This window comes from Blastococcus deserti (genome assembly GCF_042682525.1).
Lineage (GTDB): Bacteria > Actinomycetota > Actinomycetes > Mycobacteriales > Geodermatophilaceae > Blastococcus_B > Blastococcus_B deserti.
This window is the reverse complement of record NZ_JBHUHP010000030.1, coordinates 1-112,225: the sequence shown is the minus strand read 5'-3', so window position 1 is coordinate 112,225 and position 112,225 is coordinate 1. Positions and strand designations below refer to the sequence as shown.

Genomic DNA, 112,225 nt, shown 5'->3' with positions numbered 1-112,225 from the left:
AACCGCTGGCTGGTCCAGCAGCGGGTGGCGCTGGCCCGCCGGCTGCTCGAGTCGACCGACGTGCCCGTCGAGCAGGTGGCCGTCCAGGCAGGGTTCGGCACCACGGCCTCGATGCGCCAGCACCTGCACGCGACGATCGGGATCGCGCCACTCGCCTACCGGCGCAACTACCGGGGACCGATCGCTCACCCGATGTGACCGGAGACTCCCCTGCGGTGGGACCACGGACGGGGCGGGTCTGGTTGAGTGAGACGTACCGGCGCCGCCCTCGCTCATCCGGAGCGGCAGGAATCGACGTCGGGCTGAGGCTGCGCCACCGAGGTGCGCCCGGCTGACCGACGTCTCGCCGACGACGTGAGCCCGCCCTGCCCCGCGCAGGTGCGCGGGTGCTCGCGTCCGCCGAGGGTGTCGTGCGGCCACTCGAGCGTCGAAGGACTCCAGTGACCTCCATCAGCAACTCCCCTGCCACCTCCGGCAACTCCCCCACCCCCCCGAGCACCCACCGCCGTCGTGGCGGTCGCGGCCGGGGCACCCGTCCGGCCGGCGAGCAGCAGAACCATCCGCAGACCCCGGCCCCCGCGCCCGCCGTGCCCGTCCAGGCCCCCGCCACGGTGCTGCCCACCGACACCACGTTCGACGCCCTCGGCGTCCCCGCCCCGATGGTCGAGGCGCTGTCGGCCAGCGGGATCACCGCGCCGTTCCCCATCCAGGTCGCGACGCTGCCCGACAGCCTCGCCGGCCGGGACGTCCTCGGCCGCGGCCGCACCGGCTCGGGCAAGACGCTGGCCTTCAGCATCCCGCTGGTCGCGCGCCTGGCCGCCTCCGACAGCAGGCGCCAGCCCAAGCGCCCGCGGTCGCTGGTGCTGGTGCCGACCCGCGAGCTGGCCAACCAGGTCGCGGCCGTCGTCGACCCGCTGGCCCGCGCCCTCGGCATGAGGACCACCACGATCTTCGGCGGCGTCGGCCAGAACCCGCAGGTCCAGGCCCTCGCCGGCGGTATCGACGTGCTGATCGCCTGCCCCGGCCGGCTCGAGGACCTCATCGGGCAGGGGCACTGCGACCTCGGCGGCGTGGAGATCACGATCCTCGACGAGGCCGACCACATGGCCGACCTGGGCTTCCTGCCCGGCGTGAAGCGCCTGATGGACCGCACGCCCGAGGTCGGCCAGCGGCTGCTCTTCTCGGCAACGCTGGACAACGGCGTCGACGTCCTCGTCAAGCGCTACCTGAGCAACCCGATCACGCACTCGGTCGACCCGGCCGTCGCCCCGGTCAGCACCATGACGCACCACGTCCTGCAGGTGCAGAGCGCGGACAAGGCCGAGGTCGTGCGCCAGCTCGCCTCCGGCCTGGGCCGCAGCGTGCTGTTCACCCGGACCAAGCACCAGGCCAAGAAGCTCGCCAAGCAGCTGACCGCCCAGGGCATCCCCGCCGTCGACCTGCACGGCAACCTCAGCCAGAACGCGCGCGAGCGCAACCTCGAGGCGTTCAGCAGCGGCGCGAGCCGGGTCCTGTGCGCGACCGACATCGCCGCCCGCGGCATCCACGTCGACGAGGTGGCGCTGGTCGTCCACGTCGACCCGCCGGCCGAGCACAAGGCCTACCTGCACCGCTCGGGCCGGACGGCGCGGGCCGGTGCCGAGGGCGCCGTGGTCACCGTCTCCACCCCCGACCAGGCCGGCGAGGTGCGCACGCTGGCCCGTCAGGCGGGCATCACGCCGAGGGTGAGCGTCGTGCGTCCCGGCGCGCCGGAGATCGAGGCGCTGACCGGCCCGGCCGCGCCGTGCGTGGAGCCGGCCCCCGCCCCCGAGCCGCAGCCGCAGAACCCCGTCGGTGGTGGCCGTCGCCGCCGCGGCGGGTCCGGCAGCGGTGCGGCGAGCGGGTCGCCGGCCGGCTCACGCGGCAACGGCTCCGGCCGGTCCAGCGGTCCGGCGCGTACTCGCGCGGAGCTCGCCGCCCGCGCCGGCACGTCGTCGGCCGCCTCCTTCAGCGCCCGCTCTCGCCGAGGTCGCTGACGGCGCGCCGGCGGAGCTCCTGGGCGGAGCTCCGCCGGCGTCTCCGGACGCCGCTCCACGGCTCGTGGAACGTCGCCACGGGATCGGACATCCGATTCCGGCACGGCGGACGAATGCATCCGACGGTCGTCACCGAGGACGACCGGCCCCGCCGCCGCTCCGGCCCCCTGGGCGTCGGCCTCGGAGGAGGTCCCCGTGTCCCGTTCCATCCGCTCGCTCGCTCCTGTCCACCCGCGCGGTCGTGCGGTCGCCGCCCTGGCCCTGACCCTGGGTGTGCTCACCGCGTGCAGCGGCGGAACGGACGCAGCAGGCACGGCCGGTGCGGACGCACCGGCCTCGACGAGCACCGCGGCTCCGACATCCGAGGCCGCACCGTCGGAGGCCCGCGAGGTCGTCACCCTCACCGCCACCGAGGACGACTACACGATCTCCCTCGACCAGGACACCTTGACCGCCGGCACGTACGAGATCGAGGTCGTCAACGACGGGCGGGCGTCCCACGACCTCGTCGTCGAGCGGGACGGCGAGGACGTGGCCGCCTCCGAGCCGCTCGCGCCGGGCGAGTCGGGGACGGTCGAGGTGACGCTGGAGCCGGGTGAGTACGTCTTCTACTGCTCGATCAGCAACCACCGCTCCATGGGCATGAAGATCCCGGTGACGGTGTCATGACCTCGCCCGCGCCGGTGGAGGCCCGCCGCCGGCCGGCGGCGGCGCCGTGGCTCCTGCGCGTGCTCGGCGCCGCGCTGCTCATCGGTATCGCAGCTGTCCACGCCTACCTCTGGCAGCAGGGCTACCGCTCGATCGACGTCATCGGGCCGGCCTTCCTGCTGCAGGCGGCGCTCGGTGTCGGCGCCGCCGTGCTCGTGCTCGTGGCGCCGCTGCGCCTGCTGCCGTGGGCTGCTGCGCTCGGGGCCGCCTTCGCCGCCGGGTCCCTGGCCGCTCTCATCCTCTCGACGACCGTGGGGCTCTTCGGCTTCGTGGAGTCGACGACGGCGACGCTGTGGTGGCCGTCGTTCTGGGTGGAAGCTGCGGCCGCCGTCGTCCTTCCCACCCTCGCCGTCCTCGCGGCACGGGGACGGCAACCCTGACCGGAGTGGGAGGGCTGTCGCCGCGCCCTCCCACTCCGACCGGCCTCAGTTGCCGCTGGCGAAGGCGGCGTCGAACGCGGCCGCCGGCGGGTCGAACGCCAGCCGGCGGACGAACTCCAGCGCCTCCGGGGCGCCGACCAGGCGGTCCATGCCGGCGTCCTCCCACTCCACCGAGATCGGCCCGTCGTAACCGATGGTGTTGAGCATCCGGAAGCACGCCTCCCAGGGGACGTCGCCGTGCCCGGTGGACACGAAGTCCCAGCCGCGCCGCGGGTCGGCCCAGGGCAGGTGCGAGCTCATCCGGCCGTTGCGCCCGTTGCCGACCTGCTTCTTCGCGTCCTTGCAGTCGACGTGGTAGATCCGGTCCTTGAAGTCCCAGATGAACGAGACCGGGTCGAGGTCCTGCCACACGAAGTGGCTCGGGTCCCAGTTCAGCCCGAAGGCCTCCCTCTGGCCGATCGCTTCCAGCGTGCGCACGGTGGTCCAGTAGTCGTAGGCGATCTCCGACGGGTGCACCTCGTGCGCGAACTTCACGCCGACCTCGTCGAAGACATCGAGGATCGGGTTCCAGCGCGCGGCGAAGTCGGCGTAACCGTCCTCGATCATCGACTCGGGCACCGGCGGGAACATCGCCACGGTCTTCCATATCTTCGACCCGGTGAACCCGACGACGACGTCGACACCGAGCTTGCGGGCCGCGCGGGCGGTCATCTTCATCTCCTCGGCGGCCCGCTGCCGCACGCCCTCGGGCTCGCCGTCGCCCCACACGCGGGCGTTGACCATGCCCTTGTGCCGCTCGTCGATGGGGTCGTCGCACACCGCCTGGCCGTGGAGGTGGTTGGAGATGGCCCAGACCTTGAGGCCGTACTTGTCGAGCAGGGCGAGGCGCTCCTGCACGTAGGAGTCGTCGTTCGCGGCGCGCTCGACGTCGAGGTGGTCGCCCCAGCAGGCGATCTCCAGGCCGTCGTACCCCCACTCGGAGGCCAGCCGGGCCACCTCCTCGAACGGCAGGTCGGCCCACTGGCCGGTGAACAGGGTGATCGGGCGGGGCATGGTGGGGTCCTCCCAGGACGGGGGACTTTCGGCGCCGAAAGTCCGGAGAGTCGGTTCAGGCAGGGATCTCGGTCCAGGTGGAGTTCGCGGCGGCGCTGCGCTCGACCGCATCGAGCACGCGCTGCACCTGCAGGCCGTCGGCGAACGACGGCGTGGGGTCCTCCCCCTTCCCGATGGCGGTCACCAGGTCGACGACCTGGTGGGTGAAGCCGTGCTCGTAGCCCAGCCCGTGGCCGGCCGGCCACCAGGCGGCGACGTACGGGTGCTCCGGCTCGGTCACGATGATCCGGCGGAACCCCGCGACCGCGGCGGGCTCGGTGCCGTCGAAGAAGTGCAGGACGTTCATGTCCTCGAAGTCGAACGCAAGGCTGCCCGCCGAGCCGTTGACCTCGATCCGGATGGCGTTCTTGCGGCCGAGGGCGAAGCGGGTCGCCTCGAAGGTCGCCAGCGCCCCGCCGGTGAACCGGCCCAGGAAGATCGCCGCGTCGTCGACGGTCACCTGCCCCGTCTCCGTGCCCCCGACCCCGCCCAGCTTGCCGGTGGACGTCGGCAGCGGCCGCTCCGCGACGAAGGTCTCCAGCATCGCGCTCACCCCGGTGAGGGTCTGCCCGGTGATGTACTGCGTGAGGTCGACGATGTGCGCGCCGATGTCGCCGAGCGCGCCCGAGCCGGCCTTGTCCTTCTCCAGACGCCAGGACATCGGAACGGCCGGGTCGGCGATCCAGTCCTGCAGGTACTGCGCGCGCACGTGCCGGATCTCGCCCAGCCGCCCCTGGGCGACGAGCTGCCGGGCCAGGCCGATCGCCGGGACACGGCGGTAGGTGAAGCCGACCATCGACCGGACGCCGTTCGCGGCGGCACGGGCGGCGGCCTCGGCCATCGCCTCGGCCTCGGCGACGGTGTTGGCCAGCGGCTTCTCGCACAGCACGTGCTTGCCGGCCTCGAGGGCCGCGATGGCGATCTCGGCGTGGGTGTCGCCGGGCGTGCAGACGTCGACGAGCTCGACGTCGTCGCGCTCGAGGACCCGGCGCCAGTCGGTCTCGGTGCTCGCCCACCCGAGCCGGGCGGCGGCCTCGGTGACCGCCGCCCGATTGCGGCCGGCCAGCACGGCCAGTTCGGGCCGGAGCGGGAGGTCGAAGAAGTGCGGGGCGGTGCGCCACGCGTGGGAGTGGGCGGCGCCCATGAAGGCGTAGCCGATCAGGCCGACACCGAGCGAGGGGCGGTCGGGGGTGGTCATGCGAGCTCCTCGGGAGGGCGGAGCCGCCGGGCGCACGTCGCGCCCGGCGGCTCCGGGTCGGTCGGTCAGGACTCGAAGGCCCGGTCGATGTACTGGTCGACGTTGTCGGCCGTCACGACGGGGGCGTTGAGCGTGATCCGACGCGGCACCTCCGGCGAGACCAGGTCGGACACGTTCTTGTCCTGGGCGACCAGGCGGGCGAGACGGATGCCGTCCGCGGCCTGCGTGTGCGGGTAGATGACCGTCGCCTGGAGAACCGAGTTGCCCTCCTGGATCGCCCGCATGGCGTTGGCCGAGCCGGCGCCGCCGACCATGAGGAACTCGTCGCGGCCGGCGGCCTCGATCGCGGCCAGGACACCGACGCCCTGGTCGTCGTCGTGGTTCCACAGGGCGTCGATCCGCGGGGCGGCCTGGAGCAGGTTGGACGCGGCCTCCTCGCCACCCTCGACGGTGAAGTCGGCAGCCACCCGGTTGCTCACCTCGAGGCCGCACTCGGCCAGCGCGTCGGCGAAGCCCTGACTGCGGTCCTGGGTCAGCGGCAGCGAGTCGATGCCGGCGATCTCGGCGACCACGGCGTCGGGCTGGTCGCCCAGCTCCTCGCAGATGTAGGTGCCGGCGGAGACCCCCATGCCGTAGTTGTCGCCCAGGATCGTGGCACGGGCGGCGAACGGGCTGTCGAACTCACGGTCGACGTTGATCACCGGGATGCCGGCCTCCATGGCCTCCAGCGCGACCGGGGTCAGGGCGGCGCCGTCGAAGGGCAGCAGCACGATCGCGTCGACGCCCTCGTTGATGAAGGTCTCGACCTGGCTGATCTGCGTGCTGACGTCGTTGGTGCCCTCGGCGACGACGAGCTCGACGTCGTCGTACTCCTCGTCCACGGCCCGCGCGGCCTCGGTGATGCCGGCCATCCAGCCGTGGTCGGCCGCCGGTGCGGAGAAGCCGATGCGGACGGTCTCACCCTGCTCGTCGTTGTCGCTGGCGGCGTCGTTGCCCCCGCCACCCCCGCCCCCGGAGCTCTCGGGCGTGTTCCCGGTGCAGCCGGCGAGAAGGACGCCGGCGCCGATGAACGCGACCGCGGTGGACGTGACGCGGCGGTACCCGCGCTGCCTCGTTGCAGACAATGCTCTCTCCTCGCTCTGCCTCACCCGGCGCCGTCGCCGGGTGGTCGGTGCTGCCGTTCGAGTGGTGCGACCGGGGGCCGGGCGGCCCGCCGGGGTGGTGCTGACCCGGCTGCGGGTCAGGTCGTGGGGGCGGCGGTCGCGCCGCCCTGGCGGGTGCCGGCGGGGGCACCGGGCACGGTGCTGCCGCCACCGGTCACGCCTCCGGGGCCGCCCGGGAGCGAGCGCGGCTTCCGGCCGCGGCCCTCGCCGCCGGCCAGCCGCATCTGCAGGAGGACGGCGAGCACGATGATCACGCCGCGGGCGACGGCCTGCGCGGAGCTCGACAGGTTGTTCAGCGTGAAGACGTTGCCCAGCGTGGTGAAGATCAGGACACCGAGGACGGTGCCGACGATCGTGCCCCGGCCGCCGATGAGCAGCGTGCCGCCGATGACGACCGCCGCGATCGCGTCGAGCTCCCAGAGCGTGCCGTGCGTCGAGCTGCCGGTCGTCGTCCGCGCCATGATCATCACGGCCGCGATGCCGCAGGTGATGCCCGACAGGACGTAGAGCTTCACGGTGTGGCGCTGCACCCGGATGCCGGCCAGCCGCGCGGCCTCGGCGTTGCCGCCGACCGCGAAGGTGCGCCGGCCGAACGTCGTCCGGTTCAGCAGCACCCAGCCCGCGACGGCGACCAGCGCGAAGATGATGACCAGCGTCGGGATGCCCAGCACGTCACCGGAGAAGAACTCGAGGAAGTCGCGGTCCTGGATGATCTGGGTGCGGCGGTTGGCGATGATCTCCGCGAGGCCCCGGGCGGCGGCCAGCATCGCCAGCGTCGCGATGAACGCGACGAGCTTGCCGTAGGCGATCACCACGCCGTTGACCAGCCCGCAGCCGGCGCCGACGGCGAGCGCCGTGAACACCATGACGATCCAGTGGAAGTCCTCGGCCATCGCCTGGGTCGCCAGCGTCGTCGCCCAGACCGAGGACAGCGCCGCGATCGCGCCGACCGACAGGTCGATGCCGCCGCCGATGATCACGAACGTCATGCCGACGCTCACCACGCCGATGACCGCGGCCAGCCGGAGGATCGTCAGGACGTTGTCGACGTCGGCGAAGCGGTCGCCAGCCGTGGCGACGCCGACGACGCACAGGATCGCCAGCGCGATGACCAGGCCGAGATTGCGGCCGACCGGGCCGGACATGAACCCGCCCGACCCGTTGGCCGTCCGGCTCGCCGCCGTCGCGGTGCTCCCCTCCGTCGCGGTCGCGTTCGTGCTCATGCCACGTCCCCTTCGTGCTGCCTGGTCGTCGATTCGGAGGCGATCGGTGCACCCGTGTGCGGCGTGCCCTGCATGACCAGGTCGAGGACCCGGTGCTCGTCGAGTTCGTCGGCCGGCGCCTCGGCGACGACGGCGCCGTCGGCGATCACCAGGACGCGGTCGGCCAGGCCGAGCACCTCCGGGATCTCGCTGGAGACGACGACGACCGCCACCCCGCGGTCGGCGAGGTCGCGGACCAGCGCGTAGATCTCCGACCGGGCGCCGACGTCGACGCCGCGGGTGGGCTCGTCGAGCAGCAGCACCCGGCAGTCACGGAGCAGCCAACGGGCCAGGACGACCTTCTGCTGGTTGCCTCCGGACAGCGTGCGCACGACCCGGGAGACGTCGGCCGGCCGGACGTCGAGCGCCTCGACCTGCTGCCGCGCGGCCGCCTTCTCGGCGCCGCCGGAGAGAAATCCACCGCGGGCGAAGCGGCCGAGGCTCGAGACGGTGATGTTGCGGTAGACGGAGTCGTCGAGCAGCAGCGCCTGGCTCTTGCGCTCCTCGGGGGCCAGCCCGATGCCGGCCGCGACCGCTGATCCGACGTCCCCCGGGCGCAGCCGCCGGCCGGCCAGCCGGACCGTTCCCGAGGTGGGACGGCGGGCGCCGTAGATCGTCTCCAGGATCTCCGAGCGGCCCGATCCCACGAGGCCGGCCAGGCCGACGATCTCGCCGGGACGGACGGTGAAGCCCACGCCGTCGAAGTGACCGCGCAGCTCCAGGTCCTCGACCTCCAGGAGCGGTGCCTCCCCGGTGTGCGGGGCGGTGCCCCGGGGCGGGAAGACGTACTCGATGGTCCGGCCGGTCATGAGCGTGATGACCTCGCGGGTCGGGGTCTCGCGCGCCGGGAGACCGGTGGCGACGGTCCGCCCGTCCTTGAGGACGGTGATCCGGTCGCCGATCTCACGGATCTCCTCGAGGCGGTGGGAGATGTAGACGACGGCGACGTCGTGGGCGGTGAGGTCGCGGATGACGCCGAAGAGCCGCTCGACCTCCTCGTTGTCCAGGACGGCCGAGGGCTCGTCCATGATGATCAGCTTCGCGTCCTGCGACAGCGCCCGCGCCATGCTGACCATCTGCTGCTGCGCCGCCGAGAGGGCGCCGACCTCCGCCGTGGGCCGGATCTCCGGGTGGCCGAGGCGGGTCAGCAGCTGCGCCGCCGCTCGGTTGGCGGCCGCGGGGCGGGTGATGCCGAAGCGCGCGCTCTCCCGGCCCAAGAAGATGTTGTCGGCGACCGACAGCCCGTCCACCAGGTCCAGCTCCTGGTAGATCGTGGCGATGCCGAGGTTCATCGCGGCCTGGGGATCGGCGGGCGACACCGGCTCACCGCGCCAGCTGATGCGGCCCTCGTCGGGCTGGTGCGCCCCGGCCAGCACCTTGATGAGGGTCGACTTGCCGGCGCCGTTCTGGCCGAGCAGGCAGTGCACCTCACCGGACCGGACGTCGAGGTCGACGCCGTCGAGGGCCCGGACGCCCGGGAAGGTCTTGACGATCCCGTGCATCTCCAGCAGCGGGGCGGTCACCGGCTGCCCCTGCCCGGCACGGTCCACGCGGTCGCCGTACCGGCAGGCCGGGCACTGCGGTGCGGTGTCACGGGGTTCTCCACGCCATCACCCAGACTTTTGCTCATCGTTGACCATTAGTCGGTAGCCGCGACAACGTAAGCCCGGGTGCGAGTGTGGTCAAGGTCGCGCCGCCGGGTTACCGAACCGAGATCTACGGCACGACCGGCGATCAACCGCGCGGTGCGGCTGCGGGGGTCGCGGCGGCAGGCCCGTGGCCGGACCCCCCATCGCGGGCTGGGCGGTCGTCGCCGGCGGTGAGCTGCCGCCGGCTCAGCCGGCGAGGGCAGCCGGCACGGTCAGGGGGATGTGTCGGTCCGTGAGGAGGAAAGACGAGGTCGGCCCGCGGGTGGGCCGGCCGGCGAGGTCAGCGGGCGAGGGTCTCGTGGACGGAGTCCTCGTCGAGGAACCCTTCGATCGCCATCAGTGCGGCGCCCACCCGGCCGGAGAGATCGGGGGCATCGCTCACCGTGATCTCCAGCGCCCGGGCGGCCAGCGGCATCGACCGGCCGTAGACCGCCTCGCGGATGCCGGCCAGCAGCGGGGCACCCGCCTGGGCGACCCCACCCGTCATGACGATGCGGTGCGGGTTGAAGAAGTTGACCAGCGCGGCGAGAACCGTGCCGATGGTCCGACCGGCGTTGCGCACCAGCTCCAGCGCCGGCCCGTCGCCCTGCGCTGCCCGTTCGACGACGTCCCGGGTGCTGGTGACCGGCAACCCCGCCGCGACGGCGTCGCGCAGCAGGGCGCCACCACCGGCGATGGCCTCGAGGCAGTTCTCGTTACCGCAGCGGCAGATGACGGTCCGGCCCGCGGGCTGCGCCACGTAGATGTGCCCGATGTCGCCGGCGCTGCCCTGGGCTCCGCGGTACACCCGCCCGTCGACGATGACGCCGCAGCCGATGCCCGTACCGACCTTGACGACGAGCAGGTCTTGGACCGAGCCGCCGGCCCCGATCTCCCCCAGGGCCATCACGTTGACGTCGTTGTCGACGTAGACGGGGCACTCGTACCGGCCGAAGGCGCTGGGGATCGGGTAGTCGTGCCAGCCCGGCATGATCGGCGGGTGAGAGGGCCGACCGGTCGAGAACTCGACGGGGCCGGGCACACCGACGCCCACGGCGCACACGTCGCCGGGCGTGAGGCCGGCCTCGGCGAGCACCTTCTGGGCCAGCCGGTCGACCTCGGCGAGCACCACACCGGGCCCGTCGGCGATGTCGATGGGATGCCCGACGGTGGCGAGGATCTGGGCGGAGAGGTCGGTGACCGCGACGTCGACACTGGTCACGCCGAGGTCGACGGCGAGCACGCACCCGGCGCGGCTGTTGAACCGCAGCAACGTGGGCGGCCGGCCTCCGGTGCTCCACCCCCGCCCGCCCTCCTCCAGGAGGTTGGCCGCGATCAGCTGGTCCACCCGCGCGCTCACCGTGTTGCGCGAGGCACCGGTCAGGGCCACCAGGTCGGCCCGGCTGCGCGCCCGGCCGGTGCGCACGTGACGCAGCAGCGCGCCGGCCGAGGCAGAGGTGTGCGCCACGCCGCCATAGTGACACGCTGCCGATCACCCGCCGGTCCTCCCGGGGCGCGGATCACCGGTCCGAGGTGCGCGGGGCCGGCGCGACGGTTGACCCGTGGGCCGATGGGCACTGACGGGGCACCGACGACCTGGTTGAGCTCTGGGCGAGCTCCTTCCCGACGACGAGCGAGGTTCCCATGGGTCTGCCCATCACCCTGTCCGAGATCGCCCCGCGCATCTCCGCGGGCGCGTTCATCCTCAACAGCGGGCTCGGCAAGCGGGGTGCCGACGCCGAGACCGCGGCGGGCATGCACGGCTTCGCCGCCGGTACCTACCCGTTCCTGAAGTCGGTTCCGCCGCAGCAGTTCGTGCAGGGCCTGGCCAACGCCGAGATCGCGCTCGGCGCCCTGCTGCTCACCCCCTTCGTGCCGACCGCCGTCGCCGGGGCCGCCCTCACCGCCTTCTCCGGCGGGCTGCTCGGGCTGTACGTGAAGACGCCGGGCATGCGGAAGCCGGGCAGCCTCGCCCCCACCGAGCAGGGGCTGTCCATCGCCAAGGACAGCTGGCTGCTCGGCATCGGGATCGGCCTGTTCACCCGGGGCCTGATGGACCGCAAGCCCCGCGTCACGGTGAAGAAGGCGAACAAGCTGGCGAAGAAGCAGGCCAAGCAGGCGGCTCGCGACGCCCGCCGCGCCGCGAGGTGAGCTGACGGCGCGACAGCCGGGCACCTCCCCGCGGGCGGCTCAGTCCGCCGGGAGGTGCACGGTGCTCACCAGCCGGCGGCGGCGCCCGCCACCGGGGCGGTGCGCCATGCGGGCCCGCAGGGCGGCGGCCAGCTCGGCGTGCATCTCGTCGAACTCCTCGTCGGTCACCCACACCGCGGCCTGCCGGTAGCCGACCCGGTCCGCCGCGAGATCCGGCGACCCGCCGTCCGCCGCGGCCCGGTCCAGGTAGCGGTCGAAGGCGCTGACGAGCGCTGCGGCGAAAGCGGTGAACGCGCGCCGGTGCTCGTCGGGCGTCATGGTGGCGGCCTCGCCGGGGCCCACCGCGGCCGCCTCCAGCTCGAGCCGGAAGGACCGCTCCGCCGCGCCACGCACCTTCCGCTCCCCCACCACCGCGAGGACGCCGGCGTCGGCGAGCGCCGAGACGTGCCGGTAGAGCGTCGCCACCGGCACGTCGGGAAGCTCGGCACGCAGGTCGGCGGTGGTCAGCGTGCGGTCGCCGAGGAAGGCCATGACCACGCGCAGGCGCACCGGGTGCAGCAGCAGGTCGGCGCTCGCCACAGGGCCACCATTCTCATGCTTGACAACGATCTCAGCTGTGAGAATAGTGGGGTCATGGCCACCGTGCAACTGACGCCCACGACCCTGTCCGTCCGCTTCACCCGGACCGAGCAGCTCGCCGGCCTCCTGCGCGACGTCGAGCTGCCCCGGGACGCCGTCCGGAGCGCCGAGGTGGTGACCGAGCCGCTCAGCGGCGTCCGCGGCCTGCGTGCCCCCGGCCTCGCTCTGCCGGGCCTGCGCAAGGTGGGTACCTGGCGGCGCCCCGGGGAGCGCACCCTCGTCTGCGTGCGCAGGGGGCAGCCGGCCGTCCGGCTACGACTCGACGGCGCCCGGTACGACACCCTGCTGATCGGGGCGGACGACGCCGCCGCCCTGGCCGCCGCCCTGGCCGCCGCCCTGCACCCGGTTCCCTGACCGTGCGGGAACTCCCCCTGCGCGTCCCGGGCGAGCACCCGCTGGGCGGCACCCTCACGCTGCCCGACGGCGCGGGATCGCACCCGGCCGTGCTCATCGCGTCCGGTTCCGGCCCGCTGGACCGGAACTCCAACCACCGCCGGGCCCGGTTCGGCGTGGCGCGGCAGCTGGCGCACGCCCTGGCCGCCGGCGGCCTGGCCTCCCTGCGCTACGACAAGCGCGGGATCGGGGACAGCCCCGGGCACTGGCGCACGGCCGGCCTGCACGACAACGTCGACGACCTCGGCCGGGCCCGCGAGGCCCTGGCCGCCCGGCCGGAGGTGGACCCCGACCGGATCCTGCTCGCCGGGCACAGCGAGGGCGCGATCCTGGCGGCGGCGCTGGCCGCGCGGGGCGTGCCGACGTCGGGGGTCGTCCTGCTGTCGATGAGCGGCGCCCCGGGCGAGGACGTGCTCCGCTGGCAGGCCCGCCGCATCCCGCCGACGCTGCCCGCGCCGGTCCGGGGGCTGCTGGGGCTGTTCCGCGTCGACCTCGAGAAGAAGGTCCTGGCCAACCACGACCGCGTCCGGGCCACCACCACAGACGTGGCGCGGATCGGCGGGGCGAAGGTCAACGCGCGCTGGCACCGGGAGTTCATGTCCCACGATCCCCGGGACGACCTGCGGCGCATCGGGGCGCCGGTGCTGGCCGTGACCGGCGGCAAGGATCTGCAGGTCGACCCGGCGCACCTGCAGGTCGTCGCGGCAACGGTGCCCGGGGGCGCATGGACGGCGCTGCTCCCCGACGTGACGCACGCCCTCCGGCGGCAGCCGGGACCGCCGTCGATGGGCGCCTACCGGAAGGAACTGCGCCAACCGGTGGACCAGGAGGTGCTCGGCACCGTGGTCGGTTGGTGCCGGTAGGTCAGCGGGCTGGGCGGCTGATCCGGGGCGCACACCCTCCCGCTCGGAACCGCGGCCCCAGCCCGGCGGAGGGTCACGGTCCGGCCGCGGTCCCGTCCGCCGGCACCAGCGTCGGATCGTCGAAGACCGACTCGAGGGCGACGTGCGCGCCGCCCCGGACGGCGGCGCTGAAGCCCAGCGTCGACAGGACCACGCGTGCCCCGCCCAGGTCGGGGGCCAGCACCCGGGCGCGCAGCTCGGCGGTCATCGGCTCGACGAGGAACCGCCCGAGGACGGCGAAGTAGCCCCCCAGCAGCACGACCCGCGGGTTCAGGACGTTGATGAGCACTGCGGCACCGGTGCCCAGGGCGGAGCCCACCCGGGCCAGCGCGTCGAGGGTGCGCCGGTGCCCGGCGTCGGCGCGGGCGGCGATCTCGGCCAGCCGGGTCTCGAGGTCGCGCCCGTGGTCGTGCACCGGGTCCTCGGGATCGGCGGCGGCCCGCAGCAGCGCGGTCAGCCCGACGACCGTCTCCCAGCAGCCACGCCGGCCGCAGCCGCACAGCAGGTCCGGGTCCCCCAGCGGTGTGTGCCCGACCTCGCCGGAGAGGCCGCCCGCCCCGCGCAGCAGCCGGCCGTCGACGATGACACCGCACCCGACACCGACCTCGCCGGTGAGGTGGACCAGGTCGGGAGTGCGGGCCTCGGGGCCCGTCGCCCACTCGGCGATCACGGCCAGGTTCGCGTCGTTCTCCACCCGGATCGGGCAGTCGCCGGCGACCCGGGCGCGCAGCCCGTCGAGCACCGGCACGTCCCGCCAGCCGAGGTTGGGCGCGTGGGTCGCGACACCGCCGGGGCTGCGCACCAGTCCCGGGACGGCGACGGTGATTCCCACCGGCACCGCACCGCGCGCCGCGGCCGCCGCGACGCCCTCGCCGACCAGGCCGGCCACCGCGTCGAGCGTGCCCTCCGGGCCGAGCCCGGGGACGTCGCACGCCACCCGCCGCTCGAGCAGCGCCTCGCCGCGCAGGTCCACCACCAGGACGGCGACGTAGTCGACGTTCAGCTCCACCCCGATGCCGCACACCCCACGGCCGTCGAGGTGCACCAGCACGCCGGGCCGGCCGACCGAGCCCGCGCGGTCGACGTCCCCAGCGGTGACCAGCCGTCGATCGGAGAGCTCGGCGACCAGGCTGGACACCGTGGCCTTGTTCAAACCGGTGTCCTGGGCGATGCGGGCGCGCGACCGCGGGCCGGCGTCCCGGAGGTGACGCAGCACCAGTCCGAGGTTGCTGCGGCGCACCGCGGCCTGGTCGGCGGGAACGTGGCGCGCGGCGGGGGCACCGTCGTAGAGACGGCGGGAGTCGAACACGGCAGCGCCCACCTCCCTCCGAAAGGCCTCGGACCATTAGTAGGCTGTACCAACAAATTAGGGGGCCGCCGGGGGCCGGTCAAGGTCGCCCCCCGCCCACCGATGCGGGGCATCCGTGCCCGGTGAGGCTCAGCCGGCGGCCGCGCGCATCACCGCGACCACGTCGTCGGGATGGCTCTGCGGCGTCATGTGCGCCGCGCCCGGCACCTCGACCAGCCGGCCGCGGGGAGCCGCCGCCACCAGCCGGGACGCCCAGTCGTGGGCGCAGAGCCGGTCACGGGTGCCGCGGACCACCGTGACCGGCACCCGCACGTCGCGCAGCCGCCGATCGCTGTCGTCAGGGGCGGCGACCCGCCAGAGCGCGGCCATCGCGCGCGGCCCGGTGTGCCACCACTGGGCCAGGATCAGCGGCACCTGCCACCACGGCTCGCCGCACGCCGTCGCCACCCAGCGCCGGACCAGGCCCCACGCCCTGCGCAGCCGGGGATCGGTGGTCGGCCCGAGCAGGACGGCGGCGGCGATCCGGCTGTCCCGGGCCGCGGCGATGGCCACCACCTGGCAGCTCTGCGAGTGCCCGACCAGCACGACCGGCCCCTCCCCCAGCCGGTCGAGCAGCCGGTCGGCCAGCACCTCCAGCGGCGGCACCGGCGCCGGCACCCCCATGCCGGGCAGGTGCACGACCGTGGCCGGGAGACGGCTCCGGATGCGCCGCGAGGAGCGTTCGTCCAGCCCGAGCCCGGGTACGAGGACGAACCGGACGGGGGGCGTCACGCGCAGCGCCCGGGGGACCGTTCGGGTGTGTCGACCATCCCGACGGGTCTACCGGTCCCCCGCACGGGCCGCGAGCCGAGGGCGGAACGGGCAGAGTGTGGGCTGGATCGCTGCGGGTCGCTCGGGGCCGGCGACGGACGGAGTGGGAGGATGAATCATCATGACGACATCACCAGTGCGTGAACCAGCCGCTCCCTCGCACGGCGGCCGTCCGCGGGTCGTCATCATCGGCTCCGGCTTCGGTGGCCTGTTCGCCGCCCAGCGGCTGCGCAAGGCCGACGTCGACATCACCCTGATCGGCAAGACGAGCCACCACCTGTTCCAGCCGCTGCTCTACCAGGTGGCGACCGGCATCCTCTCCGAGGGCGAGATCGCCCCGGCCACGCGCGAGGTGCTCCGGCGCCAGGAGAACGTGCGCGTGGTGCTCGGCGAGGTCACCGACATCGACCTCGGCGCCCGCACGGTCACCTCCACGGTCCTGGGCCGCACCACCGTCCACCCCTACGACGAGCTGATCGTCGCGGCGGGGGCGGGACAGTCCTACTTCGGCAACGACCGCTTCGCCGAGTTCGCGCCCGGGATGAAGAGCATCGACGACGCCCTGGAGCTGCGCGGCCGGATCTTCGGCGCCTTCGAGCTCGCCGAGCTGGCCGAGGACCCGGCCGAGGTCGACCGGCTGATGACCTTCGTCGTCGTCGGCGCCGGTCCCACCGGTGTGGAGATGGCCGGCCAGATCGCCGAGCTGGCGCACCGCACGCTGCGCAAGGACTTCCGCCGCATCGACCCCACCACCGCCCGCGTGGTCCTGCTCGACGCCGCTCCGAAGGTGCTGCCGTCGTTCGGCGAGAAGCTCGGCGACCGTGCCCGCCGGCAGCTCAACGAGATCGGCGTCGAGGTGCAGCTCGGCGCGATGGTGACCGACGTCGACGCCGACGGCATCGAGATCAAGGACGCCGACGGGCAGGTGCGCCGCATCAACGCCGCCACCAAGATCTGGGCCGCAGGCGTACAGGCCAGCCCGCTGGCCCGGCTTCTCGGTGAGCAGTCCGGCGCCCAGGTGGACCGGGCCGGCCGCGTCGCGGTGCTGCCCGACCTCACCCTGCCGGGCCACCCCGAGGTGCACGTCGTCGGCGACATGATGGCGCTGGACAGGCTGCCCGGCGTGGCGCAGGTGGCCATCCAGGGCGGGCGCTACGCCGCCGATCAGATCAAGCGCAAGCTCGCCGGCCGGGAGCCGCTGCCCCCGTTCCAGTACCACGACAAGGGGTCGATGGCGACGATCTCGCGGTTCCACGCGGTCACCGACCTCGGGAAGCTGAAGTTCGAGGGCTTCATCGCGTGGATGATGTGGCTGGTCGTCCACCTGTTCTACATCGTCGGGTTCAAGAGCCGGGTGACGACCGTGCTGCACTGGCTGGTCAGCTTCCTCGGCCGGGGACGCTCCCAGCGGGTGGCCACCCAGCAGCAGGTATTCGGCCGCCTGGCCCTGGAGAACCTGGGACCGGAGTTCGAGGCCTCGAAGACCGGTGGCCCCAAGACCGTCCCCCACGGCGAGGACCTCACCGGGCGCGAGTCGGCCTGACGCAGGCGGCAGCCGCGCCGTCCCTGGTACGGGTGATGCTGTCGCCCGTCGGTGCCCATTCGTCCCGGAACGGGTAGCGGGCGGTCATGGCACTCGTCGGGAAGAAGGGAACCGCGGCACGGTCGCGCGCCCCCATGTGGGTGTGGCCGGCCCTGTGGGGCGTCGTCGCGGCGATCGCCGGCTGGCTGCTCGGCCAGGTCGAGCCCAGGTCGGGGTTCCTCACGGCGCTGTGGCCGGCGGACACCAGCGCCGCCGGCAGCCTCCTGCAGATCGTCGCGACCGGCGCGGTCACCATCGCCACCCTGACGTTCAGCATCACCGTGGTGGCCCTGCAACTGGCCTCCCAGCAGTTCTCGCCGCGGCTGCTGCAGGAGTTCGTCCGTGACCGGACCACCAAGTCCGTGCTGTCGATCCTGACCGGGACCTTCGTCTTCGCCCTCAGCGGCCTGCGCGGCGTCAACTCCTCCCAGCCGGTGCCCACCCTGGTCTGCCTGACCGCCGCACTGCTGGGCATGGCCTCGCTCGGCGCCCTGCTGGGGTTCATCACCCACATGGTGTCCTTGCTCCGGGTCGACACGATGATGACCCGGGTCCACGACGTCACCGACCGGGCGATCCGCGACTTCTACCCCGCTTACGACGAACAGCCCGACCTCACGCCCGACGACCTGCACCTGGACACGTCCGAGGGACGTCGGGTGATGGCCGATTCCAGTGGCTTCGTCCAGTTCCTGGACACCGACGCCCTGGTGGCCGCGGCACGACGGCACGACGCGATCGTCCGCGTGGTCGTCCGGCCCGGCGACCACGTGACGCACGGAACACCCGTCGCCTCGGCGTGGACCCGGGGCGGGAGACCGCTGGACGACGAGTTCACCGACGCGATCCGGGGCGCGGTGGTGCTCAACAACGAGCGCACGATCGACCAGGACGCGGCGTTCGGCCTGCGCCAGCTCGAGGACATCGCCGTGAAGGCCATGTCGCCGGCCATCAACGACCCGACCACCGCCGCCACCGCGGTGGGCCACATGGCCGACCTGCTCGTGAGGTTGGCCGGGCGGCACCTCGGCCCCGCCGTGCACACCGACGAGGACGGCGTCGGCCGGGTGGTCCTGCCGGACCGGGACTTCCGCTACTACATCGACCTGGCTTGCGGTCAGCTGGCGCGCTTCGGCAGCTCGGAGCCGACCGTGCTCATGGCGTTGCTGCGGATGCTCCGCGACGTCGCGATCTCCTGTCGCGACGACGGGCAGCGCGCGGAGGTCGCCCGGGCCGCCGACCTGGTGGCCGGCGAGCTCTCCCGGGAGCTCAACGAGGTGGACACAGCCGCGATCAAGGACCACCACGACCGGGTATCGGCCGCCCTGGAGGGGCGGGTCGAGGAGGCCTTCACCGACTCCAACGGCCAGGTGCGCTCCATGTGAGACCGACTCAGCCAGGTCGCAGCCACCAGTCCAGAGCGGCCGGAACGTCCTCGCGCCGCACCGCGTGGCCGCCGTCGAACTCCTCGTACGTCACGTCGTAACCGGCCGCCGACAGCTGGCGCGACACCCGCCGGCCGCACCGGTCCACCGGGAGGACGCGGTCCTGCGCCCCGTGGGTGATCCAGATGCGCGGTTCGCCCTCCTGCGTCGGCGGCGCCACGAAGCCCGGGGCGAAGGCGAGCACGGCGTCGAAGAGGTCGCCGTTGGCCAGACCGAGCGACAGCGCGTACGAGGCTCCGTCGGAGAACCCGCCGACCGCGATCCGGTCGACCGCGGCGCGGCCGAAGACCTCCCCCAGGGCGGCGTCCATGACGGCGACGTCCCGACCGAGGCCGCCGGCGATGAGGTCCCAGGTGGAACCGACCGACGTCGGAGCGAGCACGAGTCCCCCCCGGCCGGTGACGGCCTCCCCCACCGCGGCCAGGCTCTGTTCCGCCTTCCCGCCCGCGCCGTGGAAGAAGACCAGCAGCGGCCGGGGCACCGGCTCGCCGGGCGGAACCGCCAGGAGCGCCTCCGCTCCCGGGCCCAGGTCGACCTCGTGCACACCGGCGGGCAGCGGCGGGCCGGGCACGACGGGGGACGGCCGGTTCTCGAGGCGCCCCTCGGCGGCGCGACGCGGGGCGGCCACGCCCTAGACCGCCTCGGAGACGAGGGGCACGTGCTCGTCGGCGCGCTCGAGGTGCAGCGGCTGCAGCGGCGAGGTGTCGTCGAGGTACAGGAAGGCGTCGTAGCGCTCGCCCAGGACGGTGGGCACGTAGTTGCCCCATCTCTCCCGCTCGGGCCGGTAGACGACGCCGATGGCGCGGTGGTCGAGCCTGCGGTCCAGCCACGCCGGCCGCTCGCCGCGCGGGACGACGAACAGGGCGTCGGCCCCCACGGCGTCGTGCAGGAGCGCCTCCAGGCTGCCCCCCCGGGCCGGCGGCACGGGCATCCGCTCCATCTGCGCACCCCAGCTCTCCCCGGCGACGACGCCGCCGCGGTGGCCGCCGAAGCCCACCAGCACGACGTCGTCGCCGCCGTGCCGCTCGCGGAGCAGCTGGCCGACGTTGGTCATGCCGGCGCCGGCCATGTCGGTGGCCCGGGCGTCCCCGATGTGCGTGTTGTGCTCCCACACGACCGCCTTGTCGCCGGCGTGGGTCAGCAGGCGGTCGAGCGTGTCGACCATGTGCACGTCCCGGACGTTCCACGACTCGGCCGACCCCCGGATCATCGCCCGGTAGTAGCGCTCGGCGTCGACGACGACGGCCGCGTTCTGCTCGGCGGAGAACCTCGACTCCGGGTCGCCCTCGAGCTCTTCCCGGCCGCGTCCCTGGCACATCGAGCGGAGCAGGTCGACGGCGGCCTGCTCGCACGACGTGGGGGCGAAGCGGCTGGCGAACGCGTACTCGGCGCCGTCCTCACCGAAGGGCTCGAAGCACCGCAGGGCCTGCATCGCCGTGTCGACGTGCTGCGGCTCGTGCTCTCGCAGCCACTCGACCAGACCCTGCATCGAGTCCCACAGGCTGTACACGTCGATGCCGTAGAAACCGATCCGGTCCGGCTCCGGGCGCGCCGCGTTGAACGCGCGAAGCCACCGGCAGAACTGCACGACGTCGTCGTTGGCCCACATCCACGTCGGCCAGCGGGCGAACGCGTCGAGGGCGTCGCGCGGGTCCTCGTCGGCGCCCTCGCGCAGCCGCACGCTGCGGTTGACCCGGTAGCAGTCGGGCCAGTCCCCCTCGACCGCGACGAAGCGGAACCCGCGCTCCGCGACCAGCCGGCGGGTCAGGGCGGCCCGCCAGGCGTAGTACTCGTGCGTCCCGTGGCTCGCCTCCCCGATCGCCACGATCCGGGCGTCCTCGATCCGTTCGAGCAGCGGGTCCAGGTCGGCCTCGTCGCGCAGTGGTCGCGCCAGGGCGCGCACGTCGTCGTGGTCGGTGCTCACTCGCGACTCCTCCTCAGCGGTTCTCCAGCGCGGTGCCCTCCCGGACGATCCCGGCCGCGACCTCGCGCCACTCGCCCGTGCGCAGCCAGGTCCTCCGCTGCCGCGAGGCGGACGTACCCCGCTCGAACAGTCGTTCCACCATGTCGACGACGACGTTCCACTCACCGTGGTCCCGCAGGTCCTCCCGCAGCTCCGTGAGGAGCCGGCGCACGGCCACCCGCGCCGGCACCAGCTCGCACGCCACCGGGTCGAACAGCCCGCCGTCGAGGCCGTGCCGGGCGGCCCGCCACCGTGCCGCCCGCAGGAGCTCCGGACGAGGCTGCGGGCAGGGCTCCCCCCGCTCGGCCCGGGCCGCCAGCACGCGGACCAGTGACCGCACCAGGGCGGCGTGCAGCACGACGTCGTCGACCTCGGTGCACACGTCCGCCAGCCGGAACTCCAGAGTGGGCAGGTGACTGGACGGGCGCAGGTCCCAGTAGAGGTGAGAGGCGTCGGCGATCACGCCGGAGGTCACCAGGCCGGCGACCACCTCGCGGAACCGCTCGGAGCTGCCGAGGTACTCCGGGGGCCCGGTGGTGGGCCACCGCGACCACCAGACGGTGCGGTAGCTGTGGTGGCCGGTGTCGACACCGTCGTGGAACGGCGAGCTGCCGGTCATGGCCAGGAGCACGGAGAGGTAGGGCCGCGCGCGGTCCATCACGGCGACCGCGGTGTCCAGGTCCGGCACACCGACGTGGACGTGGCAGCCGCAGATGTCCTGCTGCAGCGCCAGGCCGGCCCACCGGTCCACCATCGCCTCGTAGCGGGGTGCCGGCGTGATGTCCTGCTGCTGCCAGCTGTCGAAGGGGTGGGTCGAGGCGGCGAGGATGCGCACCCCCGCACGCGCCGCGGCGCCGGCCGCCTCGGCGCGGGTGGTGACCAGCTCGGCCCGCAGTTGCGCGAGGCCGGTGCAGACGTCGGTCACCGACTCCAGCTGCGTCGTGGTGATCTCCGCGTGCAGGTGCCGGCCGGACTCGTGGCGCAGCACGGCGGCGGCCAGCGCGGGGCTCGGCGTCAGCCGGTAGGTGACGGGGTCGACGAGGTGGAACTCCTCCTCGACCCCGAAGGTGGTGCCGGCCGGGCTCGCCGTCGTCGCGGGCGGCGGTGCGGCGGCCGGTGCCCCCGCGCGCTCGACCTCCACGCGCCCTCCTGTGCAGCGAGGCGACGCCGTGGTCGCCGGCCTCCCCGGACGAGGGGCGACTGAGGGCCAGCCGTGCTCTGACGGTAGGGCCTGGCGGGCGTGCCCGCACCCCGCCCAGCGGTCAGGGCTCAGGGCTCGGCGAACCAGACGAACCCGAGCCCGGGCACGAGCAACCGGTCCGCGCGCAGGTCCGGCCGGCCGTCGCTGGAGAGCACCGGCTCGAACGTGCCGAAGCCGGTGACCGTGTCGGCCAGGACGCCCTCCGTCGCTGAACCGAAGTTGGCCAGCCCGATGAACGCCCCGCCGCGCGGATGCCGGCGCCGCCAGGCCAGGACCGCGTCGTTGCCGACGTCCAGGACCTCCGACTCGCCGCCACCCCGCAGCGCGATCAGCGACCGCCGCACCTCCCCCAGCCGGCGCAGCCAGGCGAACACCCGGCCCTCCAGGCTCACGGGGTCCGACCGCCGGGCCGCCGCCGCCCAGTCCATCGGCGGGCGGTGCATCCACCGGTTGTCCGGCGCCCGCTCGGGGTCGGCGAGGTAGCCGGCGTCGTTGCGCAGCGCCAGCTCGTCACCCATGTACAGCAACGGGATGCCGCCCCAAGCGAAGGCGACGGAGTACAGCAGGACCAGTCGCCGGACCCCGGCGTCCAGGGCGGCGGGGTCCCCCCGCTCGAGGGCGTCCTCGATGCCGCAGAGGGACGCCGCCGACCCGGAGATCCGGGCGTCGCCGGTGGCCTCGTTCTCCTGGAACAGCGCCCCGCGCGCCCAGGAGCCCGGGAAGCGGCCGCTGAAGAAGTCGTTCAGAAAACGCCGGTGCCCGAAGCCGCTGACGCCGACCGCCGCCGCGTCCACGTCACTGATCGCCCAGCCGATGTCGTCGTGACCCCGCACGTAGGTCACCCAGGACGAGCCCGGGGGGATCGGCCGCATGCGCCGCAGGGCGGAGGCGGCCAGCCGGGCGTCGCCGGTGGCCAGGCTGCTCCAGCCCACCACCATGAGCTGGTTGTGGTAGGCCAGCTCGCACTCGGGGCGGTAGCGGTCGTGCCCGCCCAGGTAGGGCACGAGATCCTCCGGGGAGACGATCGCCTCCGCCTTGAACACGACGCCGGGAGCCGCCAGCCGGGTCAGCGCGTGCAGCAGCTGCAGGAGGGTGTGCCCCTCCGGCTGGTTCTGGCAGGTGGTGCCCAGCCGCTTCCACATGAACGGGACGGCGTCCATGCGGAACACGTCCACCCCGCGGTTGGCCAGCCAGGTGATCTCGCCGAGCATCGCCAGGGTGACCGCGGGGTTGGTGTAGTCGAGGTCCCACTGATACGGCCAGAACGTCGTCCAGACCCAACCGCCGGCGTCGCCGCAGGCCTCCGGCACCCAGCTGAACGAGCCGGGCGCCCGGTCGGGGAAGACCTCCGGGATCGTGGCGTCGTAGGCGTCGGGCATCGTCCGGTCGGGGAAGGCGGTGTAGAAGTCGGCGAACGCCGGGTCGCCGGCGAGCCACCCCTGCGCCCAGGCGTGCTCACGTGCGGTGTGGTTGAGCACCAGGTCGATGCACAGGCTCATGCCCCGCTCGTGCAGGGCACGGGCGGCCTCCTCCAGGTCGGCCATCGTGCCGAGCCGCGGGTCGACGGCGCGGTAGTCGGCGACGGCGTAGCCGCCGTCGTTCTCCCCCGGCCGAGGCTGCAGCAGCGGCATCAGGTGCAGGTACGTGGTGCCGAGCTCGGCGAGGTAGTCCAGCGTCGACGGCAGGTCACGCAGCGTTCCGCAGAAGCGGTCGACGTAGCAGACGTAGCCCTGCATCCGCGCCCGCTGGAACCAGGCCGGATCGATCTCCCGGCGCCGGTCGAGCCGCCGGAGGTCGCCGGGGCGCTCCGCGGCGGCGGCCAGCGCCGTCCGCAGGGCCCGCTCGAAGAGGGTGTCCACGTCGGCCCGCTCGCCGTAGAGGACGGCCAGCGGCTCGTGGATGTCGACGAGCGCCACGTCGATGCGGGTGAGGAAGGCGTCGGCCTCCTCCGCGCCGAGCGCGTGGGCGGCGTCGACGGCCAGCCGGGGCCGCAGCGCCCGCCACGCCAGGTCGGCCGCCCGCCGCCGGTCGGCCCGCGATGCGATCACGAGTTCCGTCCGCAGGTCACCGGCCCAGTATCGGGGGCCTGTTCGCCCACGGCATGACCTGTACCACCGGCCCGGCGGAAGGCGTTCACTGGGCGCTGTAAGCCAGTAATCGGGAGGGCGCGATGAGCCTGGCACCGGATCCCGCGACCGAGTCCCCGCTGGACGCCTACTCGCGGATCGTCACCGCGGTGGCGGCAGACCTGACCCCCCACGTCGCCGCCCTGCAGGTCACCGGCCGCGACGGCCGGGGCGGGGCGGGCTCGGCCGTCGTCGTCAGCGACGACGGCCTGCTGCTCACCAACGCGCACGTGGTCGCGCGGGCCGCCCGCGGGCTGGCGGTGTTCAGCGACGGGACCGAGACCGACGTCGACGTGGTCGGCGCCGACCCGCTCTCCGACCTCGCCGTCGTGCGGGCCCGCGGCCGGACTCCACCGCCGGCCGAGCTGGGCGACGCCGGCACGCTGCGCGTCGGCCAGCTCGTGGTGGCTGTCGGCAACCCGCTGGGCCTGTCCGGCTCGGTCACCGCCGGTGTCGTGAGCGGCCTCGGCCGCTCGCTGCCCACCCGGGACGGGCGCACCGCGCGCGTGGTGGAGGACGTGATCCAGACCGACGCCGCGCTCAACCCCGGCAACAGCGGCGGAGCGCTGGCCGACTCCTCCTCGCGCGTCGTCGGCATCAACACCGCGGTCGCGGGATGGGGCCTGGGGCTCGCTGTCCCGATGAACGACACCAGCCGGCGGATCATCGGCGCGCTGGTGGCCGACGGGCGGGTGCGCCGGGCCTACCTGGGCCTGGTGAGCACCCCCGCGCCGCTCCCGGCCACGCTGGCCGAGCGCACCGGCCGCCGACGGGGGCTGCGGATCGTCGACGTCGTCCCCGGCGCTCCGGCGGACCGGTCGGGGCTCAAGGCCGGTGACCTGGTGCTGGAGGCCGGCCGGCGCCCGGTCGCCGACGCGCAGAGCCTGCAACGGCTGCTCTTCGCCGACGCCATCGGGCGGCCCCTGCCGATGACCGTGTACCGGCGCGGGGCGATGGTCGACGTGATCACCGTGCCGGCGGAGCTCACAGGGAGGTGACACGGCGCCACCCCATCGGGCATCCGAACCGAGAACCGGTCGTCTCCCATGGAGGATGGACACCATGCAGGCCGACCGGCACACCCCAGCGCTGCTCCTCGCGGCGCTGTACGTCGTCTGCGGGCTCCTGTGCCTGGCGGCGGCGATCTGGCCGGCCCATCCGGAGACCCCCGTCGCGCTCTGGGGAGCGCTCGCGGCCGCCGGGATCGGCGGCGGCTTCGCGATCTGGACGTTCCGCTCCCGCTTCCACGGCTGGGTGGCGCACGCCGCCGTGGCCCTCGCCGGCATGCTGATCGCCGTCTTCGCCTGGCAGTCGGCGAGAGCCGTGGGCATCGTGGGTCTGGGCCCGGCCCTGATCGCCGTCGGCCTGTACGCCGCGCACTTCTTCGACCTGACCGCCGCCCGGCTGCACGCCGCCGCCCTCGTCCTGCTGACCACCGCGGGGGCGATCGCCGCCGAGCCCACCGGGTTCGCGGTCCCCTGGGCGGCGGTCGTCGTCTCGGTCGTGGCGTTCACCGAGGTGCAGGGCCGCCTCGCCCGCACCCTCCGCACCGCCGCGACCACCGATCCGCTGACCGGGGTGGCCAACCGCCGCGCGTGGGAGGCCGAGGCGGCGCGACACCTGTCCCGGGCGGCGCGCACGGGCGAACCGCTCAGCGTCGCCATCCTCGACCTCGACGACTTCAAGGGGCTCAACGACCGCGAGGGGCACGGCGCCGGCGACACCCTGCTGCGCGACCTCGCCACCGGCTGGGCGGCGCGGCTGCGGCGGGCAGACCTGCTCGGCCGCTACGGCGGCGACGAATTCGTCCTGTGCCTGCCGGCCACCGACGAGCACGGTGCCCGGCGGATCCTCCGGCAGCTGGACGCCACCCACGCGTTCGCCTGGTCGGCCGGTGTCGCCACCGCACGGCCCGGCGACACGCTGGCCACCGTCCTGGCCCGCGCGGACGCCGACCTCTACCTGCAGAAGCGCAGCGGCCGGGCCGTCTGAGTCACCCTCGGCGCCAGTCCTCGCTCTCCAGGTGCGACCCGGCCATGGGGCCCATCTGCAGCATGCCGCCGTCCACGGCCCAGGACGCGCCGGTCACGTAGCCGGCGTCCGGGGAGACCAGGAAGGCCACGACGGCGGCCACCTCGGCCGCGTGCCCCGGGCGGCCCAGCGGCACGCCCGGGCGCCGGTGGCCCGGCGTGGTGGGGTCCTCGTCCTCCTGCCCGGTCATCGCGGTCGCGATCTCGCCCGGCGCGACCGCGTTGACGGTGATGCCGTGCTCGGCGAGCTCCAGGGCGGCAACCCGGGTGAGCAGGCCGAGGCCGCCCTTCGCGGCGCAGTAGGCGGCGGCACCGACGCGCGGCTGGTGCTCGTGCACGCTCGTGATGTTGACGATCCGGCCGCCCCGGCCGGCGGCCACCATGCGGCGGGCCGCACGCTGGAGGCAGAGGAAGGCACCGTCCAGGTCGGTCGCGAGGACCTCCCGCCACGTGGCCAGGTCGAGATCCAGCAGTGGGGTCATGTGACCGGTTCCCGCGTCGTTGACCAGGACGTCGACCCCGCCGAGGGTCTCCGCCAGCTCGTCGACGACGTCCCCGGCCTCCGGCAGCCGGGTCAGGTCGACCGGACGGACCTCCGCCCGCCGGCCCAGCGACCGGACCTCCTCGGCGGTCGCCTCGCCGGCCGCCTCGTCGCGGTACCAGGTGATGCCGATGTCGCACCCCTGCCGGGCGAGCGCGACGGCGATCGAGCGGCCGATGCCCGACTCCGAGCCGGTGATGATCGCGACGCGTCGGGGAGCCCCTGTCATGAGGCCACGCTAGGAAAGGCCCGCCGGACCCGCAGACCGGCGCGGATCACCGCTGCGCCGCGAGCCGCTCGTCGAGCAGGCGGTCCACGGCGGCCCACGCCTCCTCCACGAGCCGTGCGTTCTCCGCCGACGGGCAGCGGGTGTACGCCGCGCGGGCGACGCCGAGGGCGACATGGGCGACCGAGATGTCCCGGTCCAGCCGGTCGAGACGGGTGACGGTCGGGCTCATGACGGCCTCCTGGCGAATCGGCGTCTGCGAGCTGCACGGTAGGTCGCAGGTATGACCGTCCTTCGCCGCGGAGGTCATCGCCGGATGCCGATCGGTCCGGGGTGTCAGTGCCTCCCCCTAGCGTCCGGAGCACAGCGCACACGCATCCGGGAGGCAGGCATGACCGGCACCACCCTGACCGCCGAGCGGGCCGACCTGCTCGAGACCCTCGCGGCACACCGGCAGTTCCTCCGACACACGGTCCGGGGGCTCGACGACGAGCAGGCGCGGCTGCGGACGACGGCGAGCGAGCTGACCCTCGGCGGGCTGCTCAAGCACGTCGCCCATCAGGAGGCCAACTGGGCCCGCTTCGTCCTCGAGGGCACGCAGGCGATGGCGACGCCGACCGACGCGGCCGGGTTCGAGAAGTGGGCGGAGGAGTTCCGGCTGCTGCCCGGCGAGACGCTGGCGGGGGTCCTGGCCGAGTACGAGGAGATCGCGCGCCGCACCGACGAGCTGGTCCGGACGCTGCCCGACCTCGACGCGTCCCACCCGCTGCCGGAGGCCCCGTGGTTCCCGCCGGGCGCCGTCCGCTCCGCCCGCCGGGTGTTCCTGCACATCGTCGCCGAGACCGCCCAGCACGCCGGCCACGCAGACATCCTGCGGGAGTCGCTCGACGGTCAGAAGACGATGGGCTAGGCCCCGTCGGGAGGCTCGCCCGAGCCTGCGAGGGCATGTCGGCCCCGTCCGGGGGCTTGTCGCCGCCCGGGCCCGCCCCGGGCTCGCGAGGGATCGGGGGACGGGGTCCTTCCACGAGCGGTGAGGAGGACGGGTCCTTCGGGGGTCCGCTCACTCGCGGACGGCGGCGACCACCTGCTCCAGCGCCGCGAGGCTGTGCCCGCTGACGAAGGCGTCGCAGTACGGCAGCGCGGCCGCCATGCCGCCGACCAGCGGCGCGTACCCCGGTGCCGCCCGGCGCGGGTTCACCCAGACGATCCGGTGCGCCAGCCGGCGCAGCCGCCGCATCGCCTCGGCCACCTCCTCGGGGTCGTCCAGCGCCCACCCGTCCGAGAGCACGACCACGACCGCGCCGCGCGCCAGGCCTCGGCGCCCGTGGTCGGTGACGAACCGGCCGATGCCCTCCGCCAGCCGGGTACCCCCCGCCCAGTCGGACGACGTCGCACCGGCGCGGGCCAAGGCCTGGTCGTGGTCCCGGGTTCCCAGCTGGCGGGTCAGCCGGGTGAGCCGGGTGGCGAAGACGAATGCCTCCGCCCGCGCCCCGGCGACCGCCCCCTGCAGCAGGGCCAGGTAGACCCGCGTGTAGGGCTCCATCGACCCGGACACGTCGCACAGCAGCACCAGCCGGCGCGGTGTCGTCCGCCGGGCCGCGTGCACGAGGCGGGCCGGGTCGCCACCGGTGCGCTGCGCGCCGCGTACCGTGCGGCGCAGGTCCAGCCGGTCCCCCGACCTGCGGGTCACCCGGCTCCGACGGCTGCGCCGCACCGGCGTGCTCAGCACCAGCCGCCGCACCAGCTCCCGGACCGTGTCGAGCTCCTCGGCGCCCAGGTCGGCGAAGGACGTGTGCCGCAGCCGTTCCTCGGAGGAAGCCGCGGCGACCAGCGCATCCCGCTCGCCCTCGGTTCCCCCGTCGTCCCCGCCGGCGCGGGCGGTCGCACCCGACGAGGGGCCGATATCGGCCGGGCGGGAGTCGCGCGGCGCCGGCCGGGTGCGCGGTTCGCTGCCGACCGGCGGCGGGGCGGCCGGGTCGCCGCGGCTGTCGGCGGGATCCAGCCGCCCGTCGAAGACCGCGGAGAAGACGGCGTCGAAGACCGGGAGCTGAGCCCGGTCGGTGACCAGCACGATGCGGCACGTCCAGTACAGGGCGCTGCGGTCGAGCGGCGGCACCAGCTGGAGGGCGCGCGCCAGCCCGGCCGCCCGCTCGGGTGGCGCCGGCAGCCCGGCCCGGTGCAGCGCCGTCGTCAGGCCGACCGCGAGGGGGCCGGGGCCCACGACCGGCAGGTCAGGCACCGGCCAGCCAGGCCGCGCCCCGTGCACGGGCCAGCTCTTGGTCGTCGCGGTTCTTGAGCACCGTGCCCCAGGTGCGCTCCACGGCGGCCGGGTCGAGCCGGTCCAGTCCGAGCAGGTTCAGCGCCGCGACCCAGTCGACGACCTCGGCGATGCCCGGCGGCTTGACCATCTCCAGCGAGCGCAGCCGGGCCACTGCGGCGGCCGCCGACACCGCCAGCGGTTCGGCGCTGCCGGGCACGCGCCGTCGCACGATCTCGGCGACCCGCTCCGGCGGCGGATAGTCGATCCAGTGGTACAGGCAGCGGCGGGTCAGCGCGTCGTGCAGGTCGCGCGTCCGGTTCGAGGTGAGGACGACCACCGGGGGGTGGGCGGCTCGGATGGTGCCCAGCTCGGGCACGGTGACCGCGGCCTCGGCGAGCACCTCGAAGGTGAACGCCTCGAACTCCGCGTCGGCGCGGTCGATCTCGTCGAGCAGCAGGACCGCCGGCCGGGGACCGGGATGCTCGATCGCCTGGAGCAGTGGCCGCCGGAGCAGGTAGTCGGCGCCGAAGAGGTCGTCCTCGGCCAGCGCGGCGCCGCGGGCCTCCGCCAGCCGGATGCCGAGCAGCTGGCGCGGGTGGTTCCACTCGTAGAGGGCCTCGGCGGCGTCGATCCCCTCGAAGCACTGCAGCCGGTACAGCGGGGTGTCCAGGACGCGGGCGAGCGCCTTGGCCGCCTCGGTCTTGCCGACGCCGGGCTCGCCCTCCAGCAGCAGCGGTTGGGGCAGCCGGACGGCGAGGAACAGGGCGGTCGCCAGGCCCGGGTCGGCGAGGTAGTCGACGTCGTCCAGGGCAGCGGCCAGGGTCTCGACGTCCGGCACGCGCTCCTGGACCGCCTCCTCCGCCCCCATCCGCGCTGCCGCCGTCACGACCCCTCCCCGCTTTCCGTACCGGAAGCTGGGCGGGTCCGGCCAGCTTCCGGTACGGAAAGCTGATCAGGAGGCCGCGGCATACCGGGCAGGCTCGGCGAGGAAGGCCTTCCGGCAGCCCTCGCAGCAGAACCAGGTCGTCGTCCCGTCGAGCTCGACGTGCGGAGTGCTGTCGACGGCGGCCACCGTCATCCCGCACACGGGGTCCACCGCGCTCGCCGGCGCCGGTGCGGGGGCGGTCCGCTCCCGCGCCCGCCGTTCGGCGACGATCTCCGCGAGCACCGACAGGGCGATCTCGGCCGCCGTCCGGCCGCCGATGTCGAGACCCGCCGGGCTGTGCACCCGGCTGCGCTGCTCGTCGGTGACGTCGAGGGACGCCAGCACGCCGGCACCGCGGATCCGGCTGGCGACCAGGCCGACGTAGGGGACGCCGAGCCTCAGCGCCGCGGTGAGCGCGGGCTCCTCCTCCCGCCCGTGCGAGGCGACGACCAGCGCGGCGTCCCCTACGGCGGGTACGGCCTGCTCGCCCGCGACGAGCTGGACGTCGAAGCCGAGCGGCCGGCCCAGGGTCGCGAGGGCCTCCGCCACCGGGCTGTCCCCCACGACGAGCATCCGCGGCGCGGGCACCCGCGGCTCGAGGAAGATCTCCACCGCTCCCCCGGACAGGCAGGGGTTCGCGACGGTGACCGCGCCCTCCTCACCGGCGCCGGCGGTCACCTCGCCTGGCACGATGCGCAGCAGCAGCGGCTGGTTGGTCGACAGGGTCATCAGCCCGTACTCCCGCACCGACGCCTCGGCGCAGGTACCGCCGACGAAGCCGTCGATGCTCCCGTCGGCCCGCACCAGCGCGGTGTCACCGGCGTGCGCGCTGGTCGGCTTCTGCGCGCGGACGACGGTGGCCTGGACGAACGGCTCCCGGGTGCGCGTCAGCTCCGCCGCGGTGTCGGTCACCGACACGGTGCCCTCCTCAGATCGGTGGCGTGGGCCGGCCCTGCATGGCCTCCCACACGCGCGCCGGCGTGCACGGCATGTCCATGTGGGTGACGCCGAACGGCGCCAGCGCGTCGACGACGGCGTTGACCACGGCCGGCGGCGAACCCACGGTCGCGGACTCCCCGATGCCCTTGGCGCCGATCGGGTGGTGGGGGGACGGCGTCACGGTGTAGCCGGTCTCCCAGTCCGGGACCTCCATGGCGGTGGGGATCAGGTAGTCCATGAACGAGCCGCCGAGGCAGTTGCCCTGCTCGTCGAAGCCGATGAACTCCATGAGCGCCATCCCGACGCCGTCGGCGAGGCCCCCGTGGATCTGCCCCTCGACGATCATCGGGTTGATGCGGGTGCCGCAGTCGTCGACGGCGGTGAACCTCCGGACGTGCACCTTGCCGGTGCCCGGATCGACGTCCACCGCGCAGATGTAGGCGCCGAACGGGAACGTCAGGTTGGGCGGGTCGTAGGTGACCTCCGCGTCGAGGTTGCCGTCGACGCCCTCGGGCAGCGCGACTGTGCCGTGCGCGCCCAGGGCGATCTCGGCGATCGTCTTCCCGGCGCTGGGATCGCCCTTCACGTACCAGCGGCCCTTCTCCCACTCCAGGTCCTCGGGCCGGGTCTCCAGCATCGCCGCGGCGATCAGCCGCGCCTTCTCCTGCACCTTGCGCGCGGCAAGCGCCACCGCTCCCCCGCTGACCGGCGTGGAGCGGCTGCCGTAGGTACCCAGGCCGAACGGCGTCTGGTCGGTGTCGCCGTGCACGACCTCGATGTCCTCGGGTGGGATGCCCAGCTCCTCGGCGACGATCTGCGCGAACGTCGTCTCGTGGCCCTGCCCCTGGGTCTGCACCGACAGCCGGACGACGGCCTTGCCGGTCGGGTGGACGCGCACCTCGGCGCCGTCGGCCATGCCGAGGCCGACGATGTCCATGTGCTTGCGGGGTCCGGCACCGACGGTCTCGGTGAAGAAGGAGACGCCGATGCCCATCAGCTCGCCGCGGGCGCGCTTCTCGGCCTGCTCGCGGCGCAGCCCCTCGTAGTCGATGAGCTCCATCGCCATGCGCAGGGCCGGTTCGTAGTCGCCGGAGTCGTACTCCCAGCCGGTCTTGTTCTTGTACGGGAACTGCTCGGGCCGGATGAAGTTGCGCAGGCGCAGCTCGGCCGGGTCCATCTCCAGTTCCTTGGCCAGGACGTCGACCATCCGCTCGACCAGGTAGACCGCCTCGGTCACCCGGAACGAGCAGGCGTAGGCCACCCCGCCCGGCGCCTTGTTCGTGTAGACGCCGGTGACGGAGCAGTGCGCGGCCTGCAGGTCGTAGCTGCCGGTGAAGATGGAGAAGAAGCCGGCCGGGTACTTGGTGGGCTGCGCGGTGGCGTTGAAGGCCCCGTGGTCGGCCAGCACGTGCGTGCGGACGGCGAGGATCCTCCCGTCGCGGGTCGCGGCGATCTCGCCGGTCATCGTGTAGTCCCGGGCGAACGCCGTCGACATCAGGTTCTCCGACCGGTCCTCGACCCACTTGACCGGCCGCCCCGTGAGGATCGAGCCGACGACGGCGCAGACGTAGCCGGGGTAGATGCCGACCTTGTTGCCGAAGCCGCCCCCGATGTCCGGCGCGATGACCCGGATCTTGTGCTCGGGGATGCCGGCGACCATGGCGTAGAGCGTCCGGTGCGCGTGCGGCGCCTGCGTGGTCTCGTAGAGGGTGAGCTTGCCGTCGACCGGGTCGTAGTCGGCGATCGCGCCGCAGGTCTCCATCGGCGCCGGGTGCACGCGGGGGTAGACCATCTCCTGCCGGACGACGACGTCCGCGCGGGCGAAGACGGCGTCGGTCTCGGCCTTGTCGCCGGCCTCCCAGTCGAAGATGTGGTTGTCGGTCTGCCCCTCCTTGTCGTCCCGGATGACCGGGGCGCCGGGGTCAAGGGCGCGACGGGCATCGACCACGGGGGGCAGGTCCTCGTACTCGACGTCGATGAGCTCCAGCGCGTCGCGTGCGGAGTAGCGGTCCTCGGCGACGACGAACGCCACCTCCTGGCCCTGGAACCGCACCTTGTCGGTGGCCAGGATGGCCATGACGTCGGCCGACAGCGTCGGCGCCCAGGCGAGGTTGAGCCCCTCGAGGTCCTTGCCGGTGATGACGGCGAGCACCTTGGGGTGGGCGAGCGCCTCGGTCGTGTCGATGGAGACCAGCCGCGCGTGCGCCACCGGGGAGCGCAGCATCGCGCCGTGCAGCATCCCGGGCAGCACGATGTCGTCGAGGTAGCGGCCCTTGCCGCGGATGAAGCGGGGGTCCTCCTTGCGCTGGACCCGGCCGAAGCCGATCGGCCGGTCGGACGCGGTCATCGCCGGGTTGGGCTCGCGCTCCTGGGGCATCGCGGAGCGTTCCTGGACCGTCGTCATGACTCCTCCTCGCCGGCGCCCGTCGGCGCCATGCGCAGTCGTGCTCTGCTCCTCGGCGAGCTCGCTCACGCAGGCACTTCCTCGGCCTCCGTGGGGGCGACCACGTTGGCGCCGTGCTCGGCCGGGTGCTCGGCGGCCCACCGGATGGAGCGGACGATCGTCGCGTAGCCGGTGCAGCGGCAGATCTGGCCGGAGATGGCCTCGCGGATCTCCTGCTCGTCCGGGTCGGGATTGCGGTCGAGCAGCGCGCGGGCGGTCAGCATCATCCCGGGGGTGCAGAACCCGCACTGCAGGCCGTGCTCCTCCATGAAGCCCTGCTGCACCGGGTCCAGCCGCTGGCCGTCGGCGAGGCCCTCCACCGTCCGGACGTCGTGCCCGTCGGTCATCGCGGCCAGCTGGGTGCACGACTTCACGGGCTCGCCGTCGACCAGGACGACGCAGGTGCCGCAGTTGCTGGTGTCGCAGCCCCAGTGGGTGCCGGTGAGCCCGAGCGTCTCGCGCAGGTAGTGCACGAGCAGCAGCCGCGGTTCGACGTCCCGAGTCACCTCGGTCCCGTTGACGGTCATGGTGACCTGCATCGTCAGCCTCCCGAGACGTCGGCAAGGGCACCCGCGCGCGCGGCGGCGCTGCGCAGGACCCGGCGGGTGAGTTCGTCGGCGAGGTGCCGCTTGTAGTCGACGGGGCCGCGTTGATCCTCGGTCGGTGAGCTCGCCTCGGCAGCCAGCCGGCCGGCCTGGGCGAAGACCTCCTCGGACGGCCGCTGCCCGACGAGCACCGCCGCGGCGTCCACGGCCAGCCCCTCCAGCCCGACGGCGGTCAGCCCGATCGCGGCGTCCTCGATGACGCCGTCCGGGGAGAGTACGAGGACCCCACCGGCGGCGGCGACGGCCCAGTCGCCGACGCGGCGCTCGACCTTCTCGTAGGCGCTGCCCGAGCGGCCCTGGACGGGCAGCCGGATCTCGGTGATCAGCTCGTGCTGCTCGCAGGCGGTCTCGTACGGCCCGCGGTGGAAGTCGGCCATGTCGACGACCCGTTCGCCGCCCCTCCCGGCGATCACCACCTGGGCGCGGAGGACGTCGCAGACGGTGGTGAGGTCCTCGGCGGGATCGGCCTGGCCGAGGGAGCCGCCGATCGTGCCGCGGTTGCGTACCACGGGGTCGGCGATGACCCGTTCGGCGTCGTGGACGATCGGGAACAGGCGGCCGACGCGCTCCGACGCGAGCAGTGCCGCGTGCCGGGTGAGCGCGCCGATGCGCAGCTGGTCGCCGTCCTCGGTGAGGTGGTCGAGCTCGGCGACGTCGTTGATGTCGACGAGCCACTCCGGGCGGGCCAGCCGGAGTTTCATCATCGGCAGCAGGCTGTGCCCGCCGGCGATGACGCGGGCCTCGGGGCCGTGGCGTTCGAGCAGTTCGAGTGCGTGCTCGACGCTGGTCGCTCGCACGTACTCGAACGGAGCCGGTACCTGCACGGGGCCACCCCTCCCCAGGGACCCGACGCTGGAGCCCTGGTGGCGGAGGAGCTTGGCGGTGACCCAGGTGACTGTCAACATGCCCATAACCGATGGCTTATGACGGGTGCCTCGCATGACGTTCACCCAGCTCCGGACCTTCGCGCTGGTCGCCGAACTCGGTTCCCTGCGCGCCGCGGCCGCCGCCCTCGGAGTCAGCGAGCCCGCCGTCTCGGCAGCGGTCGCGGCGCTGCGCAAGGACCTCGGTGACCCGCTGTTCCGCCGCACCGGGTCGGGGATCACGCTCACGCCCGGTGGCCGGGTGCTGGCCGGCCGGGCACGGGAGATGGTGCGGCTGGCCGAACGCACCCACCGGGAGGTGGCGCACGCGACGTCGTCCGGCCGGCTGCGGGTGCTGGCGACCGCTGCATGTGCCGAGCACGTGGTGGGGGCGGTGGTCAGGGCGTTCACCCGGCGGATGCCGCGGGCCGCCGTCGACCTGACCGTCGGGTCGACCGACTGTGCTGCGGCCGCCCTCGCCGACGGCCTCGCGGACATCGTGCTCGGCGTGCGGCCGTCACCGGCCACGGGGCGAGCGGTCGACGCGGTGCCCTTCCTCCGCTACGAGCGGGTGGTCGTGGCCACGGCGGCCCACCCGCTGGCGGGGCACGGTCGTCTGCGACCGGCCGATCTCGCCGGGCACCGGTGGCTGGCCGGGCCCGCCGGGATCGAGGCCGGCAGCGAGGAGGCCCGCTGGATGGACGGGACGCCCGGGCCACCGCAGGTGGAGCGCCGGGACAGCGAGGCCGACGCGCTGGCCGCCGTCCGGGCGGGCGCGGGACTGATGCTGGCGCTGGGACACGCCGTCCGGGACGACGTCCGGCGCGGGGTCGTCGTCCGGCTGCCCGTCGACGGCACGCCGGTGACCGGCCTGTGGTGGGCCGGCGTGCCGTCCGGCGGCGCGGGAACCGGCGCGGCCCGGGCACTGCAGCGCTTCCTCACCACGCCGGACGCCACCAGCGCGCTGCTGGCCCGGCCCCGCCGCCCGGACCGGGCGCATCCGACGGTGCGCGTGGAGCTGTGGAGCTGACGGTCAGCGAGCCGCCGGATCGGCGGGCGGCTCCTCGCCCGCGGCGATCCGGTCGGGGGTGCGGGCGCCGACGACCGACTGGGCGGCGCCGGACGTCTCCTGCGACGGTGCCGGGCCCGACGACGCGGACCGGCCTCCTTCGCCCTCCCCGACGACCTGTCCCTCCGTCATCGCGGGATCGCCCGCCGTCTGCTCCACCGGCGCCTGCGCGGTCGTGTTGCCGGCGCCCCGGTCGTGCACCTCCCGGACGGCGGAGCCGCGTTCGGCGACTCCGATCGCCTCGGCGACGTCGTCCCCGCTGCGCGAGTGGTCGGGCGCGGTGTCGCCGGTCGCGGGTTCCTGGGGTGAGCTCACGGATCCTCCACGTCGTCGGGAAGGCTGCTCGGTGCCAGGCAGTGTCGACCCGCGTGCGGCGCCGCGACAAGGGACCGGTCAGCCGTCGCCGTCCTCGAGATCGGCCAGATGGGCGAGCGCCCGGTCGCGCGCCGCGGCGGCGTCGGCGGCCTGGCGCTCGGCCGTCCGCAGGTGGCGCTCGGCCCGTTTGAACTCCGCACCCACCTGGGCCGCGTCGTGCTCGGCGCGGGCCAGCTGGCCCGACAGCTCGGCCACACGGGCCTGCAGTTCCTGCTGGCGGGCGTCGAGCGCCTCGGCGGTGCGCCGGTCCTCCTCCACCGCGGCCGCCGCCTCCTCGGCCAGCGCGGTGGCCTCCTCCACGGCCCGCCGCGCGTCGGCCAGCTCCTTGCGCCGACGTTCCTCGGCGACCCGCCGCGCCTCCTCCTCCCGCGCCCGGCGCCGTTCGGCGGCGTCGGACGCCCGCTTCCCGGTGGACGGCCTCTCCCGCACCGGCTCGGGCGTCGGCGGCCGCACCAGGCGGAGATCGGGGCGGCCGGTCAGGGTGCCCATCCCGCTGTACGACATGGCCGAGGTGAGCCGCCCCGACAGCAGGGCCTCGCCGGCGTCGGGCTCGGTCATGGCCGCCCGGAGGGTCTCCTCGACCTGGTCGGCGACGGAGGTGCTGATCGGCCGGCCGCGCTCGCGGGCGAGCGCCGACGCCTGCCGCGTGAGCGCGGCGAGCAGCTGCGAGCGCTGCCGGTTGAGCGCCTTGAGCTGGTCACCGGCCAGCGACTCCTGCGCCTCCCGGAGAAGGCCTCCCAGTTCGACCAGCCCCTCGATCTCCGCGCGCTGCTCGCGCACGAGGACGTTGCAGGCCCACGCCGCGGTCGACGGCTTGGGGAGCGCGCCGATCCGCTTGGCCAGCGCCGTGTCGCCGTCGGCCCTGGCCTCGTGCTGCCGGGTGGTGCGGAGCGCGATGAACTCCTCCGGCGGCGCCGCGTACAGCTCGTCGGCCACCTCGTCGAGATCCATCAGCGCCCTCCGCCGAGTGCTACGAACCCGTGGCGATCAGTGACCGACCACCACGCGTTCGTAGCACTCCCGCTCAGGCGGGGCAGCAGACACCGGCGTCTCGCACCGCGTGCGCCCGCTCCGCCCAGGCCGCGGCACGTCGCACCGCGGCGCCCCACCGGTCCGCGAGGCGAGGCGGTCCGGCCCAGCCGCCGCGCCGGGAGGTCTCGGCCCACAGGGCGCCCTCGGCCCGCAGGCCGGTCCGGTGGGCGGTGGACGCGAGGTCGCTGAGATGTGGATGCATCGGCTCTCTCCTTCAGCAGCAGGCGGCCGCGAGGCGGGCGCCGGTGTCGGCGGCCCTCGTCGACGTGCAGCAGCCGCCGTCGCCGGCCACCGCGGACAGCTCGGCCTCGGTGCGCCCCTCCAGGTCGGGGCGCGCGTCGGCGGTGACGGTGTAGACCTCCCACGGCTCACCGCCGGGCCCGGTCACCCAGACCTTGTCCTGCACGGCGTAGCAGCAGGTCGTGTTCTCCTCGGCACGGGTCGCCAGGCCCGCGTCGGCCAGCCGGGCCGTCGCCGCGGCCACCTCCTCGGACGTGGCCACCTCCACCCCGAGGTGGTCCATGCGGGTCGCCTCCCCCGGCTGCCCCTCGAGCAGCACCAGCTTCAGCGGCGGCTCGGCGATGGCGAAGTTGGCGTATCCGGGCCGGCGCTTGGCCGGCGCGGCGCCGAAGAGGCGCGAGTAGAAGTCGATCGCGGCGTCGAGGTCGGCGACACGGAGAGCCAGCTGGACGCGGGACATGGGTTTCGTCCTTCCGGGGAACTGCATCGATGGACGTCGATGTCTGCGCCAGAGAGGAGCACAAGACATCGATGATTGTCAATACGAGCTCAATCGTTACGATGGGCGTCGATGTCCACACGAGGAGACCGTCGATGAGCGACCCAGGGCTGGCCTGCTGCACTCCGCTGACCGGCACCCCGATGTCCGCGGAGCAGGCAGAGCAGGCGGCGCCACTGCTGAAGGCGCTCGCCGACCCGGTGCGGCTGCGCCTGGTCAGCCTCATCGCCGCGAGCGAGGGCGGCGAGGCCTGCGTCTGCGACCTCAACGAGGCGTTCGACCTCACCCAGGCGACCATCAGCCATCACCTGAAGGTGCTGCACTCCGCCGGGCTGCTCGACCGCGACAAGCGCGGGGTCTGGGTCTACTACGCGGTCCGGCCCCAGGCCCTGGCCGCCGTCGCCAACCTGTTCGACACGGCCGCCCTCGCGCCGGCGTGAGCAGGCCCCAGGCGTCGACCGTCCTGGGCCGTCAGGCGCTGGCCGAGTTCCTCGGCTCGGCGGGTCTGGTGACGGTCGTCATCGGCTCCGGCATCGCGGCGCAGCGGCTCTCGCCCGACGACGTCGGGCTGCAGCTGCTGGAGAGCGCACTGGCCACCGGGGCGGGGCTCGTCGCGCTGATCCTGGCCTTCGGACCCGTGTCCGGCGGCCACTTCAACCCGGTGGTGACGCTGGCCGACCGGTTCTTCGGCGGCGTGACCAACCATCAGGTGGCGGTCTACCTGCCCGCCCAGCTGGCCGGCGGGGTCGTCGGCGCGGTCGTGGCCAACCTGATGTTCGACCTGCCCGCGGTGTCGATCTCCGGGACCGAGCGGTCGGCCGGGGGCCTGTGGCTGTCCGAGGCGATGGCGACGTTCGGCCTGGTCGTGCTGATCTTCGCCCTGGTCCGAGCGGGCGGCTCCGCGAGGGCACCGTTCGCGGTCGGCGCGTACATCACCGGCGCCTACTGGTGGTCGTCGTCGACCAGCTTCGCCAACCCGATGATCGATCTCGCCCGGACCCTGTCCGACACCTTCGCCGGCATCGCCCCGTCGTCGGTGCCGATGTTCCTTCTCATGCAGCTCGCCGGAGGTGCGGCGGCGGTCGTCGTCGTGTCGCTGCTCCACCCCGAGGCCGCGATCACGGCGGACGAGGTCGTGGTTCCGCACGCCGGCACCGGCACCCCGGCACACCGACCCGGCCAGGAGGAGTCCTGATGTCCGACAAGCCCAGCGTGCTCTTCGTCTGCGTGCACAACGCCGGCCGCTCCCAGATGGCCGCCGGCTGGCTGCGCGCCCTGGCCGGCGACGCGGTCGAGGTGCGCTCGGCCGGCTCCCTCCCCGGCGACCAGGTCAACCCCGCGGCGGTCGAGGCGATGGCGGAGGTGGGCATCGACATCTCCGCGCAGCGGCCCACGGTGCTCACCACCGACGCGGTCGAGGCCTCCGACGTCGTGATCACGATGGGGTGCGGCGATGCCTGCCCGGTCTTCCCGGGCAAGCGCTACCTCGACTGGCAGCTCGAGGACCCGGCCGGCAAGGGCGTGGAATCGGTGCGGCCGATCCGCGACGAGATCGAGGGCCGCGTACGGGGGCTGCTGGCCGAGCTGGAGGTCCCCACCTCCTGACGTCGATCAGCCGGCGTCCCGCTCCAGGAGGAAGAGGAACGGGTCCGGCAGGCCGCGCATGTCCATGAGGCCCAGCACGCGGTCCCCGTCGATCCGCCGGAACACGTCGATGATCGGCAGCGCGTCGTAGACCATCGCCGCGGTCACCACCCCGCGGTGCTCCACCGCCCGCAGCCGGGCCTTGGGCCGGCTGGTGAACAGCGCCGGGCGGAGGGCGGCGAACGCCGAGACGACCGGGCGGCGCTGCACCAGGTCCGGACGCGCGCGCAGCAGGCCCATCGGCACGAGCGCGGGGGCGACCGGCCGCGGCCGCCCTGCGGAGTCGCGGAACAGCAGCGGATGCACCGACTCGGTGTCGAGGAACTCCTTGCCGTACCAGCCGTAGGCCTCGAGGAGCCCGTCGAGCGCGGAGCCGGTGCGCAGCTCGCTGCCCCGCCAGCGGCCGAGCATGGCGTCGGCCGGCACCGCCGGCAGACCGTCGAAGAAGGCGAGCGCCTCGGCCGCCGGCACGCCGGCCCGGTGCTCCTCGATCCACCGGCGTGCGGTGGCGTCGTCCGTCGTCGGGCCCGCTGTCATGGGGTCAGCCTGCTCCCGCGGTCGCCGGACGTCCACGAGCGGCCCGGCGGCGGCCGGCGCGACAGCTCGCCGTGGAGTCAGCCCGGACCGTGGTGCTGCGGATGCCGGATCCGGTCACGAGCGGCGAGCCGACGGCCAGGGCGTGCAGTCGACGGCAGGCGACGGCGGCGGCCCCCCGTCCCCGACGGTCAGCGCTCCGCGGCCCGTGCCCGCGCCCAGAGGTCGATCCCGCTGTCGACCGCGTGCTCGTCGATGGCCGACAGCTCGTCGTCGTCGAAGCTCAGGCCGTCCAGCGCGCCGACGTTCTGCTCCAGCTGCGCGACGCTGCTGGCCCCGATGAGGACCGTGGTGACCCGTGGGTCGCGCAGCGCCCAGGCCAGCGCCATCTGCGCCAGGGACTGCCCGCGCGCCTTCGCGATGTCGTTCAGCGCGCGGATGTGGCCGAGGGCCTCGTCGGTGAGCAGCTCGGTCGACAGCGACTTGCCCTGGCTGGCCCGGGATCCCTCGGGGATGCCGTCCAGGTACTTCGTGGTGAGCATCCCCTGGGCCAGCGGCGAGAAGGCGATGCAGCCGGCGCCGACCTGCTCGAGGGTGTCGAGCAGGCCCTCGGTCTCGATCCAGCGGTTGAGCATGGAGTACGAGGGCTGGTGGATCAGCAGCGGCGTCCCGAGGTCGGCGAGGATCGCCGCCGCGCGGGCGGTGTCCTGCGGCGAGTAGGAGGAGATGCCGGCGTAGAGGGCCTTGCCCGACCGGACGGCGCTGTCGAGCGCGCCCATCGTCTCCTCGAGCGGTGTGGTCGGGTCGGGCCGGTGGCTGTAGAAGATGTCCACGTAGTCGAGCCCCATCCGCCGCAGCGACTGGTCGAGGCTGGCCAGCACGTACTTGCGCGACCCGCCGCCCTGGCCGTAGGGGCCGGGCCACATGTCCCAGCCCGCCTTGGTCGAGATGACCAGCTCGTCGCGGTAGGCGGCGAAGTCGTCGGCCAGGTGCCGGCCGAAGTTGGTCTCGGCCGATCCGTAGGGCGGGCCGTAGTTGTTGGCGAGGTCGAAGTGGGTGATGCCCAGGTCGAAGGCGCGGCGCAGGACGGCGCGCTGCCGCTCGAACGGCACGTCGTCGCCGAAGTTGTGCCAGAGACCCAGGCTGATCACGGGGAGGTCCAGGCCGCTCCGGCCGGTGCGCCGGTAGGTCATCGAGTCGTAGCGGTCGTCGGCTGCGCGGTAGGCCATGGCCGCGATCCTCACCGATCCGCGACCAGGCCGCCCAGCCAGGGGTCCCGCAGGTCGGCGACCGTCCGGTGCGCGCCGGCGGCGAGCAGGTCGGCGGCGGACGACGTGGTCGTGACACCGACCGCCGCGCCGACGCCGGCGGCCAGCAACGCCTTGATGCCGGAGGGCGAGTCCTCCACGCCGGTGCAGCCGGCCGCGTCGACCCCCAGCCGCTCGCAGGCGCACAGGTAACCGGCGGGGTCGGGCTTGCCCGTGGTGACGTCGTCCGCGGTGACCAGCACCTGCACGCGGTCGCGCACGCCGAGGACCGGCCCCAGGACCTCCTCCGCCCACACCGGGCCGGCGCTGGTGACGACGGCGACCGGCAGGCCGGCGTCGCTCACCCGCCGGATCAGGGCGGCCGCGCCGGGGACGGCCTCCACGGCATCCCCCAGCGTCTGGGCGTGCGCCATCATCTCCGCCTGGATCGCGCGCAGGTCGCGCCCGGTCCACGGCCCCGGCACCGCGGCGAGCACGTCGCTGGCCCGGCGGCCCATGAAGGTCTGCTCGTACTCGCGGTCGTCGACCTGGGCGCCCCACCGGTCGAAGAAGTGCCCCCAGGTCAGCCGGTGCACCCGCTCGCTGAGCACGAGGGTCCCGTCGAGGTCGAGCAGGAGACCGGCGGGCCGACCGGACGGCGCGGTCATGGAGCGGTCACGGAGCGGCGGGCGGGGACCAGGTGAACAGCGGCCGCCCGGGCGCGACCGTGCTGCCGGCCGGGACCGCGGACCCGATGCTGTCGGCCGTCGACTGCATCACGACCACCGGGCAGACCGCCGAGTAGCCGGCACTGCGGACGGCGGTGGGGTCGAAGGTGATCATGCGGGCGCCCCGCTCGACCTCGTCACCGTCGGCCACGTGCACGGTGAAGCCCCGTCCGTCCATGCGGACCGTGTCGATGCCGAGGTGCACGAGGACCCCGGCACCGCCCTCGTCGAGGACGACGAAGGCGTGCGGGTGGACCTTCATGACGCGGCCGGCGACCGGCGAGACCGCCTCCACCTCGGTCGCGCCGTCCTCCGGTTCGACGGCCAGGCCGGCTCCGACGACCAGGCCGGCGAAGACCGGGTCCGGCACGTCGGCGAGCGGGACCGCCCGCCCCGGCAGCGGAGCGAGCACCTCCGTCACAGGAGGTCCTGGACGTCGTCGGCCAGCGAGTCCGCCTCCGGGCCGACGACGATCTGGACGACGCTCCCGGCCACGATCACCCCGTGCGCGCCGACGCGCTTGAGCGCCGCCTCGTCGACCTTGGCGGGATCGGCCACCTCGGTCCGCAGCCGGGTGATGCACCCCTCCACCTCGACGATGTTCCCGGCCCCGCCGAGGCCGGCCACGATGTCGCTCGCCTTGGACATGGATCTCCCTCTCCCGGCGGCCGGTGCGGCCGGCCTCGCGGATGTCACGACGCGGTGTGGACGTGTTGACTTTTTCTCATGAATGAGACCAGCATCACACCACTGGTCATGACAGGACCATACCGGTCCAGCACAGCGCCCGGCAACGGTGTGGCTCCCGAGCCTGACGCCGCGCGCCAGGTCGGACCGGTCGCTCCACCGTCCCGCGTCCCCGACCCGACGAGGCAGGTCCCGCCCATGAGTTCGACCGTCAACCCGACCGCCGACGCCTCCGCCGGCGCCGCGAAGAGGCGCGTGGGCCTCGCCGGCCTGCAGCGGCTCGGGCGCAGCCTGATGCTGCCGATCGCGGCCCTGCCGGCCGCCGGCCTCCTGCTCCGGCTGGGGCAGGACGACATGCTCGGCCGCTTCTCGCCCCTGGAGACGGTCGCCGACGTGATCGCCGCGGCCGGCGGGGCGCTGTTCAGCAACCTGCCGCTCATCTTCGCCGTCGGCATCGCGATCGGGTGGGCGAAGAAGGCCGACGGCTCGACCGCACTGGCCGCCGTCGTCGGCTACCTGGTGCTCGCCGGCGTGTTCGAGGCCATGAGCCCCGTCGTCCTGGGCACCCCCGAGGAGGGCGCGGAGCAGGAGCTGATCAACTTCGGCGTGCTGGGCGGCATCGTCACCGGCCTGGTCTCCGCGATGCTGTGGCAGCGCTACTACCGGCTGAAGCTGCCCGACTACCTCGGCTTCTTCGGCGGGCGCCGGAGCGTCCCGATCATCACCGCCGTCGTCATGATGCTCGTCGGCGTCGTCATGAGCTTCGTCTACCCGTTGTTCGACCTGGCGCTCACCGGGCTCGGTGAGGCCGTGAACGCCAACACGGTCATCGGCGGCGGCATCTTCGGCGTCGTCAACCGCCTGCTCATCCCGCTCGGGCTGCACCACATCATCAACTCGGTCGTGTGGTTCATCCTCGGCGACTACGAGGGCGTCCAGGGCGACCTCAACCGGTTCTTCGCCGGCGACCCCGAGGCGGGCACGTTCATGACCGGCTTCTTCCCGATCATGATGTTCGCCCTCCCGGCGGCCGCGATGGCCATCTGGCACGAGGCCCGGCCGGCGCAGCGCAAGATCGTCGGCGGCATCATGCTCTCCACCGCCCTGACCGCGTTCCTCACCGGCATCACCGAGCCGCTGGAGTTCTCCTTCCTGTTCGTGGCCTGGCCGCTCTACGTCATCCACGCCCTGCTGACCGGCACGTCGCTGGCGCTGACCAACGCGCTCGGGATCCACGACGGCTTCTCGTTCTCCGCGGGGGCCATCGACTACCTGCTGAACTTCGGGCAGGCGACGAGGCCGCTGTGGCTCATCCCGATCGGGCTGGCCTACGCCGCGGTCTACTACGTCCTGTTCCGCTTCGTGATCCGCAAGTGGAACCTGCGGACGCCGGGCCGCGAGGACGACGCAGCCGACGCCGGCCAGCCGGCGCTCGCCGACGAGGCACGCACCGAGGCCGCCGTCGGCGACGCCCCGGCGGCCGACGCGGCACGGCCGGGTGACTCCCCGCGCGGGACGTCGACCAGCTGATCCCCGCGACGCGGGACAGGTGGCCTGCCGCCGGTCCCGCGTCGCACCCCGTACCCCGATCCCGACACCTGGAGCAGGCACCGTGCCCAGCCGCCCCGAACCCGTCGAAGAGCCGTCCGGCCGGCACCTGGTCCGGGGCGACCTGGTGAGCTCGGGTCGCCGGCTGGACGACGCCGTGGTCCTGGTCGAGGAGGGGCGGATCGGCTGGGTCGGGCCGGCCACTTCCTGGCCCGGGGACGCCGGCGACCTGCCCGCGCCCGCCCCGGGGCGGCTGCTCCTCCCCGGGCTGGTCGACGTGCACTGCCACGGCGGGGCCGGACACGGCTTCCCCGAGGCCGACGCCGAGGGCATGCGGGCCGCCGCGGACCACCACCTGCGGCACGGCACGACGACGCTGATCGGCAGCCTGGTCTCGGCACCCGCCGACCAGCTGGAGCGGCGGGTCCGCGCGCTGCTGCCCCTGGTGGCCTCCGGCCGGCTCGCGGGCATCCACCTCGAGGGACCGTTCCTCTCCACGGCGCGGTGCGGAGCCCAGGACCCCCGCTCGATCGTGCCCGGCGATCCCGGCCTCCTGCGCCGGCTGGTCGACGCCGGCGAGGGGGCGATCCGGTCGGTGACGCTCGCGCCCGAGACCGCGCGGCTGACCGAGCTGCTGGGCATCCTCGCCGCGGCCGGCGTCACCCCGAGCTTCGGCCACACCGACGCCTCGGCGAGGATGACCCGCGCGGCGATCGCCGCCGTCGGCGGGCGGCGGCTCGGGGCGACGCACCTGTTCAACGGCATGCCGCCGCTGCACTCCCGGGCCCCCGGCCCGGTGGCGGCCTGCCTCGCCGCCGCGGCCCAGGGGTCGATGGTCGTGGAGCTGATCGGCGACGGCGTCCACCTCGCCGACGAGACCGTCGCCACGGTGTTCGCGCTGGTAGGTCCCGGGCAGATCGCACTCACCACCGACGCCATGGCCGCGGCCGGGATGCCCGACGGTCGCTACCCGCTGGGCCCCATGACCGTGGAGGTCGTGGGGGGCGTCGCCAGGCTCCCCGGCGAGCCTGGCGATGCCGGCGCCATCGCCGGGGGCACGGCCCGGCTGCTGGACGTGGTCCGCAGAGCGGTCCGGAACGCCGGTGTCCCGCTCCCCGACGCGGTCACCGCGGCCACGGCGACACCCGCCCGGTTGCTCGGGCTCGACTCCGAGGTCGGCGACGTCGTCCCTGGTCGGCGGGCCGACCTGCTGATCACCGACGCCGACCTCGAGCCGCGCGCCGTCCTGCTCACCGGTCGCCGGGTGGACACCGAGCGTGCCACGCCCGCCGGCACCCGCACTCCCACGGAGGTCCACTGACATGGAGGTCGTCATCCTCCCCACGGCCGAGGACTGCGGACGGGTGGTCGCTGACGTCATCGCGGCCGCGGTCACCGCAGGCCCGGACGGGAACCGCCCGACCCTCGGCCTGGCCACGGGGTCCTCCCCCGTCCTGGCGTACCGGGAGCTGATCCGCCGGCACCGCGAGGAGGGGCTGTCCTTCGCCGGCGTGCGCGGCTTCCTCCTCGACGAGTACGTCGGACTGCCCGCCGGCCACCCGGAGAGCTACCGGTCGGTCATCCGCCGGGAGCTGACCGCCACCCTCGACATCGCCGACAGCGACGTGCACGGGCCCGACGGCGCGCACCCCGACCCGCTCGTGGCCGCCCGCGAGTACGAGCTGAGGCTGCTGGAGAACGGCCCGGTGGCCGTGCAGGTGCTGGGCATCGGTGCCAACGGCCACATCGGCTTCAACGAACCGGGTTCGTCGCTCACCTCGGTAACCCGCGTCAAGACGCTGACCGAGCAGACCCGGCGGGACAACGCCCGCTTCTTCGAGCGGCCGGAGGACGTGCCTCGGCACGTCATCACGCAGGGCCTGGGCACGATCGGGCGGGCGCAGCACCTGCTGCTCACCGCCAGCGGCGCGCGCAAGGCCGCGGCCGTGGCGGCGGCCGTCGAGGGCCCCCTGACCGCCAGCTGCCCGGCCTCGGTGCTCCAGTGGCATCCGCACGCAACGGTGGTGATCGACGAGGCCGCGGCGGCCCGGCTCGAGCGGGCCGACTACTACCGGTACACGCTGCAGCACAAGCTGCCCCACCAGCCGTACTGATGCGCGCCGACCGGGGCAGCAGGGGGACGCCGGGATCCGCCGGTCATGCTGGGACCGGACGGACCGGACGGGGACGACGAGGAAGGCAGGCGCGCCGGTGACCGAACCACTGCACCTGGTCGACGGTGTGGTGCCCAAGCACCAGCAGCTGCGCGCCATCCTCACCGAGCTCGTCACCACGCGGCTGCGGCCCGGCGACATGCTGCCGAGCGAGCGTCAGCTGTGCGCCGACTACGGCGTCAGCCGGATCACCGTGCGCGAGGCCCTGGGGCAGCTGGTGAGCGAGGGACTCCTGGTCCGCACCCAGGGCAAGGGCACCTTCGTCGCGCACCGCCCGGCCCGCTCCCGGCTGCACATCGCCTCCTTCCACGAGGACATGCGCCGCATGGGCCTGGAGCCGGCGACCGTCGTCCTGTCGGCCGCCCGGGCCGTGCCGCCCGCGCAGACGGCCGAGCGCCTGCGGCTGGCTCCCCAGGCGCCGGCCTACCACGTGCGTCGGCTCCGGCTGGCCGATCGGGTGCCCATGTCGGTCGACGACGCCTGGTACAGCGCGGAGCTGCTCCCCGGGCTCGACCAGTTGGATCTGCAGGCCTCCCTCTACGACACCCTGGCCCGGCACTACGGGCGGCCGATCGACTCGGCCGAGCAGACGGTCAGCGCCGGGCTGGCCGGCGAGGAGATCGGGCGCCTGCTGGGCATCCCCGGCTCGGGGCCGGTCCTGAAGTTCGACCGGGTGTCCTACAGCCGCGGGGACGCGGTGGAGCACGCCCGATCCTGGTACCGGGCCGACCGGTACGAGCTGTTCATGGGCCTGCACAACAGCTCCCCGTCGACCGAACCGGTCCGCGGGGTCGCGGGCTAGCCGCGACCACGGGGCGGGCGGCGCGCCTAGGGTGGTTCCTGTCCTTCCGCCGAGGCCGAGGAGGCCGCCGTGCTGCGCGTGCTGGGGCTGCTGCTCGTCGTCTGGCTGGTGCTCACCGTCATCGGCGCCGTCGTCAAGGGCCTGTTCTGGCTCGCCGTGCTGGGGCTGGTCTTCTTCGTCGCCACCGCGGCGCTGGGCTGGAACAAGCGCCACCCCGAGCTGCCGGGCCGCCGCCGCTGACCGGTCAGGCGCGCCCCAGCGCGGTGAGGCGCTCCTGCCGGGCGGCCCGGAGCGTCGGGACCAGCCGCGGGTCCTCGAGGTCCTGCACCGTCCGCACGGTCATCTTGCGCATGTTCACCCCGGTGCCCTCGAGCAGGCCACCGTCGTCGAGGTGGGCGCCGTAGTTGCAGCCCAGGTTGACGTGCCGGGGGTATACGGCGAGATACGCGTAGTGCTCGGACATCTTCTTCGGGCCGACGCCGTACCCGACCGTCCTCTGGTGCGGCCACACCACGCGGACCACGGTGGGGTCGGTGCGCCGGATCAACTCGTCCGCGGCCCGCACCAGCGCCGCCACGTCCGGTGAGAGCTGGACGAGGAGGTCGTCCCACCCGTCCGGGTCGCCGGTCACGCTGCTTCGCCCCTGCGCCGTGCGGTCACTCGCCGTCCGCGTCGCCACCGTCGCCGTGGAGCGGCACACCGGCGGACGGGTCGGCCGGGAACTGCGCGGGCTCCACCTCGACCTGCTCGGCCAGGGGCACCCGGGCGCGCGGGACCAGCTCGTCGACCGGGATCGCGTACGGGTTGTCCGTCATGACCGGAGAGTGCTGCACGGCCGCGAGGTTGTCCAGGACGTGGCCGGCGGAGGGAACGGCTGGGCACGAGTCGCCGGGAGGACGGTCCGGCCGCGCCTCGCGCGCCGGGGCGGTTCCGGCGGCACGTGGCCGCACCGACGGTTCCGGAACCGCCAGCTTCCACTGCTGGGCCTGCCTCGGCTAGCTTTCCCGCTGTCCGTAGTCCCCGGCGAAAGGTGCTCGGTCGGTGGATCCCGAGAAGCGGGTCACTCCGGATGCCCATCCCGTCCAGCTCCAGCCAGGCGCGGCGCGCGCCCACGCGGGACGGGGGTGGCTCTCCGGGGCCGACCCGATGCAGCGGCCGGCGCGGGTGGAGCAGTACAGCCGCGAGGTGCTGCTCGACCAGCCGCCGCAGGAGGTGTTCGACTTCTGCCTCCGGGCCCAGAACTTCGCCGCGATCATGCCCGGCCGCATGCAGGTTCTCGGGCTGTCCAGCGACGTCGGGCGGCCGGGCGGCACCTACGCCTTCCGTTGGTGGCTGAGGAACGTCGTGCCGGTCCGCTGGGTCGCCTACGTGGACTCCTTCGAGGAGGGCCGCTCCTTCAGCGACGTGCAGGTGCGGGGCGTGTTCCGCTACTTCCACCACACCCACGCCTGCGAGCCGGCGGACGGTGGCGGCACCCGCTACCGGGACACGATCCGGTTCGCGTCGGTGCTCGGGCCCCGCCTGGACCGGACGCTGGTGCGCGCCGAGCTGGATCGCACGTTCCGGGCGCGGCACCGCCGCATGCGGGCGCTGCTCGACGCCGCCGCGTGAGCTACCAGGTCACTGCGCGCCCATCCCCGCCGCACGGGCGCGCGCGACCGCGGCCTCGCGGTCGGGGACCTGCAGCTTGGTGAGGACCGCGGAGACGTGGTTGCGCACCGTCTTCTCCGACAGCGTGAGCCGCCGGGCGATCTGCGACGTCCGGAGCCCCGCCGCGAGCAGCTCGAGGACGTCCCGCTCTCGCCCCGTCAGCTCCGGGAAGGCCGCCCTGCGGGAGGCCGTGCCGGTCAGCGAGTCGACCACGCGGCGGGCGACCGCCCCGCCGTAGACGGCGTCCCCGCCCGCGACGGCCAGAACCGCCCGCACGATCTCGTCCCGGTCGGCGCCCTTGAGCAGGTAGCCGCGCGCGCCCGCCCGCAGCGCGCCGAACAGCGACACGTCGTCCTCGTGCATGGTCAGCACCAGGACCCCCACGTCGGGGTGCCGGCGGGCCAGCTCGACGATCGCGGCCGCGCCGGACAGTCGGGGCATGGACAGGTCTGTGAGGACGACGTCGGGGGCGCACCGGGCGACCAGCGCCAGCAGCTCCGCGCCGTCGGACGCCTCCCCGACGACCTCCACCTCCGGCGACGCGTCGAGCACCGCCCGCAGCCCGAAGCGGTACATCGGGTGGTCGTCGGCCAGGGCCACCCGCACGGGGGAACGCTCGGTCACCGGGGCACCTCCAACGGGAGGTCCGCGACGACGGCGGTGCCGTCCGGCCCGCTGTCGACCGTCAGGTCACCCCCGACGGCCCGGGCCCGCGAGCGCATCGAGTCCAGCCCGATGCCGCGAGGTCGCACGTCGTCCGTCACAGCCGGTTCGAGGCCCGCTCCGTCGTCGGCCACCGCCACCTCGAGCCGGCCGTCCCGCGCGCGGAGCCCCACCTCGGCCGACCGCGCCCCCGAGTGCCGGGCCACGTTGGTCAGCGCCTCCTGCGCGATCCGGTAGGCGGCGGTCTCGACGTCGGGCGGGAGCGGCGGCAGGTCCTCGGCGGTCACCCGCACCGGGACCGACGGCGCCAGCGTGTCCGCGTGCCGTCGGACCGCCGCCACGAACCCGAGGTCGTCCAACGGCGCCGGCCGCAGGCCGTCGATGATCCGGCGCACCTCGCCGACAGCCGCGTCGACCTCTTCCTTGAGCCGTGCGAGCAGGTCACGGGTGAGCGGGTCGGCCCGGTCCCCCACGTGGGCCTGCACGGCCTGCACGCCCAACCCGATGCCGGCCAGCGACGGGCCCAGCCCGTCGTGCAGGTCGCGGCGGATCCGGTCGCGCTCGTCGTGCGTCGCGGTCAGCACCCGGTCCCGCTCCCGTTCCAGCGACCTCGCCAGATCCAGGGCCAGGACGACCACGGCCACCTGTGGCGCGAGCGCGGCCAGCAGGTGCCGGTCGCCGGTGGTGAACGGCTCGCCGGGGTGCCGCTCGGCCACGTGCAGCGTGCCGACGTCCCGGCCGCCCACCCGCAGCGGCACGGCCAGCGCGCCGTCGTCCGGGGACGCCGGCTCCCCCGGCCCCACCACGCGGGCACCGGCCACGCGCAATGCCGCCGTGACCGTGGCCAGGACCGCCGGCAGCAGGTCGGCCTCGTCGGTGGTCGCCACGCGGTCGCCGAGCTCGGTGACGGCGGCGACCGGGTCGCGGCGCCGTCCGTAGACGACGCGGTCGGCCGCCGACTGCAGCCGCGTCCTGGCCGGGCCGAGCGCGACGGCGATCAGCGCCGCCGCGATGGCCGCCGGCACCGGGGAGAGGGTGCGCCCGAGCGCCGCCGCGGCGACCGTCGCCAGCGCCAGGTAGAGCAGCACGACGGCCGCGGTGAGAGTTGCGTAGACCAGCGCCCGGCTGACCACGATGCCGAGGAGCCGGTAGCGGACGACACCCACGAGGATCGCTCCCGGCACCATCAGGGCGAGCGGGACGGAGGCCCACTCCGGGGCCGGGACGGCGAAGACCACGACCATGAGCGGCAGGACCACGCAGACCAGCCAGGCCAGCTGCTGACGCTCGGGCGGTCGGCGCGCACCAGCCGCACGACCGTCGCGATCCAGATGGTCACCGCGCCGGCGACGACGGCGGCCGCGGCGGCCACTCCGCCGGCGGTGGTCCACCACGTCTCCGACAGTGCGACCGGGGCCGGCCCGGCGCCGATGTCGTCGTAGGCGCCCTGCGTCAGACTGCTCCCCACGGTCAGCACGAGCAGCCCGGCCGAGACGGCGCCGACCGGCCACCGCCACCAGCGGGCCGGCAGCCGGCCGGAGGGATACACGGCGATCAGCACCGTCGCCGGCAGCAGCAGCGACGGCAGCCAGGTCATCGCGCCCGCCTGGGCGACGACCGGGGCGAACGGCCAGGCCGGCTCGGCGAACCTCGTGCCGAAGCTGCCGTACGCGTTGGTGCCGACGCTGACGCCCTGGAGCAGACCGGTGAGCACGAGCAGCCAGCCGATCCCGTTGCGCGGGCGCAGGTGCGCCAGCAGCGTGCCGGTGGCGGCGCAGGCGACGCCGTAGACACCACCGAGGGTGGACGAATCCGCGTGCGGCACACGAGCGCCCACCCAGGCCGACAGCCCGACGGCGGCGGCGCACAGCAGGGTCGCCGCGACGGCGGCGCCGGTCGTGAGCAGGCGGGGGCGCACGGCCCCAGTGTCTCGCCGACGGCGTCCCGGTCGGGGCGTCCGGTGTCCCGGTCGACCCGGGAGGAATGCCCGGTCCTGGCAGCCGCCGAGCCCATGCGGAGGGACACCCGGGACCGCAACGGTGGTCCGCGACCGGCCGACGGGGCCGGCATCGACCCGGGAGGTCCGCCATGTCCGCCAGCTCCACCGTCCCTACGACCCGGCGCCGGCCCGTTCCGGTTCCGGACCCCTCCACCACCGCCGGCGCGGTCGTGGGTCTCGGCTGCACGCTCGTCGGCCAGTACGTCGAGACCCCATGGGAGTCCGGCCCCGGTGATTGGGGCGTCGGCTTCGACGCCAACGGCGGCTGGGCCGCGCTGGCGGCGCTCGTCGCCTTCGTCGCCGTCGCGCTGGTGCTCGTCGGCCTGGCCACGGCCCGGGCCCGCGCCGTCCCCCCGGAGAGGACAGCCCGCCGGGCGCTGGTCCTCGCCGGGCTCGGGGCCGTGATGATCTTCGTCTTCTGGACCGGGGTGCCGCCGGTCCTGGCCGGCGGGGCAGCCGGGCTCGCGCTCGACGCCCGTCGCCGCCTCGGTCGGCTGCCCTCCCCCGCGGCGGCCGCCCTCGCCCTCGCCGTCCTCACCGTCGCCGGCGCCGTCTACCTGGCCTTCACCGGCTGACCCCAGTCCGCACGATCCTCCGATCCCACCGACCGATCCGCGAGGAACCTCGGATGCACCTCCCCCGATCCGGCCGGCGCTGAGCCGGGACGAGGGAACGGGGCGCCGGACGACCGTCCGGCGCCCCACCGGCGTCCGCGCCCGGCGCCGCGTCCGGATCGGGTCGCGGTCCCGGCCGCGATGGCCCATGTTCGGTGTGTGCGATGTCGGCTCCCCGAGGAGAGGTGGGTCAGGCGAGTGACCGGACTGCAGGTGGGCGACGGCGCCGCCCTGATCGTGCTGGTCGACGCGTCGAGCGAGACCGAACGGCGGCTGGTGGAGGAGGCGCTGAGCGAGGTCGGTGACCGACCGGCGACGGTCCTCCCGCTGCGCGGTGATGCACTGGCCGGTCCCCTGGCCGCCGCCGACCCCGACACGGTGGTGACCGCGGTGCGCGTGGCGTGGGCTCCGCCGCGGCCGGCCGGGCCGGAGGACGGCGGACGGCAGCGCCGCTGGTCGGCGGCCGTCCCGTCCCTCCGCCGCCGTCCTCCCGCGCCGCTGCAGAAGGCCGTCCTGCACCGCGATCCCGACCGCGCCCGCATCGTGCGGGCCGAGCCGGCCACCGTCACGGAGCTGGCCGGTCGCTGGGAGGGCACCGGGACGCTGGCCGACTTCGTCGCCCACCAGGCCGCGGTGGCCCTGGACCGGGCCGAGCGGGCGGTCGTCGGCGAGCGGGTCAAGGTCCCGCGGCACGTCGTCGAGGCGATCGAGGCCGGCCCCGAGTTCCGCCGCGAGGTGGCGGCGCTGGCCGGGCGGCTGGAGTGCCCCGAGGAGGAGGTGCACGCGCAGGCGGTCGCCGCGCTCGACGGTCTCGTGGCCGCGGTCGACCCCGCGGCCGTGGAGGTGTTCACGGGCCTGTTCCGCCCGCTGCACTCCCGCGCCTGGGACGTCCGGGCCGACACCGCTGGGCTGGCGCGCCTCCGCGAGCTCAACCGCCGGCACCCGCTGGTCTTCCTGCCCAGCCACCGGTCCTACGTCGACCCGCTGGTCCTCGCCGACGTGCTGGCCAGGCACGACTTCCCGCGCAACCACGTCCTCGGCGGCGACAACCTGAACTTCTGGCCGGTCGGCCCCCTGGCCAAGCGCGCGGGCGTCGTCTTCATCCGGCGCAGCTTCGGCGACGACCAGGTGTACAAGCTCGCCGTCCGCGAGTACTTCGCCTTCCTGCTGAGCAAGCGGTTCAACCTCGAGTGGTACATGGAGGGCGGCCGGTCGCGGACCGGCAAGCTGCGGCCGCCCCGGCACGGGCTCCTGCGCTACGTCGCCGACGCCGTCGAGCGCGGCCGGGTGGACGACGTGCTGCTGGTGCCCGTCTCGATCACCTACGACCAGCTGCGCGAGGTGTCCCTGATGGCCGCCGAGCAGGGCGGCGCCGCCAAGCGCGGTGAAGGGCTGTCGTGGCTGGCGTCCTACGCGCGCGAACAGGTCACCACCCCGCTGGGCACCGTGCACGTGGCCTTCGCCGAGCCGCTGTCGCTGGCCGCGGCGCTGGAGGCGGGCGCCGATCCGGCCGACCCCGACGCGCGGCGGCTCACCATGCAGAAGGTGGCCTTCCAGGTCGCCGTCGGCATCAACTCGGTCACCCCCGCGACGGCGACGGCCCTCGTGACCCTGGCCCTGCTCGGCGTCCGCGACCGCGCGCTCACGCTGGCGCAGGTGCGGCGCGTGGTGGAGCCGCTGCTCGACTACCTGGACGAGCGCGGCCTGCCGCACTCGGGGGCGGGGCTGCGGGGCTTCCGCGGGGTGCGGCAGGTGCTGGCCACCCTGGCCGCGCAGGGCGTCGTCACCGTCTACGAGGGTGGCGAGGAGCCGGTGCACGCCATCGAGCGCGGCCAGCACCTGGTGGCCGCGTTCTACCGCAACAGCGCCATCCACCACTTCGTCGACCGCGCCATCGCCGAGCTGGTGATGCTGCGCGACCCGGTCGACCGCTGGGACGAGGCGATGCGGCTGCGCGACCAGCTGAAGTTCGAGTTCTTCTTCCCCGAGCGCGACGCCTACCGCGAGCGGATCGCCGCCGAGCTGCAGCGACTGGACCGGGAGTGGGAGACCGCCGACGGCCGGGACGTCCTGTGCGGGGCGCCGCTGCTGGTGGCCCACCGGGTGCTGCGGTCGTTCGTCGACGCGCAGCTGGTGGTGGCCGAGCGGCTGGCGGCGCGCGACCCCCGGACGCCGGTGGTGCAACCGGACTTCCTGGCCGAGTGCAGCGGGGTGGGGCAGCAGATGCTGCTGCAGGGTCGCCTGCACGGGCCTGAGTCGCTCTCGCGCGAGCTGTTCGCCACCGCCCTGCAGCTGGCCGGCAACCACGACCTCGTCGACCCCGGCCGCGAGGAGCTGGCCCGCCGCCGGCAGGAGTGGGCGGCTCAAGTCCGGGACGTCGTCGGCCGAGTAGTCATCATCGACGAGCTGGACGCCGCGGCGCGGCGGGAGAACGTGGGAGTGGAGCCGTGAACGAGGTGGCGAGTTCACGCGTGGACGCGGCAGCGCCGCGAACGCGGCCGCCCTGCTGGGGGCACCTCCCGCTTGCGGGGGACAGCGAGGAGGACTCGTGAGCGTCGGTCAGGAACCGGCCACGACCGCCCGGGCGGGCGAGTGGACCGAGGAACAGCTCCTGGCCGACGTCGACGCGGCCCCACGGGGCCCGCGGGTGGGGGCGTTCTTCGACTTCGACGGCACGGTCATCGACGGCTACTCGCTGGCCGCCTTCGCCCGCCACCACCTGCGCTCGCTGCACGTGACGCCGGCCGACCTGGGGCAGCTGCTGCTCACCGGTCTGCGCGGGGTCACCACCGAGGAGGACTTCGAGCGGTTCACGGTCGCGGGCATGAAGGCCTGGGCCGGTCGCAGCGAGGACGAGCTGGTCGAGCTCGGCGAGCGACTGTTCGTGCAGGGCATCGCCGGCTCGCTGTACCCGGAGGCCTGGCGGCTGGTGATGGCGCACCTGCAGGCCGGCCACACCGTCGTCCTGGCCTCGTCGGCCACCCGCTTCCAGGTGGAGCCCGCGGCCCGGGCCATGGGCGTCGAGCACATCCTGGTGTCGCCCGTGGAGATGGAGGACGGCATCTGCACCGGCCGGCCGGGCGGCCCGCTGCTGTGGCGGGCCGGCAAGGCCGCCGCCGTGCGGGCCTTCGCCGAGGAGCACGGCATCGACCTGGTGCAGAGCTTCGCCTACTCCAACGGCGACGAGGACGTGCCCTTCCTCCGCACCGTCGGCCGGGCGCGTGCGCTCAACCCCGGTCGGGGGCTGGCCGCCGCCGCGCGCCACTACTCGTGGCCGATCGCCCGGTTCCGGCCGCGCGGCCGCGGCGGCCCCGCGGAGATCGCCCGCACCGCCGCCGGGATCGGCGGCCTGCTCGGCGGCTTCGCCACCGGGGTGGCCATCGGCGCGCTCAGCGGCTCCCGGCGGGAGGCCGTCGACCTCGGGATAACCCTCGCCGGGGAGCTGGGCAGCGCACTCGCCGGGGTGCGGCTCGACGTCCAGGGCGCCGAGCACCTGGCCACCCGGCCGGCGGTCTACCTGTTCAACCACCAGAGCCAGCTCGACGTGCTGATCCTGGCCAAGCTCCTGCGCGGCGGCTTCACCGCGGTGGCCAAGAAGGAGCTGGCGAACATGCCCGGCTTCGGCCTGGCCTTCCGGCTGGCCGACGTCGCGTTCATCGACCGCGGCGACCCGGCGAAGGCCCGCAGGGCACTGGAGCCGGCGGTGCAGCGGCTGCGCGAGGGCATCTCGCTGGTCGTCGCGCCGGAGGGCACCCGCTCGGCGACGCCGTCCCTCGGGCCGTTCAAGAAGGGCGCCTTCCACGTGGCCATGCAGGCCGGCGTCCCGATCGTGCCGATCGTCATCCGCAACGCCGGTGAGCTGATGTGGCGTGGGGCGACCACCATCCAGTCCGGCACGGTGCAGGTGCGGGTGCTGCCACCGATGCCCACCGACGGCTGGACGATCAAGGACCTCGACGCCAAGGTGGCGGAGGTCCGGGCGCAGTACCTGGACACCCTGGCCAACTGGTCGGGGCGCTCCGCCCGCCCGGTCGACGTCACCGAGGCGGGCGCGGCCGACGGGCTCACCGCTCCCCCGGACGCACCGCTGGACTGGGGCATCTCGCCCGAGATGAACCCTCTCGAGACGGCGATGTGGCGCGCCGAGACCGCCGACCCCCGGCTGCGGAGCAACGTCACGCTGCTGGAGATCCTCGAACCCGCACCCGACTGGGAGCGGCTGCGGGCGGCGCACGAGTGGGCGTCCCGGATGGTGCCCCGCATGCGGCAGCGGGTGGTGGAGCCGGCCCTGGGCGTCGGCGCGCCCCGCTGGGTGACCGTCGCCGAGCTCGACCTCGACCGGCACGTCCGGCGGGTGCGCCTCGATCCGCCGGGATCGATGCGCCAGCTGCTCGACGTGGTGGCCGAGTTCGCCGCCGCCCCGCTCGACCGCGAGATCCCGCTCTGGGAGGTGCTCCTGGTCGAGGGCCTACCCGACGGGCGGGCCGGCTACGTGGTCAAGACGCACCACAGCACCACCGACGGCCTGGGCGCGGTCCAGCTGATGAGCAGGCTGCACAGCCGCACCGCAGAGCACGACCCGGCCCGCCCGGAACCGCCCGTCCCCCTCCCGGACGACGCCTCCCCCGTGGGCGTGCTCAGGGACCAGCTCGTCGGCACGGTCCGGTCCGCGCCGCTGGCCGTGCTGCGCCGGGGGGTCGGAGCACTGGGCAGCCTGCGGCGCCCGTGGGAGGCGGCCACGCAGGCGGTGGAGGCCGCCCGGTCGGCCTCCGCCACGCTCACGCCGCCGAAGGGCGGCTCCGCGCTGCTGGCACCGCGCGGTGGGGGCTGGCACTTCGAGGTGCTCGAGGTGCCGCTGGCCGACCTCAAGGCGGGGTCGAAGGCGGCGGGCGGATCGCTCAACGACGGCTTCCTCGCCGCGGTCGTCGGCGGGTTCCGGCGCTACCACGAGCGGCAGGGCGCACCCGTGGGCACGCTCACGATCGGCATCCCGATCAGCCTGCGCGCCCAGGACGATCCGCAGGGCGGCAACCGGTTCACCGGCGCCAGCTTCCCCGCCGACCTGGCCGAGCCCGACCCCGCGACCCGGATCAAGGCCATCCGCGAATTCGTGCTGTCGGCGCGCAACGGGAGCGGGTCGGGCGTCGTCGACGACCTGCTGAGCCCGCTACTGGGCTGGCTCCCGGCCTCGGTGATCGGCGCCGTCTCCGGCTCGCTGACCAGCGCCAACGACGTCCAGGTGTCGAACATGCCCGGGGTCTCGCACCCGGTCTACATCGCGGGGTCGCGGATCGTGCGCATGTACCCCTTCGGCCCCCTGCCCGGCTGCGCGGCGATGATCACGCTGCTCTCGCACGAGGACCAGTGCTGCATCGGCATCAACGTCGACGCCGCCGCCGTTCCCGACCCCGAAGGCCTGGTCGAGGACTTGCAGGCCGGCCTGGACGAGGTCGTCGCGCTGGCGCGGTGAAGGCCGGAACAGCACGGCGCCCCCGGACCCGCAGGAGGCGGGGCCGGGGGCGCTGGGTGGTGGGGTTGCTCAGGCAGCGGCCGCCAGCACGCCGCGGGCGCTGGAGGGGAGAACACGGACCTCGGCCGGCCGGCCGGTCGCCGGGCGAACTGCCGATCGCCGGTTGCCGGTCGCCACCGTCCGCAGGATGGCGCACACGACGAGGGCGCCGCACAGCCCGACCCCGGCCGACAGCCACACCGCGGGGTTGCTGGTCAGCCAGCCGTAGCCCGTCCAGGAGGCGTTCGCGCCCACGCCGAGGTGCCACCGCGTCGGGGACAACCCGGACAGGTCCTGGCTGCGGTTCAGCAGCAGGCTCAGCGGCTGCGGGAGGGCGGCAGCAGCGCCCACCAGGGAGATCACCGAACCCAGCGCGGCGGCGACCACGGCCGGGTCCGCGCCCACGACGACCACGGCCACGACGCTCCCGGCGGCGAGCGCGGCGAGACCGGCGGCGCCGGTGGCGGTGCGGAGCAGCGCCTCCCGCGAGCGGAGCCGCGGCTGGGAGACCAGCAGGGCGGCGAGGATCGCGGTGTTGCCGACGCCGACGACCACGTTGGTCAGGATCTGCGCCGGATCGCCGGTGAGGACGCCGAAGGTGAGCCAGCACAGGTTGAGGGCGACCCCCAGCCAACTGCCGGTCGGCGAGAGGCCGAGGGTGCGGCCGTGCCGGCAGGAGCGCCAGACCTGAGGCCAGGTGAGAGCGATGCTGAGGGCGGCCGCGAGGTAGCCGAGGGCGGCGATCATGGTGGAGCGGGGATCCGTTCGGTGGACTGCGATGGACGCGGCCACCGGCGGGTGCCACACCGCACGCCGGCTCGGGGCGCTCCTCGCTGAGCGCGACCGCGAGCACTTCGCGATGGCCACAGAGGTCATCGGCGGACCCGACCGGTGACAGGAGAGCATTCGCCGTGATTCACCTGTGACCTTCTTCATCCCCGTCCGGGTGAACGCCGGCTGCCCGGCGCGTCGCTCAGCCCGGTCGTCGCCGGCCGCAGCGACCGGGGCCGCGTGTCGACACGTACGCCCTCTCGTGCCGTCACAGGGCCCGCTGCACGACGGCGCCCCGGCCCCGCGCGAGCGGGACCGGGGCGCCGGTCGTCTGGCTAGCTGCTGATCAGCTGCAGCCGCTGGTGGAGCCGCAGCCCTCGCAGACGTAGCAGCTGCCGGCGGGACGCATCTTGGTGCCGCAGGTCATGCACAGCGGCGCGTCGGTGGCGGTCCCGGTGACCAGCTCGAGCAGCTCGGCGGAGGAGTGCGCCTCCTTGGCCGGCTTGTCGGCCGCCTTCGGCTCCGGCTTGGCGGGCGCCTCGGTCGGCGCGGAGCTGCGCAGCGCCTCGAGGTCGACTTCCTCCTCCTCGACGACGGTGGCCGTCGAGGCCGAGGTGCCGTAGCCGGCGACCTGGGCCGCCCGCTCCTCGGCGGTGAAGATGCCGAGGGTGGCGCGCTTTTCGACCGGCAGGTGGTCGAGGGCCAGGCGACGGAAGATGTAGTCCATCACCGACTGGGCGATCCGGATGTCCGGGTCGTCGGTCATGCCGGCCGGCTCGAACCGCATGTTGGTGAACTTCTGGATGTAGGTCTCCAGCGGAACACCGTGCTGCAGCGCGATCGACAGCGAGATGGAGAAGGCGTCCATCACACCGGCCAGGGTCGAGCCCTGCTTGCCCAGCTTGAGGAAGACCTCACCGAGGCTGCCGTCCTCGTACATGCCGGCGGTCATGTAGCCCTCGGCACCGGCGACGCTGAACGAGGTGGTGACGCTCGTCCGCTTCTTGGGCAGCCGCTTGCGCACCGGGTGCGACAGGGCGGCGGGCGCGGTGCTCTCTTCCTTCGCGCCACCCTCAGCCGTGGCCTTCTTCGCCTTGGCGTCGGAGAGCGGCTGGCCCACCTTGCAGTTGTCGCGGTAGATCGCCAGCGCCTTGAGGCCGAGCTTCCAGCCCTGGAAGTAGATGTTCTCGACGTCCTCGACGGTCGCCGTCTCCGGCATGTTGACCGTCTTGCTGATCGCGCCGGAGATGAACGGCTGGACCGCGGCCATCATCCGGACGTGACCCATCGGGGAGATGGCCCGCTCGCCCATCGCGCAGTCGAACACCTCGTAGTGCTCCGGGCGCAGGCTCGGGGCGTCGACGACGTGGCCGTGCTCGGCGATGTACTCGACGATCGCCTCGATCTGCTCCTCCTGATAGCCCAGGCTCTTGAGCGCGCGCGGCACCGTCTGGTTGACGATCTGCATGGAGCCGCCGCCGACCAGCTTCTTGAACTTGACCAGCGAGAAGTCCGGCTCGATGCCGGTCGTGTCGCAGTCCATCATGAAGCCGATGGTCCCGGTGGGGGCCAGGACCGAGGCCTGCGCGTTGCGCCAGCCGTTGTCGGCACCGATCTCCAGGCACTCCTGCCACTGCTGCGTGGCGGCCTTGAGCACGTCGGCGTCGTCCGCGCCGACCGGGCGGATGGCGTCGTTGGCCGCGGCGTGCTTGCGCATGACCCGGGCGTGGGCGTCGGCGTTGCGGGCGAAGCCGTCGTAGGGCCCGACGATGCCCGCCAGCTCGGCCGAGCGGCGGTAGGCCGTGCCGGTCATCAGCGACGTGATGGCGGCGGCGAGGGTCTGCCCACCGCGCGAGTCGTACGCGTGGCCGGTCGCCATGAGCAGCGCGCCCAGGTTGGCGTAGCCGATGCCCAGCTGGCGGTAGGCCCGCGTCGTTTCACCGATCGGCTCGGTCGGGAAGTCGGCGAAGCAGATGGAGATGTCCATCGCGGTGATGACGAGCTCGACGGCCTTCACGAAGTTCTTCGAGTCGAACGTGCCGTCGTCCTTGAGGAACTTCATGAGGTTCAGCGACGCCAGGTTGCACGAGCTGTTGTCCAGGCTCATGTACTCCGAGCAGGGATTCGACGCGTTGATGCGGCCGGTCTCGGGGTTGGTGTGCCAGTCGTTGATCGTGTCGTCGTACTGTATGCCCGGGTCGGCGCATTCCCAGGCGGCCTGGGTGACCTTGCGGAACAGCGTCCTGGCGTCGACGGTCTCGAGGACCGAACCGTCGAGCCGCGCCCGCAGACCGAACTCGCCGCCGTCCTCGACCGCGCGCATGAACTCGTCGGAGACGCGGACGGAGTTGTTGGCGTTCTGGTACTGGACGCTGGTGATGTCCTTGCCGCCGAGGTCCATGTCGTACCCGGCGTCCCGCAGCGCGCGGATCTTGTCCTCCTCGCGCGCCTTGGTCTCGATGAACTCCTCGATGTCGGGGTGGTCGATGTCGAGGACGACCATCTTGGCGGCGCGGCGGGTGGCACCACCGGACTTGATCGTGCCGGCCGACGCGTCGGCGCCGCGCATGAAGCTGACCGGGCCGGAGGCGGTGCCACCGGAGGAGAGCAGCTCCTTGGAGGAGCGGATGCGGGACAGGTTGAGCCCGGCACCGGAGCCGCCCTTGAAGATCAGGCCCTCCTCGCGGTACCAGTTGAGGATCGAGTCCATCTCGTCGTCGACGGCGAGGATGAAACAGGCGCTGACCTGCTGCGGCGCGCTCGTGCCGACGTTGAACCAAACCGGGGAGTTGAAGCTGAAGTACTGGTGCATGAGCATCCAGGTCAGCTCGTGCTCGAAGATCTCTGCGTCGCCCTCGCTCGCGAAGTAGCCGTGCTCGCGACCGGCCGCACCGTAGGTGAGCACCACCCGGTCGATCAGCTGGCGGAGGCTGGTCTCGCGCTGCGGCGTGCCGACGGCGCCGCGGAAGTACTTCGTGGTGACGATGTTGGTGGCGTTGATGCTCCACTCGGAGGGGAACTCCACACCGCGCTGCTCGAAGTTGATCGACCCGTCGCGCCAGTTGGTCATGACGACGTCGCGGCGCTCCCAGGTCACCTCGTCGTAGGGGTGCACACCGGGGGTGGTGAAGACGCGCTTGATCTTCAGGCCCTTCCCCCGCGACGGCGCCTTGGCGGCACGCCGCGTACGGCCTGACAAGCGATCCTCGGTCTCGGTCACGGAGCTCTCCTTGGTGTCGTGACTCGGCGGCTGGGGAAGAGCCGGTTCCTGGTACTGCACTGGTGATGTTGTAGCGGTCGGTGCTGACAGTTCTCAGCCGGTGGCGGGGGCGCCGTCGACGGGCGCCTGGGCACGCGCCGCACCGCGGCGGCGGACCGCCGGCGGGGTGTCCTGCATGCCGGGCAGCGGGGGGGTGCCACCGGTCAGGTGACGTGCCCGCAGCTCGGTGATCTCCTTCTCGAAGTCCTCGAGCGAGGTGAACGAGCGATACACGCTCGCGAAGCGGAGGTAGGCCACCTCGTCGAGTTCGCGGAGCGGCCGCAGGATGGCCAGTCCCACCTCGTGACTGGGGACCTCCGCGGCACCGGTGGCGCGGATGGCGTCCTCGACCTGCTGGGCCAGCAGCTTCAGCTGGTCCTCGTCCACCGGCCGCCCCTGGCACGCGCGGCGCACGCCGGCGATGACCTTCGACCGGTTGAACGGCTCGCTGACCCCGCTGCGCTTGACGACGGCGAGCACCGCCTCCTCGACGGTGGTGAAGCGACGCCCGCACTTGGGACACGAACGACGACGACGCGTGGTGGCGCCCTCGTCGGCCTCCCGCGAGTCGATGACCCGGCTGTCCGCGTTGTGGCAGAACGGGCAACGCATCGCAGGCCACCTCCTTCCGGGAGCTCTCGTCTCCGTCCAGCCGCTCCTCTGTGGACCCTCCTGGGGACATCCGGTGGACGTTCCGGGGAGAACCTGAGGACGAGCCTGTGGACGGGCTTACAACTCTGTAACTACTAGATGTAGGGGAACCCTAGGCCGGTCATCACAAGATGTGCAAGCGCTGGACGCCTCGGCGTGTTCCGCCCCGGCACTGCCGTCACCAGGGGAAACATCGCTCCCCACGAGTCACACGACACGCCGCGGCCACGCGCCCGGGGTATCTCCCGAGCCGATGGTCCGCGCGGCGCCGGCCGCACCGACGCGCCTGGACCGGGCCGGCGAGGAGATTGCCGCCGCCACCGGTGCGGCCACGACCGACCCGACGGCACGGTCGCCCGGTCGCCCGGTCGCGATGAGCCGGACGCCGGACGGAGCGATCGGAGCCGCCGGCTGTCACCCGAATCCGATCGAGGGCACCGCAGCCGAGATGCACCGGCGCCGCCGCACGGAGGGCACACGCGGCCGCGCCGCACGAAGCGCACGAGCCCACCCGGAACGGTCGGGTGGCCGGCTACGACGGGGCCGAAGCCGGCCGGCCCACGCCGGCGACGGCCGTCACGCCCGACGGCACGCCGGGCTCGTCACGGGTCAGCGGCCGCGTAGGGAGCCGTCGACCCGTGGCCGCCGGGCGTGCGGGACGTGGTCGCTCAACCGCATGGGCCGGGTCAGCAGTTCGGGCTCCAAATCCTCGGGCGCCGTCCAGGTCCCACCAGAGCGCGGGAGGGGCTCGTGCGGCCGGACGGCGGCCACGCGCGGCACCGCGGGAGCTGCGCCGGTCACCGGGCGGGACGCGGAGGGGGGAGTGCGATCGGATCCCGCCGCGTCGGACACGACCGGGAAGAGGCCGGTGTCCGCCGTGCGGTGCCGACCCGGGTCGGCGGGTGCCCGGTGACGCCCGGGGGACGTGATCCGCGGGGAGGTGGACGGGGCGGCCGACGGAGCGGTCACGCCCTCCGGAGCACGTCGCCGGCCCACCGAGGCGAACTTCGCCGTCTCGTCGGCCGTCCGGCGCCCACCCGACGGGACATCGGTGGTCTCCGGAGCACGCCGACGGCCGACCGACGCGAACTGCGCGGTCTCGTCGGCCGTGCGCCGGCCACCCGTGACGGGAAGGTCGGGCACCACGGAGAGGTCGCGGACCGCGGGCATCCCGGCGGCCGCGGTCGGCTCGCCGTCTGCCGCGCGCGAGCGCCGCCCGGCGGGGTGGCGGGCCACGGACATCTCCTGGGTGGCCGGCGCGTACGCGGACCCCGCGGGCGACCCGGCCGCGACGGCCAGGTGCCGCTCGGGCAGGCGGAGGGACTCGAGGTCGGTCCAGGCGGTCTCCTCGACACCGTCCAGGACGACGCGCACCCAGACCTGGCAGGAACCGCTGGCGTCGTGCCGCCAGCCGAGCAGCTCGCCCGCCCACCAGGTTCCTGCCTGGTAGACCTCGACGGCCTGGGGTTGACTGGTGAACACCGCTGCTCGGTTCTCCATGGCGCCTGACACATGACGACCGTAAGCGCTGATGCGACCACAGAGCGTGAAGACGCCCGGGCTGAGGGTTGACGAAGTCGCACCCCGCCGTTGTGGAGCTATTGCCGAGGGGAGCCGCGCGGTCGGCACTCCGGGTGTCGGCTCCTCACGCCGGACACCGGGCGGGTGCGGCCGCACGGCCGGGCCGGGAGTGCCGGCGCCGCTTCGGCTCACGGGAGCACCAGGGCCTGACCCGGCAGCAGCTGGGTGCCGTCCAGGCCGTTGAGCTGCTGGATCTCGTCCACGACCGCGCGCACGTCTGCGCCCCCGGCCACGGAGGAGGCGATGGACCAGAGGGTGTCACCCGGGCGCACGACCACGCTGCTCTCCCCGGCCAGGCGCAGACCCTCCGCGCCACCGTTGAGCAGCGGCCCCAGCCAGGAACCGAGGGCCACCCCCGCCGCGACGGCCAGGACCACGGCCAGCCGGCGGGCCCGGCGGGTCAGTCGCACCGCTCCCGCCGGCGCGGGGCCGGGACCAGGATGCCGCCGCGCCGGCGGCCGACCTGCCGACGGCGACCCCGCCGCGATGGCGTGACCACCCGGAGGCGCCACCACCTCTCGCGCCCGGCCGGCCGGGACGACCGGAGGCACGGTCGGCCGGCACACGCCCACCCGGGAGGGGCTCCGTCGCGAGCGGGACACCGGCGGCCGGCGCGCCGGGCCGGCGTCGCCCGCATCGGGCACCGACACCAGCCGGGGCCGCCACGGAACCTGGATCTCCTCGTCGAACTCCAGCACGGCCTGCCGCACGCACCCCATGACCGGTCTCCCCTGCTCGCCACCTGCGCGGATCGTCGAACGCCTGTTCGAATCGAACGGCTGTTCGATGTCTACCGGACAGGTCCGACGAAAGCGACCGGACACGTCGCAACTTCGAACACGTGTTTGATCGACGGGCCGCGACGCGCTACCGTCCGTCCCACGGACACACGCGCTGCGCGAGCGGCGGACGAGGAGGCGACGTGGCGGACAAGAGCGGGAGCTCAGGAGGTCGCAAGGCGTCCGGGGACGCCCCCGCGGGCACCCGAACGGCCGCCGTCCGGTCGTTCCCCGACCGGGGCGCCGACGGTGACGGGCTGACCCAGCGCCAGCGCCGGGTGCTCGAGGTCATCCGCGACTCGATCGACCGGCGCGGATACCCGCCCTCGGTCCGGGAGATCGGCGAGGCGGTCGGCCTGTCGTCGGCGTCGTCGGTCGCCCACCAGCTGTCGGTTCTGCAGAAGAAGGGCTGGCTGCGGCGCGACCCGAACCGGCCCCGCGCGCTCGACGTCCGGCTCCCGGGCGACTCCCCGCACACCGTGGCCCCGATGGTCGAGGTGGGGCTGGGTGACGACGCCCAGACCCCGGCCCCCACCTACGTGCCCCTCGTCGGCCGGATCGCCGCCGGTGGTCCGGTGCTGGCCGAGCAGGCGGTCGAGGACGTCTTCCCGCTCCCCCGCGAGCTCGTCGGCGAGGGCACCCTCTTCATGCTCAAGGTCACCGGTGACTCGATGGTCGAGGCCGCGATCTGCGACGGCGACTGGGTGGTGGTCCGCCAACAGCCGACCGCGGAGAACGGCGAGATCGTTGCCGCCATGATCGACGGCGAGGCGACGGTGAAGACCTACAAGCGTCGTGACGGTCACGTGTGGCTGCTACCGCACAACCCGGCCTACGAGCCCATCCCGGGCGACGACGCCACCGTGCTGGGCCGGGTCGTCAGCGTCCTCCGCCGCGTCTGAGAGAGGACCCCGTCCCTCTCACCGCTCGCACGCTCGCGGCGAGCCTCCGGACGGGGCCACGCCTCAGGGCCTGCGGCGCAGCCTGCCCGCGACCCACACGACGACCGTGGCGACGGCCGCAGCGATCAGGGCCGACGTGATCGGGGACAGGCCCGAGCTGGTGAGATCCGTGAACCTCGGGACGGGGCCGACCGGCGGAGTGGGCGGCGCCGCGACCTCGGTGGCCAGCGGCACCCGGGTCAGGTCGCTGGGCAGACCCTCGCTGGCGACCAGGAGGGCCAGGTTGTCCGCGGTGAAGCTGATCGCCTCGCCCTGTGGCGACTCCGGGAGTGCGATGCGCACCGGCGTCGCGGCCAGTGCACCGACCACGTCGTTGCCGGTCAAGGGCCAGACGTAGGCGTCGGTGTAGGTGCGCAGCGCCAGATGCCGCCCGTCCGCCGCGACCGCCCCTCCGGTGACCAGGAGCTGTCCGGCCTGGCCCACGGGCCCACCCGGCGTACCGGTGAAGGTCAGGTTCACCGTGGCCACCTTCGCCAGCGCGACGGTTCCGCCGTCCACGAGCCCTGCCGCCGGGCTGTACACGCCGCTGGCGCCGAGCACCTCCTTGGTGACCAGGTACGGGGTCCCGTCGGGGGAGAGCAGCAGCGCCTCGGCGTCATGGGGCCCGTCCGGATAGGTCAACCGGTACACGGCCGTCGTGCGGTCGGGCCGCAGGGCGAGCAGGGCCACCGTCGTCCGGGTGGCCGTGTTGTCGCCGGTGTCGGCGAGCCAGACGGTCCCGTCGGCGGCGACCGCCATGTCCTCCGGGTCGTAGGGGTCCACCGCCGCCGTGTGGACGTCGATGACCTGGCAGGCGGGATCGAGCAGGTGGACGGCGACCCGGTCGCCGCCGTCGTTCATCGCCAGGACGCGGTCCCCGACCGCGACCAGCCCCGACAGCTCGGCGAGACCCGGCTCGGTGATCTGGCACTGCACGGTCGGCGCCGCCGCGGCGTCCTCGGCGGCAGCGGGCACGTCGGCAGGGGGCACGTCGGCAGGGGGCACATCGGCAGGGGGCAGAGCTGCCGCAGGCACCGCGGAGCCGAGGACGACCAGGGCACCGAGCGCTCCCCCGGCCGCCAGCAGCCGTCCCCGCACGCCGCTACGCGGTCTGCCGGCCCCGGGCACGTACCCAGCGTGACAGAACAGCTGCATCCAGTGCGTGAACCACGCCCAACAGCAGAATGCCCACGGCCCCGCCCACGACGGCGTCGGTGACCCAGTGGAAGTTCAGGGAGACCATCGCCAGCCCCGTGACGAGCGGCCCCAGCACGCTGAGGACCCACAGGGTCCGCTGCACGGCGAGCGGGAGCCCGTACTCGACGGCCTGCCACCGGGCGACACCCCACATGAGGACGGCGTTGGCCACGTGTCCCGAGGGGAACGACGCCCCGTCCTCGTGGAACAGGAAGACCCCGGGGTACGCGGGCGCCGTCCGGCCGGTGCCGTACTTGATCCCGTAGACGACCAGCGTGAGCAGGGCCAGCGCGGTGAGGACCCGGACCAGTGGCAGCCAGGTCCGCCGGCGCCACACCAGGTAGCCGACGAGCACGGCCAGCACGGCCAGGATGGTCACCCGTCCGCCCACCTGGGTCACCGACCAGACGAAGGGGAAGGCCGCGGAGTCCCGGAGCCCCCAGCCGCCGACCACCTCGGCGGCCCGCAGGTCCAGCCGCTCGAGCGGCCCCCGGTTCAGGACGTCGGCCGTGACGACGGCACCGACCACGAGCGCCAGGACGAGCAGCCACCGCTGCGGCCGGCCGGTCGTGACGGGGCGGGCCGGGCCGGGCAGCCCCGTGGCCCGCAGCACGCCGCTCGTCACCCGGCCACCGTACCGGCCCGTGACCTGATCGTGACCCGGCCGCTCTGGTCGCCCCCGGAGGGGTCAGGCCACCGGTACGGCGAACTGCTCCAGCGTGGCGGCCAGGCCGCCGTCCACCCGGGCGGTGAGCCGGGTGCCCCCGTCCTCGTGGCGCTCGCTGAGCACCTCGCCGTCCCGGTGCACCCGCGCGACGAGGTCGCCGCGGTCGTACGGCACCAGGACCTCGACGTCGACGTCCGGGCGCGGCAGCCGGGTGGCGATGAGCTCCCGGAGGGCCTCGATGCCGGTGCCGGTCCGGGCCGAGATCCAGACCGCACCGGGCAGGGCCCGGCGGAGGGTCAGGATGTCGTCCTCGCTCATCGCGTCCACCTTGTTGACGACGATCAGCTCCGGCACCGATGCCGCGTCGATCTCGCCGAGGACCACGCGCACGGCCTCGATCTGGCCCAGCGGGTCGGGGTCGGAGCCGTCCACCACGTGCAGCAGCAGGTCGGCGGCCGCCACCTCCTCCAGCGTCGAGCGGAAGGCGTCGACCAGCTGGTGCGGGAGGTGCCGGACGAACCCGACGGTGTCGGTGAGGGTGTACTCGCGACCGTCCGGCGACTGGGCGCGCCGGACCGTCGGGTCCAGGGTGGCGAACAGCGCGTTCTCCACCAGCACCCCGGCGCCGGTCAGCGCGTTGAGCAGGCTGGACTTGCCGGCGTTGGTGTAACCGGCGATCGCCACGCTCGGGGTCGCGTTGCGGTCCCGGCTGGACCGCTGCGTCGCCCGTGCGGTGGCCATACCGGCGATCTCGCGGCGCAGCTTGCTGACCCGCGAGCGGATCCGCCGCCGGTCGGTCTCGATCTTCGTCTCACCCGGCCCGCGGGTGCCGATCCCGCCACCACCGGCGACCCGGCCACCGGCCTGCCGGGACAGCGACTCACCCCACCCGCGCAGCCGCGGGAGCATGTACTGCATCTGGGCCAGCTCGACCTGCGCCTTGCCCTCCCGGCTGCTCGCGTGCTGGGCGAAGATGTCGAGGATCAGCGCCGTCCGGTCGACGACCTTGACCTTGAGGATCTTCTCCAGCTGGTTCAGCTGGCCGGGGGTCAGCTCGCCGTCGCAGATCACGGTGTCGGCACCGCTCGCGGCGACGATGTCGCGGATCTCGCCGGCCTTGCCCGAGCCCACGTAGGTGGCGGCGTCGGGCTTGTCCCGGCGCTGGCTGACCGCTTCCAGCACCTGGGAGCCGGCCGTCTCGGCCAGAGCCGCCAGTTCGGCCAGCGACCGGTCGGCGTCGGCCTGGGTGCCCTCGGTCCACACCCCGACCAGGACGACGCGCTCCAGGCGCAGTCGCCGGTACTCGACCTCGGTGACGTCGGCGAGCTCGGTCGAGAGCCCCGCCACCCGCCTCAGGGCACCCCTGGCCTCGAGGGCGTAGGAGCCGGTGGTGTCCTCGTCGGGCTCGTCCCACTGGCCGGCGGGGGCGAGACGGGGTGAGGCGTCGAGCGCGGGCTCGAACGGGGAACGGTCGGGTGCTGTCGTCATCGTCTCCAGCGTGGCACGTGCCTCCTCGTGAGGCACCTGAGTTGTTCGCAACTGCATCTCTGATCGCATCGCCCGGTACAACGCACGGGGAGCCCGCGTGCATCCCGCGGGCCGCCGGGTAGGGCCCCGGGGACACCGTCTCTCGAGGAGGAGGTCCTGATGAGCGAGACCGGATCGAGCAGCCTGGGCGCGGACAGCGACATCGAGGACCCTGGCCGCGACCCCGTGGGGCTGGGCGGCCCGTCGCGCAACCCGCTCGGCGGGGCCGACCAGGACACCGGCCGCGGGGAGCCGCGCGGAACGGGCAACGTCGGGCCGGCCGACAAGCCCGAGGCGCCCACGGACGAGCCCGAGACGCGAGCCGACACCCCGGACGACGCCTGAGGGGGTCAGCCCGCGAGCCACTCCGGGCAGAGGACCCCGGCCGACACCAGCACGGCGGGGCCGGTGAGCACCGTCGACCCGGGGGCCACCTGCACCGACAGGCGGCCCCCGGGGACGTCGACGAGCACGGTCCCCTCGGTCCGCCCCGCTGCGACGAGGGCCGCGTAGCCGGCGGCGCACGCGCCCGTGCCGCACGACCGGGTCTCCCCCACCCCGCGCTCGACCACCCGCAGCCGGACGTGCGTGCCGGGCTCGAGCACGTTCACCAGCTCTACGTTGACGCCCTCCGGGAAGAGGCCGCGGTCGAACGACGGCGTGCCGGTGAGGTCCAGGGCGTCGATGTCGGTGCCGGTGAGGCAGGCCAGGTGCGGATTGCCCATCGACACGGCCAGGCCCTCGAACGCCTGCCCGGCCAGCTGCGCCGTCCCCGTGCCGAACTCGCGCGCCGGACCCATGTCCACCCAGTAGCCGCCGTCCGCGGTGGCACCCACCCGCCGCGGACCGCCGCGCGTGCCGACCAGGACTCCGGCCTCGCAGGCGGCCCGGTCGAGCAGGCCCTCGGTGACCAGCACGTGCAGGAACAGCCGGATGCCGTTGCCGCACATCTCGGCGGTGGAGCCGTCGGCGTTGCGGTGGTCCATGAACCACTCGCAGCGCGCGAGGTCCTCGCCCAGGACGTCGGGGGCATCGGGCACGTGCACGCTGCGGACGACGCGCAGCACGCCGTCGCCGCCGAGGCCGGCGCGCCGGTCGCAGAGCCGGCGCACGAGCGCGCCGTCCAGCCGGTCCTCCGGCCACACGGCGCCGTCGGGGTCGGGCAGCACGACGAAGTCGTTCTCCGTGCCGTGCCCGATCAGCACGCGGGGGGACACCGTCGAGGACTCCGCGCTCACCGCTCGATCGTACGGGCGGTGATCACCGCGGCGACGGCGTCGAGCAGGTCGGGGCGACCGGCGTCGAACCAGCCGATCGTCGGGTCACGGCGGAACCACGACCGCTGCCGGCGCACGAACCGCCGCGTCGCGGTGACCGTCCGTTCCCGGGCCTGCTCGGGGGTCAGCTCCCCGTCGAACTGGGCCAGCACCTGCGCGTACCCGAGCGCCCGTGACGCCGTGGGCCCCTCCCGGAGGCCGTCGGCGGCCAGCGCGGCCACCTCCTCGACGAAGCCCGCGGCCCACATCCGGTCCACCCGGACGGCGACCCGCTCGTCCAGGTCGGCCGGGTCGCGGTCCAGCCCGACGACCACGGCCGGATAGTGCGGCCGGGGCGCCGGCAGCCGGGCGCGGAACGGCCCGCCGGTGAGCTCGATGACCTCCAGCGCGCGGACGATCCGCCGTCCGTTGCTCGGCAGCACCGCGGCGGCGGCAGCCGGATCGAGGCCCGCGAGTCGCCGGTGCAGGGCCGCGGGCCCCACGGTGGCCAGGTCGTCCTCGAGCCGGGCCCGCACCGCGGGGTCGGTCCCGGGGAAGTCCAGCTCGTCGAGGACGGCGCGCACGTACAGGCCCGATCCGCCCACGAGGAGCGGGTGGGTGCCGGCCGCGCGGAGCCGGTCGATCTCCGCGCGGGCGCGCTGCCGGTACTCCGCGACCGACGCGGTCTGGCGGACGTGCCACAGGTCCAGCAGGTGGTGCGGGACGCCGTCGCGCTCCGCGAGGTCGGGCTTGGCGGTGCCGATGTCCATGCCGCGGTAGAGCTGCATGGAGTCGGCGTTCACCACCTCTGCGCCGAGGCGGTGCGCCAGCGCCACGGCCAGCGCCGTCTTGCCGGTGGCAGTGGGTCCCACCACCGCCACGACCGGGGGCGCGGTCACGCGACGACCCACGAGGCCACCAGGTAGCCCACCCCGAACGGCGCGTCGTCGGCGTGCAGGCGCCCGGTCACCGACCGGCCCGCGAAGGCGGCGCCGACCGCCCGCCAGACGGGCACGCCGGCGGCGAGCAGCCGCCGGCCCTCCGCCGGGTCGAGCGCGGCCAGGGCCCCGGCGTCCCCGGCGGCCAGCGCGCGGGCGACGCCGGAGGGGAAGGGGCCCGCTGCCGGGTCGAGGTATCCCGGGGCCTTGACGCTGCGCCGCGCCGATCCGTCGCCCATGGCGAGGACCCCGACCGGAGCCGGCAGGTCGCGGGCCAGCTGACCCAGGTCGGCCGGCCCGACGCCGACCCGCGTCCCCGCGAAGCCGGCCTGGTCGAGCAGCCACGCCGCCAGCGCGTGCCCCGTCGGGACCCGCCGGCCGCCCGGGCGCACCCGCCCCTCGAAGGGGACGGCGACGTCGACCCCGAAGCCGCGCAGGTCGCCGCCGTCACCGGCTCCGAAGCGCTCACCGGGGGCCGCGCCGTCGGCGGCGACGACGACGACCTCCGGGCGGACAGCCAGCATCTCGGCCACCGCGGTGGCACAGGCGCTGCGCAGCGCGGTCGTCGCGTAGTCGGCCCGCCCCTCCACGGCCGGGAGCAGGAGCGGCGGCGCGGGGCAGAACGCAACGGCGGCCGCCGCGCGGGCTCCGGGCGGCGGCGGTCCTTCCGGTGGGGCACTCACGCCGACCAGTCTCCCGGATGCGACGTGGGACACTGCCGACGTGGCGAGCACGGACACCCCCGGCGACGGGGCGCAGCAGGACTCTCCGCCGGTTGCGGAGAACGCGGAGACGGTGGTCCCGGAGGCGGCCGGCGCGCTGCCGGCCGAGGCCCCCGCACCGGAGTCGGGCGGGTCGGAGGCGGTGACGCCGCTGGCGGGCACCCCGGAGGCGTCCACTCCCGGTGACGCCGCCGTGGCCGACCCGACGGCCGACGCGCCGGTTCCGGCTCCCCCGAGGCCGCGGCCCATGGCCCCCCGGCCGGCTCCCCCCCAGGCCTCCCAGCCCTCGCCGGCCCCGACCGCCACGGCCGAGCCGGCCGTCGACGTCCCGGCCAGCGACCCCGCCCAGTGGGGGCGCGTCGCCGATGACGGCACCGTCTACGTGCGCACCGCCGACGGCGAGCGCGCCGTCGGCTCCTGGCAGGCCGGCGACCCGGCGGCCGGGCTGGCGCACTACGGACGCCGGTACGACGACCTGGCCACGGAGGTCGCTCTGCTGGAGGCGCGGCTGAAGGCCCACACGGGCAACCCCTCGGATATCCGGGCCAAGGCACAGGGCCTCGCGGAGACGATCCCGACCGCGGCCGCGGTCGGGGACCTCGACGGGCTCGCCGCCCGGGCGCGCGCCATGGTGGCCACGGCGGACTCCGCCACCGCCGAGTTCCGCGCGGAGAAGGCCGCTGCCCGCGCCGCACAGGTCGCGCGCAAGGAGGCACTGGCCGCCGAGGCCGAGCAGATCGCTGCCGAGTCCACCGCGTGGAAGGCGGCCGGCGACCGGCTGAAGGCGATCGTCGAGGAGTGGAAGAAGATCCGCGGCATCGACCGCAAGACCGACGAGGCGCTCTGGAGCCGGTTCGCCGCGGCCCGGGACGCGTTCGGCCGGCGCCGGGGGGCGCACTTCGCGTCCCTGGACGCGCAGCGCAGCGAGGCCCGCGCCGCCAAGCAGGAGCTCATCGACGAGGCGCAGCAGCTGTCCACCTCCACCGACTGGGGCCCCACGAGCGCCGCGATGCGGTCGCTGATGGACCGGTGGAAGGCCGTGCCCCGCACCGGGCGCGACGGTGACGACGACCTGTGGAAGCAGTTCCGGGCCGCCCAGGACGTGTTCTTCGCCGCCCGCGCGGAGTCGGACAAGAAGCGCACCAGTGAGGAGCTGGCCAACCAGCAGGCGAAGGAGGAGCTGCTCGCGGAGGCGGAGAAGCTCGACCCCTCCACCGACCTGCGGGGGGCCCAGAACGCCCTGCGCAAGATCCAGGAGCGCTACGACGCGATCGGGCACGTGCCCCGCGGTGTCATGCGGTCGCTGGAGGACCGGATGCAGGCGGTGGAGCAGAAGGTGCGCGGGGCCGCCGACACCAGCCGTGCCCGGACCGCTCCGGAGAACCCGATGGTGACGTCCATGCGAGCCGCCGTCACGAAGGCCGAGGAGCAGCTGGCCAAGGCGGAGGCCGCCGGTGACGCCCGGCGGATCGAGGAGGCGAGGGCCAACCTCGCCACCCGCCGCGAGTGGCTGGCCGAGGCCGAGAAGTCCGCCTCCCGCCGCTGATCCAGCTTTCGGTACCGAAAGCTGAACCGCGGGTCAGCAGGTGGGGGCGGCCGTCAGGGGGGCCGGCACGCCGATCCGCGGCATGCCCAGGAGGACCCCCGGTGTCGACGGCGTGACGCCCTCCTCGCTCGCGTCGCCGGCCCGGGTGCGGCGGTGGGACACCAGCGGGCCGTCGGCGACCAGGTGGTGCGGCGCCGCCTGGGTCACGACGGTCTCCACGACATCGCCCGGCCGGACGCCGTCGGCCGCCGTGAAGTGCACCAGCCGGCCGTCGCGCGCCCGCCCGGAGAACCGGCCGCGCTGCGCGTCCTTGCTCCCCTCCCCCGCGGCGACCAGCAGCTCGACCTTCCGGCCGATCTGCGCCCGGTTCCCGGCCCAGCTGATCTCGTCCTGCAGCGCGGTCAGCCGCAGGTAGCGCTCCTGGACGACGTCCTTCGGCAGCTGGCCGTCCATCTCCGCCGCCGGCGTTCCCGGCCGCTTCGAGTACTGGAAGGTGAAGGCGCTGGCGAAGCGCGCCTGCCGGACGACGTCGAGGGTCTGCTCGAAGTCGTCCTCGGTCTCGCCCGGGAAGCCCACGATGATGTCGGTGGTGATCGCCGCGTCGGGCATCGCGGCGCGCACGCGGTCGATGATCCCCAGGTAGCGCTCCTGCCGGTAACCGCGGCGCATGCGGCGCAGCACCTCGTCCGACCCGCTCTGCAGCGGCATGTGCAGCTGGTGGCAGACCGCCGGCGTCCCGGCCATGGCCTCGATGACGTCGTCGGTGAACTCGCGCGGGTGCGGGCTGGTGAACCGCACCCGCTCCAGGCCCTCGATCGCCCCGGTCGCGCGGAGCAGGTCGGCGAAGGCGCCGCGGTCGCGGAACTCCACGCCGTAGGCGTTCACGTTCTGCCCGAGCAGGGTCACCTCGAGCACGCCCTGGTCGACCAGCGCCCGGACCTCGGCCAGGATCTCGCCCGGACGGCGGTCCTTCTCCTTGCCGCGCAGCGCCGGGACGATGCAGAACGTGCAGGTGTTGTTGCAGCCGACGCTGATCGACACCCAGCCGGAGTAGGCGGAATCCCGCTTCGCCGGCAGCGTGGACGGGAAGTCCTCGAGGGACTCGGCGATCTCGACCTGCGCCTCGGCGTTGTGCCGGGCCCGCTCGAGCAGCGCCGGCAGCGAGCCGACGTTGTGCGTGCCGAAGACGACGTCGACCCACGGTGCGCGGCGGACGATCTCGCCGCGGTCCTTCTGCGCCAGGCACCCGCCGACGGCGATCTGCATGCCGGGGTGCGCGTCCTTGACCGGTCGCAGGTGGCCGAGGTTGCCGTAGAGCCGGTTGTCGGCGTTCTCCCGGACGGCGCAGGTGTTGAGGACGACGACGTCGGCGTCGCTGCCCTCCGGGGCAGCGGTGTAGCCGGCGGCCTCGAGCAGGCCGGACAGGCGCTCGGAGTCGTGGACGTTCATCTGGCACCCGTAGGTGCGCACCCGGTAGGTGCGCGGTACGGGGGCCTGGGCTGGGCTGCTCATGACAGCAGCGAGGGTACGGCGCGCCGTCCCGGCCCCGGGGGAGCCGGGATTCCGGCCCGCAACCGGCCCCTTCGTTACGCCTTCGTGATCGCCGCGATCACGCGTCGTCCCCCGTGGCCCTTAGGGTCCCTGGGGTGACCAGCCGTCCGAACGGAGAACCGCTCGTCCGCCTGTCCGGCGTCAACAAGTGGTTCGGCGACCTGCACGTGCTGCAGGACATCGACCTGGAGATCGCCCGCGGCGAGGTGGTCGTGGTCATCGGGCCCTCCGGGTCGGGCAAGTCGACCCTGTGCCGGACCATCAACCGCCTGGAGTCCATCGACAAGGGCGAGATCACCATCGACGGCCAGCGGCTGCCCGAGGAGGGCAAGGCGCTGGCTCGCCTGCGCAGCGACGTCGGCATGGTGTTCCAGAGCTTCAACCTGTTCGCGCACAAGACGATCCTCGAGAACGTCACCCTGGGGCCGATCAAGGTGCGGGGGAAGTCGAAGGCCGAGGCGGAGCAGCGGGCCCGCCAACTGCTGGACCGGGTCGGCGTGGGCGCCCAGGCGGAGAAGTTCCCGGCCCAGCTCTCCGGCGGGCAGCAGCAGCGCGTCGCCATCGCCCGCGCCCTGGCGATGGACCCGAAGGTCATGCTGTTCGACGAGCCCACGTCCGCGCTGGACCCCGAGATGATCAACGAGGTCCTCGACGTCATGACCTCGCTGGCCGGCGAGGGCATGACGATGATCGTCGTCACCCACGAGATGGGCTTCGCCCGCCGGGCGGCCAACCGGGTGGTGTTCATGGACGGCGGCCGCATCGTCGAGTCCGCCGACCCCGAGACCTTCTTCACCAACCCGCAGTCGGACCGGGCGAAGGACTTCCTGTCCAAGATCCTCAACCACTGACCGTCCCCATGGAAGGACCGCTCATGCGCATCACCCGCTACGCCGCCACCGCGGCCGTGGCCGGCCTCGTCCTCGCCGGCTGTGCCAGCGAGGCCGGCAACCAGGCCGAAGAGGCGGCGGAGAACACGGCCGAGGTCGCCGAGGACGTCGAGTTCGAGGCCGGCACCACGATGGCCGAGCTCAACGAGGCCGGGACGATCACGGTCGGCACCAAGTTCGACCAGCCCGGGTTCGGCCTGCGCAACCCGCAGACCCAGCAGCCCGAGGGCTTCGACGTCGAGATCGCCAAGATCATCGCCGCCGAGCTGGGCATCGAGGAGGACGGCATCGAGTTCGTCGAGACCGTCTCGGCCAACCGGGAGCCGTTCATCCAGAACGGCCAGGTCGACATCGTCGTGGCGACGTACACGATCAACGACACCCGCAAGCAGGTCGTCGACTTCGCCGGGCCGTACTACATCGCCGGCCAGGACATCATGGTGGCGAAGGGCAACCCCGAGGGCATCGAGGGTCCGGAGGACCTGGCCGGCAAGACCGTGTGCTCGGTGGAGGGCTCGACCCCGGCGCAGAACATCCGGGACAACTACCCCGAGGCCCAGCTGACGACGTTCGACGTGTACTCCAAGTGTGCCGACGCGCTGGCCAACGGCCAGGTGCAGGCCGTCACGACGGACAACGTCATTCTCACCGGCCTGGTCGCGGGCAGCGACGGCGCCTTCGAGCTCGTCGGCAACCCGTTCACCGAGGAGCCCTACGGCATCGGCCTGGCCAAGGGCGACGACGAGTTCCGCGACTTCATCAACGACGTCCTCGAGGAGTCCTTCGAGAACGGCTCGTGGGCCGAGGCGTGGGACCGCACCGCGGGCGCCATCACCGGCGAGGAGGCTCCCGAGCCGCCGCAGGTCGACCGGTACTGAGCACCACCGCTGCTGCCGGCGGCGCGGCCCTCCGCCCGCCGGCAGCAGCATCCCCGCGACCCATCGGAGGGAGGACACCGTGATCGGCTTCGTGGCCGACAACTGGGACCTGCTGCGCTCGGCGTTCCTGACCACGCTGTCGCTGTCGGTGCTCTCCGGGTTGCTGGCGCTGGTCGTGGGCACGCTCCTGGCCGCGTTCCGCGTCAGCCCGGTCGGCCCGCTGCGCGGCCTGGCCACCCTGTACGTGGAGACCTTCCGCAACACCCCGCTGACGGTGGTCTTTTTCTTCCTCGTCTTCGGGCTCCCCCAGATCGACCTGGTCATCGGCAGCGGCTTCGTCGCCGCGGTCCTGTCCCTGGGGCTCTACACCGCGGCGTTCGTCTGCGAGGCGATCCGTTCGGGCATCAACGCGGTCCCACCCGGTCAGGCCGAGGCCGCCCGGGCTCTGGGACTGGACTTCCGGCAGAGCCTGGGCACCGTCGTCCTCCCCCAGGCCTTCCGCACCGTCGTGCCGCCGCTGGGCAACGTGTGGATCGCGCTCGCGAAGAACACCTCGATCGCCGCCGGGTTCGGCGTCACCGAGCTGACCGCCTCGCTGCAGCGGCTGAGCAACGTCAACGCCGACCGCCTGCTGGCGGTCTTCCTCGCCGTCGTCATCGGCTACCTGATCATCACGCTGCCCTCCGCCTGGGGCATCCGCGTGCTGGAGCGTCGACTGGCCATCGTCCGATGAGCGCCAGCGTCCTGTTCGACGTCCCCGGGCCGCGTGCCCGACGCCGGATCCGCCTCGGGACGGCGGTCGGCGCGGTGCTGGTCCTCGCCCTGATCGGCGTGGTCCTCTGGCGACTGAACGGCAACGGGCAGCTGGACCCCGCGCGGTGGGCGGTGCTCTTCGACCCGGCCGCGGGCGTCCCCCAGGCGCTGGGCCGGGCCCTGGTGCGCACGCTGCAGGTGGCGGTCGTCGGCATGGTGCTGGCCACCGTGTTCGGGGCGCTGCTGGCGTTCGGCCGGCTCTCCGACCACGGCTGGCTCCGCGGGCCCGTCGGGGCCGTGGTCGAGTTCTTCCGTGCCGTGCCGCTGCTGGTGCTGATCTTCTTCTGCTTCCTGTTCCTGCCGCAGGTCGGGGTGCCGATCAGCGCGTTCGGCGCCCTCGTGCTCGGCCTCACGCTCTACAACATGGCGGTGCTGGCCGAGATCTTCCGGGCCGGGATCCTGTCGGTCGACCGCGGCCAGCGGGAGGCCGCCTTCGCCCTGGGCATGCGCAAGTCGCAGGTGATGATGCAGATCCTGCTGCCGCAGGCGGTCCGCAGGATGCTGCCGGTGCTCGTGGCCCAGCTCGTCGTCCTGCTCAAGGACTCGTCACTGGGCTTCATCGTCGGCTACTCGGAGCTGCTGCGGGAAGCCCGCGGCCTGGTCGAGTTCTTCAACTTCCGGTTCGGCAACATCTACACGTTCCAGCTCTACGTCGGCGCCGGCCTGCTCTACATCCTGGTCAACGTGCTCCTGTCGCAGCTGGCCAAGTACGTCGAGCGCCGGACCCGGCGGAGCACGAAGGCGGCGGCGACGGCAGAGGTCGAGCTGCCCGCCGACGTCCAGATGGGCGGCGGCGGAGGAGTACTTCCGCCCCGCTGACCCACCCCGGGTCGGCGACGGACCGGCGCCTGCTCCCCTCGTGCTGACGCCGTCGGCGCACGGGTCCCCGCGGGGGACGATGCCGCTGCTCCGCCGGGTTTCCCTCCGCGCCCGGATGCGCCACGATGGCGTTGCCGCTCCCAGCACGGCGAGCGGCGGTGATCCGCAGGCGTGCGCCGAGCGCAGAGGACCGGGGGCCGCTCATGTCCCGCAGTGTCGGAGGTCCCCGCCGGGGACCCATGGGGTGCAGCAGCGCGGGAGAGCGGGGCGCGGCATGACCGCGATCGCCCCCCAGCCGATCGTCAGCCGGCCGAGCCCCGCCCACGTCGCCGCCAAGGGCTCCCGGCTGGCGAACATCCTCCGCACGACCGATCACAAGACGATCGGCCTGATGTACATGACGGCCTCGTTCGGCTTCTTCATCATGGCCGGAGTCATGGCGCTGCTCATGCGGGGCGAGCTGGGGCAGCCGGGCCTGCAGTTCCTGTCGCCGGAGCAGTACAACCAGCTGGTCACCATGCACGGCACGCTGATGCTGCTGATGTTCGCGACGCCGCTGTTCTTCGCGTTCGGCAACCTGGTCATGCCGCTGCAGATCGGCTCACCCGACGTCGCCTTCCCCCGGCTGAACGCCCTCTCGTTCTGGCTGTTCCTCTTCGGCAGCCTCATCGTGGTGTCGGGGCTGATCACGCCGGGCGGCGCGGCCGACTTCGGGTGGTACGCCTACGCCCCGCTCTCCGACGCCGTGCACTCGCCGGGCGCCGGTCAGAACCTGTGGTTCGCCGGCCTGGCCGTCAGCGGCCTCGGCACCATCCTCGGCGGGGTCAACTTCATCACCACGATCGTCTGCCTCCGCGCGCCGGGCATGACCATGTTCCGGATGCCGATCTTCGTGTGGAACACGCTGGTCACGAGCCTGCTGATCCTGGTGGCCTTCCCGATCCTGACCGCGGCGATCATGGGCATGCTGGCCGACCGCAACCTCGGCGCCCTCGTCTTCTCCGACGAGAACGGTGGGCCGATGCTGTGGCAGCACCTGTTCTGGTTCTTCGGCCACCCCGAGGTCTACATCATCGCGCTGCCGTTCTTCGGCATCGTCACCGAAGTCATCCCGGTGTTCAGCCGCAAGCCGCTGTTCGGCTACAAGGGCATGGTCGGGGCGACGATGGCCATCGGGTTCCTGTCGCTGGCGGTGTGGGCGCACCACATGTTCGCGACCGGTGCGGTGCTGCTGCCGTTCTTCGCCTTCCTGACCTACCTGATCGCGGTACCGACCGGGCTGAAGTTCTTCAACTGGATCGGCACGATGTGGCGGGGCCAGCTGACGTTCGAGACGCCGATGCTGTTCTCGATCGGCTTCATGGTCACCTTCCTGCTCGGCGGCCTGACCGGCGTGCTGCTGGCCAGCCCGCCGCTGGACTGGCACGTCAACGACAGCTACTTCGTCGTGGCGCACTTCCACTACGTGGTCTTCGGCACCGTGGTGTTCGCCGCCTACGCCGGCATCTACTTCTGGTTCCCGAAGATGTGCGGCCGGATGATGGACGAGCGGCTGGGCAAGCTGCAGTTCTGGCTCACCTTCATCGGCTTCCACACGACCTTCCTCGTCCAGCACTGGCTGGGCAACGAGGGCATGCCGCGCCGCTACGTGGACTACCTGGCCACGGACGAGTTCACCGCGCTGAACCTCGTGTCGACGATCGGGGCGTTCATCTTGGGGAGCTCGGTGCTGCCGTTCCTCTACAACGTGGTGCACTCCTGGAAGTACGGGCGTCTGGCACTCCGCGACGACCCGTGGGGGCACGGGAACTCGCTGGAGTGGGCGACGTCCTCGCCGCCGCCGCGGCACAACTTCGTCGAGATCCCCAAGATCCGGTCGGAGCGGCCGGCCTTCGAGGCCCACTACCCGCACCTGCGCGACCGGCTGGACGCGGAGGCGCACGCCGGCCGGCGGCACGAACCGTACGGCGGCGTGAGCGAGCTCGTGCCGGGCACCGGAGCCCGGCAGGGTCCGAAGGACCCCGACCCCACCTGAGCCAGGTCCGGGGGTACGCCCGCAGGGGGTCTCGCCCTCCAGCGGGCCGATCGGGTCAGGGCAGGAGGCTGTCCTCGTCGAGCCCTTCGTAGGCGTCGTCTGGTGCACCGTCGGCTGCACCGTCGGCGTCGAGGGCTTCCCGGACGACGGCGGCGGCCAACCCGCCGTTGTAGCCCTTGCGGGCCAGCATGCCCATCAGCCGGCGGGTCGCGGTGGCCCGGTCGAGACGGCGCATGGCGCTCAGCCGGCGCTCCACGAGCCGCCGGGCGGCCGCGCGCTCGTCGTCGTCGTCGACCGCCTCGACCGCGGCCGCGGCGACCTCGACCTCGACCCCCTTCGCGCGCAGCTCCGCGGTCAGTGCGCGCCGAGCCAGGCCTCGACCGGCCTGGCGGGAGGTCACCCAGGCGCGGGCGAAGGCGGCGTCGTCGATGAGGCCGACCTCGACGAACCGGTCGAGCACCGTCTCGGCCGCGTCGTCGGGCACGCCGCGCCGGGCCAGCAGATCGGCGAGTTGCTGGCGGGTCTTCGGCGCCCCGGTCAGTGCGCGCAGGCAGATGCCCCGGGCCACCGACTCCGGATCGCCCATCTCGTCCTCGGGAGAACCCGGGACGACGTCAGGGTCGGGCGTCTCCTCCCGGCCGGGGCCCGCCGGCCGCCGCGGGCCCCGATTGGGGCCGGGGCCGCGGCGGCGGGTCGACGGAGCGCCGGTCACCGGCCGGCTCAGAAGTCGGCGGGTGCAGCCGGCGCGTCGGCCGGGCTTCCGAGCGTGGGTCCGATACCCAGCTTCTCCTTGATCCGCTTCTCGATCTCGTCGGCGAGGTCGGGGTTGTCCTTCAGGAAGTTGCGGGCGTTCTCCTTGCCCTGACCGAGCTGGTCGCCGTCGTACGTGTACCAGGCGCCGGACTTCTTCACCATGCCTTGCTCGACGCCCACGTCGATGAGCCCGCCCTCGCGACTGAAGCCCTGACCCCAGAGGATGTCGAGCTCGGCCTGCTTGAACGGCGCAGCGACCTTGTTCTTGACGACCTTGACGCGGGTTCGGCTGCCGACCGCGTCGGTGCCCTGCTTCAGGGTCTCGATGCGGCGCACGTCGAGGCGGACCGACGAGTAGAACTTCAGCGCGCGACCACCGGTGGTGACCTCCGGCGAGCCGTAGACCACGCCCACCTTCTCGCGGAGCTGGTTGATGAAGATCGCCGTCGTCCCGGAGTTGCTCAGCGCACCGGTGATCTTGCGCAGCGCCTGGCTCATCAGACGGGCCTGCAGACCCACGTGGCTGTCACCCATCTCGCCCTCGATCTCGGCACGGGGCACCAGGGCGGCGACGGAGTCGATGACGATGATGTCGAGCGCGCCGGAGCGGATCAGCATGTCGGCGATCTCGAGCGCCTGCTCACCGGTGTCGGGCTGGCTGACCAGCAGCGCGTCGGTGTCGACCCCGATCGCGCGGGCGTACTCCGGGTCGAGCGCGTGCTCCGCGTCGACGAAGGCCGCGATGCCGCCGGCGGCCTGCGCGTTGGCCACCGCGTGCAGGGCGACCGTGGTCTTACCGGAGGACTCCGGTCCGTAGACCTCGATGACGCGGCCACGGGGCAGGCCGCCGATGCCGAGGGCGATGTCGAGGGCGATCGAGCCGGTCGGGATGACCTTCATGGCCACCTCGGGGCTGTCGCCCAGGCGCATGACCGAGCCCTTGCCGAACTGCTTGTCGATCTGAGCGAGGGCCATGTCGAGGGCCTTGTCGCGGTCGAGCGTTGCCATGGTGGTCACCTTCGAAGTTCTGGGGAAGTTGTCGGGACCGACGCTAGGACGGGGGTCTGACAATTCCGGGGCCCTGGCGGATCTGTGGAGAGCGGTTCGGCCTGTGGACGCCACTGTAGGGCGAACACCTGTTCGATCGCCAGGGCGACACGCCGCCGTCGCCGGCCGGTCCTCAGCGGTCCCTGGGCGGAACCTCGTACTCCTCGCAGATGGCCAGCCACACCTTCCGCACCGGCAGGCCGGCATCGATGGCCTCGACCGCGCTGCGCCCGCCGAGCACGGCGAACACGTGATCGCGGGCCACGCTCTGGGCCCGCATCGGCCCGAACTGGCGGTCGAGACGGGACCAGAACTCCTGCAGGCGCACGCTCCGACGTTAACCGGCGGACGCCGCCGCGTGCGCCGGGCCTAGGCTCGGGTCATGATCCCCGGCACGGGTTCGGCGGCATGGGACCTGGTCCTCCAGATCGCGATCTTCACGGCGATGCTGGTCGGCGTGATCCTGATGATCAAGAACTTCCGCGACCGCTGACGGCGGCCCGCAGGCCGGCCGCCCAGACGACGGCCAGCGGCACCACCAGCGCGGCCGAGACGCCGGTGACCAGGCCGAAACCGCCCAGCGCGAGCAGCGGACCCCCGACCACGCCGGCCACCGCCGCACCCAGGCCCATGAGCAGGTCGGTGCCGCCCTGGGCGGTCGGCCGCACGTCGGGTCCGACGGACTCGGTGACGAGCGTGGAGCCGGCGATCAGGCCGCACGACCAGCCCAGCCCGAGGAGCAGGAGCGCGACGCCCATCCGCACGGCGGCGCCGGGCGCGGCTGTCCCGGCCAGCGCCGCGGCGGCGAGCAGGAGGACCCCGCCCACCGCGACGGTCGGCGTCCGGCCGGCCCGGTCGGCGAGGAGGCCGACCAGCGGCGAGAAGAGGTACATGCCGGCGACGTGCACGCTGATGACCAGCCCGATCACGCGAAGCGTCGCCCCCTCCGGGCCGCCCGCGTGCCCCATGTGCACGGGTGTCATGACCATGACGCCGACCATCACGGAGTGGGCGACGACCACGGCGGTGAGCCCGAGGCGGCCCTCCGGGGAGCCCCACACCGCGCGCATGGCCCTCCCGGTGGCCCTGCGCGGCCGGGGGCTGTTCCCGCCGCCCCCGAGCCGCCGGGCGAGCAGCAGCGGATCGGGCCGGAGGAACGCGAGCAGGGCGGCCGCCACGACGGCGAACGCCAGCGCCGACACCACGAAGGCGCCACCGAGGGCGGGTAGCCCGAGGAGACGGCCGAGGTCGGCTCCGGGTCCGGCGAGGTTGGGGCCGAGCACCGAGCCCACCGTGGTTGCCCACACCACCAGGGACAGATCCCGTCCCCGGCGGGCCGGCGCGGCCAGGTCGGCCGCGGCGTAGCGGGCCTGCAGCCCGCAGGTGGTGGCGGCGCCGAAGGCGAACAGCCCCACCAGCAGCAGGGCCAGCGAGGAGAGCGCGGCCGCGCCCACGGTCACCAGCGCGCCCGCGACGGCGATCGCGTACCCCACCGCCAGGCCGGCACGCCGTCCGGACCGGTCGCTGATGCGGGCCAGCGGGACGGCGAGGACGGCGGCACCGAGCACGCCGGCCGTCGAGCCCAGGCCGGCCGCCGTGTCGGTGCCCGCGACGTCCCGGGCGAGCAGTCCCCCGACGGTGATGCCCACGGTCACCCCGAGCCCGGCGAGCGCCACCCCTCCGCTGAGGACGCCGACGGTCCGGCGCTGGACGGCGACCGGGTCCGGGGAGAGGACGGCGGCTTCGGGAGGGCTCGGGCGCACGGGCGCAGTCTGCCCGAGTCAGGGCGCCCCGCGGCGATAACCGCGGAACCAGTCGACGACGAACTCGCGGGCCGCCGCGGCGGGCGGCAGGACGCCGTCCGGCCCCGGGAACGCGTAGATGCCCAACATGAACTGCATCGGGTAGCCCGGGGACTGGCCGACGACCGTGACCAGCTCCCCGTCGACGAAGAAGGCGACATGGGAGGGGGTCCACTCGGCCGCGTAGACATGGAACTCCCGCGCGTCGATCGGCACGGGACGGGCGGCGAACTCGTCGGTGATCGCGGGATCGCCGAACGGGTGCACCCCCATGCCGACCGACGCGGACCCCGGCCCGACGTCGCGACCGAAGATCTCGCAGATGCAGATCTCGGCCGAGCGCTCCGGCCGGTCCTCGACGCCGATCATCCAGAACGCGCACATGGTGCTGGGGTCGTCGGTGACCCGGGCCCGCAGCTCGAAGAACCCGTAGCGGGGGGTGTAGAGCCGGAGATCGTCCTGCGCCTCCCGGACGACCGCCTCCGCGGAGAAGCGGTGCTGCCCGTCCCGGCTGCCGACGGGCCCCGAGCGCACGCCGGTCTGCAGCGACGAGACCCGCACGTGGTCGTCGAACTCCGGGCACCAGGGCGGCTGCCCGTCCTCGATCAGCAGCCGCAGGTGGCCGCCGTCGAGGCGGTACCGAGCGGCGGACGACGCCCGCGAGCTCCACTGCGGCAGGTGGTGCGGCAGCCAGAGTCTCCGGTCCAGCTCGGGCCCGGGAAAGGGGTCCTCGACGTCGAGCACGTACCCCGCCCGGGTCCGCGGATCGACGACCTCGGGGTTGCCCACGGGCGCTCCTGTCCTCGGACGGGCGGCCGGCGACCTCCGCGGCCGCCGCCGACCGGCGAAGTGTCGTACGTCGCGGGGAGACTGAACAGCGTGTCCGCTCTCGACCGGTTCTCGGAGGCCACCCGGGCGTGGTTCACGGGCGCCTTCGCACGGCCCACCGCCGCCCAGCAGGGCGCGTGGGAGGCCATCAGCAGCGGCGATCACGCCCTCGTCGTGGCGCCCACGGGGTCGGGCAAGACGCTGGCGGCGTTCCTGTGGTCGCTGGACCGGCTGGCCGCCGTGCCGCCGCCGGCCGACGAGCAGCTGCGCTGCCGGGTCCTCTACGTCTCCCCGCTCAAGGCCCTGGCGGTCGACGTCGAGCGCAACCTGCGGGCCCCGCTGGCCGGCATCGGTCAGGCCGCGGCCCGGCTGGGCCTGGCCCGGCCGGAGATCCGGGTGGGCATCCGGTCCGGTGACACCCCGGCGGAGGAGCGCCGCGCCTTCACCCGCCGGCCGACCGACATCCTCATCACCACACCCGAGTCGCTGTTCCTGCTGCTCACCAGCTCGGCGCGGGAAGCGCTCCGCGGCATCGAGACGGTGATCGTCGACGAGGTGCACGCGGTCGCCGACTCCAAGCGCGGCGCCCACCTGGCGGTCTCCCTCGACCGGCTCGACGAGCTGCTGGAGCGGCCGGCCCAGCGGATCGGGCTGTCGGCCACGGTGCGCCCCATCGAGGAGGTGGCCACCTACCTGGCCGGCGGGCGTCCGGTGCAGGTCGTCGCCCCGCCGGCCACCAAGGAGTGGGATCTCTCGGTCGTCGTCCCGGTGGAGGACATGAGCGAGCTGGGCCGGCCGACCGGTGAGCTGGAGGGCTCCGCGGCGGGGAACCAGCCACGGACGTCGATCTGGCCCGCCGTCGAGGAGCGGGTGCTCGACCTGGTCCAGGCCCACCGCAGCACGATCGTCTTCGCCAACTCCCGCCGGCTGGCCGAGCGGCTGACCAGCCGGCTGAACGAGCTCGCCTATGAGCGGGCCACCGGCGAGACCGTGCCGCCCGGCACGAACGCCGCCGCCCTCATGGCCCAGGCGGGGTCCGGCGGCGGAGTCCCCGAGGGTGTCCAGCCGGTCGCGGCCGCGCACCACGGCTCGGTGTCGCGCGAGCAGCGGGCGATCGTCGAGGAGGCGCTCAAGTCCGGCCGGCTGCCCGCGGTGGTGGCCACCTCGAGCCTGGAGCTGGGCATCGACATGGGCGCCGTCGACCTCGTCGTGCAGGTCGAGGCTCCACCGACGGTCGCCAGCGGGCTGCAGCGCGTGGGCCGCGCCGGTCACCAGGTGGGGGCGGTCAGCCGGGGCGTGCTCTTCCCCAAGTACCGCGGCGACCTCGTGCAGTGCGCGCTGGTGACCGAGCGCATGAAGGCCGGCGCGATCGAGTCGATCCGCTACCTGCGCAACCCGCTGGACGTGCTGGCCCAGCAGATCGTCGCCATGGTGTCCGAGCGGCCGCGGACGGTGGACGAGGTGGGGGCACTCGTGCGCCGGTCGGCGGCCTTCTCCTCGCTGCCCGAATCCGCGCTGCACGCCGTCCTCGACATGCTGGCCGGGCGCTACCCCTCCGACGCGTTCGCCGAGCTGCGGCCCCGGCTGACCTGGGACCGCGTCACCGACACCCTCACCGCCCGCGCCGGCGCGCAGCGGCTGGCCGTCACCAGCGGGGGCACGATCCCCGACCGGGGCCTGTTCGGCGTCTTCCTCGTCGGCGCCGAGGGCACGGGCGGACGGCGGGTGGGCGAGCTCGACGAGGAGATGGTCTACGAGTCCCGCGTCGGCGACGTCTTCCTGCTCGGCTCCTCCTCGTGGCGCATCGAGGACATCACCCACGACCGCGTCCTGGTCACCCCGGCTCCCGGCCAGCCCGGGAAGATGCCGTTCTGGCACGGCGACGCCCCCGGCCGGCCCCTCGAGCTGGGGCGGGCGCTGGGCGCCTTCCTGCGCGAGGTCGGGTCCGCGACGCCGGAGGCCGGGCTGGAGCGGGCCCGCGCGGCGGGGCTCGACGAGTGGGGCGCGGCGAACCTGCAGGCCTATCTCGCCGAGCAGAAGGCGGCGACCGGCCACCTGCCCGACGACCGCACGCTGCTGGTCGAGCGGTTCCGTGACGAGCTGGGCGACTGGCGGCTGGTCGTGCACTCGCCGTTCGGTGCGCAGGTCAACGCACCGTGGGCCCTGGTGCTGGCCGCCCGGCTGCGGGAGCGGTACGGCGTCGACGTCGCATCCATGCACTCCGACGACGGCATCGTGCTGCGGCTGCCCGACACGACCGGGGAGCCGCCCGAGGCCGACCTGGCCGTCCTCGACCCCGACGACGTCGAGCGGGAGGTGACCGCCGAGGTGGGCAGCTCCGCGCTGTTCGCCAGCCGGTTCCGGGAGTGCGCGGCCCGGGCGCTGCTCCTCCCCCGCCGTGACCCGCGCCGCCGGACGCCGCTGTGGCAGCAACGGCAGCGTGCGGCCCAGCTGCTCTCGGTGGCCAGCGAGTTCTCCTCGTTCCCCATCACCCTGGAGGCCGCCCGCGAGGTCCTGCAGGACGTCTACGACGTGCCCGGACTCTTCGAGCTGATGCGTGACGTGCGGTCGCGCAAGGTCCGCGTCGTGGACGTCCAGACCGACTCCGCGTCGCCCTTCGCGCAGTCGCTGCTGTTCGGCTACGTCGGCCAGTTCCTCTACGAGGGCGACGCACCGCTGGCCGAGCGCCGGGCCCAGGCGCTGGCCCTGGACACCGGGCTGCTCGCCGAGCTGCTCGGCCGCTCGGAGCTGCGCGAGCTGCTCGACGCCGAGGCCATGGCCGAGGTGGAGGCGGAGCTGCAGCGGCTGCCCGCGCAGCGGCATCCACGGGACATGGACGGGGCCGCGGACCTCCTGCGCGTGGTGGGCGACCTGACCGCTGCCGAGGCCGCGGCCCGCGGCGTGCCGCGGAGCTGGCTGGAGGAGCTCGTCGGCTCGCGCCGCGCCCTGGAGGTGCGCATCGCGGGCCACGAGCGCTACGTCGCCATCGAGGACGCCGGCCGGCTCCGCGACGCCCTCGGCACCGCACTGCCCGTGGGTGTACCCGAGGTCTTCACCGAGCCGGTGGCCGATCCGCTCGGCGATCTCGTGGGCCGGTTCGCCCGCACCCACGGTCCCTTCCAGCCCGCCGACGTTGCCACGCGGCTGGGTCTCGGGGTCGCCGTGGTCACCGCCGCCCTGCACCGGCTGACCGCTACGGGCCGGCTCGTCACCGGCGAGTTCCGGCCCGGCGGCAGCGGCCAGGAGTGGTGCGACGCCGAGGTGCTCCGCTCGATCCGCCGCCGGAGCCTGGCCAAGCTGCGCCAGGAGGTCGAGCCCGTGCCCATGGGCGCACTGGCGCGCTTCACGCCGTCCTGGCAGGGCGTCGGCGGCCGGCTCCGGGGGCCCGACGGGGTGCTGGCGGTCGTCGAGCAGCTCGCCGGCGCTCTCGTGCCGGCCAGCGCCCTGGAGTCCCTCGTGCTGCCCGCGCGGGTCCGCGACTACTCCCCCGCCATGCTCGACGAGCTGACCAGCGCCGGTGAGGTGCTGTGGGCCGGCGCCGGTGGGCTGCCCGGCGGAGACGGCTGGATCAGCCTGGTCCCGGCTGATCTCGCCCCGTTGCTCCTGCCCGAGCCGCTCGAGGTGCCGGGCGAGGCGGCCCCCGTGCTCGAGCAGCTGGCCGGGGGGCAGGCGCTGTTCTTCCGCGGGCTGTCCGACCTGATCGGGGCCACCGATGACGCCGCGCTCGCCGACCTCGTCTGGGACCTGGTCTGGGCCGGGGTGCTGACCAACGACACCCTGGCACCGCTGCGCACCCGGCTGGGCGGGGGTGGCACGCACCGCAGCCGCCCGCAGGCGCCCCGGGCCCGGATCGACCGCGGCCGGCACGGGCGGGCGCGGCTCGGCCGGCCCGCCATGCCCACGCGCACCGGCCCGCCGACCGTGGCCGGCCGGTGGTCCCGCCTGCCCGATCGCGAGGCCAACAGCACCCGCCGGACGACGGCGCGGGCGGAGGCTCTGCTGGAGCGGCACGGCGTGCTCACCCGCGGCGCCGTGACGGCCGAGCAGGTGCCCGGCGGCTTCTCGGCCGTCTACCCGGTCCTGCGCGCGTTCGAGGAGAGCGGCCGGGCCCGGCGCGGCTACTTCGTCGAGACCCTCGGCGCCGCCCAGTTCGGAACGCCGGGATCGGTGGACCGCCTGCGCGGCTTCGCCTCGCCGGACCGGGTACCCGGTGGAGCCGTCGTCCTGGCGGCCACGGACCCGGCCAACGTCTACGGCGCCGCCCTTCCCTGGCCCGAGCGATCCACGGGCGGCGATCCCGATCACCAGGCCGTGGACCTGGGCGAGGGCACCGGTGCGGGCCGGCGGGCGTCGGGGCACCGGGCCGGCCGGAAGGCCGGTGCGCTGGTGGTCCTCGTCGACGGCGACCTGGTCCTCTACGTCGAACGGGGTGGCAAGACGCTGCTGTCCTGGACCGAGGACGAGCACGTCCTCAAGGAGGCGGCCACCGCCCTCTCCGGCGCGGTGTCGGCCGGCGCGCTGGGCCGCATGGTGGTGCAGAAGACCGACGGCGCCTCGGTGCACGAGTCGACGCCGCTGTCGGCGGCGCTGCAGGCGGCCGGCTTCGCCGCCACCCCCCGGGGCCTGCGCCTGCGCGCGTGAGAGCCCTCAGCCGACCGCCGCCGTCCTCGGCACGGGACGGGCGGGCGCACGCATGCTCCCGCTGCTGAACGCCCTGATGAGCACCGACACCCAGCTGCGATAGGGCGCCCAGCGCTCGGCCACCGATGCGAGGTCGGCCACGGTCGGGGCCTCCAGTCCGTAGAGCACCGCCATCGCGGCGTGCAGTCGCGGCTCCGTCACCGGGAAGACGTCCGGAGCGCCGGCTCCCCGGACCACCACCAGCTCGGCGGAGAAGGAACCCATCCCCGGGAGCTCGCGGACTTCGGCCAGGGCCTCACGCACCGGGAGCGCGCGGAGCCGGTCGGCGTCGAGCCGTCCCTCCAGCGCCGCCTCGGCGAGCGCTCGGAGCCGCTCGCGCTTGACGTCGGGCACCGGCAGCTCGTCGACGACGCCGCGCAGGTGGGCCGCCGCCGGGAACCCCCACAGGTCCTGGCCGTCCACCTGCCGCCGATCCCCGTGACTCCGGGCGATGCGTTCCTTCACCGCAGCGGCGGCCACCATGCTCGTCCGTTGCGCCAGGACCGCCCAGCAGGCGGCCTCGTACGGGGAGAAGAAGCACACCGGCCGCAGGCCCGGATACCGGGTGGCCAGCTCGTCCACCACCGGGTCGGCGACGCGGACGGCCCCGAAACCGGAGCCGTCGACGTCCAGCGACAGAATCCGGGCCAGCTGCGCCGGGAGGCGCTCCGCGAGGGGCCCGCTCACATCGGCGAGCACCGCGCCGTCGCGGTCCTGGCGCACCGCCACCCCGACGGCGGCGCCGGTGCCCTCCACCGGGAAGGCGAGCCGGAGCACACCGTCCGGCGACCCGCGGTGCCGGGCAGGGACGAAGTCCTCGAGGAACCGGGCGCTCGAGGCGAGGGAGAAGGGACCGCGCACCGGCAGCTGGAGGGTGGCCATGCCGGCGGTCTACTCCGCGGGTCCGACAGTTCCCCGGCTCAGTCCCCGGACGGGCGCAACCAGCCGGCGAGCAGTCGCGTGAGCGCCGGCATCGCCACGTGACCCAGGAGCAGGACCACGACGACGGCTGACAGCAGCAGCCGCAACCCGACCGGCCAGGACGTCAGGTGCGGCGTCACGAGGAGCTGGAGCAGCGACGTGATGGCGAAGACGGCGGCGATGGTGAGCACCGTCAGCCGCCAGCGAGGGCCCGGCCGCACGGGGCGGGTGAAGAAGCTGTCGAGTCCCGTGACCCGGGCGTAGCGCTCTTGCTCGACGATGCTCTCCACGTGCGCCAGCGCGGTCCGTCGCTCCGCGGACCACTCCCAGGCTGCGAGGGACTCGTCGTCCTGGAACCGGTAGACGAGGTGGTACTCCGAGCTGCCCGGACCCGGGTGCAGCAGGCTCGCGCCGAGGTTGCCCGGGAAGCGTGCGGCCACCCGTAGCACGTTCTCGGCCCATCGCTCGAACGCCTCCCGGCGGTCCGGGCGCACCACGCGGGCGACGGTGACGGTGACCGGCTCGGCGTTCGGGGTGGCGGAGGCGGCGCCGGACCGGGCGCGACGCAGCAGGGGCACGCTCACGCAGACATCCAGCGTTCCCCGGGCAGCCGGTCATCCCGGTTGTCGGTGGTCTCACACCTGATGAGCAGGGCCGATCCCGGGCGGGGACACTGGAGGCGTGCCCGAGGGTGACACCGTGTGGCTGGCCGCCCAGCGGATGAACACGGCCCTGGCCGGCGGCACCCTGCGCCGTGGTGAGTTCCGGCTGCCACAGCTGGCCGCGCTGGATCTCACCGGAGCGACCGTCCGGGAGGTGGTGCCCCGCGGCAAGCACCTGCTGATCCGGCTGGCCGACGACCGGACGCTGCGCACCCACTTCCGGATGGACGGCAGCTGGCACATCTACCGGCCGGGCACCACGTGGCGGGGCGGTCCGGCGTACGACATCCGCGTCGTCCTGTCGACCGACGACTGGGACTGCGTGGGATACCGGCTGCACGACGTCGAGCTCGTGCCGACGGCCGAGGAGGACCGGCTCGTCGGTCACCTCGGCCCGGACGTGCTGGGGCCGGACTGGGACCTGGAGGAGGCGCTGCGCCGGCTGCGCGGGCACCCCGACGAGCAGATCGGCGTGGCCCTCCTCGACCAGCGGAACGTGGCCGGGATCGGCAACCTCTACAAGGTCGAGGCGCTCTTCCTCGCCGGCGTCCACCCGTGGGCACGGGTCGCCGACGTGCCCGACCTGGCGGCCCTCGTCGAGCGGGCGCGCACGCTGATGCTGGCCAACCGGCACCATCCGGAGCAGAGCACCACGGGCGACACCCGCCGCGGGCAGGACCACTGGGTGGCCGGGCGCAAGGGACGACCCTGCCGCCGGTGCGGCACACCGATCCTGCTGGGCGAGCAGGGCCCAGGAACGCAGGAACGGGTGACCTGGTGGTGCCCGAGGTGCCAGGCCGCCCGCTCTCCGATCGACCCGGCGGCACGCACCGGGGAGCCGGGCCGACCCCGGCCGGTCACCCTGTACCGCTGAGCCGGCCGCGGCCGCCCGGCGGCCCGGCCCTTCCCGCAGGGTTCCGCCGCGGGCCAGCGAGCGGACGGCGCAGGAAGGTCCTGCTACTGCTCGGGGCGTTCGGCGGGCTGGGCCTCCCGCTGCTCGGTCCCCGGCTGCTCGACCTCCGGGGTGCCCTGCCCGATCGCCGCGGTGGCCTGGTTCCCCTCGACGGCCGGCGTGCCGCCCGCCATGGAGGCGCGGATCTGGTCGAGGCGCGAGGCGCCCGCCACGTCGAGGGTCGCCTTCTGCACCTCGAGCATCCGGCCCTCGACGGAGCTCTGCGCCAGCTCGGCCTGCCCCAGCGCGTTGGCGTAGCGCGCCTCGATCTTGTCGCGGACCTCCGAGAGGCTCGGGGTGTTCCCCGGCGCGGAGAGCTCGTTGACCTGGCGCAGCGACGAGGCGACGTGCTCCTGCATCTTCGCCTGCTCCAGCTGCGACATCAGCTTGGTGCGCTCGGCCAGGGTGGTCTGCAGCCGCATGCGGCTCTGCTCGACCGCACCCCGCGCCTGCTCCGCGGCCTGCAACGCCTCGTCGTGGCTGCGCTTGAGGTCCTCCATCGCCTGCTCGGCGGCCACCAGCTGGGTGGCGAAGGCCTGGGCGGCGTTCTCGTACTCCGCCGCCTTGGCTGCGTCGCCGGCGGCGCGGGACTTGTCGGCGAGCACCAGCGCCTGGCGGGCGGAGGCCTGCAGCTTCTCCACCTCCCCCAGCTGGCGGTTGAGCCGCATCTCGAGCTGGCGCTGGTTGCCCAGGACGGCGGCGGCCTGGTTGGCCAGCGCCTGGTGACGCTGCTGCTCGGCCTCGATGGCCTGCGCGATCTGGATCTTGGGGTCGGCCCGCTGGTCGATCTGGGCGTTGGCCGACGCGGTGAGGTACTTCCACAGCTTCACGAACGGGTTGGGCATGGGTCCTCCTGCTCCGGCGCAGCGGCCGGCCCGGTGATGCTCCGCATCTCGACGTCGTCGCCTCATCGTCCCAGGTGTTGCTCGGTCGGAGCGAGCGCGGGCGGATCGGTCACCCGCGCGGTTAGGGTGCCCCCGTGCCCGACTCCCCCGTCCTCTGCGTGCTGGGCGAGCTGGTGGTCGACCTGCTGCCGGTGCCGGGAGCGGACGCCGGCCCCGAGGGCACCGCACCGCAGTACGTCGCCCGCCCGGGCGGCAACGCCCTCAACGTCGCGGTGGCCGCGGGGCGCCTCGGCGCGCCGGTCCGGCTCATGGCCCGGCTCGGCACCGGTCCGCTCGCGCCCCACCTGCGCCGGCACGCCGAGCTCTCCGGGGTCGACGTCGGCGGGTTCGTCGACGCGTCGGAGCCGGTCAGCCTGGCCGTCGTCGGCCTGGGACCCGACGGTTCCCCCGACTACGGCTTCCACGTGCTCGGCGCCGCCGACTGGCAGTGGACCGAGGACGAACTCGCCCACGTCCTTCCCGCGCGCCCCGGTGTGCTGCACGTCGGGTCGATCTCCAGCTGGACCGCTCCGGGCGCCGATGCGATCGCCGGGCTGGTCGAGCGCCTGCACGTCCGGGGCAGCACCCTGATCAGCGTCGACCCGAACATCCGGCCGATGCTGGCCGAGGGTCCTGTGGGCGAGGTCCTGGGCAACACCCGGTCGGTCGTGGATGCCCGCCTGGACCGGCTGGTCGCGCAGGCGGACGTGGTGAAGGTCAGCGCCGAGGACCTCGCGTGGCTGGAGCAGCCGTCCGATCTCGACGACGCGGCCCGGCGGTGGGCCGGTCGCGGGCCCGGGCTGGTCCTGCTCACCGACGGCGGCGCCCCGTTGCGGGTGGCCCGGCCCGGGCGCCCGGTGCTGCACCGGGAGCCGCCGTCGGTGACCGTCGTCGACACGGTCGGCGCGGGCGACTCGCTGGCCGCCGGCCTCCTGACCGGGCTGCTGGAGGCGGGCGTCACCTCGCGCGCCGCGCTGGAGTCCCTGCCCGACGAGGAAGTGCTGGCGCTCGTCGACGACGCCGCGCTGGTGGCCGCGCTGAACTGCACACGGGTCGGCGCCGATCCCCCCACCCGCGCCGAGCTCGACGCCGCGCGGGCGGCGCGGTGAGCGCGGGCCTGAGGCTGGTCGGGTTCGAGGAGCTCTCGGCCGGTGCGCTGCGCGAACGGCTGCTGGCCCGTCGGTCGGAGTTCTGGTCCGGTTCGACGCTGGACGACGAGTCCGTCCGAGCGCTGCACGACCCGCTGTTCTTCCACCAGCTCGGCGGCTTCGGCGCCCTCGCGCGAACTCCCGACGACGAGGACGCGGGCTACCTGCTGGGGGTGGTCAGCGCCGACCGGCTCGGCGTGGTCCATGCCGTCGCCGTCCACCCCTCGTGGCGCGGACGCGGCGTCGCGCGCCGGCTGGTGGAGCGGTTCGCCACGCTCGCGACGTCCGTGGGGGCCCGTGCCGTGCAGGCCGTCGCGCCGCCGGGCGACCCGGCGGTGCTGTCGCTGGCCCGGCGGTTCGGCGCCCACGAGGTGGCGGCACCGGCGCACGCGGGGCCGGGAGCGGACCGGGTCCTGCTGACCCGCTCGCTGCCGTTGGACTGACCGGCGGTCAGGCCGCCGTGAGCAGCCTCGCCAGCCGGGCCGCGTGCCGGTGGCGGGTCGTGGAGCGACCGGGCTGGAGGACCACCCCGAGGAGCCAGCGCCCGGCCAGTTCGGCGGCGTCGTCGTCGAGGTGCAGCGCTACGGCCAGGCGTCCGGTGAGCTCCGCCCATCGCCCGGCATCGACGCCGAGGAGGGCGGTCAGCAGCTCCGGCTCGGTGCCGGCCAGCCGCCGGAGCACCGGATGCGCGCCGAGCTCGTCGGCCAGCGCCGCCAGCGCCTGGTCCAGGGGCCGGCCGGCGGCCACCGCGGCCAGCCGGTCCAGCTCCGCGGCGAGCAGCGCGGCGGCGACCTCGTCCTTGGTCCGGAAGTGGTTGTAGAGGGTCGCCTTGGCGACGCCGGCGGCGGCCGCGATCGACTGCATCGTGCTGCGGCGCAGGCCGTGGTCGGCGAAGGCCCGCGCGGCACCGGCGAGCAGCCCGAGCCGGGTGCGGCTCATGCCGTTCCCGCTGCGGGTGTGTGCGCCCGGCAGGTGGACCGGTCCCCGCCGCACGGTGGGTGGAGCGGCTCGCGACGGCAGCACGGCTCCTGTCTCGCACCGCGCTCCGCGTCCGTCAAGGACCGGCGGGGGCGTGTCGCGGTGCGTCAGGCGGCGAGCGACACGGCCTCTCCCCGGCGCAGGGCCGAGCGGGCCGGGGCACCGACCAGCGCGAGAGCCGGCTCGGGCACCGGCTGCGCGGCCGCCGGCTGCTCGGCGGGCGTCTCCGCCTCGGCGGCAGGCGCCCCGTCCGACGGGGCCACCGGTCGCAGGGCCCCACCACCGGCCACCCGGAGCTGCAGGCTCACCTCGGCCAGCAGGTCGGCGAGCTCGACCTCGAGGGCGTCGCAGATGGAGGCGAGCAGCTCCGAGGAGGCTTCCTTCTGCCCGCGCTCGACCTCGGAGAGGTAGCCGAGGCTGACGCGGGCGGCTCCGGAGACGTCGCGCAGCGTCCGGCGCTGACGCAGCCGGTGACCACGCAAGGTGTTCCCGAGCTGGGTGCGCAGCAGCGTCATGGCCGTCTCCTGTCCTGCGAGCGGGGAAGCGGCGGCGCCCGGTCGGGGCGCCGTGCGCTCACGGTACGCGGCGCCCGTTCTCCGGGCCGGACCGGCCGGCGCGCGTCCGCTCATGGCGTAACGCCGGAGCGGGGTCGCGGCTTCCCGGAACCTCGGCCCGGGCGCGCGAGCAGCCCTTCCAGGGCGCCGGCCACCGCGGCCGTCCGGACGGTGGCCCGGTCACCGGCCGGCGACACCCCCGCGGTGGGTGGCGCCGGCCCCCGGTACCGAAGCCAGGGCCGCGCAGCTGTACCTTCCGGCCACCGCGGGCCCTCCCTGAAGTGCGGATCGGGCACCTCCCGTGCCCGAGCGCCCACTGGGGAGGCGCCGGATGCACGACGACATCGACCCTTCGGTCCCGCTCGTCCGCGTCATCGGCGGTCTGTCGGTGCACTACGGCGGCCGGCGGCTGCCCCTCCCCCCGGGCAGCCACCGGCTGCTCGCCTACCTGGCCCTGCATCCGGGCGGGGTCGACCGCCGCCGCGCGGCGGGCGCGCTGTGGCCCACCGTGGACGACGGCCGTGCCGCCGGGAACCTGCGGTCGGCGCTGTGGCGGCTGCAGCAGGTCGGCTGCCCGCTCGTGCTGGCCGAGCAGTCGGCCCTCGGTCTCCGCGACGGGGTCGAGGTGGACATCGCCCGGCTGGAGGCGTGGGCGACCCGGATCCTGTCCGGCCTTGCCACACCCGGCGACCTGGCCGTCGACCCCGGTCCCATCGCCGAGCTCGAGCTGCTGCCCGGCTGGTACGAGGACTGGGTGTTGTCGGTCCGCGAACGCCTGCACCTGCGTCTGCTGCACGCGCTCGAGGAGCTGAGCCTGCAGCTGCGCCGGTCGGGCCGGCCGTCCGCCGCGGTGGAGGCGGTGCACGTGGCGGTGCTGGCCGAGCCGCTCCGCGAGAGTGGTCAGCGAGCGCTGATCGAGGCCCACCAGGCGGCCGGCAACTGGGTGGCGGCACGCCGCCAGTACGACTCCTTCCGCAGCATCCTGCGGCGCGAGATCGGCGTCGAGCCCAGTGCCGAGCTCACTGCCGTGGCAACCGCGCCACGGCCTTGGCGCGTGCGCCTCCCGCTCCCCCGCCGCGGTGCGCCGGAGCGGTGACCGGAGCTCAGACCGCGGTGTCGGTGCGGGCGCCACTGGGGCCGGCGGCCCGGCGGGCCGCCGCGGCGCGCATCGCCCGGGCGCTGGTGCGACGCAGCGTCAGCGCCCGGTACACGTAGTCCAGCCCCGTGAACACGGTGAGCAGCAGCGCGGCGGCCATGACCCACCAGCGGCAGGTGGCCAGCACGCCGGTCAACGGCAGGATGTAGAGCCCGATCGCCACCGACTGCGCGACGGTCTTCGCCTTGCCGCCCCGGCTCGCCGCGATGACGCCGTGCCGGATCACCCAGAAGCGCAGGAGGGTCACCCCCACCTCGCGCGCCAGGATCACCAGCGTGACCCACCACGGCAGCAGGTGCATGACCGACAGCCCGATCAGGGCCGTGCCGGTGAGCGCCTTGTCGGCGATGGGATCGGCGAGCTTGCCGAACTCCGTGACCTGCCCGGTGCGCCGCGCGATCATCCCGTCGTAGCGATCGGTGATGATCGCCAGGACGAACACGAGGGTGGCCCAGTACCGGTCGGCGTCCCGCAGCCCGTCGTCCTGGAGGAGGAGGACCGCGAGGACCGGTACCACCGCCAGCCGCAGCACGGTGAGCGCGTTGGGCAGGTTGACCAGCTTCGCCGACGACGGGGGCGTGGCGGCCGGGTCCGGGGCGACGTCGGTCACGCCGGTCACCGCCCGACCGGGGCCGTGCCGCCGGACGTGCCGCCGGGCGTGCCGAACGCGATCCCGGCCGGGGCCAGGGCCCGGGCGACCAGGTCGATGCCGTCGGTGGCGACGACCTCCGCGGCCAGCAGCCGGCCGGCCACCGCGTCGGCGGGCACCCCGGCCACCGTGGTGGTGCCGTCGGCGTCCGGGTCCTGGTGGGCGGCGTGACCGATCCACACGCCGGGGCCCTCCTCGGCGGAGACGTCCTCGGTGAGCAGCACGTCCACCCGCTCCCCGATGCGGTCCTCGGCGCGCTGGGCGGTGAGCTCCTCGACCAGGTCGGTGATGCGCCGGACCCGCGCGTCGATCTCCGCCTGGTCCAGTTTGCCGGGCAGACCCATGGCCTCGGTGCCCTCCTCGTCGGAGTACCCGAAGACGCCGACCGCGTCCAGGCGGCCCTGGACGAGGAAGCGCTCGAGCTCGGCGACGTCCTCCTCGGTCTCGCCGGGGAAGCCGAGAATGACGTTGGTGCGGAAGCCCGCGGTGGGCGCCAGCCCGCGCGCCCGCTCGATCAGCGCCAGGAAGTCGTCGGTGCCGCCGAAGCGCCGCATGCGCCGGAGCAGCGACGGCGACGAGTGCTGGAAGGACAGGTCGAAGTACGGGGCGACCCGGTCCGTGCCCGCGATGATCTCGAGCAGGCCCGGCCGGAGCTCCGCCGGCTGGAGGTAGGCGACCCGGACCCGGGCGATGCCCTCGACGGCGGCCAGCTGCGGCAGCAGCTTCTCCAGCGACCGGAGGTCGCCGAGGTCCTTGCCGTAGGAGGTCGAGTTCTCGCTCACCAGCACCAGCTCGGTGACGCCCTGGGCGGCCAGCCACCGGGCCTCCCCCAGCACCTCGGCCGGCGGGCGGGACACGAACGCGCCGCGGAACGTCGGGATGGCGCAGAACGCGCAGCGCCGGTCGCATCCCGAGGCCAGCTTCAGCGCGGCCGACGGGCCCGAGGCCAGGCGCCTGCGGCGGAGCCAGTCGTGACCGGGGATCGACGGCGCGTCCTGCGCCGCGGTGGCCGCCGTCCGCTCGACGGGGCTGATCGGGAGCAGCGTCCGGCGGTCGCGGGGTGTGTGCGGCACCAGCGGCCGGCCCGCGAGCACGTCGTCCAGCCGGTCGCCGATGGCGCCGTAGTCGTCGAAGCCGAGGACCGTCGCCTCGGGGAGCGCACCGGCCAGTTCCGAGCCGTACCGCTCGGCCATGCAGCCGACGGCGACGACGGACGCCCCGGAGTCGGTCGCGGCGAGGATCGCGTCGACGGAGTCCTTCTTGGCGGTCTCGATGAATCCGCAGGTGTTCACGAGGACGGCGTCGGCGCCTTCGGCGTCGTCCACCAGCTCGTAACCTCCGGCGGCCAGCCTTCCGGCGAGCTCCTCGGAGTCCACCTCGTTGCGGGCGCAGCCGAGGGTCACCATCGCCACCGTCCGCCCGCGGGGCTCGGGCCCGAGATCCGGGGCGGGGCGGGGCACAGCTGGCACCCGGCCATCGTAGTCGGCTCGCGAGTCCCGCACCGGCGCCAGACCGGTGGCGGGCGTCTCAGCGCCCGTCCGTGACCTCCTCGACGCGACGTGGTCCGTGCAGGCGCGACCGAGGGCACCCCCTGCCGCGATGAGTTCCGGCCGGGTCGCGGGTCTGTTCCGGTGACCGTCGCAGGACGTCGCACGACGCTGCCCGGCACGAGAACCACGGAGGACACCATGACGACCACGCCGATCGACCCGACCACCGCGCTGCCCGGCCGCCCACCCGTCGTCGACCTGGCCACCTGGCAGGCCGCCCGGAACGAGCTCCTGGTCCGCGAGAAGGCCCACACCCGGGAGGGCGACGCCCTCGCCGCAGCCCGCCGCCGGCTGCCGATGGTGGAGTTCGACGGGACGGTCGAGGTCGTCGGGCCCGACGGCCCGGTCCCCTTCCTGGACCTGTTCCAGGGCCGCCACGAGCTCGTCGTCTACAAGCACATGTGGTACGACGGCGCGCCGCACCAGGGGCAGTGCGAGGGCTGCACCATGACGACCTGGCAGCTGAGGGACACCGTGTACCTCAACGCCCGCGGCGTCTCGTTCGCCGTCCTCACCACGGGCCGGTGGGAAGAGGTCGCCCCCTACGTCGAGTTCATGGGGTACACCCAGCCCTGGTACTCGGTGCGCGACGTGGAGGAGCCGGTCGGCGGGGAGATGGGCTTCCTCACCTGCTTCCTGCGCGACGGCGACCGGGCATTCCTGACCTACTCCACGACCGGCCGCGGCAACGAGCCGGTCGCCGCGTCGTTCGGGCTGCTCGACAGGACGCCCTACGGCCGAGGCGAGGCGTGGGAGGACAAGCCGGAGGGCTGGCCCGAGGGGCGCGAGGCGTGCTGGTACTGGCGCTCGGACGCGGAGGGGAACCTCACCTGGGGCCCGACCAGCCGTCCGGTGCCGCAGTGGACCCGCCCCGGCGCGACCCCCGTGGACACCCTCGGCCGGCACGGCCCCCACCACTGACGCGCCGTCGGCGACGGCGTCGGCGCAGGCGTCACGTGCCGGGCGGGACCTTCCGACCATGCGGACGCCCTCCGTGTGCCCGCTCGGTGGGCGGTCCACCGGGAAGGTGCAGGCCGCTCACCGCGGCCCTCGGGGTGCTCAGCCCTCGCCACCGCGCAGCGTGAACAGCACGGACTCGAGCTCGTCGGGCTTGATCAGCACGTCCCGGGCCTTCGACCCCTCCGACGGCCCGACGATGCCGCGGCTCTCCATCAGGTCCATGAGCCGGCCGGCCTTGGCGAAGCCCACGCGCAGCTTGCGCTGCAGCATCGACGTCGAACCGAACTGGCTGGTGACGATGAGTTCGACGGCCTGCACCAGCAGGTCGAGGTCGCCCCCGATGTCCTCGTCGATCTCCTTCTTCTCGCCGGCGGCAGCGGTGAAGACCTCGTCGCGGTAGTCCGGCTCCGCCTGTCGCTTGGTGAACTCGACGACCGCCTCGATCTCGGTGTCGGAGACGAAGGCGCCCTGGACGCGCATCGGCTTGCCGGCGCCGATCGGCAGGAACAGCGCGTCACCCATGCCGATGAGCTTCTCCGCGCCCGGCTGGTCGAGGATGACGCGGCTGTCGGTGAGGCTCGAGGTGGAGAACGCCAGCCGCGACGGCACGTTCGCCTTGATGAGACCGGTGACGACGTCGACCGACGGTCGCTGGGTCGCCAGGACCAGGTGGATGCCGGCGGCCCGGGCCTTCTGGGTGATGCGGACGATCGACTCCTCGACGTCGCGCGGGGCCACCATCATCAGGTCGGCGAGCTCGTCGACGATCGTCAGGATGTAGGGGTAGGGGCGGTAGACCCGCTCGCTGCCGGGCGGGGCGGTGATCTCGCCCTTCTCGACCTTGCGGTTGAAGTCGTCGATGTGCCGGACGCCGGTGGCCCGCATGTCCTGGTAGCGCTGCTCCATCTCCTCGACGAGCCAGGCGAGCGCGGTGGCCGCCTTCTTCGGGTCGGTGATGATCGGCGTGATCAGGTGCGGGATGCCGTCGTAGGGAGTGAGCTCGACCATCTTCGGATCGACGAGGATCATCCGCAGCTGCTCGGGGGTCGCCCGCAGCAGGAGCGAGGTCAGCAGCGAGTTGACGCAGCTGGACTTACCGGCACCGGTCGCGCCTGCGACCAGCAGGTGCGGCATCTTGGCCAGGTTCGCGCAGACGAAGCCGCCCTCGATGTCCTTGCCGAGGCCCACGAGCATCGGGTGCGGGTCCTGCTTGGCCGCCTGCGAGCGCAGGACGTCGCCCAGGCTGACCTTCTCGCGGTCGGTGTTGGGCACCTCGATGCCGACGGCGGACTTGCCCGGGATCGGCGCCAGGATGCGGATGTTGTCGTTGGCGACCGCGTACGCCATGTTCTTGGTGAGCGCGGTGATCTTCTCGACCTTGACGCCCTGCCCCAGCTCGACCTCGTAGCGGGTGACCGTCGGCCCGCGGGTGAAACCGGTGACGGCGGCGTCGATGTTGAACTGCTCCAGGACACCGGTGATCGCCTCGATGGCGACGTCGTTGGACTTGGACCGGGCCCGCGGCGGATCACCCGGGCGCAGCATGGTCACCGACGGCAGCTTGTAGTCGCCCTCGACGGGCTGGATGGACAGCTGCTCGGGCTCGGTGATCGGCGGCAGGTCCTCGGCCGGCATCGTGCGGTCCACGACCGGCGGCCGGGGCGCCGAACGCAGCTCGGTGTGCTCCGGCTCGGTGGTGAGCGTCGCCTCGGGTGCGGCCTCGTACGCGGCGTGGTCGATCGGCCCGGTGACGAGCAGGTCCTCCGCCAGCGACTTCTTGCCGAATCGCCGCCCCTTGGGCGCCTCCTCGGCCTCGTCGTCGTCGTACTCGTCGTCGTACTGGTCGTCGTCGTCGTAGTCGTCGCGGCCCAGCAGGCGGTCGGTGAACTCGCGCAGCCGCTCGGGGATCTGGTGGACCGGGGTCGCCGTGATGACCAGCAGCCCGAAGAAGGCCAGCAGCGAGAGCAGGACGACGGTGACGATCGTGCCGATGCCCGCGGTGAGCGGGGTGCCGACGGCCCAGCCGAGCAGCCCGCCGGACCCGGGGGTGCCGGCCTCCGGATCCGCCGGGGTGCCCACGATCTGCGCGATGCCGAGGACCGAGGCCACGGTGCACAACCAGCCGATCGCGAGGCGCCCGCGCGCCTCCGGCCGAGGGCCGCGGCGCAGCAGGCGCACCGCCGCGAAGAACAGCACGACCGGCAGGACCATGACCAGGGAACCGATGATCCAGCGGACGCCCTGGGCCAGTCCGACGCCCACCGGGCCGATGCCGTTGCTCCAGGCGGCGGCGCCCAGCACGATCGCCAGGCCGAGGACGGCGAGACCGACGCCGTCCCTGCGGTGCTCGGGGGCCAGCGGTTCGGCCTCCTCGGGCCGGGCCACCGAGCGGGCGATGCCCCCGGCGCCGCGCGCGAGCAGGTTCCAGCTGCCCGCGACCACGCCCCACAGACCGGGTGAGGTCTTCTTCCCGGCGGGACGGCGGTTGGTGCTCGAGGCGCGCTTCGCCGGCGGCCGCTTCTTGCTCGCAGCCGTCGAACCCGACCGACCGCCGGCTCTCGAAGAGGTCCCCGCCGGTCGGCGCGACGACGTGGTGCGGGCAGGCATGCGTCGGACGGTAATCGCCTTCGGTGCTCCGGGCGGGCAGGCAGAGGCTCGTGTCCCTTTCCGCCGGTCCCGGCTCTAACGTCACGGTCATGGTCTCCACCCTGCTCCCCCACGGCGCCTGGCCCACCCCGATCACCTCGGAACTCGTCGTCCGCGCCGCCGCTCAGCTCGGCGAGGTCGTGGTGGACGGCGACGACGTGTGGTGGTCGGAGTCACGGCCGGCCGAGGGAGGACGGTCGGTGATCGTCCGCCGCTCCGCCGACGGGACGGTGAGCGACGTCCTGCCTCCGCCGTGGAACGCACGGACCCGGGTGCACGAGTACGGCGGCGGGGCCTGGACGGTCGCCGGTGGCACGCTGTGGTTCACCGAGTTCACCGACCAGCGGCTGTACCGGCTCGACCCCGGAGCCGCCTCCCCCGTACCCGTCACCCCCGAGCCGGACGTGCCCGCCGGGGTTCGCCACGCCGACCTGCGGGTCACCGCCGACGGCGTCCTCGCCGTGCGGGAGACGCATCCGGCCTCCGGCGCGGCGGCCGACGTCGTGAACGAGCTGGTCCGCGTGGGCTCCGACGGCTCGGCGGTGCTGGTCTCCGGGCCCGACTTCGTCTCCGATCCCCGCCCCTCCCCCGAGGGCTCCGGCTTCGGTGACGGGGCGCTCGCCTGGCTGCAGTGGGACCACCCGTACATGCCGTGGGACGCCGCGCAGCTGGTCGTCCGCGGCGGTGACGGCCGGGAGCACGTGCTCGCCGGGGGCCCGGGCGAGTCCGTGGTGCAGCCGGTCTGGGGGGACGACGGCACGCTCTGGTTCCTGTCCGACCGCACCGACTTCTGGTCGCTGTACCGCCGGCCTCCCCGCGGGGAGGTGGAGCTGGTGGTCGACCTCGGCAGTGACATCGGCGGGCCGCAGTGGCGGTTCGGCCAGAGCCGCTACGCGCTGCTGGCCGACGGCCGGGTCGTCCTCGCATACGCACGGGCGGGTCGCGACCGGCTGGCCGTCCTCGAACCGGGCGGGGAGCTGCGCGACCTGGACCTGCCATGGGGCACCTTCCGCTACGTCACGGCGCAGGGGACGGCGGTGGTGTGCCTCGCCGCCGGCCCGTCCAGCGAGCCGGTGGTGCTGCGGGTCGATGTGGACGGCGCGGGTGCGGAGGTGCTGCGACCGGCGCGCGAGCTCGGCCTCGACCCGGCCTGGTTCTCCGTCCCCGAGCACCTCGGCTTCCCGACCCCCGAGGCCGGGACCGGCATCGACATCGCGCACGCGCTGGTCTACCCACCGACCAACCCGGAGGCCACCGCCCCGGACGGCGACCTGCCACCGCTGCTGGTGGTCGTGCACGGCGGCCCGACCGCGGCGGCGGTGCCCGTCCTCGACCTCGGGATCCAGTACTGGACCTCCCGCGGGTTCTGCGTCGCGGACGTCGACTACCGGGGGTCGGTCGGCTACGGACGGCGGTACCGGGACGCGCTGCAGGGCCGGTGGGGCCAGGTGGATCTCGACGACGTCGTCGCCTGCGCGCGCTTCCTGGCGGAGGCGGGGCGGGTCGACCCGGCGCGCATGGCCATCCGCGGGGGGTCGGCCGGCGGCTACACGACCCTGGCCGCCCTCACCATGCGGCCGGGCGTGTTCACCGCCGGCGCCAGCCACTTCGGGCTGGCCGACCTCCGGGCGTTCGTCGGCGAGACGCACAAGTTCGAGTCGCGGTACCTCGACGGGCTGGTCGCGCCGTGGCCATCGAGGGCCGACGTCTACGTCGAGCGCTCACCGATCAACCACGTCGACGCCCTCGACACCCCGCTGGCGGTGTTCCAGGGCGAGGAGGACGCGATCGTGCCCCCTGCCCAGGCCGAGGTGATCGTCGCGGCGCTGCGGGAGAAGGGCGTGCCGCACGCCTACCTGCTGTTCCCCGGCGAGCAGCACGGCTTCCGCAAGGCGGAGAACATCCGGGCGGCCCTGGACGGCGAGCTGTCCTTCTACGCCCAGGTCTGGGGGTTCGACCTGCCCGCCGACGAGGGCATCACGCCGATCCAGTTGGAGAACCCTCCTGCCCCCCAACGCTCGCAAGCTCGCGGCGGGACCCCGCAGGAGGGCCGCTAGACCTCGAGGACCGTCGGGATGATCATCGGGCGGCGGCGGTGCGTGTCCGAGACCCACTTGCCGACCGTCCGCCGGATGAGCTGCGAGAGCCGGTGCGAGTCGACCTCGTCGTCCTGCAGTGCCCGCTTGAGGTTGTCCTCGACCAGCCCGAGGACCTCGTCGAAGGCCGCGGGGTCGTCGGAGAAGCCCTTCGTCGACAGGTGCACCGGCCGGACGATGGTCCTGGTCGACGGCTCGATCACCACGGTCAGCGCCACGAAACCCTCGTCGCCGAGGATCCGCCGCGCCTGCAGGGACTCCTCCCCGACGTCGCCCACGTTGACACCGTCGACGTAGACGTTGCCGATCGGGACACTGCCCACGATCGCGGCCTTGCCGTCGACCAGGTCCACGACGACGCCGTCCTCGGCGAGGATGACCCGGTCACGGGTCATGCCGGTCTCCTCGGCCAGCGCGGCGTGGGCGCGCAGGTGCCGCCACTCGCCGTGCACCGGCATCAGGTAGCGCGGCTGGGCGACGTTCAGCAGGGTGCGCAGCTCCCCCGCCGGCGCGTGACCGGAGACGTGCACGCGAGCGGTCTCCTTGTGCACGACGGTCGCGCCCAGCCGGGCCAGGCCGTTGATCACCTTGTAGACGGCGGTCTCGTTGCCCGGCACCAGGGACGAGGCGAGGACGACGGTGTCGCCGGCCTCGATCGTGACCTGGTGGTGCTCCCCCCGGGCCATGCGGCCCAGCGCCGACAGGGGCTCGCCCTGGGACCCGGTGCAGACCAGGACCACCTGCTCCGGCGGCATCGCGGCGGCCTCGTCGAGCGAGATCATCAGCCCGGGGGCGACCCGCAGCAGGCCGAGGTCCCGCGCCACACCCATGTTGCGGACCATCGAGCGGCCGACGAAGGCCACCTTGCGCTTGTGCTGCTCGGCGCAGTCGAGCACCTGCTGGATGCGGTGCACGTGGCTGGCGAAGCTCGAGACGATCAGGCGCTGGGTGGCGCGGGCGAAGACGTCGTCCAGCACCGGGCCGATGCTGCGCTCGGGGGTGACGAAGCCCGGGATCTCGGCGTTGGTGGAGTCCGACAGCAGCAGGTCGATGCCCGAGAGGCCGAGCCGCGCGAACGCGCCCAGGTCGGTCAGGACGCCGTCGAGAGGCAGCTGGTCCATCTTGAAGTCGCCGGTGTGCACGAGCAGGCCGGCGGGCGTGTGCACCGCGACCGCGAGTGCGTCGGGGATCGAGTGGTTCACCGAGATGAACTCGCAGTGGAACGGCCCGGCGACGTGGTCGTCCCCGGCCGCCACCTCCACCAGCTCCGGGTCGAGGCGGTGCTCCCGCAGCTTCGCGGCCACGAGGGCGAGGGTGAACCGGGAACCGACGAGCGGGATGTCCTCGCGCAGGCGCAGGAGGTAGGGGATCGCGCCGATGTGGTCCTCGTGCCCGTGGGTGAGGACGACTGCGGCGATGTCGTCGAGCCGGTGCTCGATGACCCCGAAGTCGGGGAGGATCAGGTCGATCCCGGGCTGCTCGGCCTCCGGGAACAGGACGCCGCAGTCGATGACGAGCAGCTTGCCGTCGAACTCCAGCACGGCCATGTTCCGGCCGATCTCGCCGAGACCGCCCAGCGCCATGACGCGCAGGCCGCCCTCGGGCAGCTGCGGCGGCGCCTTCAGGTCCAGATGGGGCTGGGTCACCTGGCCGCTCACGAGACCTCCTCGCCGGCGCTCCTCCGGCCCGTTCGCCCCACTGCCCGATCCACCGTCGCGCCGGCACGCTCGGTCACGACCTGACTCCCCCCGCGGCCAGGTCGGCCCGCAGCTGCGCCACCTGCTCCGGGGTGGCGTCGACCAGCGGCGGCCGCATCGGACCGGCCGGGAGTCCGAGCGCGTTCAGCGCCGCCTTGATCATCATGGCGCCCTGACCGCCGCCCATCACCCCGGTGTAGACCGGCAGCAGGCTCTCGTTGATCGCCCGCGCCTTGACCAGGTCGCCGGACTCCACCGCGGCGATCAGCTCGGCCAGCCGGGGTCCGACGAGGTGACCGACCACGCTGACCACGCCGACGGCACCGAGCGCCAGCAGCGGGAAGTTCAGCATGTCCTCGCCGGAGTAGTAGGCGAGGTCGGTACGGGCCAGCGTCCAGGCGACGTCACCGAGCCGTCCCTTGGCGTCCTTGACCGCCACGATCCGCGGGTGCTCGGCGAGCCGGACGAGCGTCTCCACCTCGATGGCCACCTGCGAGCGCGGGGGGATGTCGTAGAGCATCACCGGCAGGTCGGTCGCGTCGGCCACGGCGGTGAAGTGCCGGAGGAGGCCGGCCTGCGGCGGACGGTTGTAGTACGGCGTGACGACGAGCAGCCCGTGGACCCCGAGGCGAGCAGCGGACCGCGCCTTCTCGATGGAGTGGGCGGTGTCGTTGGTGCCCACACCGGCGATGACGGTGGCCCGGTCGCCGACGGCGTCGAGGACCGCCTCGAGCACCGCGTGCTGCTCGCCGTCGGCGATGGTCGGGGCCTCCCCCGTCGTCCCGAAGACGACCAGACCGTCGTGGGACTGCCGGTCGACCAGGTGGGCGGCCAGCTCCTGCGCTCCCGAGAGGTCGATCGAGCCGTCCTCCGCCAGCGGGGTGATCATCGCCGTCAGCACGCGCCCGAAGGGCCGAGCGGGGTCGCTGGTCATGGGAGGAATCTACCCAGCGGAGCCGACGGTTCCCCGTGCGTACTCCGAGACCGCGTAGCGCAGACCCGACGAGGAGGAGAACGACCAGCCCTCCTCCGGTGTCCGGGCCACGCGGTCCCACCCGGCCCCGACGGGCGGGGCCCAGGTGTCCCCCTCGACCGCCACGTCGACGTCGGTGACGACGAGCCGGTCCGCGTGCGGCAGGAAGGCGGAGTAGACGGCACCGCCACCGATCACCCACAACGAGTCGTACCGGGCGAGCACCTCCGCGACCGAGGCGGCCCGCTGGGCACCCTCGGCCGACCAGGCCGGATCGGACGTGAGGACGACGTTGGTGCGGCCCGGCAGCGGCCGGAACCGCGGCGGCAGCGACTCCCACGTCCGCCGGCCCATGACGACCGTCGAGCCGGTCGTGAGGGCGCGGAACAGCTTGAGGTCCTCGGGCAGGTGCCACGGCAGGCCGCCGGAGGCACCGATCACCCCGCCACGGGCCTGCGCCCAGACCATCCCGACGGTGCCCGGCACGAGCGGTGTCCTCCCGAGCCCGGTCACACCGCCACGGCTGCCCGGATGGCCGGGTGGGGCCGGTAGTCGCGGAGGGTGAAGTGCTCGTAGGTGTAGTCGAACAGCGACGGCGCCGGCGCCAGGTCCAGCGACGGGAAGGGCAGCACCTCGCGGGAGAGCTGCTCGCGCACCTGCTCCGTGTGGTTGCTGTAGATGTGGCAGTCGCCGCCGACCCAGATGAAGTCACCGGGGGCGAGCCCCACCTGGTCGGCCACCATGCGGGTCAGCAGCGCGTAGCTGGCGATGTTGAAGGGGACGCCGAGGAACATGTCGGCACTGCGCTGGTAGAGCTGGCAGGACAGCCGGCCGCCGGCCACGTAGAACTGGAACAGCGCATGGCACGGGGCCAGCGCCATCTCCGGCAGGGCGCCGACGTTCCACGCCGACACGACCATGCGGCGGGAGTCGGGGTCGGACCGCAACGTCGACAGGATCGAGGAGATCTGGTCGATCTGCTGACCGTCGGGCGCCGGCCACGACCGCCACTGGACCCCGTAGACCGGACCGAGCTCGCCCTCGGGCGACGCCCACTCGTCCCAGATGGTGACGCCGTGGTCGCGCAGCCAGCCGACGTTGCTGTCACCCCGGAGGAACCACAGCAGCTCCACGGCGATCGACTTGAAGTGCACCTTCTTCGTCGTCACCAGCGGGAAGCCGCGGGACAGGTCGTACCGCAGCCGCTCCCCGAAAAGGCTCACCGTGCCGGTCCCGGTCCGGTCCTCCTTCGGCGTCCCCTGCTCGAGGATCCGTCGGAGGAGGTCTTCGTACTGGGTGTCGATGGGTGCGCCGTCCACGGGCCCGAGGGTACGGAAGGGGACGGACAGGGGGCGCGGCCCGATCCCCTCCCGCACCACCGGCCCATCGGCTACCGGCAGACTCCTCGTCATGGACTGGTGGCAGGTGCTCGTCGCCGTCGGGGGCGGCCTGCTCCTGCTCTGGGCGGTGGTCCTCGCGCTGCTCTGGCGGTCGCGGCCCGAGGACCTCACGGTGCGCGAGGCCCTGCGCCTGCTGCCGGACCTGATCCGGCTGGTCCGTCGCCTGGCCACCGACCGCTCGCTGCCCGGTGGCGTCCGGCTGCGGCTGTGGCTGCTCCTGGGCTACCTGCTCTCCCCGGTCGACCTCGTCCCCGACGTCGTCCCCGTGCTGGGCCACGCCGACGACGTCGTCGTGGTGGCCCTGGCCCTGCGGTCGGTGGCCCGCACGGCGGGCAACGAGGCCCTCACCCGCGCCTGGCCGGGCACTCCGGCCGGGCTCGCCGTCGTGGTGCGGCTGGCCGGACTGGACCAGCGACCCGCCGCCCGGCTACGCCCCGACGTCGGTCCGGACTGAACCGGTCCGCCGGGCGAGGTCGGCGGCGAGGTCACCACGCTCGGCGATGGTGACGTCGTCGAGCTCCAGCCAGTCGGCCATAAGCCGCAGCTCGTCGGCCAGGGCGGCCGAGACCAGCGGGCGGTCGACGCCCTCCTCCCCGTGCACGGCCTGCACGCGGAGGACGCCGGCCTGCCGGTCGGCCTTGAGGTCGGCGCGGGCCACCAGCCGGTCGCCGAGCAGGAAGGGCAGCACGTAATAGCCGTGGACGCGCTTGGCCGCGGGCGTGTAGATCTCCAGGCGGTAGCGGAAGCCGAAGATGCGCTCCACCCGCGGGCGTTCCCAGACCAGGGAGTCGAAGGGACTCAGGAGCGCGCGGGCGCGGATCCAGCGGGGACGGCGGGCCCCCGGGTCCAGCCAGGCCGGAGCCCCCCAGCCGGCGACCTCGACCGGCAGCAGCTCGCCGGCGTCGGCCAGCTCCGCGACGGCCGCGCGGGTGGCCGCGGGCCGGAGCCGGAAGTAGTCGCGCAGGTCCCGCTCCGTGGCCACGCCGAGCGCCCGCGCGGCGGTGCGGACCAGTTCGCGGACCGCGTCGGCCGGATCCGGCGTCGGGATCTGCAGGACGGCCGCCGGCAGCACGCGCTCGGTGAGGTCGTAGACCCTCTCGAAGCCCGTCGTCCGGTGCGTGGCCGTGATCGCGCCGGTGAAGAAGAGCCACTCGAGGGCCACCTTTCCGGCGTGCCAGTTCCACATCGTGCCCGGGCGCTCCGGGCGGGGTTCGGCCAGATCGCTGGCCTTGAGCGGCCCGTCGCTGCGGACCCGCTCCAGCACGTCGGCGACGTAGTGCGGCCGTTCGCGCTGCAACCGCACCATGTTGCCCCAGGCGTGCTCCTCGGCCGCGGTCATGCGCCAGCGCAGGAAGGGGTGCAACCGCACGGGCAGGAACGACGCCTCGTGCGCCCAATACTCGAAGATCGCATGGCGCCGGGCCGTGAGGTCGTCGAGCGCCGGCCGGGGGTAGTGCCCCAGCCGGCTGAACGCCGGCAGGTAGTGGGAGCGGGACAGCACGTTCACCGAGTCGATCTGCACCACGGCCAGCCGCTCGGTGAGCCGGCGCAGCTGACGAGCGCCCACGCTGCCGGCGGGACGCGGATCGGCGAAGCCTTGCGCGGCGAGGGCGATCCGCCGGGCCAGCCCGGCGGGCAACCGCTCGGCGTGGAATGCGCTCACGCCCGCCGATCCTGCCCGGTGGGTACGACGTCCGCCCGGGCTCCCGCCGGTGCTTACGCTGCGCGGGTGAACTCCGAGTCGTCCCTCCCGCGTGCCACGGGCACCGCGGACGTCTCCGTGCGCCCGGCCCGGCCGGACGACGCTGCCGACATCGCCCGGATCCAGCTGGTCACCTGGCGGACGGCCTACCGCGCAGCCCTCCCGGCCGCCGTCCTCGACGAATGGGATGCCGACGCCGCGACCGCCAGCTGGCGGTCGGCGATCACTTCGCCGCCGACTCCCGGACACGGCGTCGTCGTCGCTGTCGAGCGCCACACCGTGGTCGGCTTCGCCGCCTTCGGTCCCGCCGAGCTCGGTCCGGACGAGGAGGCGGACCCCGCCGGCCCCACGGCCGAGGTCGGCACGCTCCTCGTCGAACCGCGCTGGGGGCGTCGAGGACATGGCAGCCGGCTGCTCGCGGCCGTGAGCGACCTGGTCCGGACCGGTGGGGCCGCACGGATGCAGGTGTGGCTGCTCGACGGTGACCGCGTGTCCGCGGGGTTCTACGAGTCGGCCGGTTGGGCCCCCGACGGATGGGCGCGCACCCTGGACACCGGCGCGGACCCGCTGCGGGAACTCCGCTGGCACGCGCTCCTCGACGACGCACCGACGGACCACGCGGGGACGACGGCATGAGCTTCGCGGGCTTTCCCGACGAGGGGCTGGTCTTCTACGAAGGTCTCGAGGCCGACAACACCAAGACGTACTGGACCAGGCACAAGAGCTCCTACGAGCAGCACGTGCGCGCGCCGATGCAGGCGCTCCTGGAGGAACTCGCACCCGAGTTCGGGCCGGCGAAGATGTTCCGGCCCTACCGCGACGTCCGCTTCAGCAATGACAAGACCCCGTACAAGACCCATCAAGGAGCGGTGGTGCACCCCGAGGGCGGGGGCGCCGGGGCCTGGTACGTGCAGATCTCCGCCGACGGACTCATGGTGGCGGGCGGATCGTGGCGCCTGGAGTCCGACCAGGTCGCGCGGTACCGCCGGGCCGTGGCCGACGGGGTCCACGGCCCGCACCTGGAGGCGGAGGTGGGCCGGCTGTCCGCGGCCGGATGGGCCATCGAGGGTGAGAAGCTCTCCCGCGTGCCGGCGGGCTTCGCGCCCGACGCCGCGCGAGCGGAACTCCTGCGGCACAAGTCGCTGCACGCGACCCGTCGATGGGTGCCGGCGGAGTGGCTGCACGACCGGCGGGCGCTGGACGAGGTCCGCGCGGCGTGGCGGGACCTCCGGGCTCTCAACGCCTGGCTCGCCGACAACGTCGGCGCGACCACGAAAGAGCCCCGCGCTCGCCGGTGATCCCGCTCTCCCGTACCGGAACCGGGAGCCCCGGGCGTTCGGCACGCACCCCTCTCTCCTGGTGGAACGGGTCCCTTCGGCGCCGACGGTCCCGACGCCCGGCCGTCATACCGGAGAGCGGCCTCCGAATCGCAGCCAGGGACTTCGGCGCCGATGTCCACTGGAGGGCGCGATCGGCTGCTCCGGCAGTGCGGGCCCGGGAACGGCGAAGGGCCCCAGCCTGGTGGCTGGGGCCCTTCGGGAATGGTTGTCCGG

The 112,225-nt window shown here is 74.0% G+C and carries 108 protein-coding genes (1 of these 108 cut by a window edge); 43 read left to right on the top strand and 65 right to left on the bottom strand.

Translation table 11 applies throughout. The annotated features are described in order from the left end of the window. From ACFSHS_RS20435 to ACFSHS_RS20420, 4 genes are all read left to right on the top strand, one after another. Window positions 1–198, top strand: partial view of a GlxA family transcriptional regulator gene (locus ACFSHS_RS20435; RefSeq protein WP_376880173.1) — the final stretch only. Its footprint begins 804 nt before the window's first position; only the last 198 of its 1,002 coding nucleotides appear in the window; the start codon falls outside the window, past its left edge; it ends in the stop codon at window positions 196–198. Between the two features lie 242 nt (window positions 199–440). Further along, complete coding sequence (locus ACFSHS_RS20430) at window positions 441–2,015, top strand: DEAD/DEAH box helicase (protein WP_376880170.1); 1,575 nt, start codon at window positions 441–443, stop codon at window positions 2,013–2,015. Window positions 2,016–2,210: 195 nt separating this feature from the next. Next, the gene (locus tag ACFSHS_RS20425; protein WP_376880167.1) at window positions 2,211–2,684 is read left to right on the top strand and encodes a cupredoxin domain-containing protein; all 474 of its coding nucleotides are present in this window, start codon (window positions 2,211–2,213) and stop codon (window positions 2,682–2,684) included. Continuing rightward, entirely contained in the window at window positions 2,681–3,103 is a 423-nt protein-coding gene (locus tag ACFSHS_RS20420; RefSeq protein ID WP_376880165.1) for a hypothetical protein, read from the top strand. Before ACFSHS_RS20425 ends, ACFSHS_RS20420 begins: the two co-directional genes overlap by 4 nt. 45 nt (window positions 3,104–3,148) lie before the next feature. Here ACFSHS_RS20420 and ACFSHS_RS20415 read toward each other — a convergent pair whose 3' ends face one another. The 6 genes from ACFSHS_RS20415 to ACFSHS_RS20390 all read right to left on the bottom strand — a co-directional run bounded on the left by ACFSHS_RS20415 (window position 3,149) and on the right by ACFSHS_RS20390 (window position 10,914). Then, a complete protein-coding gene (locus tag ACFSHS_RS20415) occupies window positions 3,149–4,156 on the bottom strand; it encodes a sugar phosphate isomerase/epimerase family protein (RefSeq protein WP_376880163.1) in 1,008 nt (335 codons plus the stop codon). A gap of 55 nt (window positions 4,157–4,211) precedes the next feature. Then, entirely contained in the window at window positions 4,212–5,393 is a 1,182-nt protein-coding gene (locus ACFSHS_RS20410) for a Gfo/Idh/MocA family protein (protein WP_376880161.1), read from the bottom strand. A 65-nt stretch (window positions 5,394–5,458) separates the two neighbouring features. Then, on the bottom strand, window positions 5,459–6,517 hold the full coding sequence (locus tag ACFSHS_RS20405) for a substrate-binding domain-containing protein (protein WP_376880159.1): 1,059 nt from the start codon (window positions 6,515–6,517) through the stop codon (window positions 5,459–5,461). Between the two features lie 116 nt (window positions 6,518–6,633). Then, on the bottom strand, window positions 6,634–7,779 hold the full coding sequence (locus tag ACFSHS_RS20400; protein WP_376880157.1) for an ABC transporter permease: 1,146 nt from the start codon (window positions 7,777–7,779) through the stop codon (window positions 6,634–6,636). Beyond that, a complete protein-coding gene (locus ACFSHS_RS20395; protein WP_376880155.1) occupies window positions 7,776–9,368 on the bottom strand; it encodes a sugar ABC transporter ATP-binding protein in 1,593 nt (530 codons plus the stop codon). The genes ACFSHS_RS20400 and ACFSHS_RS20395 overlap by 4 nt, the downstream gene beginning before the upstream one ends. A gap of 379 nt (window positions 9,369–9,747) precedes the next feature. Beyond that, window positions 9,748–10,914 (bottom strand): ROK family protein, encoded by a 1,167-nt coding sequence (locus ACFSHS_RS20390; RefSeq protein ID WP_376880152.1) that lies wholly within the window; start codon window positions 10,912–10,914, stop codon window positions 9,748–9,750. A gap of 176 nt (window positions 10,915–11,090) precedes the next feature. On the opposite strand from ACFSHS_RS20390, the gene ACFSHS_RS20385 reads away from it, so the two are divergent. Further along, window positions 11,091–11,597 carry a hypothetical protein gene (locus ACFSHS_RS20385; RefSeq protein ID WP_376880150.1) on the top strand — a complete coding sequence of 169 codons (507 nt, stop codon included), beginning with the start codon at window positions 11,091–11,093 and terminating at the stop codon, window positions 11,595–11,597. Between the two features lie 39 nt (window positions 11,598–11,636). On the opposite strand, the gene ACFSHS_RS20380 is transcribed toward ACFSHS_RS20385, so the two are convergent. Then, complete coding sequence (locus ACFSHS_RS20380; protein WP_376880147.1) at window positions 11,637–12,176, bottom strand: helix-turn-helix domain-containing protein; 540 nt, start codon at window positions 12,174–12,176, stop codon at window positions 11,637–11,639. 54 nt (window positions 12,177–12,230) lie between these two features. Here ACFSHS_RS20380 and ACFSHS_RS20375 point away from each other — a divergent pair, with 54 nt between their 5' ends. Together ACFSHS_RS20375 and ACFSHS_RS20370 are read left to right on the top strand one after the other, a co-directional pair. Continuing rightward, window positions 12,231–12,590, top strand: coding sequence for a hypothetical protein (locus ACFSHS_RS20375; RefSeq protein ID WP_376880145.1), 360 nt, complete (start codon window positions 12,231–12,233; stop codon window positions 12,588–12,590). Window positions 12,591–12,592: 2 nt separating this feature from the next. Further along, a complete protein-coding gene (locus ACFSHS_RS20370; protein ID WP_376880142.1) occupies window positions 12,593–13,492 on the top strand; it encodes an alpha/beta hydrolase family protein in 900 nt (299 codons plus the stop codon). Between the two features lie 73 nt (window positions 13,493–13,565). Here the strand turns inward: ACFSHS_RS20370 and ACFSHS_RS20365 are convergent, their stop codons facing one another. Both ACFSHS_RS20365 and ACFSHS_RS20360 read right to left on the bottom strand, forming a co-directional pair. Beyond that, a complete protein-coding gene (locus ACFSHS_RS20365; RefSeq protein ID WP_376880140.1) occupies window positions 13,566–14,840 on the bottom strand; it encodes an ROK family transcriptional regulator in 1,275 nt (424 codons plus the stop codon). A gap of 129 nt (window positions 14,841–14,969) precedes the next feature. Next, window positions 14,970–15,611, bottom strand: a complete 642-nt coding sequence (locus ACFSHS_RS20360) for an alpha/beta fold hydrolase (protein WP_376880137.1) — start codon at window positions 15,609–15,611, stop codon at window positions 14,970–14,972. A 160-nt stretch (window positions 15,612–15,771) separates the two neighbouring features. On the opposite strand from ACFSHS_RS20360, the gene ACFSHS_RS20355 reads away from it, so the two are divergent. Continuing rightward, window positions 15,772–17,193 (top strand): NAD(P)/FAD-dependent oxidoreductase, encoded by a 1,422-nt coding sequence (locus ACFSHS_RS20355; protein ID WP_376880135.1) that lies wholly within the window; start codon window positions 15,772–15,774, stop codon window positions 17,191–17,193. 86 nt (window positions 17,194–17,279) lie between these two features. After that, window positions 17,280–18,617: a DUF2254 domain-containing protein gene (locus ACFSHS_RS20350; protein WP_376880133.1), complete on the top strand. Its 1,338-nt coding sequence runs from the start codon at window positions 17,280–17,282 to the stop codon at window positions 18,615–18,617. A gap of 7 nt (window positions 18,618–18,624) precedes the next feature. On the opposite strand, the gene ACFSHS_RS20345 is transcribed toward ACFSHS_RS20350, so the two are convergent. From ACFSHS_RS20345 to ACFSHS_RS20330, 4 genes are all read right to left on the bottom strand, one after another. Beyond that, on the bottom strand, window positions 18,625–19,305 hold the full coding sequence (locus tag ACFSHS_RS20345; RefSeq protein ID WP_376880130.1) for an alpha/beta hydrolase: 681 nt from the start codon (window positions 19,303–19,305) through the stop codon (window positions 18,625–18,627). A gap of 3 nt (window positions 19,306–19,308) precedes the next feature. Beyond that, window positions 19,309–20,601, bottom strand: coding sequence for an erythromycin esterase family protein (locus tag ACFSHS_RS20340; RefSeq protein ID WP_376880128.1), 1,293 nt, complete (start codon window positions 20,599–20,601; stop codon window positions 19,309–19,311). A gap of 13 nt (window positions 20,602–20,614) precedes the next feature. Further along, window positions 20,615–21,781 carry a carboxylate-amine ligase gene (locus tag ACFSHS_RS20335; RefSeq protein WP_376880126.1) on the bottom strand — a complete coding sequence of 389 codons (1,167 nt, stop codon included), beginning with the start codon at window positions 21,779–21,781 and terminating at the stop codon, window positions 20,615–20,617. Between the two features lie 128 nt (window positions 21,782–21,909). After that, window positions 21,910–23,889: an alpha-amylase family protein gene (locus ACFSHS_RS20330; protein ID WP_376880123.1), complete on the bottom strand. Its 1,980-nt coding sequence runs from the start codon at window positions 23,887–23,889 to the stop codon at window positions 21,910–21,912. Between the two features lie 122 nt (window positions 23,890–24,011). On the opposite strand from ACFSHS_RS20330, the gene ACFSHS_RS20325 reads away from it, so the two are divergent. Continuing rightward, window positions 24,012–24,965: a S1C family serine protease gene (locus tag ACFSHS_RS20325; RefSeq protein ID WP_376880121.1), complete on the top strand. Its 954-nt coding sequence runs from the start codon at window positions 24,012–24,014 to the stop codon at window positions 24,963–24,965. Window positions 24,966–25,029: 64 nt separating this feature from the next. Continuing rightward, window positions 25,030–25,959: a GGDEF domain-containing protein gene (locus tag ACFSHS_RS20320; RefSeq protein ID WP_376880118.1), complete on the top strand. Its 930-nt coding sequence runs from the start codon at window positions 25,030–25,032 to the stop codon at window positions 25,957–25,959. A gap of 1 nt (window position 25,960) precedes the next feature. Here ACFSHS_RS20320 and ACFSHS_RS20315 read toward each other — a convergent pair whose 3' ends face one another. Together ACFSHS_RS20315 and ACFSHS_RS20310 are read right to left on the bottom strand one after the other, a co-directional pair. Then, window positions 25,961–26,767 carry an SDR family oxidoreductase gene (locus ACFSHS_RS20315; RefSeq protein ID WP_376880115.1) on the bottom strand — a complete coding sequence of 269 codons (807 nt, stop codon included), beginning with the start codon at window positions 26,765–26,767 and terminating at the stop codon, window positions 25,961–25,963. Window positions 26,768–26,813: 46 nt separating this feature from the next. Further along, window positions 26,814–26,996 carry a hypothetical protein gene (locus ACFSHS_RS20310; protein ID WP_376880113.1) on the bottom strand — a complete coding sequence of 61 codons (183 nt, stop codon included), beginning with the start codon at window positions 26,994–26,996 and terminating at the stop codon, window positions 26,814–26,816. A gap of 159 nt (window positions 26,997–27,155) precedes the next feature. On the opposite strand from ACFSHS_RS20310, the gene ACFSHS_RS20305 reads away from it, so the two are divergent. Then, window positions 27,156–27,674, top strand: a complete 519-nt coding sequence (locus ACFSHS_RS20305; RefSeq protein WP_376880111.1) for a DinB family protein — start codon at window positions 27,156–27,158, stop codon at window positions 27,672–27,674. Between the two features lie 150 nt (window positions 27,675–27,824). Here the strand turns inward: ACFSHS_RS20305 and ACFSHS_RS20300 are convergent, their stop codons facing one another. From ACFSHS_RS20300 to ACFSHS_RS20275, 6 genes are all read right to left on the bottom strand, one after another. Then, window positions 27,825–29,003 (bottom strand): vWA domain-containing protein, encoded by a 1,179-nt coding sequence (locus ACFSHS_RS20300; protein ID WP_376880108.1) that lies wholly within the window; start codon window positions 29,001–29,003, stop codon window positions 27,825–27,827. Beyond that, a complete protein-coding gene (locus ACFSHS_RS20295) occupies window positions 28,996–29,910 on the bottom strand; it encodes an AAA family ATPase (RefSeq protein ID WP_458199710.1) in 915 nt (304 codons plus the stop codon). Before ACFSHS_RS20295 ends, ACFSHS_RS20300 begins: the two co-directional genes overlap by 8 nt. Before the next feature lie 66 nt (window positions 29,911–29,976). After that, window positions 29,977–30,867, bottom strand: coding sequence for an XdhC family protein (locus ACFSHS_RS20290; RefSeq protein ID WP_376880106.1), 891 nt, complete (start codon window positions 30,865–30,867; stop codon window positions 29,977–29,979). Window positions 30,868–30,877: 10 nt separating this feature from the next. Next, the gene (locus tag ACFSHS_RS20285) at window positions 30,878–33,292 is read right to left on the bottom strand and encodes an aerobic carbon-monoxide dehydrogenase large subunit (RefSeq protein WP_376880103.1); all 2,415 of its coding nucleotides are present in this window, start codon (window positions 33,290–33,292) and stop codon (window positions 30,878–30,880) included. 65 nt (window positions 33,293–33,357) lie between these two features. After that, on the bottom strand, window positions 33,358–33,870 hold the full coding sequence (locus ACFSHS_RS20280; protein WP_376880100.1) for a (2Fe-2S)-binding protein: 513 nt from the start codon (window positions 33,868–33,870) through the stop codon (window positions 33,358–33,360). A gap of 2 nt (window positions 33,871–33,872) precedes the next feature. Then, window positions 33,873–34,841, bottom strand: a complete 969-nt coding sequence (locus ACFSHS_RS20275) for an FAD binding domain-containing protein (RefSeq protein WP_376880097.1) — start codon at window positions 34,839–34,841, stop codon at window positions 33,873–33,875. Between the two features lie 34 nt (window positions 34,842–34,875). Between ACFSHS_RS20275 and ACFSHS_RS20270 the strand changes: the two genes are divergently transcribed. Continuing rightward, window positions 34,876–35,829, top strand: a complete 954-nt coding sequence (locus ACFSHS_RS20270; RefSeq protein ID WP_376880094.1) for a LysR family transcriptional regulator — start codon at window positions 34,876–34,878, stop codon at window positions 35,827–35,829. Between the two features lie 3 nt (window positions 35,830–35,832). Here ACFSHS_RS20270 and ACFSHS_RS20265 read toward each other — a convergent pair whose 3' ends face one another. From ACFSHS_RS20265 to ACFSHS_RS20250, 4 genes are all read right to left on the bottom strand, one after another. Then, window positions 35,833–36,183, bottom strand: coding sequence for a hypothetical protein (locus ACFSHS_RS20265; protein ID WP_376880092.1), 351 nt, complete (start codon window positions 36,181–36,183; stop codon window positions 35,833–35,835). Window positions 36,184–36,261: 78 nt separating this feature from the next. Further along, the gene (locus ACFSHS_RS20260; protein WP_376880090.1) at window positions 36,262–37,194 is read right to left on the bottom strand and encodes a hypothetical protein; all 933 of its coding nucleotides are present in this window, start codon (window positions 37,192–37,194) and stop codon (window positions 36,262–36,264) included. Between the two features lie 73 nt (window positions 37,195–37,267). Next, window positions 37,268–37,477, bottom strand: coding sequence for a hypothetical protein (locus ACFSHS_RS20255; RefSeq protein ID WP_376880088.1), 210 nt, complete (start codon window positions 37,475–37,477; stop codon window positions 37,268–37,270). Between the two features lie 12 nt (window positions 37,478–37,489). After that, a complete protein-coding gene (locus ACFSHS_RS20250) occupies window positions 37,490–37,975 on the bottom strand; it encodes an ArsI/CadI family heavy metal resistance metalloenzyme (protein ID WP_376880086.1) in 486 nt (161 codons plus the stop codon). Window positions 37,976–38,109: 134 nt separating this feature from the next. Between ACFSHS_RS20250 and ACFSHS_RS20245 the strand changes: the two genes are divergently transcribed. The 3 genes from ACFSHS_RS20245 to ACFSHS_RS20235 are packed head-to-tail and all read left to right on the top strand — an operon-like array spanning window position 38,110 to window position 39,619. Next, window positions 38,110–38,454, top strand: a complete 345-nt coding sequence (locus ACFSHS_RS20245) for a metalloregulator ArsR/SmtB family transcription factor (RefSeq protein ID WP_376880084.1) — start codon at window positions 38,110–38,112, stop codon at window positions 38,452–38,454. After that, window positions 38,451–39,209, top strand: a complete 759-nt coding sequence (locus ACFSHS_RS20240) for an aquaporin (RefSeq protein ID WP_376880081.1) — start codon at window positions 38,451–38,453, stop codon at window positions 39,207–39,209. Before ACFSHS_RS20245 ends, ACFSHS_RS20240 begins: the two co-directional genes overlap by 4 nt. After that, window positions 39,209–39,619, top strand: a complete 411-nt coding sequence (locus ACFSHS_RS20235) for an arsenate reductase ArsC (protein ID WP_376880078.1) — start codon at window positions 39,209–39,211, stop codon at window positions 39,617–39,619. Before ACFSHS_RS20240 ends, ACFSHS_RS20235 begins: the two co-directional genes overlap by 1 nt. Before the next feature lie 6 nt (window positions 39,620–39,625). Here ACFSHS_RS20235 and ACFSHS_RS20230 read toward each other — a convergent pair whose 3' ends face one another. The 5 genes from ACFSHS_RS20230 to ACFSHS_RS20210 form a co-directional block, all read right to left on the bottom strand. After that, on the bottom strand, window positions 39,626–40,195 hold the full coding sequence (locus tag ACFSHS_RS20230; RefSeq protein ID WP_376880075.1) for a DUF4334 domain-containing protein: 570 nt from the start codon (window positions 40,193–40,195) through the stop codon (window positions 39,626–39,628). A gap of 188 nt (window positions 40,196–40,383) precedes the next feature. Continuing rightward, a complete protein-coding gene (mgrA, locus tag ACFSHS_RS20225) occupies window positions 40,384–41,421 on the bottom strand; it encodes an L-glyceraldehyde 3-phosphate reductase (RefSeq protein ID WP_376880073.1) in 1,038 nt (345 codons plus the stop codon). Window positions 41,422–41,432: 11 nt separating this feature from the next. Continuing rightward, window positions 41,433–42,107: an HAD family hydrolase gene (locus ACFSHS_RS20220; RefSeq protein ID WP_376880071.1), complete on the bottom strand. Its 675-nt coding sequence runs from the start codon at window positions 42,105–42,107 to the stop codon at window positions 41,433–41,435. A gap of 7 nt (window positions 42,108–42,114) precedes the next feature. Next, window positions 42,115–42,588, bottom strand: a complete 474-nt coding sequence (locus tag ACFSHS_RS20215; protein WP_376880068.1) for a PTS sugar transporter subunit IIA — start codon at window positions 42,586–42,588, stop codon at window positions 42,115–42,117. Continuing rightward, window positions 42,585–42,815, bottom strand: a complete 231-nt coding sequence (locus ACFSHS_RS20210; RefSeq protein WP_376880066.1) for a PTS sugar transporter subunit IIB — start codon at window positions 42,813–42,815, stop codon at window positions 42,585–42,587. The genes ACFSHS_RS20215 and ACFSHS_RS20210 overlap by 4 nt, the downstream gene beginning before the upstream one ends. Before the next feature lie 237 nt (window positions 42,816–43,052). Here ACFSHS_RS20210 and ACFSHS_RS20205 point away from each other — a divergent pair, with 237 nt between their 5' ends. The 5 genes from ACFSHS_RS20205 (at window position 43,053) to ACFSHS_RS20185 (ending at window position 47,618) form a co-directional block, all read left to right on the top strand. Then, entirely contained in the window at window positions 43,053–44,384 is a 1,332-nt protein-coding gene (locus tag ACFSHS_RS20205) for a PTS transporter subunit EIIC (RefSeq protein WP_376880064.1), read from the top strand. Between the two features lie 82 nt (window positions 44,385–44,466). Further along, window positions 44,467–45,723: an N-acetylglucosamine-6-phosphate deacetylase gene (locus ACFSHS_RS20200; protein WP_376880061.1), complete on the top strand. Its 1,257-nt coding sequence runs from the start codon at window positions 44,467–44,469 to the stop codon at window positions 45,721–45,723. Between the two features lies 1 nt (window position 45,724). Continuing rightward, window positions 45,725–46,516 (top strand): glucosamine-6-phosphate deaminase, encoded by a 792-nt coding sequence (gene nagB, locus ACFSHS_RS20195; RefSeq protein ID WP_376880059.1) that lies wholly within the window; start codon window positions 45,725–45,727, stop codon window positions 46,514–46,516. Between the two features lie 97 nt (window positions 46,517–46,613). Beyond that, complete coding sequence (locus ACFSHS_RS20190; protein ID WP_376880057.1) at window positions 46,614–47,378, top strand: GntR family transcriptional regulator; 765 nt, start codon at window positions 46,614–46,616, stop codon at window positions 47,376–47,378. Window positions 47,379–47,447: 69 nt separating this feature from the next. Beyond that, window positions 47,448–47,618 (top strand): hypothetical protein, encoded by a 171-nt coding sequence (locus ACFSHS_RS20185; RefSeq protein ID WP_376880055.1) that lies wholly within the window; start codon window positions 47,448–47,450, stop codon window positions 47,616–47,618. A gap of 4 nt (window positions 47,619–47,622) precedes the next feature. On the opposite strand, the gene ACFSHS_RS20180 is transcribed toward ACFSHS_RS20185, so the two are convergent. Beyond that, window positions 47,623–48,009, bottom strand: a complete 387-nt coding sequence (locus ACFSHS_RS20180) for a hypothetical protein (protein ID WP_376880052.1) — start codon at window positions 48,007–48,009, stop codon at window positions 47,623–47,625. Between the two features lie 25 nt (window positions 48,010–48,034). Continuing rightward, a complete protein-coding gene (locus ACFSHS_RS20175) occupies window positions 48,035–48,193 on the bottom strand; it encodes a hypothetical protein (protein ID WP_376880049.1) in 159 nt (52 codons plus the stop codon). Between the two features lie 226 nt (window positions 48,194–48,419). Between ACFSHS_RS20175 and ACFSHS_RS20170 the strand changes: the two genes are divergently transcribed. Continuing rightward, entirely contained in the window at window positions 48,420–48,989 is a 570-nt protein-coding gene (locus tag ACFSHS_RS20170) for an SRPBCC family protein (RefSeq protein WP_376880047.1), read from the top strand. 9 nt (window positions 48,990–48,998) lie between these two features. Here the strand turns inward: ACFSHS_RS20170 and ACFSHS_RS20165 are convergent, their stop codons facing one another. Genes ACFSHS_RS20165 through ACFSHS_RS20155 form a run of 3 tightly spaced genes read right to left on the bottom strand, consistent with a single transcriptional unit; the run spans window position 48,999 to window position 51,609 of the window. Next, window positions 48,999–49,652, bottom strand: coding sequence for a response regulator (locus ACFSHS_RS20165; RefSeq protein ID WP_376880044.1), 654 nt, complete (start codon window positions 49,650–49,652; stop codon window positions 48,999–49,001). After that, on the bottom strand, window positions 49,649–50,950 hold the full coding sequence (locus ACFSHS_RS20160) for a histidine kinase (RefSeq protein WP_376880042.1): 1,302 nt from the start codon (window positions 50,948–50,950) through the stop codon (window positions 49,649–49,651). The genes ACFSHS_RS20165 and ACFSHS_RS20160 overlap by 4 nt, the downstream gene beginning before the upstream one ends. Then, window positions 50,878–51,609: a hypothetical protein gene (locus tag ACFSHS_RS20155; protein ID WP_376880040.1), complete on the bottom strand. Its 732-nt coding sequence runs from the start codon at window positions 51,607–51,609 to the stop codon at window positions 50,878–50,880. The genes ACFSHS_RS20160 and ACFSHS_RS20155 overlap by 73 nt, the downstream gene beginning before the upstream one ends. 170 nt (window positions 51,610–51,779) lie before the next feature. Between ACFSHS_RS20155 and ACFSHS_RS20150 the strand changes: the two genes are divergently transcribed. The 3 genes from ACFSHS_RS20150 to ACFSHS_RS20140 all read left to right on the top strand — a co-directional run bounded on the left by ACFSHS_RS20150 (window position 51,780) and on the right by ACFSHS_RS20140 (window position 57,774). Further along, on the top strand, window positions 51,780–52,265 hold the full coding sequence (locus ACFSHS_RS20150; RefSeq protein WP_376880038.1) for a hypothetical protein: 486 nt from the start codon (window positions 51,780–51,782) through the stop codon (window positions 52,263–52,265). A gap of 237 nt (window positions 52,266–52,502) precedes the next feature. Then, window positions 52,503–54,755 carry a glycerol-3-phosphate 1-O-acyltransferase gene (locus tag ACFSHS_RS20145; protein ID WP_376880035.1) on the top strand — a complete coding sequence of 751 codons (2,253 nt, stop codon included), beginning with the start codon at window positions 52,503–52,505 and terminating at the stop codon, window positions 54,753–54,755. Between the two features lie 97 nt (window positions 54,756–54,852). Further along, the gene (locus tag ACFSHS_RS20140; RefSeq protein ID WP_376880033.1) at window positions 54,853–57,774 is read left to right on the top strand and encodes a wax ester/triacylglycerol synthase family O-acyltransferase; all 2,922 of its coding nucleotides are present in this window, start codon (window positions 54,853–54,855) and stop codon (window positions 57,772–57,774) included. A 69-nt stretch (window positions 57,775–57,843) separates the two neighbouring features. Here ACFSHS_RS20140 and ACFSHS_RS20135 read toward each other — a convergent pair whose 3' ends face one another. From ACFSHS_RS20135 to ACFSHS_RS20115, 5 genes are all read right to left on the bottom strand, one after another. Continuing rightward, window positions 57,844–58,560 carry a SemiSWEET transporter gene (locus ACFSHS_RS20135; RefSeq protein ID WP_376880031.1) on the bottom strand — a complete coding sequence of 239 codons (717 nt, stop codon included), beginning with the start codon at window positions 58,558–58,560 and terminating at the stop codon, window positions 57,844–57,846. Window positions 58,561–58,930: 370 nt separating this feature from the next. Then, window positions 58,931–61,804, bottom strand: a complete 2,874-nt coding sequence (locus ACFSHS_RS20130) for a vitamin B12-dependent ribonucleotide reductase (RefSeq protein ID WP_376880029.1) — start codon at window positions 61,802–61,804, stop codon at window positions 58,931–58,933. A gap of 93 nt (window positions 61,805–61,897) precedes the next feature. Then, window positions 61,898–62,455, bottom strand: a complete 558-nt coding sequence (nrdR, locus tag ACFSHS_RS20125; RefSeq protein ID WP_376880026.1) for a transcriptional regulator NrdR — start codon at window positions 62,453–62,455, stop codon at window positions 61,898–61,900. Between the two features lie 648 nt (window positions 62,456–63,103). Next, window positions 63,104–64,006, bottom strand: coding sequence for a hypothetical protein (locus tag ACFSHS_RS20120; RefSeq protein ID WP_376880024.1), 903 nt, complete (start codon window positions 64,004–64,006; stop codon window positions 63,104–63,106). Window positions 64,007–64,203: 197 nt separating this feature from the next. Next, on the bottom strand, window positions 64,204–64,794 hold the full coding sequence (locus tag ACFSHS_RS20115; RefSeq protein WP_376880021.1) for a LysM peptidoglycan-binding domain-containing protein: 591 nt from the start codon (window positions 64,792–64,794) through the stop codon (window positions 64,204–64,206). A 203-nt stretch (window positions 64,795–64,997) separates the two neighbouring features. Between ACFSHS_RS20115 and lexA the strand changes: the two genes are divergently transcribed. Beyond that, a complete protein-coding gene (gene lexA / locus ACFSHS_RS20110; RefSeq protein ID WP_376880019.1) occupies window positions 64,998–65,756 on the top strand; it encodes a transcriptional repressor LexA in 759 nt (252 codons plus the stop codon). 63 nt (window positions 65,757–65,819) lie between these two features. Here the strand turns inward: lexA and ACFSHS_RS20105 are convergent, their stop codons facing one another. The 3 genes from ACFSHS_RS20105 to hflX all read right to left on the bottom strand — a co-directional run bounded on the left by ACFSHS_RS20105 (window position 65,820) and on the right by hflX (window position 69,147). After that, a complete protein-coding gene (locus ACFSHS_RS20105; RefSeq protein ID WP_376880016.1) occupies window positions 65,820–66,893 on the bottom strand; it encodes a hypothetical protein in 1,074 nt (357 codons plus the stop codon). 4 nt (window positions 66,894–66,897) lie between these two features. Beyond that, entirely contained in the window at window positions 66,898–67,617 is a 720-nt protein-coding gene (locus tag ACFSHS_RS20100) for a phosphatase PAP2 family protein (RefSeq protein ID WP_376880014.1), read from the bottom strand. A gap of 63 nt (window positions 67,618–67,680) precedes the next feature. Next, a complete protein-coding gene (gene hflX, locus ACFSHS_RS20095) occupies window positions 67,681–69,147 on the bottom strand; it encodes a GTPase HflX (protein ID WP_376880012.1) in 1,467 nt (488 codons plus the stop codon). Between the two features lie 159 nt (window positions 69,148–69,306). Here hflX and ACFSHS_RS20090 point away from each other — a divergent pair, with 159 nt between their 5' ends. Then, window positions 69,307–69,531: a hypothetical protein gene (locus tag ACFSHS_RS20090; protein WP_376880010.1), complete on the top strand. Its 225-nt coding sequence runs from the start codon at window positions 69,307–69,309 to the stop codon at window positions 69,529–69,531. A gap of 5 nt (window positions 69,532–69,536) precedes the next feature. Here the strand turns inward: ACFSHS_RS20090 and dapF are convergent, their stop codons facing one another. From dapF to ACFSHS_RS20075, 3 genes are read right to left on the bottom strand one after another with little or no spacing between them, the layout of a single operon-like run. Further along, a complete protein-coding gene (gene dapF / locus ACFSHS_RS20085) occupies window positions 69,537–70,424 on the bottom strand; it encodes a diaminopimelate epimerase (RefSeq protein ID WP_376880008.1) in 888 nt (295 codons plus the stop codon). Further along, window positions 70,421–71,341 (bottom strand): tRNA (adenosine(37)-N6)-dimethylallyltransferase MiaA, encoded by a 921-nt coding sequence (miaA, locus tag ACFSHS_RS20080; protein WP_376880005.1) that lies wholly within the window; start codon window positions 71,339–71,341, stop codon window positions 70,421–70,423. The genes dapF and miaA overlap by 4 nt, the downstream gene beginning before the upstream one ends. Next, entirely contained in the window at window positions 71,338–72,063 is a 726-nt protein-coding gene (locus tag ACFSHS_RS20075) for a class III extradiol ring-cleavage dioxygenase family protein (RefSeq protein WP_376880003.1), read from the bottom strand. Before ACFSHS_RS20075 ends, miaA begins: the two co-directional genes overlap by 4 nt. Window positions 72,064–72,103: 40 nt before the next feature. Here ACFSHS_RS20075 and ACFSHS_RS20070 point away from each other — a divergent pair, with 40 nt between their 5' ends. Further along, window positions 72,104–73,648, top strand: coding sequence for a DUF349 domain-containing protein (locus ACFSHS_RS20070; protein WP_376880001.1), 1,545 nt, complete (start codon window positions 72,104–72,106; stop codon window positions 73,646–73,648). 33 nt (window positions 73,649–73,681) lie between these two features. Here ACFSHS_RS20070 and miaB read toward each other — a convergent pair whose 3' ends face one another. Further along, the gene (miaB, locus tag ACFSHS_RS20065) at window positions 73,682–75,160 is read right to left on the bottom strand and encodes a tRNA (N6-isopentenyl adenosine(37)-C2)-methylthiotransferase MiaB (protein WP_376879999.1); all 1,479 of its coding nucleotides are present in this window, start codon (window positions 75,158–75,160) and stop codon (window positions 73,682–73,684) included. 134 nt (window positions 75,161–75,294) lie between these two features. On the opposite strand from miaB, the gene ACFSHS_RS20060 reads away from it, so the two are divergent. From ACFSHS_RS20060 to ctaD, 5 genes are all read left to right on the top strand, one after another. Further along, window positions 75,295–76,050 carry an amino acid ABC transporter ATP-binding protein gene (locus ACFSHS_RS20060; RefSeq protein ID WP_376879996.1) on the top strand — a complete coding sequence of 252 codons (756 nt, stop codon included), beginning with the start codon at window positions 75,295–75,297 and terminating at the stop codon, window positions 76,048–76,050. Window positions 76,051–76,073: 23 nt separating this feature from the next. After that, complete coding sequence (locus ACFSHS_RS20055; RefSeq protein ID WP_376879993.1) at window positions 76,074–76,967, top strand: glutamate ABC transporter substrate-binding protein; 894 nt, start codon at window positions 76,074–76,076, stop codon at window positions 76,965–76,967. Between the two features lie 79 nt (window positions 76,968–77,046). Beyond that, window positions 77,047–77,700, top strand: coding sequence for an amino acid ABC transporter permease (locus ACFSHS_RS20050; RefSeq protein WP_376879991.1), 654 nt, complete (start codon window positions 77,047–77,049; stop codon window positions 77,698–77,700). Continuing rightward, window positions 77,697–78,599 (top strand): amino acid ABC transporter permease, encoded by a 903-nt coding sequence (locus ACFSHS_RS20045; RefSeq protein WP_376879988.1) that lies wholly within the window; start codon window positions 77,697–77,699, stop codon window positions 78,597–78,599. Before ACFSHS_RS20050 ends, ACFSHS_RS20045 begins: the two co-directional genes overlap by 4 nt. A gap of 274 nt (window positions 78,600–78,873) precedes the next feature. Then, on the top strand, window positions 78,874–80,634 hold the full coding sequence (ctaD, locus tag ACFSHS_RS20040; protein ID WP_376879986.1) for an aa3-type cytochrome oxidase subunit I: 1,761 nt from the start codon (window positions 78,874–78,876) through the stop codon (window positions 80,632–80,634). A gap of 55 nt (window positions 80,635–80,689) precedes the next feature. Here the strand turns inward: ctaD and ACFSHS_RS20035 are convergent, their stop codons facing one another. From ACFSHS_RS20035 to ACFSHS_RS20015, 5 genes are all read right to left on the bottom strand, one after another. After that, window positions 80,690–81,220, bottom strand: a complete 531-nt coding sequence (locus ACFSHS_RS20035; RefSeq protein WP_376879984.1) for a regulatory protein RecX — start codon at window positions 81,218–81,220, stop codon at window positions 80,690–80,692. A 134-nt stretch (window positions 81,221–81,354) separates the two neighbouring features. Then, window positions 81,355–82,395, bottom strand: a complete 1,041-nt coding sequence (gene recA / locus ACFSHS_RS20030; protein ID WP_376879982.1) for a recombinase RecA — start codon at window positions 82,393–82,395, stop codon at window positions 81,355–81,357. 172 nt (window positions 82,396–82,567) lie between these two features. Then, a complete protein-coding gene (locus tag ACFSHS_RS20025; RefSeq protein ID WP_376879979.1) occupies window positions 82,568–82,762 on the bottom strand; it encodes a DUF3046 domain-containing protein in 195 nt (64 codons plus the stop codon). Between the two features lie 142 nt (window positions 82,763–82,904). Then, the gene (locus tag ACFSHS_RS20020; protein ID WP_376879976.1) at window positions 82,905–84,197 is read right to left on the bottom strand and encodes an MFS transporter; all 1,293 of its coding nucleotides are present in this window, start codon (window positions 84,195–84,197) and stop codon (window positions 82,905–82,907) included. Between the two features lie 18 nt (window positions 84,198–84,215). Continuing rightward, window positions 84,216–85,025 (bottom strand): glycoside hydrolase family 16 protein, encoded by an 810-nt coding sequence (locus tag ACFSHS_RS20015; RefSeq protein WP_376879974.1) that lies wholly within the window; start codon window positions 85,023–85,025, stop codon window positions 84,216–84,218. Window positions 85,026–85,115: 90 nt separating this feature from the next. Here ACFSHS_RS20015 and ACFSHS_RS20010 point away from each other — a divergent pair, with 90 nt between their 5' ends. Further along, a complete protein-coding gene (locus ACFSHS_RS20010; RefSeq protein WP_376879972.1) occupies window positions 85,116–89,705 on the top strand; it encodes an ATP-dependent helicase in 4,590 nt (1,529 codons plus the stop codon). A gap of 6 nt (window positions 89,706–89,711) precedes the next feature. On the opposite strand, the gene ACFSHS_RS20005 is transcribed toward ACFSHS_RS20010, so the two are convergent. Continuing rightward, window positions 89,712–90,626, bottom strand: a complete 915-nt coding sequence (locus ACFSHS_RS20005) for a DNA-3-methyladenine glycosylase family protein (protein WP_376879970.1) — start codon at window positions 90,624–90,626, stop codon at window positions 89,712–89,714. 38 nt (window positions 90,627–90,664) lie between these two features. Then, window positions 90,665–91,249 carry an antibiotic biosynthesis monooxygenase gene (locus tag ACFSHS_RS20000; RefSeq protein WP_376879968.1) on the bottom strand — a complete coding sequence of 195 codons (585 nt, stop codon included), beginning with the start codon at window positions 91,247–91,249 and terminating at the stop codon, window positions 90,665–90,667. Window positions 91,250–91,346: 97 nt separating this feature from the next. Here ACFSHS_RS20000 and ACFSHS_RS19995 point away from each other — a divergent pair, with 97 nt between their 5' ends. Then, window positions 91,347–92,201, top strand: a complete 855-nt coding sequence (locus ACFSHS_RS19995) for an Fpg/Nei family DNA glycosylase (protein ID WP_376879965.1) — start codon at window positions 91,347–91,349, stop codon at window positions 92,199–92,201. Window positions 92,202–92,284: 83 nt separating this feature from the next. On the opposite strand, the gene ACFSHS_RS19990 is transcribed toward ACFSHS_RS19995, so the two are convergent. After that, window positions 92,285–93,124 (bottom strand): PspA/IM30 family protein, encoded by an 840-nt coding sequence (locus ACFSHS_RS19990; RefSeq protein ID WP_376879963.1) that lies wholly within the window; start codon window positions 93,122–93,124, stop codon window positions 92,285–92,287. Between the two features lie 134 nt (window positions 93,125–93,258). On the opposite strand from ACFSHS_RS19990, the gene ACFSHS_RS19985 reads away from it, so the two are divergent. Beyond that, a complete protein-coding gene (locus tag ACFSHS_RS19985) occupies window positions 93,259–94,272 on the top strand; it encodes a PfkB family carbohydrate kinase (protein ID WP_376879961.1) in 1,014 nt (337 codons plus the stop codon). Then, entirely contained in the window at window positions 94,269–94,754 is a 486-nt protein-coding gene (locus tag ACFSHS_RS19980; protein WP_376879958.1) for a GNAT family N-acetyltransferase, read from the top strand. Before ACFSHS_RS19985 ends, ACFSHS_RS19980 begins: the two co-directional genes overlap by 4 nt. Before the next feature lie 7 nt (window positions 94,755–94,761). Here ACFSHS_RS19980 and ACFSHS_RS19975 read toward each other — a convergent pair whose 3' ends face one another. Together ACFSHS_RS19975 and ACFSHS_RS19970 are read right to left on the bottom strand one after the other, a co-directional pair. Then, a complete protein-coding gene (locus ACFSHS_RS19975) occupies window positions 94,762–95,250 on the bottom strand; it encodes a TetR family transcriptional regulator (protein ID WP_376879956.1) in 489 nt (162 codons plus the stop codon). Between the two features lie 146 nt (window positions 95,251–95,396). Beyond that, window positions 95,397–95,804 (bottom strand): helix-turn-helix domain-containing protein, encoded by a 408-nt coding sequence (locus tag ACFSHS_RS19970; protein ID WP_376879954.1) that lies wholly within the window; start codon window positions 95,802–95,804, stop codon window positions 95,397–95,399. A 370-nt stretch (window positions 95,805–96,174) separates the two neighbouring features. Here ACFSHS_RS19970 and ACFSHS_RS19965 point away from each other — a divergent pair, with 370 nt between their 5' ends. Next, a complete protein-coding gene (locus ACFSHS_RS19965; protein WP_376879952.1) occupies window positions 96,175–96,939 on the top strand; it encodes an AfsR/SARP family transcriptional regulator in 765 nt (254 codons plus the stop codon). 7 nt (window positions 96,940–96,946) lie between these two features. Here the strand turns inward: ACFSHS_RS19965 and pgsA are convergent, their stop codons facing one another. Then, entirely contained in the window at window positions 96,947–97,609 is a 663-nt protein-coding gene (gene pgsA, locus ACFSHS_RS19960) for a CDP-diacylglycerol--glycerol-3-phosphate 3-phosphatidyltransferase (RefSeq protein WP_376879949.1), read from the bottom strand. A gap of 5 nt (window positions 97,610–97,614) precedes the next feature. Beyond that, window positions 97,615–99,117 (bottom strand): 30S ribosomal protein S12 methylthiotransferase RimO, encoded by a 1,503-nt coding sequence (rimO, locus tag ACFSHS_RS19955; protein WP_376879946.1) that lies wholly within the window; start codon window positions 99,115–99,117, stop codon window positions 97,615–97,617. A 219-nt stretch (window positions 99,118–99,336) separates the two neighbouring features. Between rimO and ACFSHS_RS19950 the strand changes: the two genes are divergently transcribed. Next, entirely contained in the window at window positions 99,337–100,119 is a 783-nt protein-coding gene (locus tag ACFSHS_RS19950) for a DUF899 family protein (RefSeq protein ID WP_376879944.1), read from the top strand. Window positions 100,120–100,257: 138 nt separating this feature from the next. On the opposite strand, the gene ACFSHS_RS19945 is transcribed toward ACFSHS_RS19950, so the two are convergent. Next, complete coding sequence (locus ACFSHS_RS19945; RefSeq protein WP_376879941.1) at window positions 100,258–102,765, bottom strand: FtsK/SpoIIIE family DNA translocase; 2,508 nt, start codon at window positions 102,763–102,765, stop codon at window positions 100,258–100,260. A gap of 89 nt (window positions 102,766–102,854) precedes the next feature. On the opposite strand from ACFSHS_RS19945, the gene ACFSHS_RS19940 reads away from it, so the two are divergent. Continuing rightward, a complete protein-coding gene (locus ACFSHS_RS19940; RefSeq protein ID WP_376879939.1) occupies window positions 102,855–104,861 on the top strand; it encodes a prolyl oligopeptidase family serine peptidase in 2,007 nt (668 codons plus the stop codon). On the opposite strand, the gene ACFSHS_RS19935 is transcribed toward ACFSHS_RS19940, so the two are convergent. The 4 genes from ACFSHS_RS19935 to ACFSHS_RS19920 all read right to left on the bottom strand — a co-directional run bounded on the left by ACFSHS_RS19935 (window position 104,858) and on the right by ACFSHS_RS19920 (window position 108,889). Continuing rightward, on the bottom strand, window positions 104,858–106,558 hold the full coding sequence (locus ACFSHS_RS19935; protein WP_376879937.1) for a ribonuclease J: 1,701 nt from the start codon (window positions 106,556–106,558) through the stop codon (window positions 104,858–104,860). The two genes, ACFSHS_RS19940 and ACFSHS_RS19935, sit on opposite strands and share 4 nt — an antisense overlap. A 73-nt stretch (window positions 106,559–106,631) precedes the next feature. After that, entirely contained in the window at window positions 106,632–107,531 is a 900-nt protein-coding gene (gene dapA, locus ACFSHS_RS19930; protein WP_376879935.1) for a 4-hydroxy-tetrahydrodipicolinate synthase, read from the bottom strand. Window positions 107,532–107,540: 9 nt separating this feature from the next. Continuing rightward, window positions 107,541–108,056, bottom strand: a complete 516-nt coding sequence (locus ACFSHS_RS19925) for a dihydrofolate reductase (RefSeq protein WP_376879932.1) — start codon at window positions 108,054–108,056, stop codon at window positions 107,541–107,543. 23 nt (window positions 108,057–108,079) lie between these two features. Further along, window positions 108,080–108,889, bottom strand: coding sequence for a thymidylate synthase (locus ACFSHS_RS19920; protein ID WP_376879930.1), 810 nt, complete (start codon window positions 108,887–108,889; stop codon window positions 108,080–108,082). 91 nt (window positions 108,890–108,980) lie between these two features. Between ACFSHS_RS19920 and ACFSHS_RS19915 the strand changes: the two genes are divergently transcribed. Then, entirely contained in the window at window positions 108,981–109,424 is a 444-nt protein-coding gene (locus tag ACFSHS_RS19915) for a DUF1232 domain-containing protein (protein ID WP_376879928.1), read from the top strand. Here ACFSHS_RS19915 and ACFSHS_RS19910 read toward each other — a convergent pair. Then, window positions 109,398–110,633, bottom strand: a complete 1,236-nt coding sequence (locus tag ACFSHS_RS19910) for a winged helix-turn-helix domain-containing protein (RefSeq protein ID WP_376879925.1) — start codon at window positions 110,631–110,633, stop codon at window positions 109,398–109,400. The two genes, ACFSHS_RS19915 and ACFSHS_RS19910, sit on opposite strands and share 27 nt — an antisense overlap. Window positions 110,634–110,699: 66 nt before the next feature. On the opposite strand from ACFSHS_RS19910, the gene ACFSHS_RS19905 reads away from it, so the two are divergent. Beyond that, the gene (locus ACFSHS_RS19905; RefSeq protein WP_376879923.1) at window positions 110,700–111,308 is read left to right on the top strand and encodes a GNAT family N-acetyltransferase; all 609 of its coding nucleotides are present in this window, start codon (window positions 110,700–110,702) and stop codon (window positions 111,306–111,308) included. Beyond that, window positions 111,305–111,970, top strand: a complete 666-nt coding sequence (locus ACFSHS_RS19900) for a DUF2461 domain-containing protein (RefSeq protein WP_376879921.1) — start codon at window positions 111,305–111,307, stop codon at window positions 111,968–111,970. The genes ACFSHS_RS19905 and ACFSHS_RS19900 overlap by 4 nt, the downstream gene beginning before the upstream one ends. The last annotated feature ends 255 nt before the right edge of the window (window positions 111,971–112,225 follow it).

Excerpts from the sequence above, each read along its gene's own strand:
- ACFSHS_RS20420 (WP_376880165.1), top strand. The coding sequence starts at position 2,681 with ATGACCTCGCCCGCGCCGGTGGAGGCCCGCCGCCGGCCGGCGGCGGCG.
- ACFSHS_RS20415 (WP_376880163.1), bottom strand. The coding sequence starts at position 4,156 with ATGCCCCGCCCGATCACCCTGTTCACCGGCCAGTGGGCCGACCTGCCG.
- ACFSHS_RS20410 (WP_376880161.1), bottom strand. The coding sequence starts at position 5,393 with ATGACCACCCCCGACCGCCCCTCGCTCGGTGTCGGCCTGATCGGCTAC.
- ACFSHS_RS20400 (WP_376880157.1), bottom strand. The coding sequence starts at position 7,779 with ATGAGCACGAACGCGACCGCGACGGAGGGGAGCACCGCGACGGCGGCG.
- ACFSHS_RS20385 (WP_376880150.1), top strand. The coding sequence starts at position 11,091 with ATGGGTCTGCCCATCACCCTGTCCGAGATCGCCCCGCGCATCTCCGCG.
- ACFSHS_RS20375 (WP_376880145.1), top strand. The coding sequence starts at position 12,231 with ATGGCCACCGTGCAACTGACGCCCACGACCCTGTCCGTCCGCTTCACC.
- ACFSHS_RS20355 (WP_376880135.1), top strand. The coding sequence starts at position 15,772 with ATGACGACATCACCAGTGCGTGAACCAGCCGCTCCCTCGCACGGCGGC.
- ACFSHS_RS20350 (WP_376880133.1), top strand. The coding sequence starts at position 17,280 with ATGGCACTCGTCGGGAAGAAGGGAACCGCGGCACGGTCGCGCGCCCCC.
- ACFSHS_RS20325 (WP_376880121.1), top strand. The coding sequence starts at position 24,012 with ATGAGCCTGGCACCGGATCCCGCGACCGAGTCCCCGCTGGACGCCTAC.
- ACFSHS_RS20320 (WP_376880118.1), top strand. The coding sequence starts at position 25,030 with ATGCAGGCCGACCGGCACACCCCAGCGCTGCTCCTCGCGGCGCTGTAC.
- ACFSHS_RS20315 (WP_376880115.1), bottom strand. The coding sequence starts at position 26,767 with ATGACAGGGGCTCCCCGACGCGTCGCGATCATCACCGGCTCGGAGTCG.
- ACFSHS_RS20310 (WP_376880113.1), bottom strand. The coding sequence starts at position 26,996 with ATGAGCCCGACCGTCACCCGTCTCGACCGGCTGGACCGGGACATCTCG.
- ACFSHS_RS20305 (WP_376880111.1), top strand. The coding sequence starts at position 27,156 with ATGACCGGCACCACCCTGACCGCCGAGCGGGCCGACCTGCTCGAGACC.
- ACFSHS_RS20285 (WP_376880103.1), bottom strand. The coding sequence starts at position 33,292 with ATGACGACGGTCCAGGAACGCTCCGCGATGCCCCAGGAGCGCGAGCCC.
- ACFSHS_RS20280 (WP_376880100.1), bottom strand. The coding sequence starts at position 33,870 with ATGCAGGTCACCATGACCGTCAACGGGACCGAGGTGACTCGGGACGTC.
- ACFSHS_RS20275 (WP_376880097.1), bottom strand. The coding sequence starts at position 34,841 with ATGTTGACAGTCACCTGGGTCACCGCCAAGCTCCTCCGCCACCAGGGC.
- ACFSHS_RS20270 (WP_376880094.1), top strand. The coding sequence starts at position 34,876 with ATGACGTTCACCCAGCTCCGGACCTTCGCGCTGGTCGCCGAACTCGGT.
- ACFSHS_RS20260 (WP_376880090.1), bottom strand. The coding sequence starts at position 37,194 with ATGGATCTCGACGAGGTGGCCGACGAGCTGTACGCGGCGCCGCCGGAG.
- ACFSHS_RS20255 (WP_376880088.1), bottom strand. The coding sequence starts at position 37,477 with ATGCATCCACATCTCAGCGACCTCGCGTCCACCGCCCACCGGACCGGC.
- ACFSHS_RS20250 (WP_376880086.1), bottom strand. The coding sequence starts at position 37,975 with ATGTCCCGCGTCCAGCTGGCTCTCCGTGTCGCCGACCTCGACGCCGCG.
- ACFSHS_RS20245 (WP_376880084.1), top strand. The coding sequence starts at position 38,110 with ATGAGCGACCCAGGGCTGGCCTGCTGCACTCCGCTGACCGGCACCCCG.
- ACFSHS_RS20235 (WP_376880078.1), top strand. The coding sequence starts at position 39,209 with ATGTCCGACAAGCCCAGCGTGCTCTTCGTCTGCGTGCACAACGCCGGC.
- ACFSHS_RS20230 (WP_376880075.1), bottom strand. The coding sequence starts at position 40,195 with ATGACAGCGGGCCCGACGACGGACGACGCCACCGCACGCCGGTGGATC.
- mgrA (WP_376880073.1), bottom strand. The coding sequence starts at position 41,421 with ATGGCCTACCGCGCAGCCGACGACCGCTACGACTCGATGACCTACCGG.
- ACFSHS_RS20220 (WP_376880071.1), bottom strand. The coding sequence starts at position 42,107 with ATGACCGCGCCGTCCGGTCGGCCCGCCGGTCTCCTGCTCGACCTCGAC.
- ACFSHS_RS20210 (WP_376880066.1), bottom strand. The coding sequence starts at position 42,815 with ATGTCCAAGGCGAGCGACATCGTGGCCGGCCTCGGCGGGGCCGGGAAC.
- ACFSHS_RS20205 (WP_376880064.1), top strand. The coding sequence starts at position 43,053 with ATGAGTTCGACCGTCAACCCGACCGCCGACGCCTCCGCCGGCGCCGCG.
- nagB (WP_376880059.1), top strand. The coding sequence starts at position 45,725 with ATGGAGGTCGTCATCCTCCCCACGGCCGAGGACTGCGGACGGGTGGTC.
- ACFSHS_RS20175 (WP_376880049.1), bottom strand. The coding sequence starts at position 48,193 with ATGACGGACAACCCGTACGCGATCCCGGTCGACGAGCTGGTCCCGCGC.
- ACFSHS_RS20150 (WP_376880038.1), top strand. The coding sequence starts at position 51,780 with ATGTCCGCCAGCTCCACCGTCCCTACGACCCGGCGCCGGCCCGTTCCG.
- ACFSHS_RS20135 (WP_376880031.1), bottom strand. The coding sequence starts at position 58,560 with ATGATCGCCGCCCTCGGCTACCTCGCGGCCGCCCTCAGCATCGCTCTC.
- nrdR (WP_376880026.1), bottom strand. The coding sequence starts at position 62,455 with ATGCGTTGCCCGTTCTGCCACAACGCGGACAGCCGGGTCATCGACTCG.
- ACFSHS_RS20115 (WP_376880021.1), bottom strand. The coding sequence starts at position 64,794 with ATGGGGTGCGTGCGGCAGGCCGTGCTGGAGTTCGACGAGGAGATCCAG.
- hflX (WP_376880012.1), bottom strand. The coding sequence starts at position 69,147 with ATGACGACAGCACCCGACCGTTCCCCGTTCGAGCCCGCGCTCGACGCC.
- ACFSHS_RS20090 (WP_376880010.1), top strand. The coding sequence starts at position 69,307 with ATGAGCGAGACCGGATCGAGCAGCCTGGGCGCGGACAGCGACATCGAG.
- miaB (WP_376879999.1), bottom strand. The coding sequence starts at position 75,160 with ATGAGCAGCCCAGCCCAGGCCCCCGTACCGCGCACCTACCGGGTGCGC.
- ACFSHS_RS20055 (WP_376879993.1), top strand. The coding sequence starts at position 76,074 with ATGCGCATCACCCGCTACGCCGCCACCGCGGCCGTGGCCGGCCTCGTC.
- ACFSHS_RS20045 (WP_376879988.1), top strand. The coding sequence starts at position 77,697 with ATGAGCGCCAGCGTCCTGTTCGACGTCCCCGGGCCGCGTGCCCGACGC.
- ctaD (WP_376879986.1), top strand. The coding sequence starts at position 78,874 with ATGACCGCGATCGCCCCCCAGCCGATCGTCAGCCGGCCGAGCCCCGCC.
- ACFSHS_RS20035 (WP_376879984.1), bottom strand. The coding sequence starts at position 81,220 with ATGGGCGATCCGGAGTCGGTGGCCCGGGGCATCTGCCTGCGCGCACTG.
- recA (WP_376879982.1), bottom strand. The coding sequence starts at position 82,395 with ATGGCAACGCTCGACCGCGACAAGGCCCTCGACATGGCCCTCGCTCAG.
- ACFSHS_RS20005 (WP_376879970.1), bottom strand. The coding sequence starts at position 90,626 with ATGGCCACCCTCCAGCTGCCGGTGCGCGGTCCCTTCTCCCTCGCCTCG.
- ACFSHS_RS19990 (WP_376879963.1), bottom strand. The coding sequence starts at position 93,124 with ATGCCCAACCCGTTCGTGAAGCTGTGGAAGTACCTCACCGCGTCGGCC.
- ACFSHS_RS19975 (WP_376879956.1), bottom strand. The coding sequence starts at position 95,250 with ATGAGCCGCACCCGGCTCGGGCTGCTCGCCGGTGCCGCGCGGGCCTTC.
- ACFSHS_RS19970 (WP_376879954.1), bottom strand. The coding sequence starts at position 95,804 with ATGACGCTGCTGCGCACCCAGCTCGGGAACACCTTGCGTGGTCACCGG.
- ACFSHS_RS19965 (WP_376879952.1), top strand. The coding sequence starts at position 96,175 with ATGCACGACGACATCGACCCTTCGGTCCCGCTCGTCCGCGTCATCGGC.
- ACFSHS_RS19950 (WP_376879944.1), top strand. The coding sequence starts at position 99,337 with ATGACGACCACGCCGATCGACCCGACCACCGCGCTGCCCGGCCGCCCA.
- ACFSHS_RS19945 (WP_376879941.1), bottom strand. The coding sequence starts at position 102,765 with ATGCCTGCCCGCACCACGTCGTCGCGCCGACCGGCGGGGACCTCTTCG.
- ACFSHS_RS19940 (WP_376879939.1), top strand. The coding sequence starts at position 102,855 with ATGGTCTCCACCCTGCTCCCCCACGGCGCCTGGCCCACCCCGATCACC.
- dapA (WP_376879935.1), bottom strand. The coding sequence starts at position 107,531 with ATGACCAGCGACCCCGCTCGGCCCTTCGGGCGCGTGCTGACGGCGATG.
- ACFSHS_RS19915 (WP_376879928.1), top strand. The coding sequence starts at position 108,981 with ATGGACTGGTGGCAGGTGCTCGTCGCCGTCGGGGGCGGCCTGCTCCTG.
- ACFSHS_RS19900 (WP_376879921.1), top strand. The coding sequence starts at position 111,305 with ATGAGCTTCGCGGGCTTTCCCGACGAGGGGCTGGTCTTCTACGAAGGT.